General features: G+C 50.9%; 110 protein-coding genes, 8 pseudogenes, 1 riboswitch and 1 other annotated feature (2 of these 120 cut by a window edge). Of the genes and pseudogenes, 22 read left to right on the top strand and 96 right to left on the bottom strand.

Annotation, left to right across the window (positions count from 1 at the left end; all coding sequences use genetic code 11):
- The 10 genes from gmd to EDM55_RS14830 form a co-directional block, all read right to left on the bottom strand.
- Positions 1-691: the 5' portion of a GDP-mannose 4,6-dehydratase gene (gene gmd / locus EDM55_RS14875; protein WP_122960637.1), read on the bottom strand. It extends 368 nt beyond the left edge of the window; only the first 691 of its 1059 coding nucleotides appear in the window; its start codon is at positions 689-691; the stop codon falls past the left edge of the window.
- Positions 692-708: 17 nt separating this feature from the next.
- A complete protein-coding gene (locus EDM55_RS14870) occupies positions 709-1368 on the bottom strand; it encodes a YveK family protein (RefSeq protein ID WP_122960636.1) in 660 nt (219 codons plus the stop codon).
- A 176-nt stretch (positions 1369-1544) separates the two neighbouring features.
- On the bottom strand, positions 1545-1895 hold the full coding sequence (locus tag EDM55_RS14865; protein WP_092268679.1) for a helix-turn-helix domain-containing protein: 351 nt from the start codon (positions 1893-1895) through the stop codon (positions 1545-1547).
- A gap of 15 nt (positions 1896-1910) precedes the next feature.
- The gene (locus EDM55_RS14860; RefSeq protein ID WP_122960635.1) at positions 1911-3281 is read right to left on the bottom strand and encodes a sugar phosphate nucleotidyltransferase; all 1371 of its coding nucleotides are present in this window, start codon (positions 3279-3281) and stop codon (positions 1911-1913) included.
- A 25-nt stretch (positions 3282-3306) separates the two neighbouring features.
- The gene (locus EDM55_RS14855; RefSeq protein ID WP_122960634.1) at positions 3307-4716 is read right to left on the bottom strand and encodes a sugar transferase; all 1410 of its coding nucleotides are present in this window, start codon (positions 4714-4716) and stop codon (positions 3307-3309) included.
- 30 nt (positions 4717-4746) lie between these two features.
- Positions 4747-5679 (bottom strand): NAD-dependent epimerase/dehydratase family protein, encoded by a 933-nt coding sequence (locus tag EDM55_RS14850; RefSeq protein WP_092268672.1) that lies wholly within the window; start codon positions 5677-5679, stop codon positions 4747-4749.
- Positions 5676-7022, bottom strand: coding sequence for a UDP-glucose dehydrogenase family protein (locus tag EDM55_RS14845; RefSeq protein WP_122960633.1), 1347 nt, complete (start codon positions 7020-7022; stop codon positions 5676-5678). The genes EDM55_RS14850 and EDM55_RS14845 overlap by 4 nt, the downstream gene beginning before the upstream one ends.
- Before the next feature lie 19 nt (positions 7023-7041).
- The gene (locus tag EDM55_RS14840; protein WP_375371894.1) at positions 7042-7836 is read right to left on the bottom strand and encodes a glycosyltransferase family 2 protein; all 795 of its coding nucleotides are present in this window, start codon (positions 7834-7836) and stop codon (positions 7042-7044) included.
- Positions 7833-9005: a glycosyltransferase gene (locus EDM55_RS14835; protein ID WP_122960632.1), complete on the bottom strand. Its 1173-nt coding sequence runs from the start codon at positions 9003-9005 to the stop codon at positions 7833-7835. Before EDM55_RS14835 ends, EDM55_RS14840 begins: the two co-directional genes overlap by 4 nt.
- A 218-nt stretch (positions 9006-9223) precedes the next feature.
- Entirely contained in the window at positions 9224-9367 is a 144-nt protein-coding gene (locus tag EDM55_RS14830) for an anti-repressor SinI family protein (protein WP_092268665.1), read from the bottom strand.
- 120 nt (positions 9368-9487) lie between these two features.
- Between EDM55_RS14830 and EDM55_RS14825 the strand changes: the two genes are divergently transcribed.
- Positions 9488-9817 carry a helix-turn-helix domain-containing protein gene (locus tag EDM55_RS14825; protein WP_092268663.1) on the top strand — a complete coding sequence of 110 codons (330 nt, stop codon included), beginning with the start codon at positions 9488-9490 and terminating at the stop codon, positions 9815-9817.
- A 6-nt stretch (positions 9818-9823) separates the two neighbouring features.
- On the opposite strand, the gene galU is transcribed toward EDM55_RS14825, so the two are convergent.
- The 6 genes from galU to EDM55_RS14795 form a co-directional block, all read right to left on the bottom strand.
- Complete coding sequence (gene galU / locus EDM55_RS14820) at positions 9824-10720, bottom strand: UTP--glucose-1-phosphate uridylyltransferase GalU (protein WP_373863324.1); 897 nt, start codon at positions 10718-10720, stop codon at positions 9824-9826.
- Between the two features lie 15 nt (positions 10721-10735).
- Complete coding sequence (locus EDM55_RS14815) at positions 10736-12484, bottom strand: phospho-sugar mutase (RefSeq protein ID WP_092268661.1); 1749 nt, start codon at positions 12482-12484, stop codon at positions 10736-10738.
- A 270-nt stretch (positions 12485-12754) separates the two neighbouring features.
- On the bottom strand, positions 12755-14182 hold the full coding sequence (locus EDM55_RS14810) for a hypothetical protein (protein ID WP_141295452.1): 1428 nt from the start codon (positions 14180-14182) through the stop codon (positions 12755-12757).
- Between the two features lie 179 nt (positions 14183-14361).
- On the bottom strand, positions 14362-15369 hold the full coding sequence (locus EDM55_RS14805) for an LCP family glycopolymer transferase (RefSeq protein WP_122960630.1): 1008 nt from the start codon (positions 15367-15369) through the stop codon (positions 14362-14364).
- Between the two features lie 155 nt (positions 15370-15524).
- Positions 15525-15920: a hypothetical protein gene (locus EDM55_RS14800; RefSeq protein WP_092268654.1), complete on the bottom strand. Its 396-nt coding sequence runs from the start codon at positions 15918-15920 to the stop codon at positions 15525-15527.
- Positions 15921-16042: 122 nt separating this feature from the next.
- Complete coding sequence (locus EDM55_RS14795; RefSeq protein WP_122960629.1) at positions 16043-19057, bottom strand: DNA translocase FtsK; 3015 nt, start codon at positions 19055-19057, stop codon at positions 16043-16045.
- A 169-nt stretch (positions 19058-19226) separates the two neighbouring features.
- On the opposite strand from EDM55_RS14795, the gene EDM55_RS14790 reads away from it, so the two are divergent.
- Positions 19227-20513 carry a hypothetical protein gene (locus EDM55_RS14790; RefSeq protein ID WP_122960628.1) on the top strand — a complete coding sequence of 429 codons (1287 nt, stop codon included), beginning with the start codon at positions 19227-19229 and terminating at the stop codon, positions 20511-20513.
- Positions 20514-20574: 61 nt separating this feature from the next.
- On the opposite strand, the gene cysC is transcribed toward EDM55_RS14790, so the two are convergent.
- The 14 genes from cysC to EDM55_RS14720 form a co-directional block, all read right to left on the bottom strand.
- Entirely contained in the window at positions 20575-21180 is a 606-nt protein-coding gene (gene cysC, locus EDM55_RS14785; protein WP_122960627.1) for an adenylyl-sulfate kinase, read from the bottom strand.
- A gap of 14 nt (positions 21181-21194) precedes the next feature.
- On the bottom strand, positions 21195-22346 hold the full coding sequence (gene sat, locus EDM55_RS14780) for a sulfate adenylyltransferase (RefSeq protein WP_122960626.1): 1152 nt from the start codon (positions 22344-22346) through the stop codon (positions 21195-21197).
- Positions 22347-22393: 47 nt separating this feature from the next.
- Positions 22394-23113 carry a phosphoadenylyl-sulfate reductase gene (locus EDM55_RS14775; RefSeq protein ID WP_092268645.1) on the bottom strand — a complete coding sequence of 240 codons (720 nt, stop codon included), beginning with the start codon at positions 23111-23113 and terminating at the stop codon, positions 22394-22396.
- The gene (gene cysP, locus EDM55_RS14770) at positions 23110-24195 is read right to left on the bottom strand and encodes a sulfate permease (RefSeq protein WP_092268643.1); all 1086 of its coding nucleotides are present in this window, start codon (positions 24193-24195) and stop codon (positions 23110-23112) included. The genes EDM55_RS14775 and cysP overlap by 4 nt, the downstream gene beginning before the upstream one ends.
- Before the next feature lie 37 nt (positions 24196-24232).
- Positions 24233-25717: a uroporphyrinogen-III C-methyltransferase gene (gene cobA / locus EDM55_RS14765; RefSeq protein WP_092268641.1), complete on the bottom strand. Its 1485-nt coding sequence runs from the start codon at positions 25715-25717 to the stop codon at positions 24233-24235.
- Positions 25718-25745: 28 nt separating this feature from the next.
- Complete coding sequence (locus tag EDM55_RS14760) at positions 25746-25985, bottom strand: DUF3906 family protein (protein WP_092268638.1); 240 nt, start codon at positions 25983-25985, stop codon at positions 25746-25748.
- A 33-nt stretch (positions 25986-26018) separates the two neighbouring features.
- Complete coding sequence (locus tag EDM55_RS14755; protein ID WP_092268636.1) at positions 26019-27635, bottom strand: nitrite/sulfite reductase; 1617 nt, start codon at positions 27633-27635, stop codon at positions 26019-26021.
- Positions 27601-28413, bottom strand: a complete 813-nt coding sequence (locus tag EDM55_RS14750; RefSeq protein WP_122960625.1) for a sirohydrochlorin chelatase — start codon at positions 28411-28413, stop codon at positions 27601-27603. The genes EDM55_RS14755 and EDM55_RS14750 overlap by 35 nt, the downstream gene beginning before the upstream one ends.
- 168 nt (positions 28414-28581) lie before the next feature.
- Positions 28582-29364, bottom strand: coding sequence for a potassium channel family protein (locus EDM55_RS14745; protein WP_122960624.1), 783 nt, complete (start codon positions 29362-29364; stop codon positions 28582-28584).
- A gap of 42 nt (positions 29365-29406) precedes the next feature.
- Positions 29407-29844, bottom strand: a complete 438-nt coding sequence (locus EDM55_RS14740; RefSeq protein ID WP_122960623.1) for a DUF350 domain-containing protein — start codon at positions 29842-29844, stop codon at positions 29407-29409.
- A gap of 19 nt (positions 29845-29863) precedes the next feature.
- The gene (locus EDM55_RS14735) at positions 29864-31105 is read right to left on the bottom strand and encodes a glutathionylspermidine synthase family protein (protein ID WP_218033703.1); all 1242 of its coding nucleotides are present in this window, start codon (positions 31103-31105) and stop codon (positions 29864-29866) included.
- 12 nt (positions 31106-31117) lie between these two features.
- A complete protein-coding gene (locus EDM55_RS14730; RefSeq protein WP_092268626.1) occupies positions 31118-31402 on the bottom strand; it encodes a hypothetical protein in 285 nt (94 codons plus the stop codon).
- Positions 31403-31414: 12 nt separating this feature from the next.
- Positions 31415-31864: a hypothetical protein gene (locus EDM55_RS14725; RefSeq protein WP_122960702.1), complete on the bottom strand. Its 450-nt coding sequence runs from the start codon at positions 31862-31864 to the stop codon at positions 31415-31417.
- 149 nt (positions 31865-32013) lie between these two features.
- Entirely contained in the window at positions 32014-32790 is a 777-nt protein-coding gene (locus EDM55_RS14720) for an inositol monophosphatase family protein (RefSeq protein ID WP_092268624.1), read from the bottom strand.
- 117 nt (positions 32791-32907) lie between these two features.
- On the opposite strand from EDM55_RS14720, the gene EDM55_RS14715 reads away from it, so the two are divergent.
- Complete coding sequence (locus EDM55_RS14715; protein WP_092268622.1) at positions 32908-33285, top strand: hypothetical protein; 378 nt, start codon at positions 32908-32910, stop codon at positions 33283-33285.
- Between the two features lie 75 nt (positions 33286-33360).
- Here EDM55_RS14715 and EDM55_RS14710 read toward each other — a convergent pair whose 3' ends face one another.
- Complete coding sequence (locus EDM55_RS14710) at positions 33361-33831, bottom strand: PaaI family thioesterase (protein WP_092268619.1); 471 nt, start codon at positions 33829-33831, stop codon at positions 33361-33363.
- A gap of 220 nt (positions 33832-34051) precedes the next feature.
- Between EDM55_RS14710 and ilvD the strand changes: the two genes are divergently transcribed.
- Complete coding sequence (ilvD, locus tag EDM55_RS14705; protein ID WP_092268617.1) at positions 34052-35728, top strand: dihydroxy-acid dehydratase; 1677 nt, start codon at positions 34052-34054, stop codon at positions 35726-35728.
- Positions 35729-35867: 139 nt separating this feature from the next.
- Here ilvD and EDM55_RS14700 read toward each other — a convergent pair whose 3' ends face one another.
- The 5 genes from EDM55_RS14700 to EDM55_RS14680 form a co-directional block, all read right to left on the bottom strand.
- Entirely contained in the window at positions 35868-37730 is a 1863-nt protein-coding gene (locus tag EDM55_RS14700; protein WP_122960621.1) for an arginine--tRNA ligase, read from the bottom strand.
- Positions 37731-37772: 42 nt separating this feature from the next.
- Positions 37773-37991 (bottom strand) — a binding site (T-box leader).
- Between the two features lie 335 nt (positions 37992-38326).
- Positions 38327-38530, bottom strand: a complete 204-nt coding sequence (locus EDM55_RS14695) for a hypothetical protein (protein WP_092268613.1) — start codon at positions 38528-38530, stop codon at positions 38327-38329.
- A 299-nt stretch (positions 38531-38829) separates the two neighbouring features.
- Positions 38830-39246 (bottom strand): VOC family protein, encoded by a 417-nt coding sequence (locus EDM55_RS14690; RefSeq protein WP_092268610.1) that lies wholly within the window; start codon positions 39244-39246, stop codon positions 38830-38832.
- 252 nt (positions 39247-39498) lie between these two features.
- Complete coding sequence (locus EDM55_RS14685) at positions 39499-40311, bottom strand: AraC family transcriptional regulator (RefSeq protein WP_122960620.1); 813 nt, start codon at positions 40309-40311, stop codon at positions 39499-39501.
- A gap of 25 nt (positions 40312-40336) precedes the next feature.
- On the bottom strand, positions 40337-40915 hold the full coding sequence (locus EDM55_RS14680; protein ID WP_122960619.1) for a LysE family translocator: 579 nt from the start codon (positions 40913-40915) through the stop codon (positions 40337-40339).
- 128 nt (positions 40916-41043) lie between these two features.
- Here EDM55_RS14680 and EDM55_RS14675 point away from each other — a divergent pair.
- The 3 genes and pseudogenes from EDM55_RS14675 to EDM55_RS14665 form a co-directional block, all read left to right on the top strand.
- Positions 41044-41390: pseudogene (locus EDM55_RS14675) on the top strand (WYL domain-containing protein); the annotation flags it as partial.
- A 37-nt stretch (positions 41391-41427) separates the two neighbouring features.
- Positions 41428-41674, top strand: a pseudogene (locus EDM55_RS14670) (WYL domain-containing protein); the annotation flags it as partial.
- 11 nt (positions 41675-41685) lie between these two features.
- Positions 41686-42366: a YjjG family noncanonical pyrimidine nucleotidase gene (locus EDM55_RS14665; RefSeq protein WP_122960618.1), complete on the top strand. Its 681-nt coding sequence runs from the start codon at positions 41686-41688 to the stop codon at positions 42364-42366.
- A gap of 384 nt (positions 42367-42750) precedes the next feature.
- Here the strand turns inward: EDM55_RS14665 and EDM55_RS14660 are convergent, their stop codons facing one another.
- Positions 42751-43830: a M42 family metallopeptidase gene (locus EDM55_RS14660; protein WP_122960617.1), complete on the bottom strand. Its 1080-nt coding sequence runs from the start codon at positions 43828-43830 to the stop codon at positions 42751-42753.
- Between the two features lie 244 nt (positions 43831-44074).
- Positions 44075-44158, top strand: a riboswitch (cyclic di-GMP riboswitch).
- 178 nt (positions 44159-44336) lie between these two features.
- On the opposite strand from EDM55_RS14660, the gene EDM55_RS14655 reads away from it, so the two are divergent.
- Complete coding sequence (locus EDM55_RS14655) at positions 44337-44888, top strand: GNAT family N-acetyltransferase (RefSeq protein WP_122960701.1); 552 nt, start codon at positions 44337-44339, stop codon at positions 44886-44888.
- A gap of 1 nt (position 44889) precedes the next feature.
- A complete protein-coding gene (locus EDM55_RS14650) occupies positions 44890-46353 on the top strand; it encodes a methyl-accepting chemotaxis protein (RefSeq protein ID WP_122960616.1) in 1464 nt (487 codons plus the stop codon).
- Positions 46354-46422: 69 nt separating this feature from the next.
- On the opposite strand, the pseudogene EDM55_RS14645 reads toward EDM55_RS14650, so the two are convergent.
- A pseudogene (locus EDM55_RS14645) lies at positions 46423-46851 on the bottom strand (fumarylacetoacetate hydrolase family protein); the annotation flags it as partial.
- Between the two features lie 289 nt (positions 46852-47140).
- On the bottom strand, positions 47141-47653 hold the full coding sequence (locus EDM55_RS14640) for a C40 family peptidase (RefSeq protein WP_174769285.1): 513 nt from the start codon (positions 47651-47653) through the stop codon (positions 47141-47143).
- Positions 47654-48167: 514 nt separating this feature from the next.
- Here EDM55_RS14640 and trmB point away from each other — a divergent pair.
- Positions 48168-48812, top strand: a complete 645-nt coding sequence (trmB, locus tag EDM55_RS14635) for a tRNA (guanosine(46)-N7)-methyltransferase TrmB (protein ID WP_092268591.1) — start codon at positions 48168-48170, stop codon at positions 48810-48812.
- Between the two features lie 57 nt (positions 48813-48869).
- Here the strand turns inward: trmB and EDM55_RS14630 are convergent, their stop codons facing one another.
- The 7 genes and pseudogenes from EDM55_RS14630 to EDM55_RS14600 form a co-directional block, all read right to left on the bottom strand.
- Positions 48870-49538, bottom strand: a complete 669-nt coding sequence (locus EDM55_RS14630; RefSeq protein WP_246070923.1) for a response regulator — start codon at positions 49536-49538, stop codon at positions 48870-48872.
- A 13-nt stretch (positions 49539-49551) separates the two neighbouring features.
- Positions 49552-49689 (bottom strand): annotated as a pseudogene (locus EDM55_RS14625) (citrate transporter); the annotation flags it as partial.
- Positions 49690-49900: 211 nt separating this feature from the next.
- On the bottom strand, positions 49901-50764 hold the full coding sequence (locus EDM55_RS14620; protein WP_092268927.1) for an ABC transporter permease: 864 nt from the start codon (positions 50762-50764) through the stop codon (positions 49901-49903).
- Positions 50736-51698, bottom strand: a complete 963-nt coding sequence (locus tag EDM55_RS14615) for an ABC transporter ATP-binding protein (RefSeq protein WP_122960614.1) — start codon at positions 51696-51698, stop codon at positions 50736-50738. The genes EDM55_RS14620 and EDM55_RS14615 overlap by 29 nt, the downstream gene beginning before the upstream one ends.
- 90 nt (positions 51699-51788) lie before the next feature.
- Positions 51789-52952 (bottom strand): DUF4367 domain-containing protein, encoded by a 1164-nt coding sequence (locus tag EDM55_RS14610; RefSeq protein ID WP_122960613.1) that lies wholly within the window; start codon positions 52950-52952, stop codon positions 51789-51791.
- The gene (locus tag EDM55_RS14605; RefSeq protein ID WP_092268925.1) at positions 52949-53473 is read right to left on the bottom strand and encodes an RNA polymerase sigma factor SigX; all 525 of its coding nucleotides are present in this window, start codon (positions 53471-53473) and stop codon (positions 52949-52951) included. The genes EDM55_RS14610 and EDM55_RS14605 overlap by 4 nt, the downstream gene beginning before the upstream one ends.
- 158 nt (positions 53474-53631) lie before the next feature.
- Positions 53632-54348 carry an AAA family ATPase gene (locus EDM55_RS14600; protein ID WP_122960700.1) on the bottom strand — a complete coding sequence of 239 codons (717 nt, stop codon included), beginning with the start codon at positions 54346-54348 and terminating at the stop codon, positions 53632-53634.
- 62 nt (positions 54349-54410) lie between these two features.
- Between EDM55_RS14600 and EDM55_RS14595 the strand changes: the two genes are divergently transcribed.
- Entirely contained in the window at positions 54411-55832 is a 1422-nt protein-coding gene (locus tag EDM55_RS14595; RefSeq protein WP_122960612.1) for a L,D-transpeptidase, read from the top strand.
- A gap of 135 nt (positions 55833-55967) precedes the next feature.
- Here the strand turns inward: EDM55_RS14595 and EDM55_RS14590 are convergent, their stop codons facing one another.
- From EDM55_RS14590 to tkt, 3 genes are all read right to left on the bottom strand, one after another.
- Positions 55968-56312 carry a hypothetical protein gene (locus EDM55_RS14590; RefSeq protein WP_092268581.1) on the bottom strand — a complete coding sequence of 115 codons (345 nt, stop codon included), beginning with the start codon at positions 56310-56312 and terminating at the stop codon, positions 55968-55970.
- Between the two features lie 100 nt (positions 56313-56412).
- Entirely contained in the window at positions 56413-58974 is a 2562-nt protein-coding gene (locus EDM55_RS14585) for a transglycosylase domain-containing protein (RefSeq protein WP_092268579.1), read from the bottom strand.
- A 263-nt stretch (positions 58975-59237) separates the two neighbouring features.
- Positions 59238-61244 (bottom strand): transketolase, encoded by a 2007-nt coding sequence (gene tkt, locus EDM55_RS14580; RefSeq protein WP_122960611.1) that lies wholly within the window; start codon positions 61242-61244, stop codon positions 59238-59240.
- Between the two features lie 132 nt (positions 61245-61376).
- Here tkt and EDM55_RS30290 point away from each other — a divergent pair, with 132 nt between their 5' ends.
- Both EDM55_RS30290 and EDM55_RS14575 read left to right on the top strand, forming a co-directional pair.
- Positions 61377-61532: a hypothetical protein gene (locus tag EDM55_RS30290; protein WP_170184389.1), complete on the top strand. Its 156-nt coding sequence runs from the start codon at positions 61377-61379 to the stop codon at positions 61530-61532.
- Positions 61533-61550: 18 nt separating this feature from the next.
- On the top strand, positions 61551-61991 hold the full coding sequence (locus EDM55_RS14575) for an NUDIX hydrolase (protein ID WP_092268575.1): 441 nt from the start codon (positions 61551-61553) through the stop codon (positions 61989-61991).
- Positions 61992-62047: 56 nt separating this feature from the next.
- On the opposite strand, the gene EDM55_RS14570 is transcribed toward EDM55_RS14575, so the two are convergent.
- The 3 genes from EDM55_RS14570 to EDM55_RS14560 all read right to left on the bottom strand — a co-directional run bounded on the left by EDM55_RS14570 (position 62048) and on the right by EDM55_RS14560 (position 63386).
- A complete protein-coding gene (locus EDM55_RS14570; RefSeq protein WP_122960610.1) occupies positions 62048-62644 on the bottom strand; it encodes a DedA family protein in 597 nt (198 codons plus the stop codon).
- A gap of 140 nt (positions 62645-62784) precedes the next feature.
- Complete coding sequence (locus tag EDM55_RS14565; RefSeq protein WP_092268572.1) at positions 62785-62991, bottom strand: YqgQ family protein; 207 nt, start codon at positions 62989-62991, stop codon at positions 62785-62787.
- Positions 62988-63386, bottom strand: coding sequence for a hypothetical protein (locus EDM55_RS14560; RefSeq protein ID WP_092268570.1), 399 nt, complete (start codon positions 63384-63386; stop codon positions 62988-62990). Before EDM55_RS14560 ends, EDM55_RS14565 begins: the two co-directional genes overlap by 4 nt.
- Positions 63387-63574: 188 nt before the next feature.
- Between EDM55_RS14560 and EDM55_RS14555 the strand changes: the two genes are divergently transcribed.
- Positions 63575-64744 (top strand): MFS transporter, encoded by a 1170-nt coding sequence (locus tag EDM55_RS14555; protein ID WP_092268568.1) that lies wholly within the window; start codon positions 63575-63577, stop codon positions 64742-64744.
- Positions 64745-64820: 76 nt separating this feature from the next.
- On the opposite strand, the gene EDM55_RS14550 is transcribed toward EDM55_RS14555, so the two are convergent.
- Both EDM55_RS14550 and EDM55_RS14545 read right to left on the bottom strand, forming a co-directional pair.
- Positions 64821-65165 (bottom strand): SDR family oxidoreductase, encoded by a 345-nt coding sequence (locus tag EDM55_RS14550; RefSeq protein WP_170184388.1) that lies wholly within the window; start codon positions 65163-65165, stop codon positions 64821-64823.
- On the bottom strand, positions 65119-66003 hold the full coding sequence (locus tag EDM55_RS14545; protein WP_122960608.1) for an alpha/beta hydrolase: 885 nt from the start codon (positions 66001-66003) through the stop codon (positions 65119-65121). Before EDM55_RS14545 ends, EDM55_RS14550 begins: the two co-directional genes overlap by 47 nt.
- A gap of 272 nt (positions 66004-66275) precedes the next feature.
- On the opposite strand from EDM55_RS14545, the gene EDM55_RS14540 reads away from it, so the two are divergent.
- Positions 66276-67067, top strand: a complete 792-nt coding sequence (locus tag EDM55_RS14540; RefSeq protein ID WP_122960607.1) for a TrmB family transcriptional regulator — start codon at positions 66276-66278, stop codon at positions 67065-67067.
- A gap of 110 nt (positions 67068-67177) precedes the next feature.
- Here EDM55_RS14540 and EDM55_RS14535 read toward each other — a convergent pair whose 3' ends face one another.
- From EDM55_RS14535 to EDM55_RS14510, 6 genes are all read right to left on the bottom strand, one after another.
- A complete protein-coding gene (locus EDM55_RS14535) occupies positions 67178-68830 on the bottom strand; it encodes a peptide ABC transporter substrate-binding protein (RefSeq protein ID WP_092268558.1) in 1653 nt (550 codons plus the stop codon).
- A gap of 231 nt (positions 68831-69061) precedes the next feature.
- Positions 69062-69358 (bottom strand): hypothetical protein, encoded by a 297-nt coding sequence (locus tag EDM55_RS14530; protein ID WP_092268557.1) that lies wholly within the window; start codon positions 69356-69358, stop codon positions 69062-69064.
- A 33-nt stretch (positions 69359-69391) separates the two neighbouring features.
- Positions 69392-71308, bottom strand: a complete 1917-nt coding sequence (gene abc-f / locus EDM55_RS14525; protein ID WP_122960606.1) for a ribosomal protection-like ABC-F family protein — start codon at positions 71306-71308, stop codon at positions 69392-69394.
- A gap of 397 nt (positions 71309-71705) precedes the next feature.
- Positions 71706-72485 carry a protease complex subunit PrcB family protein gene (locus tag EDM55_RS14520; protein ID WP_092268555.1) on the bottom strand — a complete coding sequence of 260 codons (780 nt, stop codon included), beginning with the start codon at positions 72483-72485 and terminating at the stop codon, positions 71706-71708.
- A gap of 81 nt (positions 72486-72566) precedes the next feature.
- Complete coding sequence (locus tag EDM55_RS14515) at positions 72567-73505, bottom strand: AEC family transporter (RefSeq protein WP_122960605.1); 939 nt, start codon at positions 73503-73505, stop codon at positions 72567-72569.
- Positions 73506-73517: 12 nt separating this feature from the next.
- Positions 73518-73919, bottom strand: coding sequence for a hypothetical protein (locus tag EDM55_RS14510; protein ID WP_092268553.1), 402 nt, complete (start codon positions 73917-73919; stop codon positions 73518-73520).
- Between the two features lie 256 nt (positions 73920-74175).
- On the opposite strand from EDM55_RS14510, the gene EDM55_RS14505 reads away from it, so the two are divergent.
- The 4 genes from EDM55_RS14505 to EDM55_RS14490 all read left to right on the top strand — a co-directional run bounded on the left by EDM55_RS14505 (position 74176) and on the right by EDM55_RS14490 (position 77361).
- Entirely contained in the window at positions 74176-74997 is an 822-nt protein-coding gene (locus EDM55_RS14505; RefSeq protein WP_122960604.1) for an amino acid ABC transporter substrate-binding protein, read from the top strand.
- A 78-nt stretch (positions 74998-75075) separates the two neighbouring features.
- Complete coding sequence (locus EDM55_RS14500; RefSeq protein WP_122960603.1) at positions 75076-75915, top strand: amino acid ABC transporter substrate-binding protein; 840 nt, start codon at positions 75076-75078, stop codon at positions 75913-75915.
- Positions 75902-76597, top strand: coding sequence for an ABC transporter permease subunit (locus tag EDM55_RS14495; RefSeq protein ID WP_092268548.1), 696 nt, complete (start codon positions 75902-75904; stop codon positions 76595-76597). The genes EDM55_RS14500 and EDM55_RS14495 overlap by 14 nt, the downstream gene beginning before the upstream one ends.
- 29 nt (positions 76598-76626) lie before the next feature.
- Positions 76627-77361, top strand: coding sequence for an amino acid ABC transporter ATP-binding protein (locus tag EDM55_RS14490; protein ID WP_122960602.1), 735 nt, complete (start codon positions 76627-76629; stop codon positions 77359-77361).
- 510 nt (positions 77362-77871) lie between these two features.
- On the opposite strand, the gene EDM55_RS14485 is transcribed toward EDM55_RS14490, so the two are convergent.
- Positions 77872-78414: a nitroreductase family protein gene (locus EDM55_RS14485; protein WP_092268544.1), complete on the bottom strand. Its 543-nt coding sequence runs from the start codon at positions 78412-78414 to the stop codon at positions 77872-77874.
- A gap of 141 nt (positions 78415-78555) precedes the next feature.
- Positions 78556-80007, bottom strand: coding sequence for an aminotransferase-like domain-containing protein (locus EDM55_RS14480; protein WP_092268542.1), 1452 nt, complete (start codon positions 80005-80007; stop codon positions 78556-78558).
- A gap of 161 nt (positions 80008-80168) precedes the next feature.
- Here EDM55_RS14480 and EDM55_RS14475 point away from each other — a divergent pair, with 161 nt between their 5' ends.
- Complete coding sequence (locus tag EDM55_RS14475; RefSeq protein ID WP_122960601.1) at positions 80169-81077, top strand: DMT family transporter; 909 nt, start codon at positions 80169-80171, stop codon at positions 81075-81077.
- A 25-nt stretch (positions 81078-81102) separates the two neighbouring features.
- Here the strand turns inward: EDM55_RS14475 and EDM55_RS14470 are convergent, their stop codons facing one another.
- The 19 genes and pseudogenes from EDM55_RS14470 to EDM55_RS14380 form a co-directional block, all read right to left on the bottom strand.
- Positions 81103-82434, bottom strand: a complete 1332-nt coding sequence (locus tag EDM55_RS14470; RefSeq protein ID WP_122960600.1) for an LLM class flavin-dependent oxidoreductase — start codon at positions 82432-82434, stop codon at positions 81103-81105.
- Positions 82435-82463: 29 nt separating this feature from the next.
- Positions 82464-83105: an RraA family protein gene (locus tag EDM55_RS14465; protein ID WP_092268540.1), complete on the bottom strand. Its 642-nt coding sequence runs from the start codon at positions 83103-83105 to the stop codon at positions 82464-82466.
- Between the two features lie 28 nt (positions 83106-83133).
- Complete coding sequence (locus EDM55_RS14460; protein WP_122960599.1) at positions 83134-85047, bottom strand: IucA/IucC family protein; 1914 nt, start codon at positions 85045-85047, stop codon at positions 83134-83136.
- Positions 85044-86864 (bottom strand): IucA/IucC family protein, encoded by a 1821-nt coding sequence (locus EDM55_RS14455; RefSeq protein WP_122960598.1) that lies wholly within the window; start codon positions 86862-86864, stop codon positions 85044-85046. Before EDM55_RS14455 ends, EDM55_RS14460 begins: the two co-directional genes overlap by 4 nt.
- Positions 86865-86965: 101 nt before the next feature.
- Positions 86966-87802 carry an MFS transporter gene (locus EDM55_RS14450; protein WP_246070921.1) on the bottom strand — a complete coding sequence of 279 codons (837 nt, stop codon included), beginning with the start codon at positions 87800-87802 and terminating at the stop codon, positions 86966-86968.
- 69 nt (positions 87803-87871) lie between these two features.
- Positions 87872-89590, bottom strand: coding sequence for an IucA/IucC family protein (locus EDM55_RS14445; RefSeq protein WP_122960597.1), 1719 nt, complete (start codon positions 89588-89590; stop codon positions 87872-87874).
- A 34-nt stretch (positions 89591-89624) separates the two neighbouring features.
- A pseudogene (locus EDM55_RS14440) lies at positions 89625-90995 on the bottom strand (aspartate aminotransferase family protein).
- A 124-nt stretch (positions 90996-91119) separates the two neighbouring features.
- Entirely contained in the window at positions 91120-91554 is a 435-nt protein-coding gene (locus EDM55_RS14435; protein WP_122960596.1) for a response regulator transcription factor, read from the bottom strand.
- A gap of 266 nt (positions 91555-91820) precedes the next feature.
- Positions 91821-93194 carry a peptide MFS transporter gene (locus EDM55_RS14430; RefSeq protein ID WP_092268522.1) on the bottom strand — a complete coding sequence of 458 codons (1374 nt, stop codon included), beginning with the start codon at positions 93192-93194 and terminating at the stop codon, positions 91821-91823.
- 151 nt (positions 93195-93345) lie between these two features.
- Positions 93346-94431, bottom strand: a complete 1086-nt coding sequence (locus EDM55_RS14425) for a glycoside hydrolase family 15 protein (protein ID WP_092268519.1) — start codon at positions 94429-94431, stop codon at positions 93346-93348.
- A 177-nt stretch (positions 94432-94608) separates the two neighbouring features.
- Positions 94609-95451: an inositol monophosphatase family protein gene (locus EDM55_RS14420; protein WP_373863301.1), complete on the bottom strand. Its 843-nt coding sequence runs from the start codon at positions 95449-95451 to the stop codon at positions 94609-94611.
- A gap of 201 nt (positions 95452-95652) precedes the next feature.
- A complete protein-coding gene (locus EDM55_RS14415) occupies positions 95653-95865 on the bottom strand; it encodes a CstA-like transporter-associated (seleno)protein (RefSeq protein WP_092268510.1) in 213 nt (70 codons plus the stop codon).
- Complete coding sequence (locus EDM55_RS14410) at positions 95862-97949, bottom strand: carbon starvation CstA family protein (protein ID WP_122960595.1); 2088 nt, start codon at positions 97947-97949, stop codon at positions 95862-95864. The genes EDM55_RS14415 and EDM55_RS14410 overlap by 4 nt, the downstream gene beginning before the upstream one ends.
- Before the next feature lie 369 nt (positions 97950-98318).
- Positions 98319-98771: a DUF4956 domain-containing protein gene (locus EDM55_RS14405; protein WP_246070919.1), complete on the bottom strand. Its 453-nt coding sequence runs from the start codon at positions 98769-98771 to the stop codon at positions 98319-98321.
- Between the two features lie 20 nt (positions 98772-98791).
- Positions 98792-99418: a polyphosphate polymerase domain-containing protein gene (locus EDM55_RS14400; protein WP_122960594.1), complete on the bottom strand. Its 627-nt coding sequence runs from the start codon at positions 99416-99418 to the stop codon at positions 98792-98794.
- Between the two features lie 12 nt (positions 99419-99430).
- Positions 99431-101149 (bottom strand): CotH kinase family protein, encoded by a 1719-nt coding sequence (locus EDM55_RS14395; RefSeq protein WP_246070918.1) that lies wholly within the window; start codon positions 101147-101149, stop codon positions 99431-99433.
- 2 nt (positions 101150-101151) lie between these two features.
- Positions 101152-101781, bottom strand: coding sequence for an exopolysaccharide Pel transporter PelG (gene pelG / locus EDM55_RS14390; protein ID WP_429795234.1), 630 nt, complete (start codon positions 101779-101781; stop codon positions 101152-101154).
- 748 nt (positions 101782-102529) lie between these two features.
- Positions 102530-103357: pseudogene (locus EDM55_RS31000) on the bottom strand (NAD-dependent epimerase/dehydratase family protein); the annotation flags it as partial.
- A gap of 15 nt (positions 103358-103372) precedes the next feature.
- Positions 103373-103789: a response regulator gene (locus tag EDM55_RS14380; protein ID WP_122960698.1), complete on the bottom strand. Its 417-nt coding sequence runs from the start codon at positions 103787-103789 to the stop codon at positions 103373-103375.
- 347 nt (positions 103790-104136) lie between these two features.
- On the opposite strand from EDM55_RS14380, the gene EDM55_RS14375 reads away from it, so the two are divergent.
- Entirely contained in the window at positions 104137-104577 is a 441-nt protein-coding gene (locus tag EDM55_RS14375; RefSeq protein ID WP_122960592.1) for a hypothetical protein, read from the top strand.
- A 224-nt stretch (positions 104578-104801) separates the two neighbouring features.
- Here the strand turns inward: EDM55_RS14375 and EDM55_RS30625 are convergent, their stop codons facing one another.
- From EDM55_RS30625 to EDM55_RS14320, 13 genes and pseudogenes are all read right to left on the bottom strand, one after another.
- Positions 104802-105161 (bottom strand): leucine-rich repeat domain-containing protein, encoded by a 360-nt coding sequence (locus tag EDM55_RS30625; RefSeq protein ID WP_218033694.1) that lies wholly within the window; start codon positions 105159-105161, stop codon positions 104802-104804.
- Complete coding sequence (locus EDM55_RS30620) at positions 105155-105355, bottom strand: hypothetical protein (RefSeq protein WP_218033693.1); 201 nt, start codon at positions 105353-105355, stop codon at positions 105155-105157. The genes EDM55_RS30625 and EDM55_RS30620 overlap by 7 nt, the downstream gene beginning before the upstream one ends.
- The gene (locus tag EDM55_RS30615; protein WP_218033695.1) at positions 105333-105629 is read right to left on the bottom strand and encodes a leucine-rich repeat domain-containing protein; all 297 of its coding nucleotides are present in this window, start codon (positions 105627-105629) and stop codon (positions 105333-105335) included. Before EDM55_RS30615 ends, EDM55_RS30620 begins: the two co-directional genes overlap by 23 nt.
- A gap of 5 nt (positions 105630-105634) precedes the next feature.
- Positions 105635-105841 carry an SMI1/KNR4 family protein gene (locus EDM55_RS30995; protein ID WP_092268496.1) on the bottom strand — a complete coding sequence of 69 codons (207 nt, stop codon included), beginning with the start codon at positions 105839-105841 and terminating at the stop codon, positions 105635-105637.
- A 23-nt stretch (positions 105842-105864) separates the two neighbouring features.
- Positions 105865-106002, bottom strand: a pseudogene (locus tag EDM55_RS31455) (hypothetical protein); the annotation flags it as partial.
- A gap of 30 nt (positions 106003-106032) precedes the next feature.
- Positions 106033-107160, bottom strand: coding sequence for a DUF6138 family protein (locus EDM55_RS14355; protein WP_092268495.1), 1128 nt, complete (start codon positions 107158-107160; stop codon positions 106033-106035).
- A 122-nt stretch (positions 107161-107282) separates the two neighbouring features.
- The gene (locus tag EDM55_RS14350) at positions 107283-107498 is read right to left on the bottom strand and encodes an alpha/beta-type small acid-soluble spore protein (protein ID WP_092268494.1); all 216 of its coding nucleotides are present in this window, start codon (positions 107496-107498) and stop codon (positions 107283-107285) included.
- 94 nt (positions 107499-107592) lie between these two features.
- Complete coding sequence (locus EDM55_RS14345; protein WP_246070917.1) at positions 107593-109593, bottom strand: glycosyltransferase; 2001 nt, start codon at positions 109591-109593, stop codon at positions 107593-107595.
- Positions 109590-110158: pseudogene (locus EDM55_RS14340) on the bottom strand (glycosyltransferase family 2 protein). Before EDM55_RS14340 ends, EDM55_RS14345 begins: the two are co-directional and overlap by 4 nt.
- Positions 110128-111699 (bottom strand): glycosyltransferase family 2 protein, encoded by a 1572-nt coding sequence (locus EDM55_RS14335; RefSeq protein WP_122960591.1) that lies wholly within the window; start codon positions 111697-111699, stop codon positions 110128-110130. Before EDM55_RS14335 ends, EDM55_RS14340 begins: the two are co-directional and overlap by 31 nt.
- Positions 111700-111702: 3 nt before the next feature.
- Positions 111703-111900 (bottom strand): hypothetical protein, encoded by a 198-nt coding sequence (locus EDM55_RS14330; RefSeq protein ID WP_092268492.1) that lies wholly within the window; start codon positions 111898-111900, stop codon positions 111703-111705.
- A gap of 13 nt (positions 111901-111913) precedes the next feature.
- Complete coding sequence (locus EDM55_RS14325) at positions 111914-112213, bottom strand: DUF2642 domain-containing protein (RefSeq protein WP_122960590.1); 300 nt, start codon at positions 112211-112213, stop codon at positions 111914-111916.
- 340 nt (positions 112214-112553) lie between these two features.
- Entirely contained in the window at positions 112554-113489 is a 936-nt protein-coding gene (locus EDM55_RS14320; protein WP_122960589.1) for a hypothetical protein, read from the bottom strand.
- 156 nt (positions 113490-113645) lie between these two features.
- On the opposite strand from EDM55_RS14320, the gene EDM55_RS14315 reads away from it, so the two are divergent.
- Positions 113646-113906 carry a DUF2573 family protein gene (locus EDM55_RS14315; RefSeq protein WP_092268489.1) on the top strand — a complete coding sequence of 87 codons (261 nt, stop codon included), beginning with the start codon at positions 113646-113648 and terminating at the stop codon, positions 113904-113906.
- Positions 113907-113999: 93 nt separating this feature from the next.
- Here EDM55_RS14315 and EDM55_RS14310 read toward each other — a convergent pair whose 3' ends face one another.
- Together EDM55_RS14310 and EDM55_RS14305 are read right to left on the bottom strand one after the other, a co-directional pair.
- On the bottom strand, positions 114000-114788 hold the full coding sequence (locus EDM55_RS14310) for a LytR/AlgR family response regulator transcription factor (protein ID WP_246070916.1): 789 nt from the start codon (positions 114786-114788) through the stop codon (positions 114000-114002).
- Positions 114757-115343, bottom strand: partial view of a sensor histidine kinase gene (locus EDM55_RS14305; RefSeq protein ID WP_122960587.1) — the final stretch only. The gene runs 1141 nt beyond the window's last position; 587 of the gene's 1728 nt are visible here — the last part of the coding sequence; the start codon falls outside the window, past its right edge — the gene reads right to left on this strand; it ends in the stop codon at positions 114757-114759. Before EDM55_RS14305 ends, EDM55_RS14310 begins: the two co-directional genes overlap by 32 nt.

The raw sequence follows: 115343 nt of genomic DNA, 5'->3' as shown, positions 1-115343 counted from the left end.
TCGCGTAGCCCCAATCCCGTTTGGCATCGAGATTGCCGAGGTACAGCCGCTCCTGCAAGCCAAGACGGATCCTCGCCGCCGCACGTGTGATCTTGCGGGTGACAAATGTTTCTCCACGCAGCGGGGATTCGTGATTGAACAGAATGCCGTTGCAGGCAAACATCTGGTAGGCCTCCCGGTAGTTTACTGTGATCCAGTAAGCGTAGAGCTTCGCAGCCGCATAAGGGCTTCGTGGATAAAAAGGCGTAGTCTCGCGCTGAGGAACTTCCTGAACCAGTCCGTAGAGCTCACTCGTAGAAGCTTGATAAAATTTGGTTTTTCCTGCGAGACCCAATATCCGGATGGCCTCCAGCAGGCGAAGTGTCCCGATTCCATCTGCGTTTGCCGTATATTCCGGTGTTTCAAACGACACCTTGACATGGCTTTGCGCTGCCAGGTTGTAGATCTCGTCGGGCTGCACTTCCTGGATGATGCGGATGAGATTCGTCGAGTCGGTCAGGTCGCCGTAATGGAGAAAGAATCGGCTGCTGGCGTCATGCCTGTCTTGATAAAGGTGATCAATCCGATCTGTGTTGAACGAGGACGCTCTGCGTTTGACACCGTGCACCTCGTATCCTTGTTCCAGCAGAAACTCTGCCAGATAGGCTCCGTCTTGACCTGTGACCCCTGTAATGAGCGCTACTTTTTTCATCTGCTTGGACCTCTCCTTTATCCGAGAGCGGACTTACTCATCATCCGCTGCTTTTGCAAAACCCTTGATTTTCGGTAAATAGCATAAGAGTCGTATACGAGTACCAAAGCGATCGACAGGAAGAATCCGACGACAAACGCCATGGCGATGTTCAAAATCGGTCTGGGGTAAACGGGATAGGGATTATCCGAAACCTTTGCTTCGGAAATCACCTGAATGTTGTCGATCTTCATGATTTCTTTAATCTCTTCGACTGAAATTCGGGACAAGGTATTGGCGACTTCCACTGCGGTTACTGGCGACGGGTCTCGAACCGTAATTTCAATCACCTGAGAAGATTTCACGGGCTTAACCTCTATTTTGCTATCGAGCTCGGTTGTAGACAGTCGCAGCTTCATAGCGATCATCGCCTTCTCGAGCACCCTCGGACTTTTAATCATGACTTGATAGGTGTCCATCAGCTTGATGCTCGTTTGAATATCGTTGAAATCGATTTCCCTTGCCAGCTCGGCTTCCTCGGCAGAATTCGGCATCACCAGCAACTCTACGGATGCTCCGTATACCGGAGTGATGTAATAGTAGCTGTAAATACCGACGGCTGACGTGACAACCGTGGTGAAAACAATGACAATCCAGAGTCGTCGCCAGATCATGTCAAACAGCTCGCGTACTTTCATATGCCCTCCTGGACTCCCAATATGAACGTTCTTTTTATAGAACGATTTCTTTTAGTGTAACTTATAGTCCATAAAAAAGAAACAATCATATCCATGCAAAAATCAAGCAAAAATCGGAGTATCACCCCTTTTTCCGACATCATTTTCGCTCTGTTCGTTTCCCATATTGTCGTTCTTTATGAAGAATACTTTTTTGTCTGATTCCCTTGCTTTTTCGTCCACGCGTCCTTCCACGATTTCACCAGCTCTTTGCTGATTCCCGAGCTTTGCAGTTCTCCGATCAGTGCTGCCCATTCCGGATCACAAGGAACGTTTCCTTTTTGGCGATCATGCACATAGAGAACGAGACTGCCCAATTCCATTTCCAGCACCAGCGCAATTTTCTCCAGGATTTGAATGGAGGGATTTGTCTTGATCCCTCTCTCCAAAGAGTTCAAATACGACTTGGTGACTCCCGATCGCTCTGCCAGCTCAGACATGGACAGCCCTTTTTGTATTCGCAGCTCCTGTATACATTTCCCAAGCAATGACTAGCGCTCCCTTCATACCCACGCACAGTTTTTTTCAATCTCTTCCCAGGTCATATAAATGCGGATGATATCCTCCTCTACCAGGGACACTCCGGTTTGCACCTCGATAAATTCGAGATCCGTAATCGCTTTGATCGCATGCTTCGTCTCAACCGGAATCGTCAGGACATCGCCCGCCTGAACGTGGAATATTTTATCGTCCAGGCAAAAAACCCCTTCGCCCCGGATGATCGTCCACACCTCGCTGCGCATGTAATGAAGCTGATAGCTCAAGTTTTTTCCTGCTGAAACGCCAATCCGTTTGGTCAATACTTCCCGTCCGTCCACCGACTTGTCGTGGTCGAGCACCCTGTACCAGCCCCAGCGGCGCTCCTCAAACATCGGACGGGTAGCGATGTCCTTGACGATTTCCTTCACATGATGGCTGACCGTTTTCTCGGCGATCAGGATGCCGTCCGGACTAGCCGCTACGATCGCGTTGGACAAGCCCATCACGACCACGGGGATATCCAGCTCATTGACGAGGTGGGTAGATCGGCAGGTTTCATCCACGAGACCTTTTCCTACCTGACGCTCCTTCATCTGATCGGTCAGCGTATTCCACGTGCCGAGATCGCTCCAGCTTCCTTCGTATGGCAAAACGGCAATACGGCTTGTTTTTTCTACTACCTCGTAGTCAAAGCTGATCGATGAGAGTCCGTGATACTGCCTCAGCAGCTCCTCAAAATGAATCGGAATCCCTTTGTCAATCAGGCTGGTGATCATCGTCTCCAGGCGGAAGGCAAATACACCGCAGTTCCAAAGCGCTTGCTGCTCGATCAGCTTTTCGGCCACGTCTTTGGAAGGCTTCTCGGTAAAGTGGTTTACCTGATAGTACGGCATGCTGTCATGGCGAGGGTGAGGCACGATATAGCCGTACTTTTCAGAAGGATATGTCGGTTTTACCCCTACCAGGGCGAGCTGTGCCTCGGAGTCGCCAAGGACGTGCTCCAGCTGTTTCAGCTTCTCGAAGAAAGCATCGTCGACATAGGCATCTACGGGCATGACGACACATACTTCGTTCATGCTGATTTCCTTCATCGAATACAGGTAGACAGCCGCCAGCGCAATCGCTGGAAAGGTGTCCCGACGATGCGGCTCCACCAGCAGCTCTACATCGCAGCCGATCTGATTTTGGATGATATCGACCTGTGTGCTGCTGGTCGAAATGATGGAATCCTCCTGCAGATGAACGGCTCCCAGCTGCTTCCAGATGCGCTGGATCATCGATTCCATGTCCCCCTGTTCGTTTTGGAGCAAGCGAAGAAACTGCTTGGATCTGGCATCATTGGACAGTGGCCACAATCTTTTTCCCGAACCGCCTGACAGCAAAATCAGCTTCACTGACATTTCCCCCGTTCATCTGTTATTACTCGTTATTGGCGGTATTCGCCATGTCGTAATAGCCGAATAGCCGCAGCAGCTTTTTCTTGTTCTCATCGTTTTCATAGGCAACGCCAGCCGCTTGCTCCCGCTGTAGAACAACCCGGATGGTCTGGAGCAAAATCTTGATATCGAGAACGAACGAATACGTTTTGACGTACAAAATATCGAAGCGAAGTTTGTCTTCCACCTTTGTGCTGTAATTGGCCAATATTTGTGCCAGCCCGGTGATTCCCGGTTTGACTGACAAGCGATACGCGTAGTCCGGGATGCTCTCCTGAAACTGCTGGATGAAAAAGGGGCGCTCCGGTCTTGGCCCTACCAGACTCATTTCGCCTTTTAACACATTGAACAGCTGGGGGATTTCGTCCAAACGAGTGGAGCGCATAAACCTTCCGATCGGTGTGATACGTGGATCCTTTGCAGCTGCCAGAACCGGTCCCGTCGATTTCTCCGCATCCACCACCATGCTGCGGAATTTGTAGATGAGGTAGGACCGCCCGCCCTCTCCCAGCCGCTCCTGCTTGAAAATCGCCGGACCTGGTGAGCTGAGCTTGATCAATACGTACAAGAGCAGCATGACTGGCGCCAGAAGCAGAATCAGGAAGCCGGACACCAGTAAATCAAAGCATCGCTTGACCAATAGCTTTCTCGGGACGAAGCGTGGAGGCTGGATGGACAGCACCAGGAGATCATCAATTTGCTGCAGCTCGGACTCGATAGCGAGCAGCTCGACCATTTCCGGTACAGCCAGCACCTCTTTTTCGTGCTTGATACATAAGCTGATGATTTCTGCCTTGTCCTCCCGGTTCAAGTCAGGACCGAGCAAGACGACGTCCACTTCCGCCATTTTCTTATGTAAGAGCCTTCTGCTGTGGGCAGGAAGGAAGCCGTGAATGATGAACCAGCCTTTGGAATGGTTCATGCACTTTTCTGCCAAAGACACACCGCTATCGAGGCTGTCACCTACGATCAATACTTTCTTGCTCCCGTGCTTCTTCCGCGCTAGCTGCCAGATCAAATAACGGCTGAATCCGAGAACGAAAAATTGCAAAAACGTCGCAAACAAAATCACGCTGCGCGGGAACGAAAAGCCTTTGCCCATATACGTCATGGACATGGTCAGGACCATCACGAGCATGACAGACAAAAAGATGGTGTACAGCAGATGATGCAAGCTTTTACGCTTCCAGTCGGAGTACAGGTCGAACATGTAAAACGCGATCAGACAAAACAGCGAAATCCACGGAAACAGGGCTAGATACGGTTTGACATTGCGCAGCGGCACATCAAACGAAAAACGGGATAAAAACGCAATCACATAGCACGCGTTCAAGAGTCCAGCATCGAGCATTGCCAACAGAAACAGACGAAGCTTCAAGGTGTTGCCCCTCATAGGTTCCTCCTGCCATTTTCAAAAGGATCATCAGCCATATGCGATGGACATTCTGTTTCGAACGTATTGAATCGTTTGGTGCAGTCCTCGGTGCAAGGTCACTTGCGGTTCCCATTTCAGCAGTTCACGGGTCTTTTCGTTGCTCAGACAACTGTGCCGAATGTCCCCTTCTCTCGCTGGCAGGTAGATGGGCTCGATTGCGAGCGACAGCATTTCGTTTAAAAGCGTAACCAGATCATTGATGCTCAGTGCGTGACTCGTGGAGACATTGAGTACTTCTCTGGCTCCGTATTGCAGGGCGGCCACATTGGCAGCTGCTACGTCCTCCACATGGATAAAATCTCGCGTCTGCCACCCGTCACCGAATACCTTTGGCGGCAAGCTTTGCAGCATGTTCTGGATAAAGCTCGGAATGACTCCGCCTTCTCCTGTCAATTCCTGCCGCTCCCCGTAGACGTTGGCGTAGCGCAGGATCGTATAATCCAGTCCATATTGATCGGAGGTTACTCGGATGTATTGCTCAGGTGTGTATTTGGATATGCCGTAGCAGGAAAGTGGTCGGGTCTGGTGTGTTTCTTCAATGAGGGGAGTGTGTGGGATGCCATAAACGGCTGCTGAGGATGCGTAAATGAACTTTTTCACTTGATGTAAAACGGCGCACTCCAATAGTCGGAGGGTACCGAAAATATTGACGCTAGCATCGTGAAGCGGTGCCACCATCGAATGTCGGACGTCGATTTGGGCAGCCTGGTGGATGACGATATCCGGCTTTTCCGTGGCAAACACGGACTGCAGCTCGTGACTGGTAATATCGCACCGATAGAACTTCGCCAACGGGTGAACCTGCTCGCTTTTGCCCGTCGATAGATTGTCTACAATGACAACCTGATATTGATTCGCGATGAGTTGATCCACAATGTGTGATCCAATAAAACCGGCTCCGCCCGTCACGAGTACTTTCATCGCTCTCTCCCTTTTTCATGGAAACTTGTCGTTACCAGCTTTTTGCCTAGCTGTCTGCCGATCGGATGATATTCCACTGCGTCGTCTTCCAAAACAGAATCGTGCAAGCAATTCCTTCCATCGAAAACAATGGCTTCTCGCATCGCTCGCAGCTTGGGAACAAAAGCGGGAAGGGTAAACTCTTGCCATTCCGTCAAGACAAAAGCAGCGTCTGCGCCTGCCAGTACCTGTTCGGCACTTTCGAACAGCTCCACTTGAGCAGGAAGGTAGGTTCGAGCATTGTTCATGCTGACGGGATCGTACCCGACGACCTGCGCTCCGTGCTCCAGCAAAGCGGCTGCAATCCCTAAAGACGGCGCCTCTCTCATGTCATCGGTGTCCGGCTTAAATGAGAGCCCCAGCAGCGCCATTCTCTTTCCGCGCAAATCCCCGAATCGACTGACTGCCTTCTCGACCAGCCTCATCTGCTGCTTGCGGTTCACGCGCTCCACAGCCTGCAGGATTTGGAGCTGATCTCCTGACAGCTCTGCCATGCCCAAAAGCGCTTTGACATCCTTGGGAAAGCAGGAACCCCCATAGCCGATCCCAGCGCGCAGGAACTTTTCCCCGATTCGTTGATCCATGCCCATTCCCCGCGCCACATCCTCGATCGTCGCTCCCAGGCTCTCGCATAGGTTGGCGATCTCGTTAATAAAGCTGATCTTCGTTGCCAGAAAGGCGTTGGACGCATACTTGATCATCTCTGCGCTGCGAATGTCCGTGTGCAAAATGGGGATGTGCAAAGGCTCATACATCGCGGCAAGCATTTCTGCCACTTCTGCATCGTCGGTGCCGATCACAATCCTGTCTCCGTGGAAGGTGTCGTAGACCGCTGACCCTTCCCGCAAAAACTCCGGATTGGAGGCTACCCGTACAGATACAGGATGTGCGAGGTGCTCTGCGATGATTTGGGACAGAAATGTGTTCGTCCCAATCGGTACCGTGCTTTTAATGACGACAATCACATCATGCTGCACATTGCGTCCGATCGTTTGGGCTACGGTAATCAACGCCTGCAGATCTGGCATGCCATCGATCCCCTGCGGCGTGCCCACTGCTATGAAAATTGCCTCCGCATTCGCAAACGCTGCCCCTGGATTGACTGTAAACGCAATCCTTTTTTCCTTTCTCTGCTGATCCAGCATCTCTCCCAGACCAGGCTCGTAAAAGGGAACCTCCCCCGATGATAGCTGTGCGATTTTATCCTCGTCCACATCCACACATGTCACCTGGTGGCCGATCTTTGCCAAGCAAACACCTGTAACGAGTCCTACATATCCTGTTCCGACGATGGCAATCCTCATGGCTTCCTACCCTCTCCCGTTATGTCCATCCCACGCTTTTTTTCCATGCATTCCAGCCGTAGTGCAGGAAGCACCACGCTGCGTGCACCAGACCCAGCTTTTCGATATCCCGGTACAGCCTCCATGTATGCCGGGCGGCTTTCCATTTGTTGCTGGAGATCGAGCCGCCTACCTTGCGATACAAGGACAGCTCCTCTGAAATACCGTACGCGATCTGCCCTTGCTTGAGGATTTGCAGCCACATCGCTGTATCCTGACGAGTCCGAATGTTCGGCATCTGGACCGTCCCCAGCTTTTCACGATCGAGCATGACCGTCAGGCACCCGATGATGGTGTTCTTCAAGAGTCCCTGATAATCGATTTGCTTCGGTATTGGTACAGCTACTCCCGTCTCCGTGCCATTTTCCGCAATGATGCGATACTGGGTAAACGAGAAGGCGATGTCGCGCTCCTGCATAAAAGCTACCTGCGTCGCCAGCTTTTCCGGCAGCCACAAATCATCGCTGTCCAGAAAAGCCAGATACTTCCCATTGGCGGAAGATATCCCTGTATTTCGGGCAACCGCCGCTCCTCCGTTCTGCTCGAGGGCAATCAGGCGAATGCGCGGGTCGTTCAGCGCGTCTTGGATGACAGCTATCGTATTGTCACTGGAGGCGTCGTCGATGAGAATCATCTCCCAGTGGGGGTACGTCTGCCCTTTCACGGAATCGATGGTCGCTTTAATGAATTTGGCTGCGTTGTAAGTAGGCGTAATGACGGATACCAACGGCTGCGTCTGTATATCCTGACTCGCTCTGACAGAAGAACTCATCATTTTGCTACTCCTCTCACCAACGATTGATCCGTCTTCGATAGCGTCTGGTACAGCCTGATCAGCTTTTCCGATTCCCGCTCCCAGTTGTACTCGTTTATCGTGTAAGCCATCCCTTTTTGTCCCATCTCCTGGGCCAGCGCGGGCAAGTCGTGCAGAAACACGATCGCCTGTGCGATTTCCAAAGCATCCGTTTCTCTCACGAATACGCCGGAGCCAACATGTCCCACTTTTTCTCTCCACACGGCAAAATCGCTGGCGATGAACGGGATTCCAAACCTTTGATATTCATAAATTTTGTTCGGACTTGTTTTGGCGTGGTCGCCTATGTTTTGAATCGTGATCAATCCTGCATCCGCTTGGATCATATAGGCAAAAGCCTCTACCTGGGGCAGTACTCCCCGATAGTCGACATGCTTCCAGCCTGGCTTTGCCAACGCTTCCTTCCAGCCTGCCTGATCATGCACCGGACCAATCAGCCACATCCGCACAGGAAACAGCTGATTCACATATTCCAGCGCATCGACCATTTGCAGCAACCCGCGTGTACGTCCGATCGTCCCCACGTAGATCACTTGATACTCTGCTGGCTTTGCGATCAAACGGCTATGTGCGTAGGCACAGTCGATCAGCTCACCACTTGCGATCGGAGCGTTTTCGATCACGACGCCCTTTTTCCCCAACCGAGCAGCAACATCCGGCTGAGTCGCGATGGCCCCATCGAAACATCTCGCTGCCCACGCTTCCAGCTGTCCAACAGTCTTGGCCATGAATTGGCGCAATCGCCCTGGAATCCATTCGCGCATCAGAATTCGCTGCGTGAAATCTTCATGCGTATCGTAGATGACCGTTTTCCCCATCAGCTTCAGGAAAAATCCCAGAAGCAGTGTATCCGGATTGTGCAGGTGGATGATCGCTGCTCGCGTTCGCAAGATTTTTGCCAGCATCAGCGGCTGCATCAGAAATCGCTGCAATCGATTCTTGTAACGCGGGACCCCTTCTACACGGAGGTGACCTTGTACCCGCTCCCTCGTCTCATCCGCACCTTTTCTTGCCAGGAGTACGACCTCATACCCAGCAGCGGCGAGGGCTTTTGCTTCCTTTTGATACACCCTGACATCCGTGTGAATGTGCACGGGTGCATAGATGCATACCTTCTTTGCAGCTCCCATTCTGTCTCCACGTTCATCCTTCCTGATCGGTTTTCGTTCTTTATAAGGAACGATATGTCCTAGTATATTCTGCCTATAAGCAAAACAAAAACGGCCAAATTAGCCGATTTCAACCAAATTTGCCGTTTTCATCTATTTATCTCGATTTATCACCGTTGTTCTTAAAAAAGAACAAATTGATTATAACTGTTCTTTATAACGCTTTTGCTCCAAACTGCTTACATGGAACGGAGAGTTCCACGCGACGCCATCAGCAAAAATTCGCGGACTTCATCCAGCGTGATCCCCATGTTCTTGGCTTCCAAAATCAATTCCTCCCACTCACGATCCCTCTCCTTGGTGCCAATCTCTTGTGCGTACATGGTACTTCCCCCTCTCCAGCCTTACTTTCATCGGCAGCCAACGGTTTTTCACTATTAGGCAAAAGGCTTGTTTCCTGCTATAATGAGTGAATCAGCAAAGAAAAAAGGATGATTCTTTCGATGATTGGAACACGTATCAAGAACCTGCGAAAAGAAAAGGGGATTTCCCTATCGCAACTGGCTGAACGTGCGGGAGTTGCAAAATCTTATCTCAGCTCCATTGAGCGAGACATTCAATCCAATCCTTCACTGCAATTCATTGAAAAGATTGCCCAAGTGCTCGATGTTCCTATGAATACGCTAATCGAGAAAGATCCTGCTGCCGAACAAGATTTAGATCAAGAGTGGAACCAATTGGTGTTAGAAGCGATGAAGTCTGGGGTCAGCAAAGAAGAGTTCCGCGGCTTTTTGGAATTTCAAAAGTGGAAGCTGTCACAAAACAAGGAGTAACGTGGTTTAGCTTTTTTGTGTAACCGACACTCCTTGCGCCCAATTTTCCAAATAGTGCAACAACGGTGTTCGCAACTCATCGTTTCTCAGCGCAAACTCAATCGTCGTCGTGATAAAGCCCAGCTTATCACCAACATCATACCGAACTCCCTCAAACCGATAAGCAAAGACAGTCTGCACTTCGTTGAGGCGTTGAATGGCGTCCGTCAGCTGGATTTCTCCACCCGCTCCGGTTTCCTGGCGTTCCAAAATATCGAATATTTCCGGCCTCAAGACATACCGTCCCATGATCGCCAGGTTCGATGGCGCTGTTCCTCTTTGCGGTTTTTCGACAAATGCCCGAACCTGGTACATACCTCCCTCTGCTGTGAGAGGATCAATTACTCCGTACCTGGAAATCTGGTCCTCCGGCACCTCTTGCACGCCAATCACTGAGCACTGTGTATGCTCGTATAGATCCGTCAACTGCTTGATGCAGGGGATATCCGAGCGAACGATATCATCCCCCAGCAAAACAGCAAACGGCTCCTGCCCGATAAACTTCCTGGCGCACCAAATGGCATGTCCCAGCCCGAGTTGTTCTCTCTGGCGAATATAATGGATATTCGCCATTTTAGCTGAGTGACGCACCCGATCCAGCAAATCCAGCTTCTGCTTTTCCAGCAGATTCCATTCCAGCTCGAAGGCGGAGTCGAAGTGATCCTCGATGGCCCGTTTCCCTTTTCCTGTCACGATGATGATATCCTCGATCCCGGCTTCTACCGCTTCTTCTACAATGTACTGTATGGTCGGCTTATCTACGATTGGCAGCATTTCCTTTGGCATCGCTTTGGTTGCAGGCAAAAATCGAGTGCCCAAACCAGCAGCCGGGATAATGGCCTTTTTGATTTTCACTTGTGCCACGCTCACTCCTACCTCCTAGGGTAACCGGATCAACTCGGATAAAGCTCCTCGAAGTGCTGCCATCTTCTCTCTCGCGTCCTCATCGCTGGTCGGGGCATTCGTGCTGAGGTAAACCTTCATTTTCGGTTCCGTACCCGACGGCCGTACCGCCACCCACGATTTGTCTGCTAGAATGAATTTGATTACGTTGGATTTTGGCAAATCCAGCGATTCCCCCTGCCCTGTCTCTACTCTCGTTTTTATTTGACGCTCGTAATCCTCCACCGTTTCGACCACATACCCTGCCAGCTGCTTCGGAGGGTTCGATCGCAGGCTGGACAAGCATTCCTCCATCTGCTCGCGCCCTTCTCTTCCTGAAAGAGTGAGCGACACCAGCTCTTCACGGTAGTAGCCATACGTTTGATACATATCCTCCAAGATTTGAAACAGGTTTTTCCCTTGCTGTTGGTAGTAAAGGGCCATTTCTGCTACGAGTACAACGATTTGTACCGCGTCTTTATCGCGAACGAAGTCTCCCGCCAAATAGCCGTAGCTCTCTTCATATCCAAAGACAAAGGTATGCGATCCTTCTGTGCAGCATTCTTCGATTTTTTCGCCTATGTACTTGAAGCCTGTCAGGGTATTGATGGTCTTTACCCCGTGTCTCTCTGCAATTCTCTCTCCCAAGTCCGAGGTGACGATGGTTTTCAGCATCAGTCCGTCTGTATAGGGCCCTGCCTGTTGGAGCAAATAATGCAGCAGCAGTGCACCTAGCTGATTGCCGTTCACCATCTCATATGCCGAGTCGGTTTTTACCAGCACCCCTAACCGATCTGCGTCAGGGTCTGTCGCCATAATCAAATCGGCCTGTGTGTTTGCCGCCAGCATCAAGGCTAGATCAAACGCTTCCCGCTCTTCAGGATTCGGTGCTTTTACAGTAGGAAAACGAGAGTCGGCCGTCGCTTGCTCTTCGACGACATGGACGCGAGTGAAGCCTACTCGTTTCAGCAGCTCAGGGATCAGCTTTCTTCCTGTTCCGTGAAGCGGGGTATATACGATGCTCAGGCTGCTGCCCTTCTCCTGTATCAACGGACGCTGGCACAGCAGCTGTTCGACTTGCCGGTTGTATGCCTCTACGACTTCGCTGCCGATCATGACGATCTGCTGATCCCCTGGCGTGACTGGTGGCTGCGGAATCTCCAGGGGATCCCCGCTTGCTTGGATTTCATCGTAAATATCTTGGGCATCCTGTTCGGTGATTTGCCCGCCCAGTTGGTTATAGACTTTGATTCCATTGTATTCGGGTGGATTGTGGCTGGCTGTAATGACGATACCTGCGGAGGCATGGAGATGGCGAATCGCAAAGGAGAGCAGTGGAGTAGGGACCAACTCATGAAACAGATACACCTTGATTCCTGAATGTGCAAAAAGAGATGCCATCTGTCCAGCAAACTCTTCTGAATATTTCCGGGAGTCATAAGCGATCGCAATACCTTGCTTCGCTGCAGCTTCCCCCTTCTGTTGAAGGTAGGTGGCAATTCCTTGTGCTGCTCTTCGGACCGTATAGACATTAAGACGGTTGGTGCCGGCACCGATGATCCCTCTCATGCCTCCCGTTCCAAATTCCAGCTGTTTATAGAAACGTTCCTCAATCTCTTCCTTATTTGTACCGATCTGTTGCAGTTCCTCATAAAGATCTGTCGGCATCTCCCTGTGTGAAAGCCAGCGAGTGAACACTTCCATGGCACTAGGACTAGGATTTGATGCCTTGTTGGGATCTAGCATGAAAGTCACCCCTAGTAATCAGTTCGTCCCGACTCCTCATCCTGCGCACGATCTACACTGGGAGGTTCGGCGGATAGGCTTATACTACAATACGCCTATTTGAATGACAATAGACTTAATTTGTCGTATGAACAAAAGAAATAGCGAATTCTGAGCAAAGTGTCGATTTGTCAATAGTCTTTTTTTGCTATATTCCTCCCCCTTTCCGCAGTCGTTACGGACAGAAAAGCACCCCGAATGTTACATCGAGGTGCCACTCTTTGAACAGACTTATGAGCCTGTATAGCTGATCATCTGCACCCAGTCCGTGTTCAGCACGTTACTGGCTCCCGTAGTCAGTCTACACCATCCTGTGACAATGTACCTGCTACCGGCATTTCCTCTGACGACGGGAGCTGTGTTTTCGATTATATCGCCCGCTGTCCATTTGCCAGTAGTCGGCATAGCCGTACCCTGCATCCGCCGCAAGCCGTTTGCCATCGTCCCTTTGTAAATCACGCCATTTACGTTGATGCAGGTCGTCGTCCCTGCCTCGTTCACGTATATGCCTGTGCTGTTGTTGCTATAGGACACGTAGCTGTTGCCGTTTGTCGGAAGCTGGCATAAATTGAACATGGCTTCCGATCCATTTTGCACAATGTGATTAAAGTTGTTCGTTGTCGACAAATCGGTGGTTTGATAGTTGGGGAAGCGGCAGCTATTCATCACCACGTTGGAATTGGTGTTCACGTAAATCATCGATGACGTCCCACGTGTGGTGGCAGCGCCATAAATCAGATAGCCAGAGAATCCATTTACGACCGCGCTCGTGTTTTCAAAATAGAACACGTCTCCTTTGATATCCTCTGCCCCACATCCGTTCATGGTAATTCCGTTGCATTTTTTAAAGGAATAGGCGCGAGCTGTCCCTGTCTTGACGTGGTCGACACCGCAGCTGGTAAAGGTGGAGTAGTTGAGTAGGGTGATATCAAAGCCTACTTGCGCCGTATTTGCCCAGACATTGGTTGCGTTCAAGCTTGTACCCGTTCCGTTGTTTGTACCATCGTCCTGCCAGCACAGGGCGGAGACACAGTCCCTAACAAAAAACTTGTTGATGCTCGTCATCCAGGAATCAAAGGTGAAAAAGCCGTAGTCACAATAGTAGGTTTGGATGTTGCTGAAGGTGGCGTGGGTAGTGCGAGGTCCGTAAATACCGTAGCGTACTTGCTTGGGGGCAGTGGAATAAAGCGTTAGGAATTGAATGGAGGTATTGTAGTTCGTGGAGTTGTCACTGTGGTCAATGAGAAAGAAGGCATCGACGTTGTAATCGTCTGTGACTGCACCTCCCCGCGCTTTTCGGGTTCTGGCACCGATCGTCGTGTTTGTTGTTTTTTCGATGATCGTACAGGGGACAAACGTGAATTTACCTGTATAAATATCGTCGAGAACAACCGAGGAAATGGACGTTCCTTCGAGGACGATTCCCTGTGGCGGCAGCAGAATCGGCTTTCGGATTTTAAACCGCTGAATGGGGAACGTCACGACCCCTTGAATATTGGACTCAAAGTTGTTCGCGCTGTTTTTTGCTTTTTGCGACACATCGTTAACAGCTCTCTGGATCGCATCGGACCAGTCTTCCGTAGCTGTGCCGACATTCAGCGCATACTGTTTGTAATCTGTAATCGAGACTACATATGGCTGTGGAGTTAATATACTCATCCGCATACCTTCCCTTCTCTATATAGATTGGACCTGCTATACGATATGCAAAAGACGATTTTTAGCCACGGCTATTCCAAATTTCCACAATACCCTAATCCCTGCGTACAAGCATAAAAAAATAAGCTGTTTGCCCGTCGTTTTGGGCTACAGCCTGTTTTCAAAGGTTTTGTGAATGGCTACGAGTTTTGTGACGTTTTTGCCTCAGCTGCCCCGTGCAGAACTTGGTCGATCTGGCTTTTGATGTGGGAGCGCTCCTCATTTGATACAGCGTAATAGTAAATGCCATTGATCATTTCTCCCTGCCCATTGATGCGCAGCACATTGATCTGATCCAATCCACTTTTATAATGAAACATCAGGTTTTTCATGTCATCGAAGGTAAGATTCGTCTTGACGCTTGCGCCGATGTCGGCCAGTACTTTATCCAGCTTGTTGACCGTGCTGATTTCCTTTGCTTTCCCCATCAATTGCTGCAGAATCAACTGCTGACGCTTGTTGCGGCCAAAGTCTCCCTCGGGATCATCGTGGCGCATGCGGGCGTACGCCAACGCCTTTTTTCCATCCAGTGCGATTTTGCCTTTTTCAAAACGATATCCTTCGTAGCTGAAGGCGTGCGCATTGTCCACGACCACTCCCCCGAGAGAGTCGATGATGTTGAGGAAGCCCTCCATATCTACCTTGACATAGTAATCGATTGGGGTATTCAGGAAGGCTTCGACCGTCCGAACTGTCGCAGACATCCCCCCGAAGGCGTAAGCATGATTGATTTTGTCCTGTTTTCCGCTGTCGGCCATCTGCGTACGCGTATCACGCGGAATGCTGAACATCAGCGTCTGCTTAAGCGTGGGATTACTCGCCAGGTAAATGATCGTATCAGAGCGTCCTGCGTCCGTCCCGCGCTTGTCTACACCGAACACCAAAATGGAAACCGCTTTGTTTTCCTCTGCTTCCTGTGTCTTTTGTGCGTTGGGGATGGTTTGCGCGGTTCCTGCTGCAGGAGATGACTGCGGTGCTGATGGCGGCTGTTTCGTCTGGTCCTGCCCAGCATCCGGGGCAGGGGGCAATGGTTCAAAGATCGCGTGCGCGGTTTGCTCAACATTTTTGTAAAGCTGATAAAAATAGACAGAAGTCCCGATTACTCCTATTCCCAGTACAACAAGCACGATCCGCATGATTTTTTTCATCAGCCAGTCTCTCCCACTCCCGACTTTGGACAAAACCTCTACTACTAGCGTATGGCAAAGCTTCACAAACCTTTACACGCAGTCAGCATTTCTCGTTTTGACGCGGGAGTACAAAAAACAGCGATCGTGATGGATCGCTGTTCTCGCTGTCTACCTTACCCGACGATTTGCAGATTGGGGTTATATCGTTTTACGTACTCATAAATATCATCACCAACCAGCTTCACTTCCGCTGGCTTGTGAGGCTGCTTCGCACTGTGCGCCTCCAGCTGCTCGCGGCCGCGCTCAAGGCGTTTGCGGGCAACATCCGGGAGTGTCAAAACATGGGGAACCAGGAGTTGAAAATACCATGTTCCTTGGTGTTCTGCAGAAACATCTATCTCCAGCTCGATATCGTTGCTCTCGAATTCGTACAAATGGGTAAACAGTGCCTCTCGATCCGATGCAGCCAGCGTGGAAATGTCTACACGGACTACACTTAGATAATACTCCTCGTTGAACAGAATCATCTCGGAATCAATCGGTTGATACTTTTTCGTTACCAGATCCATAATGCCTCCCTGAAGTACTGAAGTGGATGTCATATCTTGTAGCATACTATATTTTCGAATATTTAGGCAACTCGTTCTATACAGAAGGAGAGGCAGCTTTTGCCGCTCTCCTTTTGTCTGTCCTACAACAAAGTGGAGCCTTCCACGACCGCTTGGGCATCTTCACGGGTAATCAGTACCGCGCGAGCCTTTCCTCCGCTTTGTCCAGCTACATATCCATCCGCTTCCATCATTTCGATCAGACGGGCAGCCCGGTTGTATCCTACTCGGAATCTGCGCTGCAAGCCGGATGCAGACGCCTGGCCCTGCTCTGCCACAAACACCAAGGCTTCCAGGTACAACGGATCATCTCCCGCATCGAAGGACTGAACCTGCTGCTCCAAATCTTCCTTGCTGAAAATATAGGAAGGTTTGCGTTGTTTTTTGATCACTTGGGTGATGCGCTCAATCTCGTCATCGGAGACGAAATTCCCTTGCAGACGAATCGGCGTCGTACCGCTCTCCAAAAACAGCATATCTCCGCGTCCCAACAAGCGTTCTGCACCAGACTGATCCAGAATCGTCCGGGAGTCGACCTGTGAAAATACGGCAAACGCCAAACGCGTCGGCACATTCGCCTTGATGTTTCCGGTAATGACATCTACAGATGGCCGCTGTGTCGCCAGCAAGAGATGGATGCCGCAGGCGCGCGCCTTTTGTGCGATCCGAATGATGCAATCCTCCACGTCCTGCGGAGAGACCATCATCAGGTCGGCCAGTTCATCAATGACGATGACAATATAAGGAAGCTGATCATCCGTCGTTTGATTGTAACGGTCGATATCCCTGACGCCTGCATCCACGAACAGAGCGTAGCGCTTCTCCATCTCTTCTACGGCCCATTTGAGAGCAGCCGTCGCTTGCTTCGCCTCCGTAACGACCGGCGTTACCAGATGCGGCAGATGGTTGTACGGTGCCAGCTCCACCATTTTCGGGTCGATGAGCAGCAGGCGTACCTGTTCTGGCGTCGCCTTGTACAGCAGGCTGACGATGATCGAGTTGATGCACACACTCTTACCTGAACCTGTAGAGCCTGCGATCAAGCCATGCGGCATTTTTTTAATATCCGCAATAATCGGCTCTCCCCCGATGTCCATCCCCAATGCAACAGCCAACGGAGAGCTGTGCTCGAGGAACTTGTCGGAGCCGATGATCGTGCTGATCATGACCGGGCGGCTCGATAGATTCGGCACCTCAATCCCGATTGCGTTGCGTCCGGGGATCGGTGCTTCGATACGAATATCCTTTGCCGCTAGATTGAGCTTGATATCGTCGATCAGACCGGTAATTTTATTCACTTTGACGCCAGGAGCGGGCTGCAGCTCAAAACGGGTCACCGAAGGACCTTTGACGATACCGACTACCTGTGCGCTGACGTTGAAGTTGGATAGCGTTTCTTCCAGCAAAAGCTTTTGCAGCTGTGTGTGCTCGTCATCATCGTCACTCGGTACCTGGCCCGGATTAAGCAGATCCAGCTGAGGCAATTCATAGGACGGCACCTGCTCTTCCTGCCCTGCACGCTCGGAGACATCTGCGACCTTCTGGGCTGCAGGGACAGATCCAGCTGTCTCCACAGGCCTTGGCATCGGTGGGCTACTCAATGGCTGCGAGATAGCGATCTCCTGAACTACCCCTGGCGCGTCCATGCCTGCTCGTTCCAGCAGCCGTGCCACATCCGATGCGTAATCGGTCTGCCTGCTTGCAACCATATGCGTTTCAATTTCGGTTTCGGTTTCGGCTGCTGCAGGTGCAGAGTCAACCTCATCGGTATCCGTGTAACGATCAGATTCAGCAAGCTCATGCGTCTCTTCATTCTCTGGCCCAATTGAGTTTTCCTCAACGGAGAGAGCTACACTCGGGATTTCTGCATCCGTGTCAGGCGATTGCTCTGGTTCCCATTCGATCTTCAAGCCCTGGTCCGGGACGTATTCCAGCAGAGCACTCGCATCCAGCGGGGAATGCAGGTCGTCTCCCTGCTCTGCTACTTCCACCGTTTCAAGCACCGCTACCGCTTCTTTTTCAACCTCGATCCGATCTTCTGGCTCCGTCGCCATCTCTGCGATTGCCGCGTGCTCCTCGTCCACTCTTTCCAAAGCGGGGAAAGTGTCCTCTTCGTGCTCTGGTCGCGCGGCTGTTTTTTCGTCTTCGATCCACTCTACTGTTTCTACTTTTACAGTTTCTACTGATTCTACTGATTCTACTGATTCCACTGATTCCACTTGCTCTACTAACTCTATTGCAACACTGGCTGCTACTTCCTCACGCGCAGTTTCCCACTCGACTGCTGAAGCTGCTTCTTCGATCGGAGCTTTTGGCAGCTCATCGGTTGCAGTCAGCTCCTGAACATCCGTCTCATCCAGCTCGATCTCCACATCCGATTCAGCCATCTCTGCAGGATGCTCGGACGCGTACTCTTCCTCGATCGTTCCCTTGGCTCCCGATTGCAGCTGATCCCACAGCTTCAGCTGGTTTAAATGCTCTTCCTGCTCGAGGCGCGGGTAAACGATCCCCGCTGTCGTGTGGATCCGATGCTCTTCCTCACGCGTAGCAGGTGTGATCTTGCCATAGACCGGGGAAACAATCTCGGAGGGCTTGTACGCTTTCTTCGGCTCATCAGGCTGGCGAACGCGAGGCGGCTGCTCCGGACGCGGTTCGGCATGTCGGACTGCACGTTCTGCTTGTTTTGCTGGAACGGATTTTGGCTTTTCCTGATTACGAACCGTGTTTATATTCCTGCTTGGACTTTGAACAGGAGGGTTATCGCGCAAAGACAGCCCTTGCTGCCGCTCACGTGTAGGCAGCTTTTGCTCGCGCTCGCGCATCACCTCTTGGCCATCTACCTGCTTGTCCTTTCGCTTTTTCTCTGGATATTCGTCTGGAACCACCGGAAAACGAAAATACCGTTCTCTTTCCCGAGCGAGCTCGCTCCCACTCCGGGTGTTCGCACGCTCTTTCGGATAAATGCTTTTCGTTTTCGCTTGGAGCTGTCGGGGAGCTGATGGAACGGAGGGACGAGAGTCGTTATCTATCCGCTGTTGTTGTTCTTCTTCATCATCGCTCTGAAAATAGCTCAAAAGCCTTTGAAGCCACGACCACATGTTGCAACGCCCTTTCTTTCGCTAACCATCTTTTCCCTTTCATCTTACCATGAAACAGATTGGAATTTTGCGAGATTGTGATTTTTTTCCGTATTTGCGAAACCTTTTCCCATTTTAAACGTAGATAAAAGTGGGACTGCAAAAGGATACATAGGGGAGGAACAACAATATGTGGAAAAAAAGTAGCGCCCTGCTGGTTGCGGGGATGCTGGTTCTAACGGGCTGCTCAGGTGAAGCTTCTTTGGTCCGTGATTCGATCGTGGCGTCTATTGAAAAGCCGAACTATGATTATCAAGGGACTTTGAAGCTGACAGGCGACGTCGATAAATTGCCAGCAGCTTTCGGAGAAACATCTGTAGGCAATGATGAAACAGCTCTGCTCGCTGCACTCAAAGCTGGTGTGAACGTCAAAGGCTCCCAGCTGGATTTGAAAAACACAAAGGTGCAGTTCGAAGTCAATGACGATAAATTGCTTCGTGACAACAAGCTGTGGGATGGCGACAAAAAGGCTTCCGTAGAGCTGATCGTGAACAACGACGATTTCTACGCAAAATCGCCACTCGATAGCAAGTACCTGAAAATTAGCGCGGATACTACCAATGCTCTCGGTGTTTACAGCGACTCTGAGGCAGATCCGGTCAAGCTGAAAGAATATCAGGATAAAATGAACGACCTCACGATTAATTTCGTGAAAAAATACATCGCCAAATACGGATACACCTTCTCCAGCGCCAAAAATCTGGGTGTAGAAACGGTCAACCTGCCAAACGGTGAAAAAGTGCAGGCGACCCACATTAACATCAAGATCGATGCCAAAGAACTGGTGAAAATGTTCTTCTTCACAGCGAACGATGCCGTTGCTAGCAAAGACGTGAAGGACTTTGCGATCGACATGATGGTACTCGCAAACTCCCTGCAAGAAGAGCTGAATCCTGAGCTGGGCAAAACGACCGAAGCAGAAAAACGCACGCAGGCAGAAGCAGCCGTAACGGAAGGAATCCAGTCTGCTAAAAAATGGCTGGACGAAACTACCAAAGTTTACACACCAGAAAAAATCGTAGAGGAAATGAAGAAAGAAGGCTTCCAAGGTCTCGCATGGAACCTCGACTTCTACATCGACGATGCGAAAATGGCTGTTCATCAAAAGAGCTCGCTGGACGTAACCATCCAAACTCCTGAGATGAAGCAAGCTTTGACAGTTGGCCTGGAAGTTGACCAATACGCGTACAACTTCGGAAAAGCGACGAAATACGAAGTACCTGCAAAAGATGCGGGCTTGACTGTAGAGCAGCTCTACACAGATGAAAAAGCAATCAACAACTTCAGCGACAAAGGCTTCATGCGCCCCGTAGCGGAAAGCTTGCTGGAGCAGCACAAATGGCAAAAAGAATGGGAAGCTGAGCTGGAAGCGGAAGAAGCAGATGCAGTAGAAGTACCAGCTACTCCTGCTCCTTAAGACTTCCCCCTCGCAAAAGAAAGCACGACGCTCATTGGGCGCCGTGCTTTTTCTTTTGCGATCAGATGATCCCTCTTTGGTGCAGGTAATCGATGACTGTCGCCACAGATTGCTCAACCGACAGCGTCCCGCTCTCGATCACCAGCTCAGGGGCTATCGGCTCCTCGTACGGGGAAGAGATACCTGTGAACTGGCCGATCTCTCCCTTCCTCGCCTTTTCGTACAAGCCTTTCACGTCCCGACGCTCGCACTCCTCCAGTGAGCATTTGACGTAGACCTCGACGAACTCTCCTTCTGCCACCAAGCTGCGTGCCAGTGCACGGTCTTCCAAGTAAGGGGAGATAAAGGCAGTCAGCGTAATCACACCAGCGTCCACAAACAGTTTCGCAACTTCACCGATTCGCCGGATGTTCTCTTTCCGGTCCTCCGCTGAAAATCCCAGTCCGCGGTTTAAGCCATGGCGAATGTTGTCTCCATCCAGCACATAGCTTGCCAGCCTCCGCTGATGCAGCTCGTGCTCCACGGCATTGGCGAGCGTCGACTTGCCCGCCCCTGACAGACCAGTGAACCAGATGACGCAGCTTTTATGTCCCGCTCTCTTTTGGCGATCTTCCTTGGTCACCGTCGTCGGATGCCACACGATATTGGCTGTTCCCTCTCTGCTCATTTCTCGCGCACCTCCTAGTCTCTGGCACTAACTGGCGCCTGCAATCCCTCGATTAGGACGCGAGCCACTTCCGCACGACTGATTTCTGGCGGCGGAGCTTCTCCGCGCGACAGCATCTCTCTCACTTTGGTACCAGACAGTGCTACGTGATGATCTGCGTCATGCGGGCAGGTTTTGTTCGACGCCATGTTCCCGCACGTGCGGCAATAAAAGCTGTTTTCAAAGAAGAATGGCGTGATCCCCAGCTCCTCCGCTGTGAAGTTGCGAAAAATATGCTGAGCGTCGTAGGTGCCATAGTAATTTCCCACACCCGCATGATCACGCCCTACAATAAAGTGGGTGCAGCCGTAGTTTTTGCGGACCATGGCATGGAAAATGGCTTCACGCGGCCCTGCATAGCGCATGGCGGCAGGGAAGACAGCCAGCTGCACACGGGATGCCGGATAGTATTTCGCCAGCAGCACCTGATAGCTTTTCATCCGCACGTCGGCTGGAATATCGTCTGCCTTTGTCTCCCCGACTAGCGGATTCAAGAAAAGACCATCGACGATTTCCAGTGCAGACTTCTGAATGTACTCATGGGCACGGTGTACGGGGTTTCGCGTTTGAAACCCGACGACCGTCCTCCAGCCTTTCTCCGCAAAGAGCGCCCTGGTTTCCGCTGGATCAAAGTAATGGCTGGCGAACTTCCCTTTATCCGTCCTTTTTACGAGCGTGATCGGACCGGCGAGATAAACGTCAGGGCGCTCCAGCAGCTTTTTCACGCCTGGATGGTTTGTATCGTCTGTTCCGTATACCAGCCAAGCTTCTGCCCTTTTATCTGGCTGGAAAATGTCCGTGACCTCGAGCAAACCGTACACGATTCCCTGATGAACCAACCGAACCTGCTCGCCGATTTGCAATCCTCCTGCCACGCCTTCTGACACAGGCAGTGTGATGGGAATGCTCCAAACGGTTCCATCGGCCAGCCTCATCCGTTCGACGACAGACTCATAGTCCCTACGATCCAAAAAACCGGTGATGGGGCTAAATGCACCGATGGCAATCAGCTCCAGATCAGATAAGGAAAAGCCATCCAGCTCTACCTCTTTTTTCGCTTGCGCAAGATCTGCTTCCGGATGAAACCGGTTGACCAACACGCCTCCGTGTGGTGTACTTCCACTCATCCATTCCCACTCCTTATTTCTATATTTCTCTTGTCCTCAGGTTGTTTTTACTTCGCCAAGTGAAGACCGCACTCCGTCTTTCCTGAATGCGCCGCCCATCTGCCTGCGCGCTCGTCTTCCCCAGGTGCAACTGCTCGCGTGCAAGGCGCACACCCGATGCTCGGGTAGCTCTGGTCGTGCAAAGCATTGTAGGGCAGCTCAAAAATCCGTATGTACTGCCATACTTCTTCGGATTTCCAGTGGATGAGCGGACAAATTTTCAACGATTCAAACTTCTCGTCGCGATTGACAAACTGCACATTCGCCCGAGTCGCAGACTGTTCACGACGCAGACCGGACAACCAAGCAACAGCGCCTCGGAGTGCCTGATCCATCGGCTCGACCTTGCGAATCTGACAGCATTGATCCGGCTGACGCAGCCACAGCTCATCCCCGTACTTAGCAGCCTGCTGTTCCAGGGACAGCTGTGGCTGTTTGACGGTAATTTGCAATTTGGGGTAGCGCGCACGTATTTTTTCGATCAGGTCATACGTTTCCTGGAAGTGAAGATGGGTGTCCAGAAAAACGATTTTCGCATCCTTTTTCACATCGCTGATCATATCGATGAGCACCATCGCTTCTGCCCCAAAGCTGCAAGAGTAAATCAAATCATCAGAAAACGTCTGATACGCCCATTTGATGACATCCAGCGTGTCGCCGCCTCCCAGCTCCTTGTTTAGGACTGCGAGTCGTTCGTCGGTTGCCGTAGCATAACTCCATTGGCTCATATGCCGCCTCCTTGATCATTGATCGAACTATTTTCCCTGCGAATGAGGCGTATCAATCCGATAAACCCCAGTGTCGCTACGAAAACGCTGATAAGCGCTGCCAGCATATAGAGATCGGAGCGAAGGAACACATGCACAAAAGCAAAGGAAACGGCAAGGGAAGAGACGGGAGAGACGATCCAAACCATGATAATTTGCTTGATAATCCCTTTCTGCCAAAGCTTGAAGCCGTTCTCCGCTGTCCCTACTCCCAAAATGGCACAGGTCGTCGCCTGAGTCAGCGGCACCGGAATCCCGAAAAGCGAGGCGACGATCACTAATGTTCCTCCTGTCGCCGACACGGCACTTCCCTGCAAGAGCGAGAGCGACGTGATTTTCTTCCCGTTGGTCTCCAGCACCTTTCCGCCCAATGCCAGGCAGCCGACAGCGACTGCCGCTCCCCCGATCCAAATGCCGGAATCCGTGTTCATCAAGCCTGCCCCTACCAATGGACCTACTGCATTTGCCACATTGTTCATCCCTGCTGAAAAAGCTTCGTACACACCACAGCCTACCAACAGCCAGCGAAGCCAGCGCTCCGTATTCGTCCCTTTCTTTTGCAGATCAGGGTACCGTACGTTGATTCGGTGGATGAGCTTGCCGATGGCATACGCGCCGAAAAAAGCGACAACCGGAATGATCAGCCAAAAGGTAACAATCACAAGCAGGCTCTGCAGGTAGAGCGACTGATAGGCAAGACCGACCCCCACGATGGAGCCTACCGTCACTTCGCTGGTCGAAAGCGGGACTCCCAGCAGATTGGCTCCGAACAAGGTCAGGGTAGCAGATGCCAGAACGATGACAACTGTCTCGACGATCATCAGATTGGATGGAATAATGCCTCCACTGATGGTTTTGACGACCTCTCCGCCACCTAGCACGGCTCCTAGCAGTGCAGCAATGGCTACTAAACCCATGGCCAACCGCTTATTTCGAACAGCCCCGCTCCCATAAGCTGCCCCCATAGAGGCCGCCGTTCCGCTCGCTCCAATATTCATGGCAAAAAACAAGGCAATCGCAATCGCAGCATAACTCCATCCCACGGGATCGAACACCTCCAATCACACGCCCGTCTAACGATTACGTATAGAGGTGTGCTGCTTCTTTTCCTGTTTTCAACGAAACGAGTACGCTCGTGAGCTGTTCTGTTCCTGCCTCGCATTCGATAACTGCGTCCCAGCCCATTTTTTTCGCTTGCGCCATCGCATCCTCACCGAGGCACAAAAGGCGCCTTTTCTGCCAGCCTTCACCTGCGAACTGAGCCAGTGCGAACAGCGCAGCTGGATCGTCGGTTGCCAACCAGTCGAACGATTCCGAGGCGAACCAGCCTGATGCTGGATGCTGCGAATCCCACTCTAGCGCGGCGGCCGATACACGGTGTACGGTGCTTTCTTCCACCTGGAAAATGCCTGCTCCTAAATCGTTCGTGATATGCAGGATTCGCTCGCCACTTCTCGCGGACAACGCTTGATGCAGATCAGAAGTCCGGACTGTACCCTCGAACACAAGCTGTGGGTATAAGCCCTTTTCCTCTAATAAAGCCGCTGTTTCTTTACCGACCACCGCAATCTTGCCTGTCAGCTGACGAATATCGAAACGCCGACTCGACAGGTCCCGAAAAAAAGCCCGAACATGCTGAACGCCATCAAAAACCAGCCATTCATACGCAGCAGCATCCCCGCTCAGCCCTTGTGATGACGCAGGCTGTTCCCGAAGCGGAATCGGCCAGACTTCTGCACCTAGAAGCTCCAGCTCCTGGATCAGTCCTCTCCCGTCCTTCCGGCAAGAAGCGACCGCCATTCGCTGACCAAATAACGGCTTTTTCTCGTACCAGTTCAAACTTTCACGCAGGTGAACGACCTCTCCGATGACGATGATGGCAGGTGCCTTAAAGCCCGCCTCCAACACCGTCCGATCAATGGTTTGCAGCCTTCCCGATACTGTTTCCTGTTTTCCAAGGGTGCCCCAGCGCACGAGCGCAACAGGGGTATCCGCATGCTTGCCGTGCAGAAGCAGCTGCTCTTTGATGTACGGCAAATTTTTGACCCCCATGTAGATCACAAGCGTTTCCATCGAGGCGAGCGCCCGCCAGTCCGGCTCTTTGCCTGCTTTTTTCTCGCAAAGATGACCGGTGACGAATGCAACAGACGAATTGTACTCCCGATGCGTAAGGGGAATACCTGCATAGAGCGGCACAGCCATGCCCGAGGTAATCCCCGGCACGATCTCAAACGGGACTCCGTGTTCGAGGCACATCTGCGCCTCTTCTCCCACACGCCCGAACATGCTGGGGTCACCCCCTTTTAACCGGACCACGGTATGACCGCTTTGCGCTTCCTGGACCAGCAGCCGGTTGATCTCTTCCTGCGGCAAGGTGTGCCGATCTGCTTCCTTTCCGCAGTACACCAGTCGTGCATGCGGCTTGACGTGCGTCAGGAGCAGCGGATTTGCCAGACGGTCGTAAACCACCACGTCGGCCCGACTAAGTGCTTCCATTCCTTTGATTGTCAACAGCTTCGGGTCACCTGGTCCTGCCCCGACAAACCATACGCTGCCTCTCGTCATCGTGCTCCCTCCCTCGTTGGTCTTTTGTTTATCCGAAATGGGAAGTCTCGATGACGTACCCTACGCCTTGTCTGCCGATCGGCTTCTTCTCGACGAGACTCAGCTGTTTGATGTGCGGCGGTGAAATCGTATGCCGCAAAATATTGTTCTCAGCAGTGCTGAATGCTCGCTCGTCTGATTTGGCAAGGACGACCACCGTCAGCAGTCGCCCTTCCTCCAGCTCCGCTTCTAGTTTGTATAGATAGCTCTCTGTTTGCTCTTCTGTCATGCCGGTCCCTCATTTCTGCTGCCATTCTTGTATTTACGCCGTCTGCAAAATGGAATCCACCTGCTCCTGAATGCGTTCCAAGCCTACCCGTTCTACATAGCGCCAGTACTGCTCACCCTCTTGGCGATCCTCTTTGTAGAGCGTGATCAGTTGAGCCAGGAAAGGACCCAGCTTATCTACCGTGATACGTGCATTCAGCTTGCGGTTGAACTGTGCCTCTTCCAAGGTACCGCCTACGTGGATGTCAAACGCCTCGACCATGCCAGCAGGCGTTTTGACCAATGCACCCTGCAAGCCGATATCCGCAATTTGACGCTGGCCACAAGAGTTCGGGCAGCCAATCATATGAATGCGCAAAGGCGTATCCAGCGTCACGGCGTCATCCAAGTAGAGCGCCAGGGAACGCATCCGCTCTTTTGTCTCGACGATTGCCAGGTTGCAATACTCCGTACCCGTACAAGATACCGCATAGCCGACAAATGTGTTCGGAGTCAGCTTGAAGCGATTGACGATGAGAGGCTCTGCCTGAAAAGCCGCCACCTTCTCTTGTGGAATGTTGCGGATCAGCACGTTTTGTGTGTTGCAGGTACCAATCGTACCATCCCCGTACTCATCTGCCAGACGCGCCAGCTCGATCAGCTCTGCTGCATTCATCCGTCCAACCGGAACGGAGAGACCTGCATAGTACAGCCCTTCCTGCTGCTGTTCGTGAATGCCGTAGAAATAGCCCCCATTCCAGCCCTTCAGCAGATCTTCGCCTTCGGTTTCCAGTTCACCGACGAGGTTGATCAGCTCTTCTTTAAATTTCTCTGCTCCCCAATCTGCGACGAGAAATTTCAGACGGGCATGGGTGCGCTTTTGACGATAACCGAAATCGCGGAACAAAGTCGTGACGCCTTCCGCTACTTTCACGACCTCTTCCGGTCGGCAAAAGACATCAAGCTTTTTTGCCAAATGCGGCTTGGCCGACAGCCCGCCTCCTACCCAAACATGGAAACCGATGACTTCCTCCCCGGCGATCGTCTTCTTCGCTGGTGTGAAAGCCAGATCGTTGATTTGCGCATGGGCGGCGTTGTGTATATTGGCGGAAATGGAAATTTTATATTTGCGAGGGAGGTTGGAAAACTCCCGATTCAACAGGAAAAATTTTTCGAGCTCAGCCACCAGGGGGCGTGTGTCTAGAACTTCATGGGGATCGATCCCAGCAAGCGGGTTGCCCATAATCTGACGCGGGCAGTCTCCACAAGCCTCGAAGGAGGAAAGACCTACAGATGCGAGACGCTCAAATATATCAGCCAGTGACTCGACGGTGAGCCAGTGAAACTGCACGGCTTGCCGCGTGGTTACATCGACCAGGTCACGCCCGTAATCTACTGCGATTTTCGCCAGGGCACGTGCCTGCTCGCTGTTCAGGATCCCACCGGGAATGCGCACACGCATCATGAAATGCCCGTCTTTGGGACGCTGCTGGTAGACGCCCGCCCATTTAAAGCGGTCCATGTCAGAAGATTCAATCGATTGGAAGCCTTCTTTGGAATACGTGTTGACGATCGTTTCAATGACGTCCAATCCGTCTTTCTCAAGCTTGGTGAATTCCATCTTGTTCAACGATGGATCATCTGCCCATTTCCACTGTTTTCTCTCTGCCATTCTCATACACTCCCCTTTGTGTGAAAAAGTCATTTCCTACTGCTGCGCGAACCGATTGACTGATCCACTCCGCCACCAAAGGATGCGGAAGATACGCACTTCCGTCATAGCGGTAACAGAGTCCATCCAGTTTTTGCGGGATCGCTTTGCGAGTGAAGTAACCCTGACTAACAAAAAGCGGTACGACGATGAGCTCCCCTTTGTCAGCCAGCAAGCGGGCTTGTTCGCGCAACGTATCCGGGCGCAGCGTACCGTAACCGGCCCCCGCAAACAGAAACCTGTTTTGCAGACGCAGCGTCAGTCTTTGCAGCATCCTGTCCCATTTGACCCCGCCCACGGCAGATTCGTTTCCGTGACCTACCAACAGCAGGGATTCGGCGCGCGGATTTCTGGCTAACGTCTGAATACGCGATGCGACAATCTTTTCCACCACCGGATGATCCTCCAACGGAGAGCACCACACGATTCTCGAGCTACCCTGGCGACAAGGGATTGACGCTGCCTCCGGATGCTCGTTGTCCATTCCCAGTAGCTCTCGAATTTCATTCACATGCGAGCTGCCTGCTGTGACAAAGAGCGGCACCGCGATAATTCGTTTCGCTCCAGTTCGCTCCAGACGCTCTCGCTCTTCCGGGATGCTGCGACCTTCTACGCCACCGAGAAAGGCTACTCGAACGGGCAAGTCGAGACGGCACTGACGAACTGCTGATTCAACCAATTCCAGCCAATCTGGATCAGGTGAACCGTGTGCAAGTAACAGAACCGCGGTTTCCCCCATTGAATTCTCCCCTATTCACCTTTATTAGATAAATCATATGCGGTTACTCGGAATTATAATTGCCTTTCCCTTCCTACGTCAATCAAAAATTGATATTTCTGCCTAATATAACTTCCTCTTCCTTGTATTTTACGTACCCTGGGAAAAGAAAAACCGCCAAGCAAACACTCAGCGGCTATCTTTGTTCTGATTCTCTTTTTTCCTGCAGCGACGGTATAACAAATCTACGGTCTCTTTCAATGACTCGTATTCTTCCTCCGTCAGCTCTTCCATCGTTTGAATATGTCCGATCACTTGCTTTTTCATTTCGTCGGTGACTCGATCCTGCTTCGCTCCCGCTCTGTGATCATGCAGTTGTGTCCAATGGGTAGCAAAATTGGCGGTGAGGGCGCCCAGCATCCCAATCCCTGTCAGCATCAGGATGGTCGCCATGATGCGTCCCCCTGGCGTAACAGGCGAAATGTCGCCGTACCCCACTGTCGTCGTCGTGACAACAGACCACCAGAGTGCATCCCCAAAGCTCGTGATTTTGTCGTTCACGCCGTATTCAAGCAGGTAGATCGCCAGAGAGCTCCACAGCATGATCATCGAGACGATGCCGAAGACGCGGCGCATAGAACCGGACTGCACGACGCTCCACAAAAAGGGAGAAGCTTTCAAAATGCGAATCAGCCTCATGATCCGCATGAATCTGGCCAAATAAAAATAATGATCGAAAGGTATCATAGCTACAAGATCGAACCAGTTGCTGATGATAAATGTGCGCTTGTCCTTTGCCCTCCACAAGCGGACCAGGTACTCCACGATCAAAAACGTGATGAGTCCCACATCCACCTGATTCATCAGCTCATCTGTCAGCAGCGGGTGAACGGAAAAGTCTGCAGACAACAGGATTGCATAGGTAATGACAAGCATGATCACAAAGATTTCGTAAATCACACGCCAGAACAAACAGACTCCTCCCCCGGCCAAGCATCGTATGACTTACATTCGCTAGTAGCTGATGAGGGCAGCCATCAAAAGACCGGCTGCGATGCTCAACCGAGATGCAAAGATGCCAACAGATACGTTGCCATTCGGAATCTCCGAAACTACCTTAAAAGGTGTAATCCATTCAAAGAGGTAAAAGACCAGCACTTGAAATATCATGCCGACGATTCCCCAGATGACGAGATCCCACAAGCTCACGGAATGATAGACCGCCGAAGCAAGCACGATCGCAAGGCCGATGATCTTTCCGCCCAAATCGTGCGCGGCCGCTTTTGCCGCCGCCACTTTTTTCGGGTCATCCGTCTGGGAGCCGTTTTTGATCAGCTCGAACTCCTTATAGGGAGTCGTCCAGGTAAATACGAAAATGCCCAGGGCCAAAATCGGAAGTGTCACAACCAAATACGTAAAGAAATTCAATAAATAACCGAACTGCGAATCCATGACGTTTATCTCCCCCTCGCTATCCTTCTAGCCCTACCGGCAAATAGTAGGACATGTTATTCGTAATAGGTCCACCGACACGAGCGACGATAGCAGAAGCGTGCCCGCCAATCCAGAACGAGCCCCACAGGAGCCGCCCATCGTAGGGGCCACCCTCGGTCTTCACCGTGATCCTGGGAAGCTCTACCCGCTTCTGATAAATCATGGGCTGATCCCAATAGCTGTCCTCCTGGTCTTTGTCCACGATTTCTCCCGCTGCATCAAAGAGAGTGACTCCCCCGCCCTCCCGTCCAAAAACAGGCTTGGTGACGTAGTCGGATTCTCCTAGAAAACGGTTTTCAAAATAGGTAGGAAGCATGTAGGTGGCGATCAAGTCCTGCTCGTCGCGATCGAAAAACTCCCCTTCCTCGTGCAGACTCCAGATGAGTGCCTGTAACGCTTTGGTCTGGATTAAAAAGGCACTTGGCGGGTTGATAATAGCGAGCTTTTGATCCGCGATCAGCGAGAGGACATGTGCACCTGTCGGATAGCCGTCTTCATCGCGCTCCTCTGCCAGCTTTTCCAGCGCATGCAGCCGATAAAGAAGATCGACAGGACGCAAATGATCACCATCCTGCGCATACAATCGATCGTTCCAGACACGCAGCTGCTCAAGGGCGGCGAACCTGGCAGAAAGGCCCGATTGACTGAGAAGATACTGGGTAGTCCCTTTGTCCTCCTCGTGCCAATCCAGTGAGCTGAACCAGATCTGCTCAGTGGAATATCCGTGCTTGCGATACGCCCAGAGAAGCTTTTCAAAGGCAGACGCGAAATGCGAATCCATGCCAGCGTTGGGGTCCTCATGCTGATAAAAGCGACAGGCTTGCCCGTTTACGTAAAACGCTTCTACAATACCCGTCGGCGTATCGCTGTTGCACTCCAGCATTTTCAAGCCTTCAGACGTCTGCGCAAAGTCGAAGCGTCCAATCACTGTTGGCATGTCAGGCAATACTGCTTTGCGAACAGCCTGCAGCGCCTGCTCCGGTACCCCCAAATCAAGCAGGAGAGCATCCTCTGCCTGCTGCAGCACCGGGACAACCTTTGTAAAGACAGCGCCTAATCCACTCGTCGCCCGAGCCAGCTCGTCACGAAGCGTTCTCGAAATAAGATGAATATCCGCCAGCGCATACTCTTCTCCGTACATCCTGTCCCAGGTAAAAATGCCTTCCTCTCGCATCGGTCCGTATAACTGTTCCCGCTCTGATTGCGTCCATTTTCCCATCGTCATCCCTCATTACCCGGAGCTTGTGCCAGAGCTGCCAATTCCACCCTTGGAACTGCTGGAGCTGAACCCGGAGGAGCCACTGCTTACCCCGGTTGAGCTGCTTTTGTACTTGCTTGTGCCCGAGCGATAGTACGTAGACGAGCTTCCGCCGGAACGGCCGCCGTCGTCACAATATCCATCGTTATCGTCATCATAGCAATCATCATCATAATCTGACGACGAGGAGCATCCCGTGACGGTCAATGCAGCAGCCACGAACAAGCCGACCATCTTGGCTGTCTTGGTATGAGCCATCTTTTCTTCCTCCTACAACGTTGGCTGCGCATAATACACGTATACGCGCCGGTCTTCATCCACTTCGGCCGAAGTCTTTTCCCACTCCTGACCGTCGTGCATCAAATAATTGCTCTGCAGGTAGAGTAAGGCATCGTCATCATCCTTGCAATAGAAGGTATGAACCAGTGGATATGTCGTTGTCCCTTCCCGAAAATGCCTGAGCTCGATTTGTATGCTTCCCCAGCGAGCTGACGCTGTGTGCGCATAATCGACTGCCTGTTCCTCCGTCGAACGCTTGACATACACAACATAGCAGCTGGGCTCGACTGCGCAAGAGGTCTTCTCATACACAACGTGCCCTTTGACCAGATAATCGCAAGCAAATCGCAGAGAGACCTCATCCTTGTCAATTCGCTCATAATAGAACAGTACCGGATAACCATTTGCTTCATCCAGCAATCGGTATTCCAAGCGTGCCATCTTTTTCACCTCAGCTTTCCATCTTACAGACAATCCAGTAATACGGATTAGGGAAATAATGGTTTCCCAATTTTCCTGAATGAAAAAACCGGCAGCAGCAATCATCGAATTGCTGCTGCCGGATCTTACCAAGAGCGATGGGCTATCGTCTATTCCTCGATCAAGCCGCGAATGGTTTCATGCAAGTGTCCATTGCTCGCCAGCAAGGAGCGAAAGCCCTCTTGGGTAAACGGCTCGTGCTGATACGCGCTGCCTTTCCAGTCCGTGATGGTGGCTCCAGCTTCCTGTGCAATGACGATTCCGGCAGCGACATCCATGATCCCCGAACGCTGCATGACGACGTAGTCCAGCCAGCCGTTCGCCAGCAGGCACCAATCCAGCGCCGGAGCTACGTTGCGCAGCAGGCGCTTCGTGTTTATCATAAACGGCTTGGTAAAATCGAGCTCCTGTTCTTTTGTCACCGTGTTTCTTCCACGAATATAGGTTCCAACGGCCCGGGTCAAATCGGTCCGGTCATTGACGGACAGCCGCTTACCATTTAAATACGCGCCTTTTCCTTTCTCCGCCCAAAACATCTGACCTGCCACTGGGTTGTAGACAACGCCCAGTACGAGCTCCCCTTTGTGCTGCAAAGCAATCGACACAGAGAAATATGGAAAGCCAATAAAATAATTATTCGTCCCATCCAGCGGGTCTACGATCCATAAATACTCTTCTTCGCGGGATACCATGCCCACTTCTTCCGAGAAGATGGTATGGGTAGGAAAATGACCGTGAATCACCTCAATGATCCGCCGCTCGCTTTCTTTGTCCTCGGGCAATTTGACATCGTTGTGCAGCTCTTCATCTGGCACGAGCTGCTCCAAAAAACGTCCCTGAAGGTACTCCCCCGCTACTTTTGCTGCCTGCTTGGCAATTTCCAGCATGGACTCCATCTCCTTCTTTTCTCTTCCATTCCATTGTTTTCACTTGCACTGTGGTCTTGCACCTTACTATGATAGAGAGACACCCATTTCCGACTTACTGACTGGAGGGGAACAACCATGAACAACGACTTTATCCGCCTAAAGAATATGGAAGGCGAGCTCAAATTCTCACAAATGAACACCAGCCTCGGTTGCTCCGTCACAAGCAAGGAACTGGTATTCTTCAAACCACACACGACATACCATTTATTCTTGCATGACATCGTGAGCATGGTCCCGGTCAAGCTGGACACGGCTCCCGTTTCCTTTCGCTATCAAAGCGAAACGATTCACTCCACCTTTGGCTCCGACTACTACAAGCTTGTCGTCAAATGGGCCCGCGTCATCTCTCGCTCGGGGATCGTCGAGAGGGAAAACATGGAGTTTATCGTGCCACTCTCATCCAAGCTGCTCGCGTATATTTCGCAATACAGCGGGCTTGTCACTATCCGGTGATTTGCTTGCAAGACCAACCGGAAAGCCTCTCACACGCTTTTGTGCGCAGAGGTTTTTTCCTGTTTTTTGTGCTGACTAACGCTTCAATACCATGAATGTTCCCGTTCCGTGCGCGACTCTTTTGTTTCGGTCATCATATACGCTGGCTTCCATTACGACCAATGTCTGTCCACGATGCAGGAAAGTCGCTTCGGCTCGCAGCGTTTCTCCCTTTCCCGGGCGCAGGTAGTTCATCTTCAGCTCGGTGGTCACAGCGTATTCTTCCGGCGACAGTGACCGATTGACGAGCGAGCCCATCACCGAATCAACGAGAGTCGCCAACAGACCGCCATGAACGGCTCCAGTCGAGTTGTGCATGAACACGGTGATCGGTATGTGAAAACGATACGTACGTTCATCCACAAGCTCCCCTTTCAAGCCGAGGAAGCCCGATATAAAAGAGCTGTTGCGCTCTCGCTTTTGGCGAATGGCTTGGAGGGCGAGTCTCAGTATTTCCTGCTCTTCCTCGCTGCCTTCCTCCCAGACATTTTTTAATTCTTCTATCATTTTGTTCACTCCAAGAAAAAAATAATCGATTTCTTTATTGTAGCCCAATCCAGCCTAGAATTCTATTACGCGTAAGATTATCACGGGGTTTGACGATGTTGTACAAGTGCAACTCTGAGCAAATGTTCAGACTTTTACGGTTGTTTCTATTAATAGAAAAGTGTTAAGATAGTGCAAAACAAAAAGACAGGTTTCATCTATATGGAAGGGAGTTTTTCAATTGGCACGACAACGTAGTGATATGATCAAAAAAGGTTTCGACCGCGCTCCTCACCGCAGCTTGCTGCGCGCAGCAGGTGTAAAGGAAGAGGATTTCGACAAACCGTTTATCGCCATCTGCAACTCTTACATCGACATCATTCCAGGTCACGTGCATCTCCAAGAATTCGGAAAAATCGTAAAAGAAGCGGTTCGTGCTGCTGGAATGGTTCCTTTTGAATTCAATACCATCGGTGTAGACGACGGAATCGCCATGGGTCACATCGGTATGCGCTACTCGCTGCCTAGCCGCGAGATCATCGCGGACAGCTTGGAAACCGTAGTAGCTGCTCACTGGTTCGACGGTATGATCTGTATCCCGAACTGTGACAAAATCACCCCTGGTATGATCATGGGTGCCCTGCGCGTCAACATCCCGACCGTATTCGTAACTGGCGGCCCGATGAAAGCAGGGAAAACCAGCGATGGACGCTCGATCTCCCTATCCTCCGTATTTGAAGGCGTAGGTGCCCACCAAGCCGGTCTGATCGACGACAAACAGCTGGAAGAGCTGGAGCAATACGGCTGCCCTACTTGCGGTTCCTGTTCCGGTATGTTCACTGCCAACTCGATGAACTGCCTCTTGGAAGCAATCGGTCTCGCTCTCCCAGGCAACGGTACCGTACTCGCCGTTTCTCCAGAGCGCAAAGAGCTGGTGAAATCCTCTGCTGAAAAATTGAAGCATCTGATCGAACAAGACATCAAGCCTCGTGACATCGTGACTCTCGAAGCGATTGACGACGCTTTTGCTCTGGACATGGCTATGGGCGGTTCTACCAATACCGTTCTCCATACCTTGGCCATCGCGCAAGAAGCTGGCTTTGAATACCCAATCGAACGCATCAACGAAGTAGCAAAACGCGTTCCCCATATTTGCAAGCTGGCTCCATCCTCTGACTACCACATCGAGGATTGCCATGAAGCAGGCGGCGTTTCTGCCGTACTGAAGGAAATCTCCCGCAAAGCAGGTGCGATCCACCCTGACCGCATCACCGTAACGGGTAAAACCTTGGCAGAAAATATCGCTGAGGCAGACATCAAAGACGACAAAGTCATCCGTCGTCTGGAAAACCCGTACAGCGAATCCGGCGGTCTGTCTGTTCTGTTCGGTAACCTGGCGGAGAAAGGCTCCATCATCAAAACCGGTGGCGTCGATCCTTCCATCAAACGCCATGAAGGTCCAGCGATCTGCTTCGACTCGCAGGAAGAAGCCCTGGAAGGTATCGCTTCCGGCAAAATCAAATCCGGCCATGTCGTGGTCATCCGCTACGAAGGACCAAAAGGCGGTCCAGGTATGCCGGAAATGCTGGCACCTACCTCACAAATCGTGGGTATGGGACTGGGGAAAGAAGTGGCACTCGTCACGGACGGACGTTTCTCCGGCGCTTCCCGCGGAATCAGTATCGGTCACGTGTCCCCAGAAGCTGCTGAAGGCGGCCCTATCGCTTTCGTACAAGACGGCGACATCATCTCCATCGATCTGGAAGACCGCTCCATCCAGCTGCATGTAGACGAAGCTGAACTGGCTCGCCGTGCAGAAGGCTGGAAGGAGTTTGAACCAAAAGTGAAAACCGGTTACCTGGCTCGCTACTCCAAAATGGTAACCAACGCAAGTAACGGTGCTGTGCTGAAATTCTAGTTTCATCGTGGCCACGGATACAAGTGGACAGGCAAAACCCCCTTAAGCTTTGTAAGGGGGTTTTTGCTGGTTAGGGCATCCCTGATTACTCTATTCGCTGCAACACACTGGAGAGGATGTCTTGCTGGCCCTTTTTCCCCTACATCCGGTTTGGAGCAGGGATTCCCAGTACATTCAGAGCATCGTACATCGTTTCCTGAAACTTGACGGTCAGCCAAAGCCGGAACGCTTTTTTCTCTTCACTGGCTTTTAGAATCGGGCAAGATGCGTAGAAGTTATTGAACGAGACTGCCAGCTCGTAAGCGTAATTGCACAGCATGTTTGGAGCCAATTCGCTGTGGGCGGCGACCAATGTATCCTGCCAGCCTGCCAAGTGCCTGAGCAGGGCATGCTCTGCTTTTTCGAGCTGCTGTCCTACGTCAGGCTCCACTTGTTTGCTGCTGCACTCCTCGCCCGCTTTTCCTAAAATGCTGACGGCACGTGCATGGGCATACATCAGATACACCCCGGAATTCCCGGTGGTTTCCGTCGCCTGCTGGATATCGAAAACGACCTCTGTTGATAGGCCAAAGCGCAAAAGGTAGTACCGAATCGCAGCTGCCGCTATGCTTCTGCTCGATAATCCTTCTTTATCTGAACGCTTGCTTTCAATGACTCCTTCCATCAAGTCGAGTAATTCGGATATTTTGATCCCGATGCCTTGTCTCCCAGACATCGCATAGGAAGCTTTGCCAGCGGACGTGTCGATACCCAATTCCTTTGCTGCCGCGGGACTGAGGGAGACCACGCCATAGCTGACGTGACGGAGCTTTTCCGCTTGGGGCGTAAAGCCCAGAATATCCAGCGCTTGCTTCACCATCGCTTGTGGGTATTGCTGCCGATAATCGATGACGTTGATGACCGTGTCCGCTTTTCCGAAGGAGGCATCTACTCCCGTGCTGTGTGTCGTCCACAGATCGTACGAGAAGCGCTTATACCGGAAGTCTTTCTCGAGCAATCCAAATTTCCATAGATGATAGGCAATATCTTTTGCGGTATAGGTCAATATCCCGTTTGAACGGACGAGAACCTTATCGCTGCTATGCTCTGATTCGCTTTCCTCAAGCTTGGAGGCGCCTTGCCCCAGCACCCAGCACCCCGCCAGCTTTCCTGTAGTCTCTTGGTAAAAATGAGAGGTTTGCTTCAGCAGGTGGAAGGCCGAATGCCAAAAGCCTTCCCGCACAATATTACTTTCCCAGACTAACAGATCATAGTCGATCCCGAACACCTGCATCTCCTCCAGATGCTCACGTACGATTCTCTCCGCTACTAGCAGTCCGACCCAGGAAAGGTTCCCATCCCCCTCTTCCAGTGAATGCAGCACGCGGATTCTCTCGTCCTTGAGCGGAGGATTCTGTTCGTATTCCTTGTTCACCTGTGAATAGATGTCCCAGCAGAAATCGCCAAAACGTGCGTGCTGTTTCTTCTCGGGGACATTCAAGATCCCGACCACGGTATCCGCCAGCTGGTTCCCCAGATCGTCGATGTAGTTATGCACTTCTACCTGATAGCCGAGACGTTTGACGAGCCTTGCCAGAACATCTCCAATACACGAATTCCGTAAATGTCCGATATGCGCTGACTTGTTTGGATTGATGGAAGTATGCTCGATGACGACCTTTTCCCCGTTGTTTGCCGGCAGTGCGAATTGCTGCTGAGCCCAAAGTGCCCAGTTTATGTGCATATTGATAAAGCCTGGCGGAGCCACTTCGATTTTCTTGACCAGCTGATCGACGCTCCCAGCTTCCTCCAGCCTGCTTTTCAGCATCTCTGCGATCTGAATCGGGGGCTTGCGCAGTACTTTCGCTACTTGCATGGCAATATTCGTGGAGTAATCGCCATGCACCAAATGAGCGGGCTGCTCGACGTACATGTTCATGGCGCTTGAATACTCGCAGCCTTCGTCTTCAAACAAGCGCTTCACAGCTTCCTCAATCTTTCTGACAATCGTTTGGCTAATCATGACAGCTCCTCCTTTTCAAAAATAGAAAAGCCCTCATCTCATCAAAGAGACGAAGGCTCATGCTTTCGCGGTACCACTCTTGTTGTCAAACTGACGTTCAACCACTCGATCAGATAACGGTCTTGGGCCGTGACTTCCTACAGGATCCTTTCAGAAGCCATTCTCGTGGGGGCGCTTCACGCATTGACTCCGTACCGGCTCCCACCCTCCCGGCTCGCTTGAACTTCTGTCAACGGTTACTATCCCAGTCATGGAATTTCTTGTATTTCTAAGATAGTATATCCATTTGGCTGAAAAATCAACAGCAAATCGAAAAACCGGCTTAACATGGCAACTGTGGCGTAGAAAAAGCTGGTTAGGCTATTTCTAAGGCGATTCCGTAAGATTGAATGGCGTCTGCACAGTTGATCGAGGTCCCTTTCATCTACGGCTGTTATGAACCACACAAAGCATTCTGGTTGCGAAATCCATCTGCATCTCCTCCAGAACATGCGTTTAGTCGTTTTCCTGAGTAGCATTTGTATTCCTTCAAAAATATCCGCATTCATCTCTTCCTGCACATTCGCGTTATGCCCGCTAATACCCGTTCCAATTGTTTATGAACTGATATGGTGCAACTCTCCTTTTTGAAAGTATTTATGGACCATAAGCTTGCGATACCCTACCACCGCAATCCCACAGAGCACGGCATCGAGGACGATCAAGAATTGATAATCATGAAAAACATCAAAGGCGATCCCCCCGATCAACGCACCCAATATGCCGCCGGCTTGATGAAACAGCAGTAAATTGCCAACCACCCCACCCTTCTTGTTCGTAAACTCGTTTGCAATTAACATTCATGTTGAGCAAGCTGGAAGGCAGCAATCGGCACATGCAGATGAATATTGACAGCTTCACTACCTATTTGCAGCAGTGTTGTTTGAATGTGCAGTAAGGTTAACCCCTATCTCCCAGTGGTCCCTTTTACCCGCAATCAGCGGTGATGATTTCTGACGAGATCGCAAGGGTACGTGAAAAAACGGCAGCCCTTGACACAGGTTGCCGCTCCCTCAGAATAAAAGCAGGATTTCACGCATGTACGTTTTCCATATTCGCTTTAGATTTCCGTATAGATTTGAAAGGTCACGCCGAACTTGTCAGTTACATCGCCAAAACCCGGACTAAACGGGGTCACTTCAAACGGCATATTTACTTGACCGTCTTGTCGTAAGGCTTCAAAAAAGCGTTTGGATTGTTCCACGTTATTACTTGAAATGCAAATGGTTACCTGCTTGCCCTGCGGAATTGACGAACCGCTTGGAGCATCCGAAAGCATGAGCTCTGTTTCGCCAACTCGCAACTTTGCGTGTGCGACGAGATTCATGAAATCATCAGAGAAAGTTTTCGGCATTTCCGGCATATCACCGTATGTAATGATTGAGAGGACTTCGGCACCAATTGCATGTTTATAAAACTGAATCGCTTCCCTAGCGTTCCCTTCCATGTTGAGGTAGGGGGTAAGTTTTACCGTCATCTTTGATCATCTCCTTTACTGCAATCATAGCTGAAAGAAGATGCTTTAATTTCTTTTCGCTTGCTATCTTGCTGTCATAGTCCACAATGCGAGCAAATGTTAAGGTGAAATTCATAGAGCTATCCGGAATGAAATTAACCAAATCCAAAAATCAATACGCCATTGGGACAATGTCCTTCAAACACAGACCAATGCTTAATGGTCTGTGTTTTTTCAGTAATGACTCTCTTACTTTTGTAGGCACTGCAGCAGTTAGTCCCCCCTGAGAGTGGCCCCCCTGCCTCCACTCCCATTTACATGCGACAAATATTCAAAGGCAGTTGTTCCATACACGCTCTTAAAGTGCTTATTTAAATGGGTGAGATCGACAAAGCCACATGCAGCTACCGCTGAATATACGTCCCTGTTTTTTTCAATCAACTGTTTTGCACGTTCGATCTTGCAATTCAGGAAGTATTGGTAGGGTGAAATCCCCGTGTGAGCCTTGAAGAATCGGATAAACTGAAACTTTGATAGTTGAAGCTCCTTGCCTATTTCGTCAAGCGAAAGGACCTTTTCCAGGTTGCTTTGAAGCATATCCTTTGCTTTTCTAATCAGAGGGAGATCTTTCTTGGGCTCTGGAGAAAGATTCGCTTGAACCAGACCATCTGCGAGCGATAGAAGTAATTCATTGCACAGCGCCTCGTCTTTTCCGCTAAATATGCCATGAGAAAGATTGAGGATTTTTTGTCTCAGTCTGGAATCATACACAATAGGGCTGGAAAAACGTACAATCTCTTTTTTCTCGACCATCTCTAACAGCAATTTGGGATCAATATACAGCATGACATAATCAAGACCTGTCTCATCATGTGCCATGCCGTCGTGCGCCTGCTCTGGATTAAAAAGCATGACGCCATTTTGATAGGATAACTGCAAGCAGCCATCCATGTTATAATGTTGAATCCCTCGCAAGGTAACGCCGATTGCATACTCCTCGTGCGCGTGCCTTTTATACATAAAATCGGTCATACTGGCTGACAGCGCCGTGATACCAGCCGACTTTTTGTAGATAAATTTGTCCATCTCGTTCACCTCCTCACGAGCTTTCTTACATCCACATCACAATTGCAGCAAAACCTAAAAACAATGCCATGATGACATTTACGATCTTTTTATGCGCTTGTAAAAACTGCTTAAAGATCGTACCGAAGAGAACCCATGTCACAAATGCGAAAAATCCAATGAGCGTAATAGCAAAAGCACTCAATGCTACCGCAGGCATAGAGGTATCGAAGGGCAAAACATAGCTGGGAATAACAGTCATTGTAAACAAGATCACTTTCGGATTCACAAACTGCATGAAGAAGCCTGAAGCAAAGGTACCTGCCTGGTTTACAGTGGGTGATGCTGATGTATCCATTTTGTAAATTTGATAGGCAAGATAGAACATGTAAATAGTTCCGATTATCTGCATGACGAGTAAAATTTTTGGCAGGAATGTCAAAAGCATCGTATTTAGCATAGCGGAAACAGCAAGCAACAGACCAAAAGCAACAGTGGCTCCATACGTGTATTCCATTGCCTTTTTCGTCCCAAAGTTATTCACTGTGGATAGTATAACAATGTTCGTAGGTCCTGGTGTAAAAGTAACGATAAAACAGTATATCAGCAAAGATGTAAGATTCATGAGGAAAACTCCTTTCCCGTATTCTCATGAAATTTACATCGAAATGAAACTGACATATAGTACATTATTGCAGGGTGATCCACGTTCGCTGCTATAGAAAAGAGGCAGAATCCGTGTCCAAACGAGACTTTGCCAGCAAGCTGCAGCAGCTCGAGGGAAAAATACGCAACAGCTGGCTGGTGAATACTGGCGCTCCGGTGCTTGTAAGGCTCGGTTTTACAATCCGACCGATTCCAGATCCAACTTCATCAAGGAACGGGTCCTGCTGCAGGGGCAATGGGGATCGATTATAGAAGAAGACGCTAACTCGTTCCTCTATGAAATCAAAGTGAATGGAACCACCGAAATTAAGCCGTGGCTGAGAAGCTTTGGTTCGAGCTGCGAGGTATTGTCGCCTGCTTACCTGCGGAGGGAGCTAATTGCCGAATGGAAGGAGATTCGATCCTACTATGAATCCTTTCGAGAAAATCTTTAACGATCAGGTCATTTCACGTCTGGAAGAATCGGGAACCATCCCCCTTTACAACGGAGAGCTATCCAGGATCCTGTACGCTTTTTCCTGTTTCAATAAAGAAGTGACGTATAATGAGGAGAGAGATGCATACCGGATCACGCTAAGCTTCCTCATGGACGACCGCGAATACATCTTGTCCAAAATCCGTTTTCTCGGGAGTGGTAGAAGGCAAGGTACTGCAGCAGAGGATGTGGGAAACGTCTGCGAAGGCGCTTGCGAGATACGGAATTACTAGCGAAGAATAACGGAGGCAGAAATGAAATACGAAGTCATTTTGTTCGACGTAGACGACACCTTATTCGATTTTGGTATGACCGAAAGAGAAGCCCTGCAAAAGACATTTCAAGCCTACAATCTCACTCACAGCTTGGCTGAATACTTACCCGCCTACAAAGAAATCAGCAGCTTACTCTGGCGAGAGCTGGAACAAGGCCATACGACGCTTGCCGAGCTCGGCGGCGAGAGGTTCAAGCGATTGTTTGCAGCTATTGGCCTTCCCATCGACGGTTCTGCCTTTAACCAAGACTACCTCGTAAACTTAGGAAAAGAGGTTCACCTGACAAACGGCGCAATCGAGCTGTGTAGTCAGCTGTCCGATTATCGCCTGGTCATTATCACCAACGGCTTTGACGCGGTACAAAAAGCCCGGATCGGCGGCTCTCCCTTGTGCAATGCCTTTGAGTGTCTGGTCACGTCAGAAGCAGCCGGATGCCAAAAGCCGGACAAAGGAATTTTTGATTATGTATTCAAGCAGCTGGAAATAACCGATAAATCCAAAGTGCTGATTGTCGGTGACTCCCTGACTTCCGATATACAAGGCGGTATCAACTATGGAATCGATACCTGCTGGTTTAATCCACATCGCAAAGAAAACAAACTCGGTATCAAACCGACCTACGAAATTCACGAGCTGATGGAGCTCTTGACCTGCCTGTAAAAAGAACCTGCCGTAAGAAAACCTCTATCGAGGCCTGTTCGAGGAGGAGCGACCGCGTTTTAGCGGAAAGTTTTACCGAAGGAATGCCAGAAGCGGACGCTGAGGCACTTCGCCATGCGCTCCGGAATTCATAAGCATTACGCTTATAAATTCCTATACGTTCAAAAAAGCCGACCTCTGCAAATCAACAGAGAATCGGCTTCTTTTTTTGCCTTAGGCGGGATAGTAGATGCTTGTTGCTGTTTTCCTTGTTTCTCGGCTTTATCGGTTACCTCAGCACTTCCAGCTGGACATTCTTTGGGGCGGTTTTTCAACAGTTCCTCGCCAAATACGACCGAGCCTTTCCTATCGTCATGGGACTTTTGTTGATTTATAGCGCAATTGTTATTTTTGTGGATCTGTAAGGGCTTCCTCTACGAAAGCTAGAATCAGCTGTACAGCATGCTCCAAATCATCCATATGTACGATGCCCGTCGCCGAGTGAATGTAACGAGAGGGTAATGAGATCCCGCCAGCCAACGATCCTTTTCCAGCCAGGCTCATCGCCCAAGCATCCGTACCGCCATTGACAACCACTTCACGCTGGTAGGGAATCCCGTTCTTTTCTGCGGCCTTAATCAATGTACGCGTCAGCTTCTTAGGTACATTGTTACCGTGCCCGTTGCTCGGCGTCCAATCATACATCATAATGGCTGGTCCTGCGCCCAGCTCGATCGGTGAGATCCGCTCATCCATCCCAGGTGTACCGCCAGCGAAAATGACGTCAATAGCCAGACTTATATCCGGTTGAATCGAAAAAGCAGCAGGCCCTGCTCCCCGCAGTCCGACTTCCTCCTGCACAGTGGCAACGCCATAGACTGTGGGGGCAATCTCTTTATCCGCAAGCCTTTTCATGACTTCGATCAGGACCGCACAGCCCGAGCGATTATCGACGGATTTCCCACTGTATACCTTCGTCCCGTTCAGCAGCCGCCCTTCACGGTCAAACGTGATGTAATCCCCCACCTGCACCCCCAGAGCCAGTGTTTCTGCCCGGCTGGCCGTTCCCAGGTCGAGATGCAATCGGTCCATAGGAATTGCCCTTTGCGCTTCCTCTTCTGTCACGACATGTGCGGGCTTGCCTCCTGTAATTCCGTGCACAGGGCCTGTTTCTGTCTGAATCGTCAGTATCTGGTTGATGACCATCCGACTGTCGTGATAGCCGACTGGAAGGAAATAGACGAATCCCTTCTCATCGATATGACTTACGACAAAACCGATTTCATCCATGTGTGCTGCAAGCATGATGCGAAACGTCGGGTGTGTCCCCTTCTTCACAAAGAATTGGTTGCCCAGTGCATCTTCGAACGACTCGTCCACGAAAGGCTGAATCTGCTCCTTCATGTAATTGGCCACGCGCTCTTCATCTCCAGACACCCCATGAATGGCGTCCAGCTCAGACAAGTATTGGGTCAAAGCGTTCATGTCAAACCTCCCAAGATATGGCCTTACGCTCTCTAACGTCCATCTTATAAAACATGAAATTATCTGTAAATATTGCACAGAGAATGAATGCGTCCATGCATGTAAAGCTACCAGAAGGTTTTGCCGATAATAATTGATAAGAAAACTAAAAAATAGTTAATTTTACCTACCAAAACTTGACAGAGAAAGTGATTTGATATAAAATTTTGCAGAATCCGACATATATTTACATTTTTCGAAGTGTGATGACAAAAGGCAAAACCATCTAAAGGTGGTGACGCAAAGCCACGGGTCTAAAGTCGCTGACTACGATAGCCGGGTTGCCAAACATCCGTAACAAAATGTCTTGATGTTGGTGACTTGGGTTGTTCCAGTACTTGGGATAACTCTTTTTTTCATTCATCTGATAGGAGGACGTCATGTAAGGGAGAGAGAGCAAAGAGAGCAACAAAATAAACGGGAGAAACCGTTACAAAAAATAGAGAGAAAAAATGGTGGAGTGGGAAATGTACAAACATGTTGATTCTACGGAGACCTTGGCATTGTTCCATCAAATCAAAGAAACCGTTTGGAGTTCCATGGGTTTCGAAATGGAGTACGCCAAACAGGGCTCTGATCTTTACCTGCTGCTGGCAGAAGATGGAGAAGCTGGAGGAACTTTTGAATTTACCCCCTATTCGAAATCAAATTCGTTCATCCATTCGTTGTTTGACGAGATCCTGACGAACGATATGAGAGCGATGGAGGTCGACAGTCTGGCTGTTCTCCCCCGTTATCGCGGGCAGCTCGGCCGAAAAGGAATCTGCCTGATGATCGACTATGCTGAAAAACATGGATATACACACGCTGTCGGCATTGCCGATCCGTCTTTTTTTCGATCCATGAACCAGAAATACAAAATCCAGGCTACACAAATCAAGGAAAACATCCTCTACAAGGGCGCCGAGGCTATTCCGACGCTGTTTCACCTGAAAGAAGTCTATACGGATAAAAAAAATCCACAATACTCGTGGTACTCACCGGTTTTCACACAAAGAAAAGTCGAGGTCATGCGCTGATATGAATCTTTTACGAAGAAGGAATAACTGGGTCGTCATCGTCTTTGCAAGTATTATTACGTTCGTTCAGATCGTCAATCTCATTTTAGGTGTTCCGCTTTCTTTCGTGCTGACGGTTCTCGGAATCTTGTATGTCGTACTGGCACCTTTTACATACGTCTCCAACCGTCCGAGCCTGCGCGAGAAAATGGCGCCATTTATGAAGTTTTTTAACTTCGTCGTGATCGGGGCATTCATGTTTGTCATTGTCCAACTGGATCCTCATATGATCAATATCATGACGATCATGTTCTTTGTCGCAGTCATGGGGATCTATCAAGATAAATGGATCAATATCCTGACGATCGCAGCTACACTCGGCATCGTGTCCTACTATTTCTTTACCCAGGGTGAGGTAATCTTTCATTCCACCTCCCCTATTGATTTGATGTATTTCTTGTTTACCTTCTGCTTCATTTCGGTTACCAGCATGATGCACGCCTTTTTCAATAACAAGCTGCAGCATGAGAGCGAAACACAAAAACGAGAAGCCATCGAATCCAAGGAATCCTTGCAGCGGGTACTCGATCAGATCAATCAATCCCTGACGTCCGTACAGGAATACCAAGAAAATCTCAATAAAGTGACCGATGGCGTCAATCTGCGAGCAGTAGAAACGGTATCGTCCCTGCAGAGCATTCTTCAATCGTTCAACGTGCAGACAGAAAACACCAATGAACTGCGAAACGAAATGGCGACTACCAACGTTCAAGTAGAGGATATGACTCGCTCCATTACGGAGATTTACGATTATGTAGAATCCACGAAGGAAGCTAACCAGGAAAGCGGAAAGCGCATTGGCAATATCGGTACTGACTTTGAACGCTTTATTAAAGATATCCAAGGTACCAACAGCCTGATTCAAGAGCTCTACAAAGAGACTGAGAACATCGAGAAGATCATTCAGACCATCTCCGAAATATCGGCTCAAACCAACCTGCTCGCACTGAATGCCACGATCGAGGCATCCCGTGCAGGTGAACACGGCCGCGGCTTTGCCGTGGTAGCGGATGAAGTACGCAAGCTGGCTGAATCCTCCAAAGTATCTTCGGAATCTATCGCAACACTCTTGATGAACATTCGTGCAAAAATGAAGCTCGTCTCCGATATGATCTCTGGTTCCCAAACTTCCTTTGAAAAAAATAGCGAGGGCATTCTTGAAGTGCAAGAAATGTTCGCCAACGTCGACCGTTACATGCAAGACTTCGCTACGAAAACCAAGTTTCTTCAAGAGTTTATCGTTCACGTAAACAGCATGATGCAGGAAGTCGGAGCAAAAGTCGAGATCAACGCAGACATTACAGATCAAAACAAGGACTACCTGGAAGAAGTGCTCCATCTCGTCTCCGAGCAAAAAGACGAGGTAGTCAAAGTATCAAGCGGATTTGAGAAAATCGAGCAGCAAATTCGCGGGTTGAACATCTAAAAGCCGATTGCTTGCTGCCACGCAGACAACACCCCTAGTCCATTGCTTCAGACTAGGGGTGTTTTATCGTTATTCGATCGCATTCTCCAAGATCCCGAGCCCAGTGACCTCGAGCTGAACGTGGTCTCCCGGCTCCAACCAGCGATGCAATTCTGGTCCTAGCTCGAGCAGGCAGCCCGTTCCCACCGTTCCTGAGCCAATCACATCTCCCAGATACAGGGTCACTCCATCTGAAGCCCGTTCAATCATCTGTCCGAACGTATAGTAGATATCTTTGAAATTGCCGCGGGAGAGCTCTCTGCCGTTTACTCTGGCGACCATCTCCATATCGTAGCGGTCACCGATCCGGCAGGGTGCCAGCTCGTCTTTTGTCACCAGATAAGGACCTAACGACGTGGCAAAATCCTTCCCCTTGGCCGGACCGAGACCGATCTTGAATTCCTTCCTTTGCAGATAGCAAGCCGACCAGTCATTGAGGATCGTATAGCCGAAGATATAATCCACTCGCAGCTTCGCAGGTAAATATGAGCTCCTTTAATCCGTCAATCATTGGTTGAATTTTCGAAATTTCCACCTCGAAAATAATATTCTACCTAGGTAGTATATTGGTCAAGTCATCCATCCGATTTTTCGTGCAACGAAAAAAGAGCTCCCTGTCTATAGCAGACAATGGAGCTCTCGCCCAGTCCATCCTGTCAGCAAAAGGACTGTCAGGATTTACATAAGATTCTTTCGCAACTCTTGCAATACTGAGACGTATTAGTAAGTAGAGAGCCAGATGAGTTAGTTACAGCACACGGCGTGCAGATACAAAGCGTTTTTCCCAAGACGTTCCTTTGAAGTTCGTGAACGTCACCCCTGGTTTTCCATACGTGTGAAGCAGCTTGTTGTTGCCCGCATAGATCGCCACGTGTGTAATACGCTTGTTCGCAGTAGTCGTGCTCGCTTTGAAAAAGACAAGATCGCCCTTTTTCAGGTTGCTTTTGGATACGCTTGTCCCTTTTTTCGCTTGGTCGCGGGATGTACGCGGCAGCGACTTGCCTACAGCAACCTTGAATACACGCTGCGTAAAGGAAGAGCAGTCAAATACGGCAGTGGTGCTGCTCTTGGCTCCAAATTTATAAGGTCTTCCTAAGTATTTTTTCCCAGTGTTGATGACTTTATCAGCTTTCGCTTGTGTCCAAGCCGCATGAGCCACATTTTGTTCGCCAGGAAGAGGAGCTACGATAGCGGTGAGGCCCAAAGTCAGACCCATCACCACTCCGATGATCCCTTTATGTAATTTTCTCATGTTGTTCATCCTCCCTTTTGATCGTGTAGGAATGCAGAAACGGCTCTTTCCCATTCCGTTCCGTTACGCATAAAAACTTCTAAACGAATCCTTTGCTTCTACCAAATGACGTCGACAAGAAGCTTTTTTTATGCAAAGTTTGGCTGACCTCTCACTTGTTCTCTACTTTACCATTGGTTCTGACTCTATTAAATTCCCAAATTATTACCAATTCTTCTAACCACTTCTGGTTATCATTGCTACTTGACGGCTTAAAGCCCGATTTAACAGGCATTCCTCAAATTTTCAGTTAATTTTATTACCAAGATGTTCCTCACAAATCCCCCAATTTTATCCTTCTGTTTTGTAGACACATCCGCATTACATGTGACTTATGTCCTAGTCCCCCTTCTAAAAAATCCCTATGGGTACGAAAAAAGGCTGCCTCCTATCTGGAATCTCGACGATCTCCTTAGCTCTCATGCTTGCAACCTGGGAAGTCTCATCGTAAAGTAGATAGGAGTTCTTTCTTAAGGAGGCACATATGCGACTGCGCAACATACCAGGTGCCGAATCGGCCCTGCGTGAATATCCGACGTTCGTGGACAACCCTGTATCCTTCAAAGGGCGCTGGAATGAACGCTTCGGAAACAACAATCCTATCCATGTCGAAATCGGCTGTGGAAAGGGACGCTTCATTAATACACTGGCAGAACGCCACCCTGACGTGAATTTCATTGCGGTTGAGCTCAAAGCCGAAGTGGTTCTGCGGGCTGTACAGCGCACGGAATACCGTGAAATCCCCAATCTGGCATTCGTCCAATTCAACGCTGCCGTATTGACAGATCTGTTTGCCGATCAGGAGCTTTCCCGCCTGTACCTGAATTTCAGCGACCCTTGGCCGAAAACTCGCCACGCCAAACGCCGTCTCACCTACGCGAGCTTCCTGCAAACCTATCGTCAGGTACTGAAGAGTGATGGCGAGATTCATATGAAGACTGACAATGAAAAGCTTTTCGAGTTTTCCCTCAATCAATTTGCCCTCGAGCGCTTCCAGATGCACAACATCACGTTTGATCTGCATCAATCCAAGCTCGCCGAGGACAATGTCATGACTGAATACGAGCAACGCTTTTCCTCTCGCGGTCAGCGAATTTATCGGGTAGAGGCGCATTGCAGCTTTTCCTAACCACGCCAAAAAGGAAGTCCGGCCAAAAACGCTGGACTTCCTTTCTTTTTCGTGACGTTACCCTTTTTCTTTGGTTCCCCGCCGGTATACTCGTTCCGGTCTTCCGACGACGCCATAGGACAAATCCGCACTTGCCTCTCCCATGGCCACCAGATACTCCAAATAGCGCCGCGCAGTCGAGCGGCTGATGCCCGTTTCCTTGCTGACCTGATCGGTTGTCGCTCCTTCGGTCTGCATCAAGTACGTGGTGATCTTCTCCAGCGTAATTCTGTCGATGCCTTTCACAGGTTTGCTCTCTTTGGACGCCTTCATCCCCGAACCGTGAATCAGGTGGTCAATTTCCTGCTGATTGATCGCGGCACCTTCTTTTTTCAACGTACGGATTTTTTTACGGAATTCCTGATAGCTGCGCAGCGTTTGCTGAAGTCCGGAGATGATCAGCGGCTTCGTGATGAAATCAAAGACGCCGTAGCGGATCGCATCCACGACGGCATCCACTTCCTTGGCAGCAGTCAGCATGATGACATCGCTGTCCGGATGCTGCTCTTTGATAAAAGAGAGAAATTCGAGTCCGTTCATATCGGGAAAATACACATCCAACAGAACCAGCTCAGGCTGCAGCAGCTCGAGCTGATCGACTGCCTCCCCTCGATCGGCCGCGATTCCCACAACCTCAAAGCCGCTCACCTTTTCTACAAAGCGCCGGTTCACCTCAGCAATTCGCAAATCATCTTCTATCGATCACCTTCAGCGGATCACCCTTGACGATTTTTAATATTTTGGCAATCAGCGGTTCAAACAAACCAGCATCCATCATGACGCCAATGAGTGCGGATATTCGTTTAGACATAATCAGGTACATAAAAACGGCAATCATCAAAAAGCCAAGTATCAATGTGCTGTCATTATAACAATGTTCAGTCAATCGGAATAGAAAACGGCGATAAACGACATTAGCCGTATTTTCGCTATTAACTTCATAAAAATCATGGGCTCGTGGACCAACAAAAAAACGAAAAGCTGGACCAGTTGATCCAGCTTCTCAAGGAACGAGAACGGCAGTCATGACGCTGTTCTCGGTTTTCTTTTTATACATCCCTTTTTCCAAACAGCCGAACGGCAAGCCACAGCGCAGCCGCCCCATAGAGAATGGTATAGATCAGCATCGCATCACTTGGGGCTGAAGCAGTCCCGAACAAGCCTTGGGAAGCAAAGGAGATCGGATCATCTGCCGTGTCAAACAGGGCAATCGTCGACTTGCGAAACAGCGAGTCGGTGGGAAACAGCAGGCTCGAAACAATTCCTATATTAATGAGGGAACTCTGCTGGATCATCGAGCCCAGCTGCTCAATAAACCCGCCAATAAAGCTGATTCCATACAGGATGATCAAAATGATCCCACCTGTTACCGTGGTCGTGATACTGCTGAGCAGAAGGGAAACACAGACCAGAATAATCGGCATCAGGATGAAAAAACCGAGTGCTGTCAGGACTTGCCCCATACTCACATGCACAGCCAGCACGCCACCGCCAACGAACTGATTGATGGAGAGCAACCCCAAAAACATCAGTAGCGCGTACAAAGCGAGCATGCTCGCAAGTCCGCCAAACTTCCCAAGCAAGTACTTGCGTCGCGGCAGTGCTCTTGCAAGCCACGTATCAATCTGATGGCTCTCCACCTCAGAAGCGATGCTTCCGACGCTGCTGAGAATCGCAAGCAGTGCCGTGATAATAGAGCCGAAGTACAGGCCCATCCCCAGCAGCTGCGTGGAGAAAAACCCTGTCTCCATAAGCAAGTCTGCGGCATTGCCCATTTCCTCTGCTATTTCTTTTGATGCGTACCAGGTCGCCACCCCATACATCACCAGGAAGGCGAGAGACATCAGAAGGGTAATCGTAAAAATACGCTTGGAGATCATCTCCCTATACGTGATTTTCATGATGGGCCACATGTGCTTCCCCCTCCTTTTTCTGTACCCAGTACAAGAATACTTCCTCCAGTGACTGCTGCTTCCGTACGACCTCGTGCACCGCAGCGCCCTCTGTGATCAAGGCTCCCAGCAGCTCCGGCACTCTTTTGTTCTGATCCAGCGTGATCAGCCATCGCTGCTGCTCACCATCATTACGCATGAATTCCTTGCCATGCACGTACGGCGGAAGCTGCTCCAAAAGCTTTTGGTTCTTTGCATCAACCGTTAGCTCGACCTGCTCGGCTACCTCGCGCAGCTTGCGCCATTCCCCGTGTACGACCAGTTCGCTTCGGTGAATGATCCCTACATAATCACAAACGGATTCCATCTCGCTCAATAAGTGACTGTTGAGAAAGATCGTTTTTCCCTGATCCCTCAGCTCTGCGATCAATTCCCGCACTTCTTTTCGACCGATCGGGTCCAGAGCGGAAGTCGGCTCGTCCAGAAAAATGAGCTCAGGGTCTGACAGCAGCGCGCATGCCAGCCCGATGCGCTGCTGCATGCCTTTGGAGAACCCGCGAATTCTTTCCTTTTCTCTTCCCGCCATTCCTACCCGTGCCACGACATTTGAAATCACGCTTTTGCGTTCACTCCGCGGCAAACCGCCCAGCTCTGCATGATGCTCCAGCAGCTGCGTTCCCGTCAGCCAGTCTGGATAGCGAAACAGCTCTGGCAAATACCCGACCTTTTTCCGCGCTTCCACGCTTCCGATCGGATACCCGAGCATTTGCGCCTTTCCGCCTGTTGGGTGCAGCAATCCGAGCATCGTACGGACAAACGTACTTTTGCCCGCACCGTTCTGTCCCAAGAATCCAAATACCGACCCACGCGGCACTTGCAGCGTAATGTTTTTACAACCTGCCTTGCCGTTGTATTGCTTGGTCAAATCCCAAGTCTCAATAACGTAATCAGTCATCGCCCGACAGGCCTCCTTTCCTCTCCCAAAAACGGTATAAAGCAGAGCCACCCCAAAAAGGGAGCTCTGCCTGCTTGCTACTATTTATTTTTACATATTCTTTGCGATTTTCATCATTGCATCACCGGTAAGCCCATGACCTTCAAGTATGTGAATGTGTCCATCCTGCTGCCAGATCAACTGGCTGCGGTTGTCGGACGTCATGAGAATGGCATCAGCGCCATGCACTTTCACTTCTTTCATCTTGCTGTCTTTATCCGCCAAGTACGGCATCGGCAAGGTGTGCTGCCAATCCTTGATGCTGAGCATTTGCTTCTTCACATTGTCCGGGATGAACGGCAGCGAGAGCATCGTATCGCGCAGCTGCTCGAGATCAACTCCCTCTGGTGCTTTCAGCTTGGGAGCATCCACGACGGTATAGTTCAACGATTGCTCGCCTTGGCGCAGCCAGATCGATTGCGACTGAGGCACAGAGAGCTCAAACTGTTTCCCGCTCAGCTTTTCATCAAAGCTTGCATCCACCTGCAGCTGTGCTAGCAGTTTGTTTGCTTTTTCGGCATTGATCTCGAGCTGGAGGGTAAAGGCTGGATTGATATCTACGCTTTCCACGTCCAGTTCCTTAGGGAGGCTTGGCAGCTTCACGCCAGCTTTTTCTGCTGCTTCCCGGCTGTTGTAATAACGGTCTTTGGAGTCTTTTTGATTCGATTCTTTAATGGAAAGCTTTCCGATCCCTTTTAATTCCTTCTCGCCTGCTTGCCCACTGGACAACCATGCCTCGATTTCCTGCATGTCATTTGGGGTGACTTTAACGAATTCTACTTTATCCATCCGGAAAATCGAAAGGAAATCGCTTGCGGCTGCCTGCACCTGCGGGAAGGAGAGCGACACAGCCAGTACCGCTGCCGCCGAAGCTCCCGTCACCCATTTTTTCGTGTTTTTATTCATCTCTTTCCATCTCCTTTTTCCTACCTGCTTTTGCGAAGCCAGTTGCGGTGGAGCCTTGCTATCCAGATGATCCAGCTTGGTGGAAAAGCGTTGCCATGCAGTCTCGGTGTCTACCTTGATCTTGTCAATCGGACGAAAGAGCTCCTGCTCGATTGTCTGCCCGGTCCAGGTATCCAGCGCTGACAGTTCATCCATCATCCGGCTGCATTCCTCGCAATGCTGGACGTGCATGCTGAACCACTCGCTGTTCTCATCGCTGCACTCCCCGTCCAGATAGGCTTGTATCAAGCCTTCGTCGGCACATTTCACCCTTCATCCCCCCTTAGCGAATCGTACAATTTGCGAAACTTGCTCTTCGCACGTGATAGCAGTGTTCCGACAGATCCTACCTCAGTCCCTGTCGCTTTTGCCAGCTCTACATACGGAAAGCCGGAATACTTCATAACGAGCAACGTACGCTCACGTTCATCCAGCTTGGCGAGTACTTCCCGAACGCCCTCAATCGCTTCCTTTTCCAGCCATGCATCCTCCGAGGAGCGGATGACCATTTCCTTGTCGGCTGCTTCCTTCTCATGACGATTTTGCCTGCGTTTTTCCGAACGCAAATGATTGTATGCGGCGTAAATCGAGGCACGAGATAGCCATGCCGGAATATTTTCGATTGCGGTACGATCCGTATGGTAAAAGGATAGAAACACGTCCTGTGCGATATCCTCAGCCGTCTGCTGTTCTTTGACGATCCGCATGATTTGTCTCACCACGAAGGGGTAGTACGTTGTAAACAAGTCGCGAAAGGAATCCGTGTCATCCTGGACAAGTATGGAATTCATCGCCAGTTTTGCTTGCACCTCCACTGTTTCCCCTCCATCCTCGCAGCTTCCACTCATTTCAGTAAGAGCTGCATCCGGGTGCTCCCGGGTCCTCTCGGTTCGTTCATCTAATAGAAACCGCCGAAACGAGTTTTGTGACAGGAGAGAAAAATTATTTTTTATTCTATCCAGTAACGATCCCGATTCTCCAGAAAACGCCGGGTCAGCTGATAGTGCTCCGTATCTTCATACCGAATCTCCTCTACGGGAGAGGTATCAAAATTCAGGATAGCAGCGCCTGGGTATCCCATCAGGATCGGTGAGTGAGTCGCGATCAAAAACTGTGCGCCCTCTGCCACCAAGTCTTTCATGACGTACAGAAACGCCAGCTGACGCATCGGCGACAAGGCAGCCTCGGGCTCATCGAGCAGATAGATGCCTTTGCCAGAAAAGCGATGGATAAACAAGGACAAGAATGATTCTCCGTGCGACTGATCGTGAAGCGAACGTCCCCCATAAGCGGCATATCCGGTAGGACGCTCCCGCTCCAGCTGATCAATATGGCTGGCAAACTGATAAAAGCTCTCGGCACGCAGGAAAAAGCCATTGGTCTGCTTGGGCATCCAGGATAGCCGGATGTAGTCACCCAGACTTGCTTCTGCTCGGTCTACTTCATACGTGTTGCTGCGGGAGCCTCCTGCCGTATGGAAACCGCATTGGTACGCCACAGCTTCCAGAAGGGTAGACTTACCCGAGCCGTTCTCCCCCACAAAGAACGTGACACTGCTAGTGAGCTCTAGCGCGTCCAGCTGACGGATAGAAGGCAGTGCAAACGGATAGCGCTCCGTTTGGGGAAATTGTTCACGCAACAGGCGGATTGTTCGTAAGTAAATCATCTTTTCCTCCATGCTCACCATTTTCGTCTCACTGTCCGATACTCCTAAGAGGGGGGAGTTCTGTGGACAAAGTTTCCTTTCTGCAAGAAAAAAGCACGTTTCATATGAAATATCCAGATCAGAGCGATCTGTCTTTTTATCGCTGGTATACCGAGCAGCACCCTGACGAAGCCATTGGCTGGTATCACCTCGGGCGAGAAAGAGAAGCGCGGGGCGAGCCTGAGGCTGCTCTGGCTGCCCTGAGACAAGCTCTGCACGCAAAGCCTGGCGCGTACTACAACGAAGCAAGAGAAGCTTATCAGGCTTTGATTCGGAAAAGACGAGAAGAGGATTCACGCAAACGGATACGGCGCGTGCTTGCTTCCCTCCTCTTTCTCTACTCTCTGTTCGTCATATCTCCCGGACCACTGACTGAACCCGCCAAGAGCACAGCGAGTACAGCGGCACAGGTTTCACCGCCTGTCGCGGCCAGCAGACCGCATGTCGAGGTCATCGCAGTTCCTGCCAATTTAGATTCAGCTCAACTGGAGAAGCAGGTGCGCCAGTATGTAGAAAATCGTCGTCCTTCTCTCACACAGCCGTACTCGGTTATTGTCGTACCCGAAGTGGCTGGCGCGCCGCTCTTTACGCCTTTGCTTTACTACCAGCCTCGCAGTGTTCTCGGCATCATTCGTTATCATCCAGTCAATCGTACGATTCTAAGCCAAAAATGGTTTCCTCGTCCGGGAACGTATGAGCAGGATCCCTTGCTCCAACCGGCACGAATCGCTTTGGCACAGGAGCAGCTGGTGACCGAGCACATCCTGACACTGCGAAACGCCTTGTACCGTTATTATCAACAAAAAGGACAGCTGCCTGTAAATCTCAGTCACCTGGCAGGTGCCTATCCAGGCAACTACTTGTCTCAGATTCCCGCACCACCTGCAGCTTTGGGCATGAAGAGCTACTTGTACCGACCTGATCTATTTCGACCGGAAGCGGCCTGGGCTAGCATTCGTGAAGTCGTGCCGATGGTGGGCTATCCCGAGCCCCTCGTCCCGATGGAGCCTTTGCAAATCTGGCTATCGGAATCGACGCATACGATGCGCCTCATGAGCGGCTCGCAGATCGTTCGCAGCTATCCAGTCGGCATCGGAAAAGACGGTTCGACTCCTGAAGGCTACTATACCATTCTGCAAAAGATTAACCACCCACGCGGTCATGACAACATCTATGGCACGAGGGGCATGGTATTTCAAAGCAGCGGCTATGCGATCCACGGGACCAACCATCCAGAGAGCATCGGCAGCTCGGTCTCTCTTGGCTGCATCCGCATGTACAATGCGGCTGTCGAAGAGCTGTACTCCTTTGTTTCCCTCGGTACAGAGGTCATCGCCTCAGACGCTCCTGCACCCGCTTTGCCCTGGAGCAACCCCGCCCCCTTTGTACTGGAGGCAATGCCACAGGAAGAGACGCCGCAAATCGTCTATCGCTGGCTCCACTAATTTCAATTCCGGGCTTATTAGAAAAGACGAATAAGCTGCCGATCCGTTACTTTCCAAAATGAAGAAGCCTCCCCCATGGCGATACACAAACAGCAAAGCGCGCTCCCAAAAGGGAACGCGCTTTTTACATTGGATTTATTTTTCTTCCAATTGGCTTATCTTTTCTTCCTGTTCTTCCGGATTCCAGTGATCGAGCACTTTTCCCTGTAGCACCTTGCCTTTAATGAATGCGACTTGCTGCTCGGTAAAATCAGTGGTCCACTCGATTTCCAATTCCTCAGCCAGCCTTACGACGGTCAACAGTTCGGACCAAGCGACGTATCGTTTGTACCAGAAAAACTGTGGCTGTTCGTTCATGTATGGGTAGAGATCATCAAAATCGGTGTGTTTACAGTCGAGAGCTCGCTCAAAATTCACTTTGGTTTGGCGCAATTGATCCATAAAAAATGTGGGTAAATCCTTTTGTGCGTAGTCAGACATGGACTGTCCCCCCTGTCTCCCGATTTATAGGTATTGTACCACGCAAAAGAAAATGTGCAAATAGGTGAAACTGTTCGAGTTGTTCATCCTATTCCAAATATTAACCGTTGGTGCCATTCACACCTGGGTTTTGACTATCCTGATCCGGTGGTGGCGGTGGAAGCTCAATCCCTTGGGACGGTGTAGTTGATTGTCCAGCACCTGGATTTGCGATATCTGGCGGTGGTAAGGATGGATCTACCGGATTCGATGGGTTTCCTTGATTTCCCGGATTCCCTTGACCTTGACCATTGGAGGGGTTACCTCCTTGGCCGCTATTTTCGCCGTTCCCGTTCCCATTGTCGCTTGGCTGATCCTCTTCGGAGTTGCCATTACCTTCTTCGGAAGGCACGCTGTTGTCTCCTTCATAATTCCCGGCGTCCTCCCCAGCATTCAGCAGGTTCTCCAGCTGAGTCGTGCTGATCTCAGCCACATTGGAAGGTGCCTCTTCTTCTCCGTCCGCGTTTCGAGGAACAACGACGTACTTGTACGGCGTTGTTGTGTCCAAGACGTCCACGAAAACCGTTTCTTTCATGCCAGACGCGATCAGTTGACGCTCTCCGTTTGGCAAGACGCGATAAACGTCATACGTGTATTCCGGTGCTCCGCCAATCCAGCTCAATACGGCTTTGAGCTTGCCGTTGTCGAGCGTCATGTCAGCTGCCAGCTGAAGCGGCGGCTGGGTCTCTTCCTGCTTCTGTTCCTCTTGTACGCCGCCTGGTTTCACAAAGTCGGTGGATTTGACGCCTTTCAGTCCCTCCGCCAGTACTTTGGAGAACATCTGCGCAGTCAAGCTGCTGCCCTGACGCATCAAATGCTGTTTGTCCTCAGGGTCAAAACCCATCCAGACAGCCCCAACATATTCTGGGGTGTAGCCGACGAACCAGGCGTCCTTGTTGACATCACTGCCGCCTACGATCGATTGCGTCGTCCCTGTTTTCCCTGCCACGTGACGACCGGAAATACGAGCAGCTTTCCCTGTCCCTTCCTGAACAGCACGCTCCAGCATGGAGTGCACTTCCCATGCAGACTGCGGCTTTAGAACTTCTGTCTGTTTGACCTCGTAGACGCGCTCCACGCCTACGCTTTTATTTGTAATCTTGCTAATCGAGTGCGCTTCCGACATCACACCGCCGTTGACAAACGCAGTGTAGGCTTGCGCCATTTTCAATGGGGATGTCCCTTTGCTCAAACCACCCAGTGCGATTGCCAGGTTGCGGTCTTCCGGAGCGAGCTCGATTCCGAATTTCTTCAAGTAGTCGATCCCCGTGCTGACCCCGATCTCGTTCAACAGCCAGACTGCTGGCACGTTGAGAGAGTCGATCAGAGCGCGGTTCATGCTGACTGTTTCACTGTATTTATTGTTGTAGTTGCGCGGCTCATAGCCATTGAAGCTCTGCTTTTTGTTGCTCAGCGACGAGTTCGATTCCCAGCGGCTGTCATAATCAATCGCTGGTGCATATACCGCGAGCGGTTTAAAAGACGAACCCGGCTGTCGCTGCATATCCGTTGCATAGTTAAAGCCCTTTGCCGCGTAATTCCGGCCGCCGACCATTCCGGCGATCCCGCCGTTTTTGGCGTCGACGACGATCATCGCAGATTCTACGCCACGCTTCGCTCCGTCTTTGGGGAAGTTTTTCGCGTTGGCGTACTGATCTACCATCGCGTCCTGTATTTTGGGGTCGAAGGTCGTATAGACTTCCCAGCCGCCACGGTACAATTCTTCTTCTGTCACACCGTAGCGAGCTTCTGCTTCGTCAACCATCTGATCGAAGAAAGCGCGATAGCCTTTTTTCAGGCTTGCACCCGCCGTTTCCGTTGGTTCTGTCGGCAGCGGCTGCGCTTGTGCTTGTTCCTTTTGATCCTGCGTGAGGATCCCTTCCTCCATCATCAGTCGAAGGATGGTGTCTCGCCGCTCTTTTGCCCTATCAGGATAGTTGAACGGGCTATAATAGGTCGGTGACTTTGGAATTGCTGCCAGTGTCGCCGCATCCGCTGCATTAAACTTTGGATCGCTAACGGACTTGCCAAGGTAAAAGTTGGCTGCGTCCTCGACACCGAATTCCCCTTCACCCAGGTACACACGATTCAAGTACATCTCGAGAATCTGATCTTTGGAGTATCTACGCTCAAGGCCGATGGCAATGCTCATCTCTTTCGTTTTTCTCCAAAAGGTTTGATCCATCGTGAGGAATACGGTTCTGGCCAACTGCTGAGTGATGGTACTTCCGCCTTCTGCCAATGATCCTTTTTTGATGTCATTGACGATGGCGCCGCCAATCCGGATCATATCTATTCCTTTGTGCTCGTAAAAGCGTTGGTCTTCGACAGTAAGGAAGGCGTCGATCAACACTTTTGGCATTTCATTGATCGGCTTGTAATGACGGTTCTTTTCACGAATGAGACTCGTCATCTCTTCGCCGTTCTTGTCGTATATGACAGTTGGTTCTGCTTTCAAGTCCTTCAGTTTCTGTTCATTTTCCGCAATCATTCGATCTCCCGCGTACAACAGGGCAAAATATCCCCCGATGACGCTGAGAATCAGGAAGATTGCGAACGATACGGCAATCATCAGCAAGCTGTTCTTTTTCTTCCTGACTTTCTTCTTGGCTTTTGTTGCCATTTCTTACCTCCTGATTTTCTCTCTCCCCCACTTGTTATAGACGGATACATTTCGAAAAAGTTTCTGGCTTTTGGCACGTGTCTATCATTCCACAATCGTTCTTGTTTGTCATCAGCATTTCGAAAACTTGAATAGGACATGCCTCCCCCGGCCGCCAATGGTACCTATAGTACCACTGTTTGCTTGCGCTGTGGCTTCATAGTACTGGAAAAAGCCTATCTCCCTGGAGAGGAAGATAGGCCGTTTCTTCTATATAAGACGTTTTACTTCAGCAGTTCTTCTGCTTGGGCAACTACATTTTCTACAGTAAAGCCGTACTCTTTCATGATGCGGTCCCCAGGTGCGGATGCGCCGAACTGGTTGATGGCGATGACTTTTCCGCCATCTCCCGCGTAACGCTCCCAACCCATTGGCGATCCCATTTCCACGGCAACGCGCGCTTTCACCTCTTTTGGAAGAACAGACTCACGGTATTCCGCCGTTTGACGTTCAAACAGGTTCCAGCTTGGCATGGACACGACGCGAGTTTCGATGCCACGGGCTTGCAGCTGTTCACGAGCTTGCATCACCAGCGATACTTCGGAACCGGTCGCGATCAGGATCAGCTGTGGCTTGCCGCTTGGAGCATCCGCCAATACGTAAGCTCCTTTGGTTACGCCTTCCGATGCCTTTTCCAGCGTCTCCGGCAGAACAGGCAGGTTTTGACGAGTCAGCACGAGCACCACTGGCTCATCAGTGCGGGATACCGCGTATTTCCACGCTTCGTTCGTTTCTACTGCATCTGCTGGGCGCAGGATCGTCAAGCCTGGCATCGCACGCAGGGAAGCCAGCTGTTCGATCGGCTCATGCGTAGGTCCATCCTCGCCAACTGCGATGGAGTCATGGGTGAAGACGTACACAACCGGCTGCTTCATCAAGGCAGACAGGCGGATCGCAGGACGCACGTAGTCGGAGAACACGAAGAAGGTTCCCCCGTATACTTTTACGCCGCCGTGGAGCGCCATGCCGTTCAGCGCAGCGCCCATCGCAAACTCACGCACACCGAACCAGATGTTGCGGCCGTCGTAGCTGCCAGGCAGGAAGTTGCCCGCTTCTTTGATCACGGTGTTGTTGGAGTGAGCCAGGTCAGCAGAACCTCCGAGGAAGAACGGGACGCTGTTTGCCAGCGCGTTGATCGCGTTTCCAGATGCGACGCGCGTAGCTAGCTTCGCTCCTGCTTCGTACGCTGGCAGGTTTGCGTCCCAACCGCTTGGCAGATTTCCTTCTGCTGCTGTCTGGAACTGCTGTGCCAGCTCAGGGTATGCCTTCGCATAAGCAGCAAACTGGTCCTTCCACGCTGCTTCCGCTTTGGCTCCCTGGTCAGCCAGACCAGCGAAGAACTCCGTTACTTCTTCTGGAACGTGGAATTCATTTTCATGCGCCCACGCGTAGTTTTGCTTGGTCAGCTTCACTTCCTCTTTGCCCAAAGGAGCGCCGTGAGAAGCACTGGAGCCGCCTTTGTTCGGGCTTCCGTAGCCGATGACCGTTTTGACTTCGATGAGCGTAGGGCGATCCAGATCTTGCTTCGCTTCTGCGATCGCTTGCTCAATCGCTGCCAGATCATTGCCGTCTTCTACACGCAGGTATTGCCAGCCGTACGCTTGGTAGCGCTGTGCAACGTTTTCCGAGAAGGAACGGGACAGCTCGCCATCGAGAGAAATGTCATTTGAATCGTAGAGCACGATCATTTTACCCAGCTTCAGGTGAGCTGCCAGAGAGGAAGCCTCGCTGGATACGCCCTCCATCAAATCCCCGTCACCGCAAATGACATAGGTATAGTGGTTGACAATGTCAAAGCTGTCGCGGTTGTAGACGGCCGCCATATGTTTTTCCGCCATCGCCATCCCGACTGCCATCGCGATCCCTTGACCCAAAGGACCCGTGGTTGCGTCAACACCAGCGGTATGTCCGAATTCCGGATGCCCAGGTGTTTTACTGCCCCATTGACGGAAATTATGTAAGTCTTCCAGAGAAACATCGTATTTCATCAGATGCAACATCGAGTATAATAGCATAGAGCCATGTCCTGCCGAGAGCACGAAACGGTCGCGATCGATCCATTGCGGATTGCTCGGATTTACCTTCATAAAACGGCTCCACAGAACATGTGCCATAGGAGCTGCCCCCATCGGCATTCCTGGGTGGCCAGAGTTGGCCTTTTCGATTGCATCAATTGCCAGTGTGCGAATTGTATTGATCGCTACCTGATCAACAGACGTATGCTGAGTCATCTCGCAAAATCCTCCTTGCTTTTTTGGAAAACGTTTTTGTGAGTACGTGAGAACGGATAAAACATACTGACCAATTATAGCACAAGTTCCTCTCTGCAATCATATTTGCTCTTGAATTTAGGAGGCCCTATTATGTCATCGACTATGTATCTGATTATCGGGATTGTCCTGGCGCTGGCAGGTTTCGGGATGCTGTTTGCCGCGATGGCGAGCTCGCCCATTTTGAAAAAAAATCGGATGGAGCGCCGCAAGAAGGCAGCCGAAAATCACCGCCCTGAGGAAGGCTGAGGAAAACGGAGGAAGCGTATGAGCTCAAGATGGTACACCATGCCGGTTGCCGTGCATGTTTTTTTCTTGAAAGGGACAGAAATTTTGCTGCTGCGCAGATACAACACTGGCTATGAAGACGGCAACTACAGCGTACCTGCAGGCCATGTAGAGAGAAATGAGGAAGTGGTGGCTGCAGCCATTCGCGAGTGTCGGGAGGAATGCGGGGTGGAAATCACGCCCGAGAACATGCGCTTAGTAGGCGTTATGCACCGACAATCCAACGAGGATCGCATCGACTTCTACCTGGTGGCAAATCAATGGGAGGGAGAAATCATCAACGCCGAGCCTGACAAATGTGACGAGCTCGCCTGGATGGACATCGATTGCCTCCCTGAAAACGTGATCCCTTACATTCGCCGCGCGATTGCAAACTACCGCAGCGGGCAATGGTTCGATAGCTTCGGCTTTGGAAAATAATAATTGTTGACACACAAAACCCCTTCACTATCGTACCGGCGTGACGTGAAGGGGTTTTAGCTATACCCTCTTCGATTCTTTTCTCCTGCCCCTGTGCTTCCCCAGCGGATCATATGCCGTACCAAGGCATACAGGACGACCACAATCAAGAGACCAACCAAGGAAATCTTGCTGTAGCGGTAGATGCCTGCCACGAGCAAATCGATTTTGTCACTCATCCAGTAGCCCGCCAAAAAGTAATGAAGCGTCCATAGAAAGCTGCTCGGCAAAAATACCAGGAGAAAATGGCGCAGACGAAAACGAAACATCCCTGCAAGAAACGGGACCACATGACGAACTACCGGAAAAAAGATGCTAAGGAAGAGAATCCAGTTCATCGCTTGATGCCCTCTTGGAGTGCTGATGCAAGGGGACTGTCTGCGGTGGCGCAGCCATCCAGCAACAGGCGTTCCCAGGATGGCCCCGAGTATGTAGCAAAACGTCAGTACAAAGGCAGCAGCCAGGTAGACGCTGAGAAAAGCTTGACCGACGGATTGCTCGGAATGAGTGACCTGCGCACCTGCTGTTATCACGATGATCTCGTCGGGGATCAGCTTGCTAGCCATTTCTTTTACGACGGATACAAATGACGAAATAAAGCCGCCTGCTACCACATAATCTCCCTCCCTTCGCTTCCTCTGTTCATCCTACAGGGGAAACCTTTCAAAAAGGGAGAGAAACGTTTAAGAATTTCTAAAGGATTTCTGAAGAATTTCTTTCAAAAAAAAACGTGCTCGTTCGTGAGCACGCTTTTTCAACGATCTTCCATTGACTTGAGCTTGCTGCGTACCGCAGACATCGCTTCAAAAAACTCTTCCTTGTCGATCAGATTCATTTCATACAGCTCGCGGATCTCGTCTTCAATGAGGAGCAGGTCTCCTTGGGGATCACCTGTATAAATAAACAGACCGAAGCGGTGCAGAAACGCTTTTAAGTCGAAATCACTCGGGCGAGAATTCAATGGGCTCCCTCCAGATCGATTTCCATCCTCGCGAGGACGGCATCGTAGTCAAACTCGACAGCAAAGCCGGTAATAACGATGATCTTCGCGTTCGGATACGCTTCTTGCCACGCCTCCTCTTCTTCCGGTTTCAGTCCGACAATGTACAAAGGATCGCGAGACATCTGAGCATGTGTCTTGCAGAGCTGCAAAAATTCGCGGCAACGCTCCTGTTCCTGCGCTGCATTCAGCACGAGTACAGCGTGCTTGACTTCGCCTGACTCCCTTTGTTCAGCCAGCATTTCAAACGTCTTTACAGTCGGCACCAGCGCGTTCACCTCAGGAAAACGGTCGAGAACCTCATCCAGCCAATCGTCTTCTTGCCAGGCCAGGTAGTACAGCATTGCAGTAGACATGTAGATTAACACCTCATGGATATATACTTGACAACTTTCTGAACGATTCTTCTTTCTTTTCTATTATAGCATGGATGTGGCGAGCATGCCCATGCCACTCGCTTGACTTCGCGTGACCCTTCACGTAAGGTGGAAAAAGTAAGCAGATTTTCATGTAAACTGATTTCGTGTGAAAAGAGGTATTTTCCGTGAATAAGAAGCACCTTGCCCTCTTGTTCTTGATTGCTTTTCTCACCATGCTGGGCTTTGGTATCATCATCCCGATCTTGCCGTACTTTGCGGAAAAGCTGGGCGCGACATCCTTTCAAATCGGCGTTCTGTTCGCCAGCTACAACATCATGCAGTTGATATTTGCTCCTATCTGGGGAGCTCTCTCGGATCGCATCGGTCGAAAGCCGTTGGTTGCATTTGGCCTGCTGGGCTTTTCCATCACCTTTATCCTGTTTGGTTTAGCCGAGAGTTATTCCGCCATGCTGTTCTACCGAATACTCGGAGGCATCGTGTCAGCTGCCGCCATGCCGACAGTTACAGCTATGGTCGCTGACCTGTTTCCACCGCAAGAGCGTGCCAAAGGTATGGGCATCATCGGCGCAGGTATCGGGCTCAGCTTTGTGTTTGGTCCCGTCATCGGCGGGCTTTTGAGCGGATATGGCTTTGCGGTACCGTTCTTCGCTTCAGGACTCGTCGCACTGCTCACATTCTTTGTGATCCTGTTCGCGCTGCCGGAAAGCTTGCCAAAGGAAAAACGCACGGGACAAGCCACACGACCTGCCGGCAACCCGATGGTTTCTCTATTTGGGTCCCTTTCCTTGCTTTACGCGATTCTGTTCATCGTATCCTTCGCTTTTTCGGGCCTAGAAACGACTTTTGCCCTGTATATCAACGACCTTTACGGCTTTACTTCCAAAGATCTGGGCTACATGTTCCTCGTGATGGGGATTATCGCCGCCTTTGTACAAGGTGGTCTGATCGGCAAATTGGTGAAGAAGCTGGGCGAACCCGCTGTTCTGACACTGGGGATGCTCCTGTACGGAATCGGCTTTTTTGCGATACCACTCTCCGGCAACTTCTGGGTGCTGGCACTCATCCTCTCCCTGTTCGGAGCCGGACAAGGGATGATCCGTGCCACTGCCACCGCGATGATTACGCATCGCACGACACAAGGACAAGGCGTCACCACAGGGGCAATCAGCTCCATGGACAGCCTGGGCCGCATCCTCGGACCTTTGGCAGGAGGCGCCGTTTATCAGTTCACCAGCAGTGGTCCGTTCCTCTTGGGCGGTGTGCTGATGGTATTGATTCTGCTGTGGTTCCGCACCAGCTACAAGCGTTTGCCTGAGCCGAGTGCCCAGGCGTAGGTATCTTCAAAAAAAGGATAGGGTCTCAGTCATGACACTGATTCCCTATCCTTTTCTTTTATAGCTAGCACCGCTATTAGATACCGAGTCCCCCCAGAGATTTTCCCCCGTCTACGAAGAGCGTTTGCCCTGTAATAAAATGGGTCGTTGGGGCTGCCAAAAAGGCAATAGCGTTTGCAATGTCCGCAGGGGAAGCCGCCGCACCGCTCGGCTCTAATGCTGCAGCCGCCGCGTATTGATCCTCTGGCATAGTATGTGTCATGGGTGTGTCCGTAAATCCTGGGGCCACAGAGTTAACCGCTATTTGCCTGGTGCGCAGCTCCATAGCCATGGCACGAGTCAGACCGATTACACCTGCCTTGGATGCTACGTAGTCAGGAAAGCCTTTCCCTCCTAGTGCTCCTCTCGACGAGACCGTCACTACGCGACCTCCCTTTTCCATTCGACGAACACACAGGCCATACCTCCGAACAGGGATCAATGATTTCAAAGTGCTCGACATTCGGAAGGGAGATCATCTTCACTTGGCCGCCTGCTCGTTCAACAATCTCTTTGTAGAGACTGGACAGTTTCACAGGAACATTTATGTCTAAATCCCCGTGAATCAGGATCTGAGGGGAATGGAACGGCAGCAATCCAACGGGGGAAGCCTCCTTGTAGCGGTCAGGAACCTGTGCTGGAGTTCCGCCTACGAAATCTGCAACCGGGTTATCTATCTCTACATCGGTTATGATGCGCTGTTTGTAATGGATCAGCTTCCACATCAGCTCCATATCGATAATGCCAGCCAAGCTTACTACTCCTTTTATAGCCAATGGTTCGCTGGATGTTCTTAATATGCTGTCAGCCTGCACACGATGGCGCGCAGTGAGCCAGACCGCAAGATGTCCCCCCGCAGAATGTCCGAGAACGACAGTCTTTGTCAAATCCAGTTGGAAGGTTGGTGCGATTTCACGCAAAAAGTCCACAGCGACTGCCACATCCTGAAACGTTCCGGGATACCCACCTCCAGCATTCCCTACCCGCCTGTACTCGATATTCCAGGTCGCTAATCCTCTGCTGGTAAGATCCTCTGAAATTGGTTCCATCAGATCGAGTGAAAAAGTCGATTTCCAGAACCCTCCATGAACCACGATCACTACCGGATGCGGCCCTGTCCCTTCCGGCAGTCGCAGGTCGCCGAACTGAAATTCGTTCTCCCCGTATGCCAGACGAACGACATCTGCTGGTAGCTGCTTGTCATTGCCGTTTGCTTCCATTTCATCGCCTCCACGACATGTGCATTTTAGTTGTTCTTAACAGTACCACTATATTGATTCTGATCATAAATTAGTTTTCAGTAAATTGTCAATGTTAAATCTTTAAATAGTAGTTTTATTCAGTACCGCTTATTTGATTTTCACGGTATTACGAACTTGATTATTTTTTTGATTCCGATAGTATGGAAACTGAGCACAAAAATCCGTAGCACCTTAGATTAAACACTTGCTTGTATGAGTCGTAACTGTTTCATTGTTTAAGGAGGCTACAAATGATAGATTTGCTGAATAAAATTGGATTAACGGATTTGGAAGCACGATGCTATCTCACTTTGCATGAAGAACCGAATCTGTCCGGCTACGAGGTGGCCAAGCGAGTCACTGTGTCTCGCTCCAACGTCTACTCTGCCCTACGCTCGCTAACCGAGAAAGGCGCATGCCGCTACATTGACGGAGAGCCTGTCCGATATGATGCTGTCCCGATCGTGCAGCTGGTCCGCCATTTGCAAATCGAGTTCGAGCAAACGACAAAATCCTTAATCGACCAGCTGAAAACACCGCGCAAAAACGAAAACTCGTTTTACAACTGGCAGGGTGACCATCAGATCAAAACAGCCATACACCGGGTTATCGCAAATGCCAAATCGATCATTGTCGCGGATTTGTGGTCAGACGATCTACACTGGGTAGAAGAGGAGCTGCTTGAGGCGGAAAAAAGGGGCGTAATCGTCGTTCTTGTCGTCATTGGAGAGTGTCAGACCTCCCTCAAAAATGTCTTTGTCCATGTACGCAGTGACGATTGGACAATTTCTATGGCTCGAAAATTCTCTATTCTCTGTGATTCCGAAACGGCCTTGCTAGGTGGATTTGGCGGCGATGCCAAGCTTACAGCGTTGGAAACATCCCAGCCTGCCATTATCGAGATGCTGAAGACAGCCTTTTATCACGATATCATCATGCAGCATATCGAAAGAGATTTCGCCCAGGTACTCGTTGAGAAGTACGGAGAAAAGTATCATAAAATCCTTGATTATTACAACAAGGAGAAGGGCTGGAACATTTAATTCCTGTTCCGCCACTCCTTTGCACAGAAAAAGGGGCCATCCCCCTGTCATTTCCATGACGTTGGGACAGCCCCTCTTCCGAATGATTGGACGCGTTTCCTTTCCTTTTGTCACTTCATTTCTACGTATTTCAGATCCCCATTCCCTAGCGGATCGGTGTAAATCCCTTTTGCCACCTTGTCACCTTGAAGCCAACTGACCGTGTAAAAATAGATGGGTGACAAAGGCATCTCCTCCATGAGAATTTGCTCAGCCTGACCAAACAGCTCTTTTCTCTTCTCCGGATCGCGTTCTTTGGCAGCTTGCTGCAACAGATCATTATAGGTAGCATTGGTCCAATTGGTATTGTTGTTGCCATGCTTTTCACGGAAGATTTCGATGAAGTTCACCGGATCATTGAAATCCGCTACCCAGCCTCTGCGGGCAATCTGATAGTTGCCTGCATCCAGCGTCTCCAGATATACCTTGAATTCCATATTGGCCACCTTCACATCCACGCCCAATGTCTGCTTCCACTGATCCTGCACGGCTTCTGCTATTTTTTTGTGCGCCTCGCTCGTATTGAATATCAGCGTGATGGGCGGAAGCTTGGTGATTCCCAGCTCCTGCATCCCTTCTGCGAGCAGCTGTTTGGCAAGCTCAGTATCATGATCACGGAAATAGCCATTCGGGTTGGATGCCATCGTCGGAGGGAGCAATCCTGTCGCAGGAATTTGACCCGCCTGCAAAATATTGTCGATGATCGCTTGGCGATTGATTGCATAACCAAACGCTTTTCGGATCTTCACGTTGTTGAATGGTGGCTTTTCGATGTTGAACTGGTACCAGTACGTATTAGCGACTGGGATCACCGTGAATCGACCAGATTCTTTCAGAGCCGGAATCGCATCTGTCGGTAGCGTGCTAAACGGCCCCCCTGCCCAATCCAGCTCGTCGTTATCAAACATGGCCAGCTCGGTGTTTTGGTCCTCGATCATTGTCACTTCGACTTTATCGACCTTCACATTTTCTTTGTCCCAGTAACTGTCGTTTTTCACAAAGACCATCTTATTTTTGTGCGCCCAGGTCTCCAGCTTGTAGGGTCCGTTCCCTACATGCGTACTCGCTTCCATCGCCCATTTCGGATTGGACTCTGCGACTTTTTTGTTCACCGGGTAATACGTAGCGAAGGCGGTCAGCTCCAGGAAAAAGGGAGTCGGATTTTCTAGCTGAACCTGTAGTGTCTTGTCATCGAGCGCTTTTACCCCCACGTCGTCTTTGGTAGCTTTCCCTGCGTTGTAATCGGCTCCCTTTTTGAGGTAGAACAGCTGGTATGCGTAGTCAGAAGCGGTCTGCGGATCCAAAGCGCGTTTCCAGGCATATTCAAAGTCTTGGGCAACTACGGGATCACCGTTGCTCCACTTGGCGTCTCGCAAATGAAACGTATACGTCAAACCGTCTTCCGAAGTCTCTATCTTCTCGGCGGCAGCTTCGTGAAACTTTCCATCCGGTGCCTTTCTCGTCAAACCGTCAAATGTCGAGGACACGACCATGCTTGAGATGTTGTCATCTGCGAGCCCTGGATCTGCGGTTGACGGCTCTGATCCGATGTTGAAACGAAAAACCTTAGGACTGTTCGCCCCGGCGCTTCCTGCCTCTTGTGCTGGGGTGTTGCTTTTGTCGGTCCCCGCTGTCGGCGACTGCTTTGCAGAAGGAGAGCAACCAGTCAATGCGACTGCGAAAAGCAGACAGGTAATGAAACAAGCGCGTATCCACTTCCCCATGAAAAATCCCCCTTTATTTTCCAGCTGCCCATACTATATCGCATCAGCATAGGGGGCGGAATACAAAGTGGAAAGATTTTATTTTGATTTATCAGATTGTTATTTTTATTCAAAACAATAAAAAATCATAAAGCTAGCACGAAACCACACACACCTCCCCACCTCCTTCTGATAGAAGTCTCATCGTTCCCAGAACCCTATCAGAAGGTCGCGAGGTAAGTCGGAAATTCGCTATGAAAATGCGTCCAAAAAAGGGGCAAGAATGACCAATACCAGCGAAAACACCAAAAGAGCAAGAGAAATCTGCCTCGGCAGTTTCTCCCTACCCTTCCCTTTATACCAGCCTGTAAACTGCCACTTATTCCGATACATGACGAAAAGCCACAGGAAAATGGCTATTCCAATAAGATAGCCATTAACCCCAGTAAAGCCCAGAAGGAGGTAGACCTGTTTCAAAACAGCAGACATCGCCCCTCCTATAATCATCATGAGCAGCCCGATTCTAAGTATCTCTAACAAGAATCCCACACTTCCTCCTCCTTCCGCTTAACTCTTGTCATTTTACGTCTCCTGCAATTCCAGCCAAGACCCATAATACACATCGATCTGCTGCTGAAGCCGCTCACTCTGCTGCTGCCATTCTAGCAGCTGCTGGTAGCTCTCATCCCCGGCAGATAGGCGAGCGATCATTTCGTCTCGTTCTCTCTCCAGACAAGCAATTTTTTGTTCCAGATCGGCCAATTTATACAGGTTCGGGCGCTTAGGAGACTCTGCCTGGCGCGGGGATTCCGGTGCCTTTTGCACCACTGGCTTTTCGACAGCTATGATTTTGTCTCTGGCAGCCTGACGATTTCTCCGCTTTTCCCGCGCCTCTTCGTACGTCCCTACATCATGGACGAGCTGTCTGTCCTCGACCCAGAACACGCCGTCAGCCATCTTCTGCAAAAAGTAGCGGTCATGGGAGACGATGAACAACGAGCCTTTGAAATCAGCCAGCGCCTCCTCCAACGTCTCCCGCGCTTCGATGTCCAAATGGTTCGTCGGTTCATCCAGTACGAGCAGATTGATTTCCTGATGCATCATCTGCGCCAGCCGCAGACGCATGCGTTCTCCCCCGCTCAGCTGACCGACACGTTTGAATACATGCTCGCCGTAGAAGAGGAAGCGAGCCAGCAAATGACGCGCTTCCGGCTCGGTGACCAAAGCGACCTGCCGGAACATATCGATGACCCGCAGATTTTGGTCGCCTTCCCATGCCTGCTGGGACAGATAGCCGACTTTTACGTTGCTGCCCACTTTGAGCATCCCGGCATCGGGCTCCATTTCACCAAGCAGCATTCGGATAAGCGTCGATTTTCCGCAGCCGTTTGGTCCAAGCAAGGCTTTTCGCTCTCCGTAACGCAGCAGGAATCCCGCGTCCGCAAACAGCTCTTTGCCCACAAATGCTTTGTAGACGCCAGATGCCACCAGTACATCCTGCCCGCTGCGCTCCGTCTTTTGAAAGGCGAGCCCCATCCGGTCTGCTTCCATTTTCGGTCTGTCGATTCGCTCGATCCGTGCCAATGCCTTTTCCATGCTTTTCGCGCGGCGGTGGAAGGCTTCGTTCGGTGGATTGGAGCGATTGCCCCACTCCTTGAGGCGCTTGATCGTCTCTTTCATCTTTTTGATTTGCTTTTGCTGCTCCTGATAGGCCGCAAACTGCCGCAGCAGCCGCTCTTCTCGCTCTTTGACAAAGGCACTGTAATTGCCAATGTAATACTCTGCTTCTCCCCCGTCGACATGGTAGACAGAGGTCACGACAGCATCGAGAAAGTAGCGATCGTGGGAGATGATCAAGACAGTCCCTTGATAGTCCTTCAAGAAATCTTCGAGCCATTCCATCGATTCTACGTCCAGATGATTCGTCGGCTCATCGAGCAGGAGCACGTCACTTCGCTGGCAAAGAAGCTTGGCAAGCCCCGCTTTTGTTTTTTCCCCGCCACTGAGCAGCTGAAAGGGCGTCGCCAAATGCTCAGGAGTAATGCGCAGCCCTTCTATGACTTGTGCCATCGTCGTCTCGTACTCATAGCCGCCCAATTGTTCAAAAGCCTCCTGCAGCTTCTGATAGCGCTGCATCAGCTTCTCCAGCTCCGCAGCGGATTCATAGACCTCGCTCATCTGCTGCTCGAGACTCCGCAATTCCTCCTGCAGCCTGATCACTTCCTCAAATGCGCTGGCAATTACGTCCTGTGTCCGCCATTGGTCCGGGTACTTCGGCGTCTGAGGCAAGTACGCCCATACCGTTCCCTTCGCACGATAAAGCTCTCCCGAATCAGGCGACTCGATTCCTGCCAAGAGCTTGAACAGCGTCGTTTTCCCAGCTCCATTCGGTCCGACGATTCCGACTCGTTCCCCGGCTTTGATTTCAAGTGTAATGTCTTGCAAAACGGGATCTGCCCCGTACGATTTTTGAATATGCTGTGTGGCAACTACGATCATGATAGAATTCCTCCTAGGGTTGGTGGTAACGGTGAAAACGCAAAAAGCCGCAGGCCTACGCCCGCGGCATCGATAGAGGAAGCATGTGACAACAGCTTTGCTGCCTCACCCAAATCCTCGTTTCTCTCGAACAAAACAACCGTTCCTTATCGATGCATGGTACGCCTATGGTGTTCCCGTTCAGTTGTATGGTGAAAAATGGGCAGACTGATCCCGTTGTATGCTACATCATGTGTCATACTGGTAATCTCTACCACAAACCATGCGTGAACGGTTCCAAACACGTACCTACACCTCCCATTCCAAGGAAAAATTTTACCTAACCACTACTATACTACAGACTGCCGCAATTCACAACGGGTCTTGCACAGGAACAGACGGTCTCCTACTCTGCCGCCTAGGAAGCAAACAGTGGCTTTTTCGTGTCGGCATCCAGAAAGACTACTGTCGAGTACGGAGAGAGATCCGCTATTACCACCAGGTACGGATACGAAATGACTTGCGGGTACATCATACCGGGCTCTGGCTTGGTCAGCTTTACGAAAACCCGCAGCTGTTCCCAGCTCCATTCGGTACCCGTCACCTTGAGGCTATAGCCGGGATTCGGCGACTCTCCTCTGGCGATGACGTAGAGATTGCCTTGCTGGTGAATTCCTTGCGTCTTGTGGACTTTCTCGATATACGCTTTCTCGTCTGACGTCAGTTGATCCTCTTTCGGGAAAACCAGATCTTCGTCATGGGTGGAAGACACGATCTCTACCGCCTTTTTCTCGGGATTCCAGACGACCGAGCCACCTGCTTGCTCCACGATCCAGCGCAGTGGCAGGTACACCTGATTATTGCGTACGAGCGCTCCTTGGCCGTTCTCGATCCATTTTCCATTGACGGCTACCTTGCCAGCGTTTACATCAAACGTAAACGAGAGCTTCTCCGATCGCTTCAGCACACCCGTACCTGCAGATAGCTTCCAATCCGCCTGCACGATCCGCGCCGCATCCTCTGCCGTAATATACGTGCGCTGATCTACGAGAAGAGGCTCCTTCTGCAAAGGGAGCTGCGCTTTGTTTACGTAGATGCTCGGAGCTGCTGGTGCCTCTGCGGCAGTAGCCGTTCCCAAAGGCTGTGAAACGAGCAATTGTATCCCTAATACAGCCGCGATCCACACTTTTCCTTTCATTGACTGCTCCTTTCTTCGCCTGCGCATTTGTTTTTCTTTTCTTACCCTATTTGACTCGTTTGTACGCTCCTTCGTTTCAGCTTAATGCAAGAACCAGCTGCCCATGAATACTACGGCAGGGATCGTCAACAGAGCGAGAAGCGTCGAGAACACGGTAGTCATCGCTCCCATTTCCTCATCTGCTTTGTAGCGGCCAAAGAGAATCGAGGCCAAGGTCAGTGTCGGCATCGCCACCTGGATCAGCGTCACACTGGAAATGTCCTTATCAATCGCAAAAGCAGACAGCAAAAATGCGGTCAGCAAGGGAAAGACGAAAAGCTTCATCGCAATCGGCATGCTAAGGAGCGGAAAAGAAACCTGCGGCTTGTTCCGCAAAAACATCGGGAGCAGCATGCCAATATACATCATCGCCAAGGGAGAAGCCAGCTTGGACAACGTGCCGAACAGCTGCTTGACTGGCTCAGGCGGTGCGAATCCGATCAGGGCCGAGCCGAGACCGAGGATAATGGCGATCATCGGAATGTTGATGATCGTCTTCAGGCCTTTCAGAGAAAATGCTCCTTTTTCCTGCAGCATCATCACGGCGACAGTCCACAGTACTACGTCCACCCCCGCATCAAAGATGGCGGCAAGCAGCGCCCCTTTTGGCCCAAACAAAGCGGCACAAAGCGGCAAACCGATAAATCCAGTGTTCCCCAAAGCGGACAAAATCGCAATCTCCCGCCGTTTTTTGGAGGGCAGCGGCAATGTCCGCGCTCCCATCCATCCGATCAGGATCCCCAAACAGTTCAAGAGAATGGAAATGATGAATATTGAAAAAATTTGCGTCAAAGTATTGCTGTCAATCGGTGTCTGGAAAATCCCGTCCAAAATAATGCAAGGCATCGCCACATTGACGATGATGGTAATGACAAGCTGACGGGAATCGGCCGTCAACGGCTGTCGATAACCAATGAGGCTACCGATGCCAATGATGACGGCCATGATCAAAATGGATTGGGTCAACGTCTGGAATTCCATATATCCTCCCGCCTACATCTGAACAGGCAGCCATTGCAGCTGGGCAGGCTCCCCTTTATCACACGTACGCAAAATATCGCCACACAGCGGAACGACTTGCTCCAGCGGTACGCACCACGTCACGGGAAAAGTGACTTCACTACCTTCAATGACGAGGGACGACATCACACCAGAGGGCTTGTCCGTCACCAGAACATAGTGCTGCTCGGCAGGCTCATGCTCCTTCCATTGAACGAGGACCTTTCCGTTGTTGCCACCCGCGACGACCAGATCGACGTGATCTCCGTATGCGGCATGAACCAGTGTACGAGAGCTGCCATTCAGCTGTGCAATTTCCTTTAATACTTCATGCCATGCGACATGCTTTTGCTCGATTCCACTCTCATCTGTATAAAGACGCCAGTCGTTCAACATAGGGTTAAGACTCCTTTTCTCATCTGCTCATCCATGCAATTCGTACCTAATTGTAACGCTTCTTGCCAGGGAAGCTCAACCACAAAACATCCTGACATAACCTTCCTTCAAGTGGTACATCCTAGATAAGGAAAGAGCAGGCCACGCCAAAAACCCGAATACGAAAGTCGGATTTAACACTTTATCAATTGACAAAGATTATTTACGACATTACTATAAATCAGTAAAATCCAAATAATCAAAGGGGATCATCATCATGAAAAAGCTCATTTTCTCTGCCTTAATATCTACTGTTCTACTTGGAATTGCAGGATGTGGTACGTCCGGATCTCAGCCAAACAATACGACTCCTCCGGCAGATCAAGCCGCTGCGCAGAGCCTGCTGGAAAAAGTCAAAGCAGATAAAAAGCTTGTCATCGGTACAGAGGGTACGTACTCTCCCTTCACCTTCCACGATCAATCGGGAGCTTTGACAGGCTATGATGTAGATGTCGCCTCCGAGGTAGCGAAGCGCCTGGGCGTAGAGCCTGTTTTCCAGGAAACGCAATGGGATGCCATGTTTGCGGGTCTGGATTCCAAACGCTTCGATGTAGTCGCCAATCAGGTAGGGGTTCGTCCTGATCGTCAGGAAAAATACGATTTCTCCAAGCCGTATTCATTTTCGTACTCCGTGCTGGTCACCAATAAGAGCAACACCACTGTAAAAGATTTTAAAGATATCAAAGGACTGAAGGCTGGCCAATCCATGACCAGCAACTACGCAGACATCGCGCGTTCCAATGGTGCCGAAATCGTTGCCGTAGAAGGCTTCAACCAAGCGATTGATCTGATTGCCTCCAACCGCGTGGACGTTTCCCTCAACGATAACCTGACCGTGCTCGATTATTTGAAACAAAAACCGGATGCTCCGATTAAAATTGTCGCGAAAAGTGAAGAGGGTCAGCCAACTGCTTTCATGTTCCGCAAAGGCAGCACCGATCTGGCAGATGCGATGAGCAAAGCACTGGATGAGATGCAGCAGGACGGCACGCTGAAAAAGATCTCTGAGAAGTGGTTTGGCGAGGACATTTCCAAATAAACATTTCATTGACAAAACCACCCAACCCTTATAGTATTTTCTTTATTTAATTCACATCGGTTTAGTGGGGGTTATGTTATGAAAAAAAGTTTATTCACTGCCATCGTCTCTACCCTGGTGTTCGCCTTGGCGGGTTGCGGGTCAGCAACAACGAGTCAAACGCATCAAAATCATGAAGCTTCGAGCTCTTCTCCTGCCGAAGCACCTAAGGAGCAAAGCTTGTTGGATAAAGTAAAAGCTGACGGCAAACTCCTGATCGGAACGGAAGGCACCTACGCACCATTTACGTTCCACGATACGTCCGGAAAGCTGACTGGCTATGACGTAGAAGTCGTAACCGAGGTTGCCAAGCGCATGGGCGTGGAGCCTGTTTTCCAAGAAACACAATGGGATGCGATGTTCGCCGGTCTCGATTCCAAGCGCTTTGATGTGATCGCCAACCAGGTAGGCATCCGTCCGGACCGTCAGGAAAAATACGATTTCTCCAAGGCCTATACAGTTTCTACAGCAGTGCTCGTGACACATAAAGACAACACGACCGTAAAAGGCTTCGAAGACATCAAGGGCTTGAAGGCAGCACAAACGCTCACCAGTAACCTGACCGATATCGCGAAGAAAAACGGTGCAGAGATCGTTGGGGTGGAAGGCTTTAACCAAGCGATCGACCTGCTCGTCTCTAAACGTGTGGATATTACAATCAACGATGGTTTGTCCCTTTTGGACTTCCTGAAGCAGAAGCCAGATACGCCGATCAAAATCATCGCCAAAGATCCGAATGTCGCGGAAAACGGATTTATGTTCCGCAAAGGCAGCACGGAGCTGGTGGATGCATTCAACAGCGCGCTTGAAGAAATGAGAAAAGACGGCACGCTGAAAAAAATCTCCGAGAAATGGTTTGGTGCAGATGTCTCTCAGTAACTTTTTTGACAATCCAGAACGTCTGGACCGTTGGATCACAATCGCGCAAAGCTCCTTTCTCCCTTTGGTGAAAGGAGCCTTGCTCTATTCTTTGACCCTTGCGATTGTGGCGTTTTTCTTCGGTCTCATCCTTGCGATCTTGACGGCGCTAGCACGTATCTCCGGCATCAAGCCGCTGGTTGCCATCGCGCGAGTCTACGTCTCGATCATCCGTGGAACGCCTTTGCTTGTTCAGTTGTTTATCATCTTTTTCGGTTTGCCCAGTATTGGCATCATGATTGATCCGATACCCTCCGCCATCATCGGCTTCTCGCTCAGTGTAGGTGCCTATTCTTCGGAGGTGGTGCGTGCTGCGATCCTGTCGATCCCCAAAGGTCAATGGGAAGCTGCGTATTCGATCGGAATGACCTACTGGCAAGCCCTGCAAAGAGTAATCCTGCCGCAGGCTGCTCGGGTCTCGGTCCCGCCGTTGTCCAACTCGTTTATCAGCTTGGTCAAGGACACCTCGCTCGCGGCAGCGATCCTCGTGCCGGAAATGTTCCGAAAAGCACAGGAGATCGTCGCCTCTACCTATGAGCCGCTCCTCCTATACTCGGAGGCCGCTCTCATTTACTGGATCATCTGCTTCATCCTGTCGATCATCCAGGACCGACTCGAAAACAAGCTGGACCGTTACGTATAAGCAGCCCGATATAAAGTAGGTGAATTCAAATGATTTCTATTACGGATTTGCACAAGCAGTTCGCTCAATTGAAGGTGTTGCGAGGCATCTCCCTGGACGTAGCCAAAGGCAAGGTAGTCGTTATCATCGGACCATCCGGATCTGGAAAAACCACGCTGCTGCGCTGCCTGAATGCCTTGGAGGTCCCGACGAGCGGCAGTGTTCAAATCGGTGACGTCCGTCTGGATTTCTCGAAAAAAGTAGAGCGCTCTTCTCTTCCAAGCCTGCGCAAGCAAACCGGTATGGTCTTTCAAAGCTACAATCTGTTCCCCCACATGACCGCCTTGGAAAATGTCATGGAGGGACCTGTTACGGTGAAAAAGATAAGTAAGGAAAAAGCGAAGGAGAAGGCTTCTTCCCTTCTCGTGAAAGTAGGTCTTGGCGACAAGCTCGACCACTATCCAGCCCAGCTATCCGGCGGGCAGCAGCAACGGGTGGGAATCGCCCGCGCTCTTGCTATGGATCCGCAGGTCATGCTGTTCGACGAACCGACATCCGCACTCGACCCTGAGCTAGTAGGCGAAGTTCTGAAAGTCATGAAAGAGCTAGCACAGGAAGGAATGACGATGGTCGTCGTCACCCATGAGATGGGATTCGCACGAGAGGTTGCCGATGAAGTTATCTTCATGGACCAAGGCATCATCGTGGAGCATGGCACTCCTCAGCAGCTATTTACCCAGCCTCGTGAAGAGAGAACCCGTCAATTCCTACAACATTTAAAGTAAGGCTCGTACCACTTTACATCAAAAAACTCTGCGCCTAAATGAAAGGCACAGAGTTTTTTTTACTAGACCTAATTAGTCATCACAGAAACACGCAATCAGAAGAATGATGAGAATGATCCACAGAAAACCGCCGTTGCCAAAGCCAAAACCGAATCCCAACGTCCTCTCTCCCCTCTCCCGAAAAGGTAAAGTCACTGCGTTTTGCGCATGCACAGCGAACTTACTTCCACCATATGACAAACCTCTCACGTCCGTATGGATGCCTGTCTAGCCAAAAACCCCATTTGAAAGAAAAAGGGTGCTTGCCTGCCTAAAAATTAACAAACGCTTTATGTTGTCTCTACGGTTCCTTAACATCCCTCCGCTATCATAGAGGTTGTCAGACCCTACGATGGACATATCGTCCTCCATTTGCCGCCCGAATAGCCCCCTTCTAGCTCGGGCGGGCTTTTTTCATGCCCAAAAAGAAAGCGAGCCCTCTTCAAAGAGAGCTCGCTTGTTTCTTTTCTATTAGGCAAACCTCGTAAACTTGTTCTCGGCTGGCGTACGTGGTCCTGCCTTTGGTGTAGTTTCTGGCTCGAAAAACCCGAGATGCAGGAAGCCGACGATTTTCTCCCCCGGCTGAACCCCCATCACTTGATGTGCTTTTGGATCCCAGTTATGCGGATTGGTCTTCCAAACGACTCCGAGGCCACGCTCCCAAGCTAACAGCTGAAAGTTTTGGATCATGGCACAAGTCGCGCTGAAATCTTCTTCCCACTGCTTTTGCCGCGGATCCTCTTTCATAATCACGATCAAAAATGCAGCAGGCTCGCTGAACAGCTGTCGGCGCGTCTCTCTTTGCTCTGGGGCGTATACCGGGAGCATCCGCTCGATGAAGGTCTCTTTGCTTTCCGTCGAGATGAACAAAAAGCGCCAAGGCTCACGAAGACCATGGTTCGGTGCGTAAACAGCGTCGTTGAGCAGCTCGAGAACGAGCTCTTCGGGAACGGCATCGGCTTTATAGTCTTTTTTTATCGAGCGACGCTCGCGAATCACTTTGGAGATGGACATGGTATCGATTCACCCTTTAAAAAGAATGTTTTTCTTTTGATAATGGTTCTCATTACCATATGTTAACGTTCCCTTCTCGTAAAATCAAGTAGCACTTCGTAGAAATCGACTGCACGGACAGAAAAAAGGACAGCCTAAGCGTCATCTGCTCAGGCTGGCGACGATTTCACTCAGCTTTCGTACCCCTTGCTCCAGCTGTGGCAGCGCAGCATAAGCGTACGAAAGCCGCAAGTACCCATCCGTTTCCTGGGCGTAAATGTTCCCCGGATTCAGGAGCACGCCTTGACGGGATGCTTTGCTGAACAGCTCAAGCATAGATACCTTCGCTCTGATTTTTAGCCAGATAAAAAAGCCTCCCGCTGGAGTATGCCAGTCCACTAACTCTTTCATATGCAGCTCCAAAGCTCCTAGCATCGCTGCCCTGCGTATTTTCAGCTCCTCTCTCACCATTTGCGTATGCTGGCTGTACAGACCGCTTGACAGCCATTCTGCTGCTACTCTTTGCGACAGCGAGCTTGCCCCGTAATCCGTTTGCATTTTGATATCCGCCAAGCGCTCGATGACAGGCTCCGGGCCAATGATCCAGCCGATGCGCAGGCCCGGTGTCAGCGACTTCGAAAGACTCCCCAGATACAAGACATGCCCGTGCTTGTCCATTGCTTTGAGCGGAGGTGGTGCCGGTTCATCCAGCCACAGCTCGCGGTAGATGTCGTCCTCCATGACAGGCAAGCGCACTTCTTCACAGACGCCGAGAAGCTCCTGGCGTCTTTTTTCTGACATGAGCACACCGGTCGGATTGTGATAACAGGGGATGGTATAGAGAATATCCCCACTCCTCAGTTTCTTTTGCTCCGAAATGGCCCCGGGCATCAGCCCCTGCTGATCCATCGGCAGTCCAGACAGCTTCATCCCCGCTGACTGAAAGACGTGCAAGGAATACACGTAAGAAGGCCGCTCCAAAAAAACGGTCGAGCCCCGATGCAGCAGCCCGACCGCAATGAGCTGGAGAGCCTGCAAGCCTCCCGACACGATCAGGATCGAGGAAGGAGATGCATCGATACCAAGCCCTTTGACATAGTCGCTCAGAGCCTGACGCAACGGCAAATATCCCCGCGGCTCCTCGTAGCCAAACGTTTCCAGACGATCTGTCACGCGCTGCATGACGGCTTTCATGGTCGCTAACGGGAAGATGTCGGGTGCCAACTCCCCTTTGCTGAGCTGAATTAAGCTCTTGTTGGACTCATCCCGATTGATCTCCTGCACCGCAGCCTGACTCGGCTTGTGCAGCCCGGATTGTACATACTCGTTCCAATCAGGCGGTGGATTAGTCGCCAGCAGGGTCCATGTGTTGTTGATGACGACTGTTCCCATCCCGATTTTTCCTTCCAGCAATCCATCCGCCATCAGCTCTTCCAGTGCGGTAATGACGGTGCTGCGGTTCACCCCAAAATGCACAGCCAATTCGCGCTGGCTGGGGATGACACTTCCAATCGGCCATTCTCCTGTGGAAATCTTCTCTTTTATGTGGTTGATAATTTGTTTGTATTTGGGTTGTTTTTTGCTTGTACCCACTGCTGTTTTGCTCACGATCATCCGCCCCTCTCGTTTACCTTTCACGGGCAAAGTGGTTGGGTTTTGTTTGACGCAACTGGTTGAAGCTATTTTATCAGTTCGAATTTAAGATGAAAACAGCTGCTCACTTCCGTTTCTTTCTCTTTGATTGAATTTTCTTGCAGAGAGGACCAGTCGATCCCATGAAACAATCTCAGCTCGGCCTAGTTCTGGCGCAGTGTTTTAGCATCCTGATATGGGCCTCTGCCTTTCCCGGAATTCGCATGGGTCTAGTCGCTTACTCACCTGATCAGCTATCGCTGCTGCGCTTTCTCATCGGGTCTGCCCTATTGCTGCTGTTAGCCCTTCTCTTTCGGATTCCCCTGCCTGATCGCAGGGACATTCCCGCCTTGCTGCTGTTTGGCGGACTGGGCTTTACCGTCTACCATGTTGCGCTGAATTACGGAGAACAGACCATCAGCGCCGGGGTAGCCAGCCTTTTCGTTTCTACGACGCCCCTGTTTGCTTCGATGCTCGCCCTGCTGTTTTATCGCGAGCGATTCGGATGGAGAGGCTGGGTGGGCTCTTTCCTAGGGTTTCTCGGTGTCATGATCAGCTCGATCGGTACGGGAGAGCCGTTTCAGTGGAACAGCGGGATCTTCCTCATTTTGCTGGCTTCCTTTTCGGAGAGCATCTACTTTACTTTCCAGAAGGCCTATATCGAGAAATACGGCTTCCTCGCTTTTACCGCCTACACCATCTGGGGTGGCACATTTTTCATGCTCTATGCATTGCCAGGATTGGGTACAGCGATGGCCCAAGCGCCTGCCGAAGTGACACTCAGTGCCCTGTACCTGGGCATCTTCCCGACTGTACTGGCTTATCTCGCTCTCGCCTACGTCATTTCAAGGATCGGCACCTCCGAAGCGACGAGCTCTCTCTACTTGACGCCTGCTCTCGCTTTTGCCATCGCGTGGGTCTGGCTTGGCGAAGTCCCGACCTGGCTGTCGCTCGCAGGGGGGATCGTTACCTTGGGCGGGGTATTATTCGCGACACTAAGGCCGGAGCATACACCCGCTCTCACAGAAAAAAGAAGGAAGCTCGGCACGTAGCAGCCTGGCTTCCTTCCTTTTATGCTTAGACCTTTTGATGGAGGCTTTCCACATCAACGCCCAGATGCTCCCGTAGTGTGCGGCCCTCGTACTCCGTGCGATAAATGCCCCGGTTTTGCAATTCGGGTATGACTTTCGCAACGAAATCATCCAAACCGACAGGCAGCAAAGGCGGCATCAGATTGAAGCCATCTGCGGCCCCGCTGCGGAACCATTTTTCCAGCACGTCTGCTATTTGTACAGGGGTGCCCGCAAAGGTAAAATGCCCCCTGCCTCCTGCTGTACGGATAATGAGCTCGCGGATCGTCAGGTTCTCCCGCCGCGCCAAATCTACGTACAGCTGAAAGCGCGCCTGCTGTCCCTTGATTTCATGAACGGATGGCAGTTCGTCCAAAGGAACAGGTCCATCCAGCGGGTATTTGGACATATCCTTTTGCAGCGTGTCGGACAGGCATTGGATTCCATAAGCCGATACGCTCAGCTCGTTCAGCTCCCGTTCCTTGTCCCTCGCCTCTGCCTCCGTATCACCGACATACGGAATAAAGCCTGGCAAAATCTTTATTTGCTCTGCGCTGCGACCGTATTTTCTCGCCCGATTCTTCACATCCGCGTAAAAGGCAATCGCGTCCTCCAGTGTGTGCTGCACGGTGAACACGACTTCTGCCAGCTCTGCCGCAAATTCCTTCCCGTCATCGGAGGAGCCAGCCTGCACCAATACCGGGTACGTTTGCGGCGAGCGAGGAATATTGAGCGCGCCGCGAACGGAAAAATGCTCCCCCTTAAAATCCGCCGCTTGAATTTTTCCGAGGTCTGCGTAAATTCCCGACTCTTTATCAATCACGAGTGAATCCTCTTGCCAGCTGTCCCACAGACGTTTGACCACTTCCACAAATTCTCTGCCTCTGTCATAGCGTGCTTGATGATCCATATGCTCCTCGCGACTGAAGTTTCTCGCCGTTGCATCCCCGGTGGAAGTGACAATGTTCCAGCCTGCCCGTCCCCCGCTGATGTGGTCCAAGGACGCAAACTTTCTCGCGATATGGTATGGCTCATTGTAGGTCGTCGATGCAGTAGCTGTTAGTCCGATCCGCTTGGTTACCGCTGCAATCGCGGACAACAGCGTAAAAGCTTCCATCTGCGGGATCACGCGATGCTGGATCGATTTCGGCAATCGGTATTTTTCGGCGAGGAAGATCGAATCCATTTTTCCTCGCTCCGCTGTTTGTGCGAGCTTTTGATAATATTCAATGCTGGTCGCCATATGCGGAGAGGCATCCGGATGACGCCAGGATGCTTCGTGATGCCCGGTACTCATGATAAACAAGTTGAGATGAAGCTGTCGTTTTGTTTGGATCATGGAAATCACCTCGCTCTTTTCTTCACGATCTATACGCTCTTCCCTTTGAGAGCCCCCTCGAGAAGTTGATCGTAGCCGTACTCTTGCCGTTTCTTTGCCTCCCTGCGCTGCTTTTCCAATGCGCGAAGTCCGATCTCTGTCGCATGCTTCGGGCTAATCACGAAAACGCCGTCGTCATCGCCCACGATCAGATCGCCAGGCAGGACGCTAACACCGCAAACACTGATAGGCGTATTGACTTCTCCCTCCAGCTGCAGCGACCGGGTATTGAGCGCACTGATGCCTTTGGAGTATACGGGAAACCCGAGACTCGTGATTACTCGCACATCGGCCACGCAGCCTGCGACAATGACACCCGCCAGCTTTTTGGCCATGGCTGCATAGGTGCGAAATTCCCCCCAGCACGCGCGTTGGTCATCACCTGACATATCAATCACCAAAACGTCTCCGGGCTCTGCCAGATCGAGTGCATGACGAATCGCCGTAGCGTCCATATGAGGGATTCGAACGGTCACTGCATTTCCTAAGAGGGAAATCGGGCGAAACTGCGGCCTGAGGCCATTCAGGAAACCGAAATCCGTCATATGACCAATCGTCGAAGGACTGATTTCGCAATATAGCTCCAAAAGCTCTGGTGTTACCCCCTGTACTCTCGGCTCGATGCGAAACATACAGTTCCTCCCTTCTATCCAGACTTATTTAGGAAGTCAAAACGCGAGACATGGCATGAAACGGATTCTGCGCTTCTCCTTTTGAATAGGGCATGCTGCTAGGTACCTTGGCATGCTGCTTGACCAGTGGGCGTATGACTTCTTTCCAGGGCCACTCCGCCTTTTCCAGCAGGCACGCTCGCAGGACCACTGTCACTTCATCCGGCAGATCCGCTCGCTTCATCGCCTGCTCGATGCTCTCCAGCAGTACCCTCCACAGCTTTTCTTCTTCCACGCCGTAATACTTGGATACAGCATCGATCATGCCGTAGCTGTTCACGTGAATCCCGAGCATTTGGAAAAAGGACAGCAGGTTTTCCGGTGTTTGATGGTAGAGAGACTCCGGTACGCCGGGGCGCAAGGTATACCTTGGATCCTCCAGGCCGTTCGCGCAAAGCCAAGGCACATGGACCCGCAGCGAGTCATGATCGCGAAGCAAAAGCCCCGTGATTTCACCTTTCCTCCAGACGAGGACAACGTTTTGCCCATGGATTTCAGGCATCATCCCGAGCTGGAACAGCCGGAAGCTAATCTCTAAAAACGGCAGGAAGACCTCTTTGCACAGCTGAAGAATCGCTGCCTCGCTTTGCTCCTGGCCGAGGATGGACAACCACTCGTCGAATAGATGACCCGCTCCGCCACGCTCAAAGACAGCCAGAACAGACATGGGTACAAGACGAACCTCTTCATCCGCAAGCAAGTCAGCCGGGTATTGTCTGACCATGGCAGACAAATGCCGCGGGTAGTCGGCAAACAAGTCACGGCTTTCTGGCAAATAGGCCCACCACTGTGTTTCATCGCACAAGAACAGGCGATTCCTCAATTCCGTGTCTCGTTCTACACCCTGCCGGAGCAGCCTCTCTGCGCACTGGCCGTTCATCAGCTTGACTGCTGAAAGGTAGCGGAGTCCCCCAAGAGAACGAATGCCAATGGGCAGCTTCACGTGATGGGTTCCTTTACCGACCGGAAGTAAAGAACGAACAGAGGAGGTAGCTGAATAGGTGCCAACTTGAGACTGTAAGGGCACGCATTTCCCTTGCGCAAGCTCCACATGCAGCAGATTCGGCAAGATTTCCGCCATCTGCCAGGGATGGACGGGTATCGGCACATATTCGTCTGTGGACAGTCCACGCTCGCTCATTTCCGTCTCGAGCAGATGACGCTCCTCGTCCGAGAGCAATCCCGTCATGGGCGATGGACCGTTCGGCTGACCCGATACCAAGCGCTCACGCTTTACCGCCATCCAGTTCAGCTGGATTGCCTGACCATGCTCAATCGTATAGCGGCGGCACTCTTCACTGCCCCATCCCAGCTTTGCTTTGGAAACTGGATGAAAGGGACGATCCCGAAAAGCCGCCTTTCTCTCTGCTTCCAGGAATGCTGCCTTTGCGGGAAGAGCCAGCACCTTTTTTGGCTGTGCGTTTTCCAGCGCCCAGGATGTTTGCAGCAATGTTTCGCCTAGCATCCGCTTAAATTGCTCGGCACTATCGGGATGGATCGTGATGGGATCATGGGCGTACAGATTTTGCAGATGCCGCATGAGCTCCACTGGCCCCAGCTTTGTCACAGTTACCTGGTCTTTGATCTGCCGGGCTTCATACATGCCAGCAGATGCTAGAATGCGATAGGATTGAACGATGGCAGGCTGCACAGGAAAGACGACCGTACCTTTCTGCTCCGAACCCAAGCTCCAGCGGTAAACATGCACTTGCTCGTGAGCAAAATCGAATTGGCTATGTATCGCCTGCATCACGGCATCGCTTCGAACGATCGCTTCCCATTCGACTCGGGATAAAAGCTCGACATTGTGGTGTTCTTCGAAGAAACGTTCCGCGAGCAGTGCATTGACCAAATCCTCCATGACGAGTTGTTCTACCTCATACCCTACCTCTTTCATCCTCATGCTTCGCCTCCTCGCAGGGATCGATAATAATAGAGAGGATTCGGCACTGGCTTTGGTTCGACTTCTTTGTCTTTCCACATGCGGCGTCGCGCCAGCTGTTCAATCAGAATGGTTGGCGAAAACAAATCGTACCATTTGAAATTTTGCTGATGCTCTGGATAGTCTTCTTGGTAGGAGTAGATAACCTCGGCTACCATTCCCCAAAACTTCTGTTCCGAAAGTGCGTAATGCTCGTGCAAAAAGATACCCAGCTCGCTTAGGCACACAAAGAAAAAGGCACTGTGCAAAAAGTCTTTCACGGCAGCCAAATCGTCCGTTTGCATGTAAGAGTGACGGTTGAGAGCGCGATGGTGAGCTGGCTCCCGGTTCAGGTCCGGGCATAGATCTGGCCTGGGCAAATGCGCTTTGGAGAAACGCACCCCGTCGTGAAAATCTTTCAGAGCCACTCGAGACGGCCACCCGTTTTTATGGATCAACACGATATTTTGGGCGTGGGATTCCAAGGCCAGTCCGTGTGCATACAGCATATGAATCAGAGGCGTGACGGTCACTTCAAGCAGCTGACGTGTCCAGGCTTCCAGGCCATACTGGCGCACCCATTTGTCAATCACAGGCTTTTCTTGGTAGATGAGACTCAGCGCGTGAAACGGAAACGCTTGCTCATCCTCCTTTAAGAAGCGGTGGACGCTTTGCCTCCAGACAACACCGAGACTCCCGTACGCTTGCAGCTGGACAGCAGCGGGAAGCTTCTCGTAATCGTAAGAGACCCCCGCAAACTCACCTAAAAATGGAAAGTCCAGCTTTCTCGCTACTTCATCTTGTGCCGTCAGCGAAAGCAGCCAGTTGGTCACGAGCGGTGCGTTCATGACCGTATGCTTCGCCAGCATCCTTCTCGTAGAGGTATTCGTGATGTTCAGCGCCAGCTTCATGTAGGATTTCTCTACGTGCACAGCGTTCGCCCAGCTGCGGATCGATTGCTGAGCACGGTAGTAGTCTTTTCCGAAGCCGAGCTCAACGATTTTTTGTTCAGCCAGCTGACTATGAAACGTCGGGAGAATGATATTTTCCCACTGCCACGGATGAACGGGCATGATCCAGTAATCTTTGACATCCAGCCCTTTTTCTTGCATGCGAGCGACATAATCCTGATAGATTTGATGCCCCAGCTCTTCCTCGATGAAGGCAGGATAGTCGATGTCCTCTTTTACCGCTAGGAGGCTTTCCGATTTGGCAACGGCCAACCAAACCGGCTGCAGATTGGCTTGAAATTCAGGTCCGTACTGCTCATTTTCCTTCAAGTGAAAGCCGATCCGCGATTTATAGCAGGGATGGTAGGGATGTCCGTCCAAAAGACTTTCCCAATCATCATAGGCAGCTGGCATTTGGTCTTCATTCGTTTCAGACCTGTGGATTTGCGCCTGCAGATCTTTGAGCAAAGTCTGCTCCAGCTCTTCAAGCAGGATCGCCAAGCGCTCGTCGCTTTGGACTTGACCGAGCACCTCCTGCACAAACAGAGGCAACGCCACCTTTGCTTGCTCCCCTCTCGCGTCTATGCGCCGCACGCTTCCCCGCTCGATACGGACACGTTCAAAAGTGAAGTACTGCTTGCAAGAAAACACATAGGCTACCGACTCTCCTGATTTGGCCGTACCTGGCAGCACATACTTCCCCTCCGCAGAGCGGTTTGCAAAGAGCTCTTTTCGCGGCAGGACGATTTCCTCGTAGATAACGGCCTCCATCAGCTGGCACAAAACACGTTCTTCTACTTTTGTATATAAATCAGAATGGTCGGTTCGCATCTTGGCAAATGTATACATCGTTCCACCTCATTTTGCTATTTGCTGATCACGCAAAAGCGAAGCCTCTTCCTGCTCGCGATGAATTTGCGGATAGACAGCCACTTTCATCCAGACAAGGTTCAGCATTTGTCCCCGAGCTTCCCCAACTGCGGGGCAGCGATCATATTGGCGATTCCCATCGCAGCTGTGGCCATTCCCGCGAACAAGACCACGTTGTCCTGACTAGGGGCCAAAAGCTGCACGTACAAGGGAATAAGAGGCAGCGTACCGATCATCGCCGTTCTGACGATGGCAGCCGATAGGATCAGGGAAGCAATCGGTTTCCTCGCAACGATCTGTTTGAAATCGTCTACAAAGCCGGTCTTTTCCGGTTTCTCGCCCTTCTTTTCAAAATTCTCGGTAACCCAGAAAATGACGATCAGTGTGGCTGCCAAAATGCAGCAGCCGGTGGCGAAAAAAACGGCACGAAAGCCGAACTGGTCAGCGAGTAAGCCGCCTAGCAGCGGTCCGCAAATGGTTCCTGCCACCGATCCGGAGTGCAGGATGCCTAGTGCATAGCCACTCTTTTCTTTCGGCGTGCTCGTTGCCGTCAATGCGATGGCGGCGGGACTGAATCCAGACAAGACACCATTTAGCAGACGCAAAAGCAGCAGATGAATCGGACCGCTGGCCACTCCCATCAGCGAGATGGTAATGGCCATGCCCAGTCCGGAACGTATCAGCATGAGTTTCCGACCGTGTTGATCTGCGACCTTGCCCCAGATCGGAGCAAATAGAAAAGCCGTCAGCAGGTTGGCTCCATAAATGAGACTTGACCACAGCAAGACCTCATCGTGATCCGTCAGCCCCATCTCCTGTAAATAAAGGGGGAGAAACGGTGTGACACAGCTCATCGAAGCCATCGCCAGAAATTGACCCACGTACAAGATGTATAGATTTCGTCTCCACTTTTCCACGCGAACGACACATTCCTTTCTTCCTGCTTTCGTCACGATTGGAACAAGTCGGATGTGGCAGCGCGGAAATTATTCCTTCATCGGATTCGGGATGTCGACAAACAAAGGTGTCTCTCCCCTTATTAGAAAACAACTGCGCAAATTTGCTTTCGCAGGCAAAGAATCACTTTGGAGCAGGTCGTTTATATAGGCAAGCAGCCGTTTGTCAGCCGTCGCCTTTTCCTGCTGCAGGAGCTTTTGGACGATGCGCCAGTAATGCTCCTCGCCTACCTGCCGAAAAGCTGCAATCGTGTGGATGAGTGAGCCCAGGTGATTGACGATGAAATAGTATTTGGTCCTCATCCACGCCTGAGCTTCTTCGTAGAGGACAGGACTGTCTGCGTCTACGAGAGTGCCAATCCAGCCCGACTGTGCCGCTAATTGGCGGTCGATACTGACCCCTTCCAGATCCCGCACATAGTAGCAGTCCGGCCATCCGTTTTTGAGGGAGACTAGGGAGTTTTGCAAATGGGCCTCAAAGCTGATCCCTCTGCGTGCTAAAAGCCGCATCAAAGGAAGCAGCGATATGTGCAGGTAGCGCTCCAGCCAAAGGTCCAGGTTTGGCAGCGGCTCCTTGCCACTTTGTCTGATGGCCTGGATCAATTTGGGCTCTGTCTCACCCGGAAAGCTTTCTAAGAGGGACGCTACCACATACGTGGAGTCGTTCTCCAAGACAATCGGTCGATGAATCACCGTAAAATACGGCGAAGCATCCTCGGACGAATTGATTCGGATATGGCTGAAGCCTGTCTCCGACAAGATTTGGAAAGAATCCGATTGGATATCGTCTTGCAAGTGATGAATCACTTTTGCCGCATCCATCGTCCTTCTGGCTTGCTCCCAAGAGTTTTCCCGTACCAAATTGGTAATCCGGACATGCAGAGGCAGCTTGTATCCGTATCCTCCTGCCGGGTTCCAGACCGTTCGTACCGATGAAGTCGGATAGAACACGGGACCAAGCAAGCCCAGGCTTATGATTTCGCCCCGTTGGAGCCGCGCCTGAACCTGTGGCAGCTGAAACACAAAGACGGCTTGCCAAGGATGCATGGGCACGATCTTGTATGTGCCTGCCCCGTCGGCCACTTGTTGTTTGGCGTGTACTTCCACCTCGTCAGGAAGCTTCGGGCCGTGACCTTCGAGCCATTCTTCGTAAACCAGCTCATCGTGAATCGCGAAGTAATGCAGCTGAAAAGCAGCGCCCATTTCTGGACTGTACATCGCCAGCTCCTCATCCTGAAATCCTTCCGTGCTTTTGGGATACGGATGAAACGGGTGTCCGTAATAGAGCGATTGCTCCGATTTGATGCAGTCTAATTTTCCCTTCACTAGGGATTGTCGGTGGCTCTGGTAATAATCGAGATGCATGCTCATCTTGCGGTAGCTGTTTTCGATGTGCGCCATCAGCTGACTCACGTAGGCGCTGCGAGGGCCAGATGTTTCTTTTGCACCCAGCTCATCCAGCAAAAGTCTCGCCAACGAGGACATCTCCAGTTGCCGATGCGCTCCGTCCGGCATGATCTCGTGGAAGACAGGCCCATAGGCATGCTGCCCGATGGCAGAGGAATACAGCAGCTCTCCCGTTATGGATTTCCCGATAGACGGGAGCTTTAGGATAAATACGTCTCGCTCTGTCTCCAAGGGGGCTTTCGTTTCCCGCAAATAACTGTTCAACACGGCACGAATCGTCGCTTGCTCTGCCAGCTCTGCACTGCTTTTGGAAACAGATACATTCGTTTTTTGTCCTAGCATTCTTCCTCGGTCCCTCCTCTCTCCTGAGACTCCATCACAAAATCTTGGCCGTGTGGTAAGCTTCCCATGCCACGTGAACCGCTTCACTGAAAATACGGGCAATATCGTCCACTTGTTCTTCGGTTACGATGAGCGGAGGCAAGAAACGCATCACGGCGGAATGTCTGCCGCCAACCTCCAAAATCAGTCCGCGCTTGAGGCATTCTTGCTGAATACGGCTAGCCAGCTTTGGATGAGCGGGATAATGCCCCAACGAATCCTGTTGCTCATCCGCATTCACCACTTCCACACCGATCATCAGTCCGCGTCCACGCACGTCTCCGATAAACGCGACGTTCCTTTTCAGCTCTAGCAAGTGATTGGATAAACGATCGCCAAGCTGAGCCACCTTTTCCGGAAGGTTATTTTCCTTGATGTATGTCAAGGTAGCCAGACCCGCCGCCATCGCTAATTGATTCCCGCGGAACGTACCAATGTGTGCGCCTGGCTTCCAGACATCGTACTTTTTATGGTAAATCACGACCGAGAGTGGCAAGCTGCCGCCGATGGCCTTGGAGAGCACGAGCACGTCTGGAATAATGCCCGCATGCTCAAAGGCGAACATCTTGCCGGTTCTGCCGATTCCGGTCTGCACTTCATCGATAATAAGCGGAATATTCCGTTCTTTTGTAATCCGGCGAATCTCCTTGAGCTATTCAATCGGGGCAGGGATGGAGCCCCCTTCTCCCTGAACGACCTCGAGGATCATTCCGCACGGGGACACAATGCCGCTTTCCGGATCACGGAGCAAATTCTCTATGTACTTACTGCTGATTCGGTGCGTCTCCTCGCCGCCAACCCCAAACGGGCAACGGTAGGCATAGGGATACGGCAAGTGATGCACGTCCGGGATCAAGGCGTTGATCTTCTCTTTTTGACCGAGTGTGCCGCTCAAGCTCATCGTCGCGTGCGTCGAACCGTGATAGCCACCCTGGAAAGCCAGGATGCTTCGATTGCCTGTCGCTGTCTTTACCAATTTGATCGCAGCTTCGATGGCATCGCCCCCTGTCGGCCCGCAAAATTGGATGCGCGCATCTTTGGCGAACGCTTCGGGCAGACTCGCGAAAACCTCGTCCACAAACTGCTCCTTCAAGGGAGTCGTCAAGTCCAAGGTGTGCAGGGGACGCTTATGCTCCAGCATCTGCCTGATCGCATCCACGACCACTGGATGATTGTGACCTAGCGCCAGCGTTCCTGCTCCCGCCAAGCAATCGTAATAGACTTTGCCATCCATATCTTTTACATGGATGCCTTCCGCCTCCAGAATCGCGATGGGAAGTCTCCTAGGATACGATCTCGCATTGGATTCCCTTGCCGCCTGGCTCTCCAGATAACGCTCATTGTTGGAATTCCCCACTCGAACCACTCCTTAGAAGCTTGTTTTTGAAATTCGACATTTGATATCGATAATCAATATCAATAAATTTATATCTGTTCTTAGAATATCAACAAGCCTCTAGGGAGTAAATTCTCCAACTGGATAATGTGCGTTATTCGATTTGAGTATGCTCCTTCCCCTCCGTTTTTCCCCGCTGAAGCATTTGCTCCAGGGCGTAAGTAAAATCGGCCCCAGATGCTTCGATGTTTAACGTTTTCTTCACGTTTTGAATGTGCTTTTTCACGGTATTTACGCTGACGTATAGTTCTTCTGCAATCCGTTTAATGGAGTAATGCTGGCAAAGCATTCTGGCGATTTGCCGCTGTCTGTCACTCAGGCTCCCCCACTCCTGTCCATCCGCTTCGTCCAAGTCTTCCTGCCCGGATTCGGCTTGAGATCCGTACTCCATGGTTACTTTGACACCCTCTTGAAATTCCAAACTCATGATATGACTGACAACGAATTGGTGCAGCTCCGCCAGCTTGGCTCGCTCCTGTTCATCCTTAAGATTCGAATCAATCGTCAATCGCACTTTCGTTATCGACATGCTGCCTATCACCTCATGGATTATGGAATTAATTGATAATAATTATCAATATCAGGTATATTTTCCACTGCATATCCGAAAAAATCAAGCGAAATTTCTCCTAAAAAAAGGAAGTGTCGCACATTGCAAATAGACCAATCTCCCACCTGCTTTTGGCGAAAGATCGGTCTGTTTTTTATCTTGCTGCGATTTCGCCCCCTTCTCAAAGAGGGTCAAAAGAATCGCTTTTTCCGTTCGAAAACACAACGAAAGACCCACCGATTGTTCTATTCCATCATCCGTACCAGCTTGCGCGACAAAAGCAGCAGGATCAGTCCCATCACAATGGCCATCAGCCCGATCAGCCCAAATACCTCGAAGTAGCCAAGGGATTGCGTGATTGCAGCCAAATATCCTCCCAATACGTTTGCCACGCCTGTACTCGCCAGCCACACGCCCATGAGCAAGGAAGCCAGCTTGGCCGGAGCGAGCTTGCTCACCATCGACAGTCCGACAGGTGACAGGAACAACTCGCCGAGCGTATGCAGCAAATACGTCACGATGATAAACAGGATGTTCGACTGCACCACCGCGTTGTTCGCATCACTGCCTGTCTGCAGCACGGCCATAATCAATACCATGTATCCCAAGCCGAGCATGATCATACCCAGTGACATCTTGACGGGAATACTGAGGTCCCCTTTTTTTGTCGCAGCGAGCTTGATCCAAAATGCGGACAGCACTGGAGCAAGCAGGACGATAAACAACGGATTGAGCGATTGGAACCATGATGTTGGGACTTCCCAGCCAAAGATGTGCTTGTCCACAAATTTGTCTGCGTACAGAGTCAGCGAGCTGCCTGCCTGCTCGAACCCTGCCCAAAAGAAAATGACGAAGCATGTGATGATGACGATCACCGCCGTGCGCTGCTTTTCTTTCGGGGTCAAGGGCTCTCGGGAGACATCAACTCCACTCTCCCTTGCTGCAGCTCCTACTGTATTTTTTCCGATGTCACCCAGATACCGGTTTCCCAAGCCGTTGTAGATCACCTGTCCGACGATCATACCGATCGCAGCAGCTAGAAAACCGAAGCGGAAGCCGAAATGATCTATCCCATCTATAGTCGTTTTAAACAGATCCTCTGCCAGAAAACCACAGACTAACGGAGCAAAAAAACCGCCGATGTTGATTCCCATGTAAAAGATGGTAAAGGCCGCATCTTTTCTGCCTTCATCGTTTGGATACAGCTCTCCGACAAGGGTCGAGATATTAGGCTTGAAAAATCCGTTGCCGATGATGAGCAAAGCCAGTCCCATATAAAGTCCAGCCGTATTCGTCAAGGCAAATAAACAGAAATTTCCCAGAGCCATCAGCACACCGCCAATGGTGATGGCACGTCGCCTGCCAATATACTTGTCCGACAAGTAACCACCCAGCAGCGGAGTAAAATAGACGGCTCCCGTAAAAAAGCCGTAAATGCTCATCGCGGTGCTCTTTTCAAACCCAAGCCCACCACTGATCAATGCTGTCGTCAAATACAGCGTCAAAAGGGCACGCATGCCGTAATAGCTGAAGCGCTCCCACATCTCTGTAAAAAACAACAGGTACAGTCCTGGAGGATGCCGGACTTTGTCGTGCTGTGCTTGTTGAGATGCTGCCAATTGTCATCGCTCCCAGCTAGAAAAAGGATTGAATTCTTCCCGAACATCATCCTTTACTATTTGTTTTGTTGGTCTTTTTCATCCTCGTTTCCCTTGCAGCCGTTCACAACGCCGTAAAGGAAAAAGCACCTCGCTGTTACGCAAGGCGCCCTTATCCAAAGTGTTGAAGCTCCGCAGCCAGCACGAGGTACATCGCATGGGACCATACCAGAGGAGCAGCGGGTTTTCCTTCTTTCTCTACCCAGCTCTCATACGCTTCTGGCGAGACAAGATGGTCCTGTACTTGTTCGGGCAATCCGGATGGCTGCCATTTCGATTCCATCCAGTGCAAGAGGTCCGCCGCAGCCTCTTTCTGCCCCGTGCGTACGTAAAACCACCCAAGCCAGGCAGTCAACAGCGGCCACTGCCCACCCCCATAGTACGTATCTGTCGTGTAGCGATGGACTCCCCCAGCTGTGACAAGCTCTCGCTTCACGGCTTCCACCGTTTCGACCATAAGGGGATCATCCACTTCCGCCAATCCAAAAGGGACCGCTATCCATAACAAACTGGCGTCAACAGCTGGATTTCCCACGGATTTCGCAAATCTTCCATCCGTTGTTCCATATTCCCGAACAAACTGGCGAATGCTCTGTCCCAATCGGGAAAGCTCCTCGGCACGATCAGGCACGTACTCCGCAATCGCTGCTGCGCCACCGTAGATCGCCGCCATCGTAGCCGGGTGCTGGCGGTCTCCCCATTCTTCCCAGCAGTCGTAGTTGGGCAGCCTCCAGCAGGCTTGCAGATAATCCAATGTCAAATCGATGGAAGGACGCAGCTGCTCGATCAGGGCCGTCTCGCCACTGAACCGCACATGCTGCGCTAGCCCCCACAGCCATGTGCCGTAGCCATCGAGCTGGAAGCTGCCCCACTCCCCAATCACTTCTGCTCCATCTACGGTGTAGCGTGTATGCAAAAAGCGCTCGTTTCCTCCGCCAGTGACCCCAGCCTGCACGGCAGCGATTGCAGCACGAGCTTTCTGTTCGTATTGTCGAATCACTCGATCACACCACTGATAAAACCGGCGCGCGCTCTCATGCTGCCCGGCACGGTTCATGGCATACGCTGTAAATGTCCCGTCTCGCAGCCATGCGTATCGATACGGTCGGAAGGCAGGGGAGGCGATATAGGCTCCGCTCTCCGCCTGATGCTCTGTGATGATGCGGATGCTTTGCTCGATGAATTCAGCAGTTGTCATGCTCTTTTCCCTCCTGTGAGACGAGCCTCGTTCAAACCATGGATCTCACATGCAAAAGAAACCGCTTCCCTTAGCATATGCATCCCGTACCCTCACGTGTGTAATCCTCCATTTCGTAAGGAAAAGAAAGACCTGCTGGAGTCAATCGTCAGCAGGTCTTTCTGATTCCGAGATCACTTACGACCCCTTCTCTGTATTGTCCGACAAATTCAGGTAGTGCTGCAGTTCTTCATAGAAAGCTGGGTTGCACGCCATGACACTACTTTTCTCGTCAAACGGCAGCGGGTTGCCGACCATCGATGTCACCTTGCCTCCCGCTTCCTCCACGATAATCCGTGCAGCGCCGAAATCCCAAGCGTTCAGAGACATGCTCACATAGCCATCCAATCTTCCCGCAGCTACGTAGGACATCTCCAAGGCGGCACTGCCCAGAAGGCGCATCCCCCGCACTTTACCTGCCAGCTTTTTCACGATCTGATCAATGCCTATCTGCTCGGCCCGCTTGTTCCAAAAAACGCTCGTGCACAGCAGCGCTTCCTCGAGCGTAACGACCTTTTCCAGATGCAAAGGACGATCGTTGAGGTAGGCTCCTTCGCCTTTTACGGCGTAAAAGAGCTCATCACGGGAAGGATCGTATACCGCTCCGACCAACCCCTCCCCTTTGTAATAGACCGCGATCGACACGGAGAAATTGATTTGTTGATGCACAAAATTGGTCGTCCCATCGATTGGATCAATGACCCAAAGTGTATCAAACTGCTTGTAATCCCCTGTAAATGTACTTTCTTCGCCCAATATTCCGTGATCGGGAAACCGTTCGAGAATCATGTTGATTACATGCTTTTCCACTTCTTTATCAACAGCCGTGACAAGATCGGAGGCAGACGTTTTGTATTCGACTTGAAACGGCTCTTTCATTCGCTTGAGACTCAGCTCACCCGCAGATCGGGCGCAGCGCAGAGCCAGCTCCTTAAGCTCCGTAAGTGATGGTTCTTGCACACATATCGCCACCCAAAACATGACTTTTTGTTTAGTGTACCATACTTTACCTGCGGTTACACCACACCTGCACGGAGCTTGTGCACCTGACTAGAAAACTTGGCTTCGCCAAGCTTTTCGGCGAAGCCTTAGTTGCACTTGTACTGGATAGGAGTCTTACAAATTCCTATCTGTAAAGCGAAAAGAGGCACGGACGGCTCCGGCCTCTTTCTCTTCGTGTCGTTAGCAGCAGCGTGTCACGCCGCCTTTTTCATACCGCTCCGTCAAAGCGTACATGTAGTATTCTCGCTCCGTCATCGGGAAAATACCTGGTGCGGCATGCGTCGCGTACCAGTGCTGCACGTAACGGTCATAGTCCGGCATTCCGAAAATCGTCTTGATGGCAGAGCTCACACGGCGTAATGACTTTCGGAGCGCTCTGAGCCGCCTTCTCATGCTACGTGTCCTTTTCCGTCAATGATGTTTCCTTTGGACTTGATATAGGGGGACTCATACAGCGGATATTGCTTGCCGCGCAAAATGTTGATCCACAGACGCGCGCCGTCCAAAATGATGCCGATGGTGATGACCATGAAGATCGCGCATACCGCAGCATCGATCTGGTCGTTCAAAATCATCTTCTGTGCGGCTTCGATCGTTTTTACCCCTTTTGGCAATGCTCCGGCATCCAGCGCCTTTTGGAAAGCTTCCGCATGAGCGAGGAAGCCGATTTTGGCATCCGGATGGAACAGCTTTTGCCAGCCAGCCGTCAGCGTCGCAGCACTGAGCCAAGCCATCGGTACCAGAGTGACCCACGAGTAGGCCGCTTTGCCCATTTTAAAGATAATCGTCGTTCCTACAGTAAACGCGATGGCAGCGAGCATTTGGTTCGCAATCCCAAAGAGCGGCCACAAGGTGTAGATACCACCGAGCGGATCCATAACCCCTTGCAAGAGGAAGTAACCCCAACCGATGGAGATGAGTCCGGAGCCGATCAGATTGCCCGGCAGCCAGTTGGTTTCTTTCATTTTCGGAATGACGTTGCCGAGCATATCCTGCACCATGAAACGGCCGACACGCGTACCGGCGTCGATAGTCGTCAGAATAAACACGGCTTCAAACAGGATCGCAAAATGATACCAGAATGCCATGAATGCTTTTCCACCGAGAATTCCGGAGAAGATCGTCGCCATCCCGATCGCCAGCGACGGAGCGCCCCCTGTTCGGGAAAGAACGGTTTTTTCCTGAATATCGCCCGCGAGAGTCGTTAGCTGATCAGGGGTAACGGTATAGCCCCAGCTAGAAATCGTTGTGGCTGCAGCCGCAGCATCTGCCCCGATCACGGCAGCTGGCGAGTTGATCGCAAAGTAAACGCCTGGCGTGAGTACGCATGCTGCGATCATCGCCATAATCGCGACACCGGACTCCATCAGCATGCCGCCGTACCCAATCAGTGGAGCATGCGATTCTTTCGTAATCATTTTCGGTGTCGTACCCGAGGACACGAGGGCGTGGAAGCCGGATACCGCACCGCAGGCAATCGTAATAAACAGGAACGGGAACAGGTTACCGGCAAAAACAGGGCCAGTACCGTCAATAAACTTGGTCAAGGCTGGCATGTGCAGAGGCGGCAGTGTCATGATAATGCCAATCGCCAGTACCCCGATCGTCCCTACCTTCAAGAAGGAGCTCAAGTAATCGCGTGGTGCCAAGAGGAGCCACACCGGCAGTACAGAAGCAACGAAGCCGTATACGATGATCATCCAAGCCAGCTGTACTTTGGTAAAGGTGAAAGCTGGACCCCAGGTAGGAGAAGCCGCCACTGCCTGACCCAGCCATAGGGACAGGAACAGCAGGGCGAGCCCGATAATCGAGCCTTCCATCACGCGGCCCGGACGGATGTAGCGCATGTACAAGCCCATCAGAATGGCAATCGGCAGGGTCATAAAGATCGTAAAGGTCGCCCACGGAGACTCCGTGAGAGCGTTTACAACAACCATTGCCAAAACAGCAATCAAAATGATCATAATCGCAATAATTCCGACCAATGCGAGTGCTCCGCCAATCGGACCGATCTCTTCTTTGGCGATCTGGCCCAGCGTTTTCCCGTTGCGCCGCATCGACCCGAACAGGATTACGAAGTCTTGCACTGCGCCCCCGATCACGACGCCGACGATGATCCAGAGCGTTCCTGGCAAATACCCCATCTGGGCTGCCAGCGTCGGACCTACGAGTGGACCCGCACCGGCAATCGCAGCGAAGTGATGCCCGAACAAAATCCACTTGTTCGTGGGTACGAAGTCTTTGCCGTCGTTGTTCACTTCGGCAGGTGTCGCCCGGCTGTCATCCAGACCCATGATTTTCTTGGCAATAAAACGGCTGTAAAAACGATAAGCAACGGCATAAGTGCAAAAAGCAGCTGTCAGCAGCCAGAACGAGTTGACAGATTCTCCGCGAGTCAGTGCAATGATTCCAAAACCGACAGCACCAAGCGCAGCGATCCCGCCCCAAATCAGGAGCGAGAGAAGCCATTTTCTCATCTGAGTCTCCTCCTTTTTTCCTTTTGAAACATTCAGGCAAATTCGCCTTCCTAGAACGTATCACAAGGAAAACATCCTCCATATGCAAATTGGCTGAGTCGTACAAAATGGAACACGAAACGCACCATAGGCGCACGAATGAAAGCGGATACATTCCTCGTGTCAGGGGTTTCGCACTTGTTCAGAAATTGTCCAGTTGTCTGGAGTATCATAAATCCTTGCTTGAAATAGACGGCACTGGCGAACCGCTTACATTCAGACCACACTGGGGGCATTCATGAAATCGCATCTGCTTTACACCCTGGCCATACTTTTGCTGCTCACTTCTCTCCCTGTCCTCTGCCTGGCAACCGAGAAAACGGAAATGATCTACACACCAAAGCCGATCGACGATGTCCTGTCCAATCCGTACACTGCCACTACAAGCGATCCGATGATGGATACGGGAAACGCACCCGCCCCTGTCGCGATACCAACTGCAATCGACCAAAACATAAAGACGATGTCCAAAGGATCCTTGATCGCGGTCCGAAAACGCACGATGGAGAGTGCACCTACCATCCCCAGAGACAGGACTATATTGGTGCTGATGGTCATGATGATCAGGTAGGTCAGCATCGCCATCACGACGAGTGTGATATTGAAAGAATGGCTGTACACCACACCACGAAAGGATTGTTTATAGATGTAATAGATGAAGAGTCCGATCAGCCCGGATAGGATGAGCCCGATGACCGTATCCCATACCGAGATGCTGGCGAATTGCTCCATCTTCAGCACACTTTTTTTGATGATGTCCTGAAAATTGATTGTATGGTCCATGAAACGGATTTCCCCTCACGCTAAAGTTTGTAGTACGCTTTGCTCTCCTCTCTGCAAATGAGATATTTGGAGATAGCAGATCGCTGGCTGCTGAAATACCGGAGCAAAGAACGAATGTTTGTCGGCAGGAAGTTGTCAAACTTTACTTTCATGATCATTTTTGGCTCGTGAATGACGTTTACCGTTTTCATGTTTGGATCAAAGATGTCGAGCGTATTCACGTTGGTCATCAATTGCTTGTCAAAAGTCACACGTACATTGCCGATCTCCATCAAATAGGCTTCCCGGATGTAATCAGTGACGACTCTCGGCTGAAACAGATGATTTTTGCTGTCGAGATAAAAGTCATGCAGCAGACTCTCCTTTCGCGCCAGCAGAAAGTCCGTCTCCCCCGCCATGATGCTCTCGTATTCCGCCCTGCTAAGAGACGCCGCTTCCTTGCAAATGTAGCCATCATACTTGCTCTTGCGCTCCAGCTTGATCACGTCATCCGAGTGATTGTAGATGCGTATCTGATAGCCTTCCGAATCGGTTGAGTTTGGATCGAGCTGTGTGATCAAGCGCAGTCTGCTTTTCAGGGCCAGATAATCGTAAAAACGGATGTAATACTTCCACTCATTTCTCAGCTTCTTGTTGCCAAACTGCATGTGAGTCCCTCCTTACTTCACAACAAACTCCTTCACGCCGTGGTAACGAATATTATCCACTTCGATGCGGTCAAAGGATGTCTGCTCATGCCCTTTGCTGTCCTTTACACTGACGCGCCAGAAGTACCGGCCTTTTGCCATTTTCGGAAGCTCGTAGCTCGTACCCGTCACACCTTTTGCCTCCACGTACTTCTTGGTAAACCCGGGATCGTAGCTGATGGCAAAATCATAGGTCAAATCGTCACCCTGCAGATCGTAGGAATGATCCCAGGTAAAGGTAATCTGCCCCTTCTCCTCTTTCGGCTCGTCCATGTAAAACGGCATGGGGATTTCCTGACCCTCGTAATACCTCACTTTGTTGCGTGCGGGCTGTCCCGCGATGATGTTGTATTCATAGTCAAACTTGTCCACTTCCTGTGGCAGATGGTACAAGTCGGGCTTTTTTTTCACGTATTGGCTTGCGATCGGGTAATAGCTTTTCAGGAGAGCCTCGGTTTTCTCTGTCGTGATAAACTTACTGAGCTCCTCGATCTTTTCATTGAGCGCTTTTACATTCTCAGGGTCTTTGAACACACGACTGTGCAAGTCAGACACCCAGTAGTTGGAGATCCCAAACTCCCACTTCCCGAGGGTGACCTGCGGCATGCGCTTCGCCTCTTCTTCAAAGAAGCCCCACGACAGATCGTAATCCCAAGGCAGGAAGTACCATTTTTCCGAGTCCGATGAGCTGTACAACAAAAAATTGTGCGCGGCCGTATCTGCATTCCCCATCAAAATATTTGCGGCAAGCCACGTGAAGTAGTTTTCGCGGTCGAAATGGTTGTCCAGTACTTCCTTGATCGGGATCGAGTGGTTTTTCAGATCGTCCAGCATGGCGATCAGCTTCTCGTGATTTTCGCTCCCTTTGACCTCCAGAAGGCTTTCAAATGCGGCTTTGTCATAGGTCGGATCGTTGACCAGCTTGATTTTGTCCGCATCGCGGTGAAATTCAAAATTGATCGCCTTGTACAGATTGCCGTTCCGATCCAGTCCATGGGCTTGCAAAAAGGTCTTGTTTGGCTGTTCGATCTGCGTAAAGAGCCCGTAGTCTACGAATTGCGTGTCTGGATTCGGGCCTGTCATGTCTTTGATCATGAGGTGCACGAATTGCGTCCGCAGACTGGAGATGTTTGGCATCTGCTCAAAGTAATCGAAGCTGAGCTTTTGCCGGACCCGGGTGACGTCTGGCCGGTGCTTGTTCAGGTTGAGGTTTCTCTGCTCCCTCCAATAGCCAGCCGTGTCCAGCAAGCGGATTTTGTAGGACTTTTGCTGGGAGCTGCGGCTGGATTCCCCGCGCACCTCGATCGTTCCGTTCGTTCTCGACTCGCCGTAGCCGAAATAGCCGGATGTAGGACCTTTCTCGTCACCTTCCTGAAAGATGATTTTCGCCGTAAGATCATTCCCTTTGGTATCTGTGCCATCTAGCGAGCGGTTCAGCTCGGAAAATGTCGTTGTCGGAAGCTCTGCGTTCTCTTCTTTCACCACGGTGACATAGAGATGCACGACACTTGCATCCTCATCCTGTGCATAGACGTCTTTCTTTTCATGCAAGCCTTCTTGTGGAGCCTGTACCTGTTCTACGGGGGCCGCGGACGGCTGGCTTCCCTCCGCCAGATTCGGCGTGTCTTTGGCGCAGCCAGCCAAAGCTGCCAAGGCCGCCACGAGCATCCATCTGCATGCGCTAGTCGTCACTCTTATCTCTCCTCCCTCGCAATTAGCGGCTGTGAACAGTAGGTGTAGTAGTCAATGTTTTTCAAGTAGTAGAGGAGACGCCCCAAGGCTGCTGCTACCGCCAAAAACGAAGACAGAAAAAAGGAAAATCCGTAGTTCTCAAGCGGAAGCATAGCCAGCGTGATGACCGCCGTACTAGTTACGAACAACGCCGTCACCAGAGCTGCCCCTCTCCGGTCATCAAAATAAAGCAGTAACAGCATCAGAACAAACATCACGGCGTACAAAAAGCCAGCGACGACCAAGATGTTGAAACGCTCGATCTGCTCCGTCGAAAAGCCGATGTGCGGCAATAGCGTGATGCCCAGCGCCAGCGAGACAAAGGTAAAAAACAGCTGGATTTCCATCATGAAGCCGAGCTCCTGCATCAAGGTCTGGATCATATCCTTTTTGGCGCGTTTGATGTCTTGCACAGATCCCGTACCCAGAATCGTCCCGTAGTATTGACGGTACTTCTCGTAAAACGCGGTCTCCACAGACACGACGAACATGACCATCGTCGGCAAAAAGCTCAGCGACGCATAGAACGCAGGCACGTCGTAGGACGAAGCGATCCAGTACGTATCCGCGATATTTTCCTGCAGCGGGCTCATCAGCTAGTAAATAAAGTTGTGAATATAAAAGCCGAGCGAGCAAAACAGCCCAGTTGCCAGCAGGCTTGGGTACTTTTTGACATACTGCAGGAAAGCGAAGTATTTGTTTGCCTTTTGGCGAAAATAGCTTTCCAGATGAAGAAAGGACAGAGCGATCATCACGAAAAAGCCGATATTCATAGATTTGCTGCTGCAGCTCGTCCTTTACTTGGAGGTTGTCATTGTACATTTCCTTTAAAAAGTCGTACTTCTCTTCCACGGCTTGCTTCTCAAATTGAGTAGATACAACTTCCTTGCTCCTTTTGTCCATCGAGTATCCCACGGCAATCCCAATGATAAAGTAGATCGCGATATGGAACAGAACACTGGCATCGTACAGCAGGGGGACAATTTCCCGTCCGTTGTGCAGACTCTCGCCAATAAACAGACCGCAGGAGAGAATGACAGAGAGAATAGACTGCTTGGTGCCATAAATCGCGCTAATCAGCACAATATAGATCAGCTTCAGGTCAAACATGCCGCTCTGCGTCGTATAAACGGATAATGCCAGTACAACCAGGAAGGCTAGCAGGTTTTCTACATAGGGCCGAATGTCTGCAACGAAGGAAGGCCGGGCTGTATCCGGTTCTGCTGTCCTTGCCCTTTTTTCGTTTTCCCGCTGCAGCCCACCAGCGGCAAACCAGCGGGAAGTTTTCGCCAGGCCCTCTCGCAAGGAATACATCGGTACCCAATCCAATCTTCGTTTTACCCGTGTATTTTCCAGTACGGATACATCAATGTCTCCCTTTCTTTTGGGAGAGTGATTGATTCCTTTGAGCGCTTTTTCTTCCCCCAGCAGCCCGATCAGCTCGTTAATGCTGCTTTGCTTGTTTGTTGACAGATTCAGAACCCCGCTATAATCCGTTGTCCCTGCCCGATAGATCGCATCCGCTACGTCCTCGACGTAGATGAAATCTCTCGTTTGGCTTCCGTCTCCATGCAGATCGATCTCCTGGTCCGTATGCAGGCGTTCCAGAAAGGTAGAGATCACCCCTCCCTCCCCGATTGAGCCCTGCCTTGGGCCATACACATTGGCAAATCGAAAGCAGAGCGTGTCTAGACCGTAAAATTCCTTCCACTTGTGGCAGTATTGCTCGCCAATCAGCTTGTTCATCCCGTAAATGGAAATCGGATCGCACTCGTCCGCCTCTGACAAAGGCATATGCTCGTTTCGTCCGTAAACCGCTGCTGATGAGGCAAAGATGAACTTCTCCACGCGATGCTTGCTCGACAAACGAAGCATATTGACAAGCCCTAGAATGTTGGAGGTTGAATCTAGCAGAGGGTCTTCCATGGATGTCTGGACATTGATTTGTGCCGCCAGGTGAACAACGACATCAAATTTGTTACTGCGAAAGACTTCCTCGCATTTTTTATCCTCTACGGAAAAAAGAAAGGATTTGTGCTTAAAATCTACGTTGTTCCGATCCCCTGACGAGAGGTTGTCGAGGATGTACACCTGATAGCCTTCTTTGTAAAACCTTTCGGCAACAAACGAGCCGATGAATCCATAACCGCCTGTAACCAATACTTTCATACTCACACCCCAACTCTATTTGAAAGCTGAACGAATCTCGCCTGTTTGGTGATCTGCCGTCACCCATGAAGCTTCTCCCAATACTTTTCGTATGGACAGCTCGACTCGCTCTTTTTGCAATGGCTTGGCTATGAAGTCTTTTGCTCCTGCACGAATCGCCTGGATGACGGTATCGCGATAGACGAGAGCCGAGCATATGATGATGTTGGCATTGCGATCCAATTCAATGATTTTCCGTGAGGCCCTAAGCCCGTCCATCCCCGGCATGGAGATGTCCAGCAAGACAATGTCTGGACGATACAGACGGTAGTTTCGGACTGCCTCTTCCCCAGAATCCGCTTCCGCAATGACTTCAAATCCTAACGACTCGAACATGTTCCGCAGCATAAGCCGCGCGAAAGCAGCGACGTCGACAATCATAATGCTGTTCATTCCCACATAACGTTCTCCCATCCTACCTAGTAAAGGCAATCACCCATCTACCCTTTTTCCCTTTCATCAATCGGCATCATTCTACAAGAGGCGCCTCAACAATTTCTGAACAATTTAGACTAGGACATTTGGTTTACGGGAATGCCGAGCCTCGCAAAAAGGAGCTGCTCTCAGCTCTTTGCTTGACTATTGGGCGAATTAACCAAGCACCATGAATCTGCCCGGGGAATATGAATGAATACGTTTGTTTGTACGTCTACGGGTGACACGTCGGAAATTGTGGGTAACAGTCTCGCCTCACACCGATCTAAAAGAGCACAAACCTTGTTAGGTGGGAGAAAGTAGGAATGGATTCATCCCCAAATTCATCCAATCAACCGCAAAAGAAACAGTCATCGAGCTCTTCTGCAAATCGCGCCGAAAAGAAGCAAGCCACCAATTCTTCATCGGGCAATGGAAAAAAGAAGAAGTCCGCCAATTCTTCGTCAAAGGATGCCCAAAAGAACCAGACCAATAATCAATCCACTCCTCTCCCTTGCTTCCCAGGCACTAGCTTGGAGCTTATCGTGGCTAGTCTCCTTTTAACCGGCAAGCTGCGAGTAGACTCTGTTCAATTGTTTAGACAAGCTACGATGATTGTCGGCTTAACAGGAAAGTACATTACGCTCGACGACTTGAACAACAATAGCAACAATAATGTAGATAGCATGGTGAATTTTTTGAACGAGAATGGGAATGTAACGGTAGATGAAATTTTCCAGGCGCTCAAAAAGAAAATGAATAGCTGATCAGGAACCTAAAAGGGGGAATGTATCATGAATTCTTTTAATGGAGAGGCTTTTTCGGAATCCATCCTACTTGTCATTCTTCTTGCGATGCTATTTTTCGGCTCCAGAGATATCGCCGGACTATCCGCTCAGCCTACGAAGTAAAAAAAGCAGTGGCAGTCTTCGGACCTTTTGTCCGAAGCTACCCCTGCTTTTTCATTTTTGTCCCTTCAAGAAAGCAAACGCTACGACTTGAGATATGCGTACCAGATCTCATCTTCCTCATCGGTCATACTGCCCGTAATGGTCGAAAAATCGATTTTCCGGTCAAAGCGGTCTTTCAACAAGGCAAATTGCGCGAAGGAGGCGGTGATTTTGCGCAGCGAAGCCGATTTCCCCAGCTCCTCCAGCTTGCCTAGGTTGGGGCAGCCACTCAGCTCCAGGGAATGCAGACTTTCCAGCATCGCCAAAGCAGAAGCATCTTGGATCGACGAATCCTTTAGCTTAACCCTTTGAAGGTTTGGGCAATTGCGCAAAAACTCCAGATTCGATAGCGATACCTCTTCCAGCTCCAGCGTTCGCAAGTTCACGAGCTGCCCTAGCACTTCCACCGCCTCTTCAGCTCCAGAAGCAGGCCGACTAGTGTCAGCTTCTCGAGTGAGGCTAGCTCGGCCAGACTGCAGAGCTGCTCCCTATCCAGCCCGCTGACCTCCAGCTCCTTCAAGCTCTTTGCCTGCTTTAGCGGTGTAAAGTCGTGTATGGCGGTTTCTGAAAGATCAAGGGACCTCAATTTGGGCATGAAAGCCAGCGGGGATATATCCGTAACCCAAAGGCCGCAGATCCGAAAGCGGATTTTTGGTCAAATTCAGTTGCTTTAGCTGGCGGCAATCGCGCAAGGCTTCAATCGATTCCAACTCGTTTGCCGACAGGATCAGCTCACGGACCTCCCTGCAATGCGCCAAAGGTGTGATATCCGTGATTCCCTCACCGATAAAACGGAGCTGCTTTTCTCGCAGAAATACATCGGGTGAGCCGCTGGCCGACAGGATCCGCTCCTGCCAGCTCTCCTCCAAGCCGTTCAACCACGCAGACGTATCTTGCAGCCCATGATCCATGCGAATCGGATGAAGCGCAGGCTGAGGGCAACGACATACTTGACCTCTTCGTCACGGCCAAAATTAATGACCTGCCCCATGCGTCCCTGCTCATCGGGATACAGATCGAGGCCGAGATGATTTCCTCCCCAATCTTTGCTGATCGGCAGCCAGTAGCGGTTTCGTTCCAAACCTGATACAGCTCTCTCAAATCCGCAGGCAGGGCAAACCCAAGCTCCGTCTCTGCTTCTTGAAGCTGCTGCTCAGTCGCTGGCGGGTGAAACGCTTCTTCCCCTTCACGAAATTCAGATCGCAGCAGCTCTATGATTTCGGTAACGAATGGCTTGATCATGTGCCTTCCTCCTTTGCCAGCTATCGATTACTAGGATTCGTTTGCTTGCTTTTTCTTCACTCCAGCCGCTTCCTCTACGAGATGCTTGAGCATGTCTGCCTTCTCACCTTTTGCTTTGGCTGCCGTCGACTTTAGCTTCGCCACCCCGCCCCAGCTTGGGTAGGCCAGTGCGTTGGCAAAAAAACGATGGGTTGCCGACTTCGCCAGACCTTTGATCGGCAGAAATTGCTTCTCCTTGGATGTCAGCTTGATCTGACAGCTTTTGGGAAAGCCTGCCCGGAGCAGCTGGCACAAAAAGCGGATCGCCTGTGCATAGCACTCTTCCCCTTCCTGCTTCACCGTTATCGTGACCGTTGCAAATACGTCGTTTGCCTTGCACTCGACAACCTCGTTTGCCATTTGCCTATCTTCACGAGCGATGCTTCCGCTGCCTTCCAGCAAAATCTGAGCAGCGAGCTCGCTACCCAGCTCTTTTGCCCTCTCCAAAAACTCACTACCAGTATCTCTTGCGTAGGAGGGCTCGTATTTGAGAATCGCCACCGCCGTATAAAGAAAAAGCTCCATTTCTCCCTGGTCGATGCTCCCCAGGTGCTGCTCAGCTTTTTTCGTGTAGACCTTTTGCCCCCATTGCAGCTCCTTTCTCTCAAAGTGCTGCAGGAGCCAGTCATGCTCAGCCCAATCCCGCAGAGCATGTACGATCGTATGGCGATGCTCTCTGAGCTGCGGCTGATTTCCTTTATTCAGATCCAGAATCTGCTCAAAAGTGGAAATGATTTTGCGGGTATCTAGCTTTGGAAACAGGTCTCGATCTAAAAGATGCCTTGCCAAGAAAAACGTCTCCAGTGGATCAGTGGCACTTGCTGGCTGAGCTTCGAGCCTCTCCAGATAGGCCTGTACACGTTTAAGCAGTAGCTCCTTTTTGGCTTGGTCGATCTGCTTTAAAATCAGCACGTTGATTTTCCCGTTTTCCGTTTGAAACTTTCCCCAAAACGAAAAGCTGTAGTCAATCAGCGCTGCCTGCGGGAGGTTGTCCAGCTTCTCTTGCATAAAGAAGGCAAGCTTTGGCACGACGATTCCTCTGATCGACTCTTCCGGAATGCTCCCCGTAGATGGATGGTTACTGCCGCGAGCATCCCGCTCAAAGTCGAGATCATCCAAATACGCGTCCCCTATCAAGCAAAATACTTGTAAATATATCCAAATACCTATTCGACCAGCTGCCCATACAAAAAAGGCCAGCCTCTTTGTAAGAGAGGGCTGGCCTTTTGTCTTGCATGTACCTAGATGCGGAAAGCACCGCCGCCAGAGAGTTGTTGTTCGGCAAAGCTTACCAGGCGCTTCGTAATTTCTCCACCAACTGAGCCATTCTGACGAGAAGAAGTGTCTGGGCCGAGAATGACCCCGAATTCTGCTGCGATTTCAAACTTCATTTGGTCAAGGGCTTGCGATGCTTGCGGGACCAGCTTTTGATTTGAATTGCCACTTCCACTTAACATGATGTATTTCCCTCCAATCGGTGTTGTGGGCTTATTATGCGCTAGTGGCGGTGGCAATATTTACGCCGAATACAGATCCCTTAACTTACCAATTTCAGAGCCAATCATTTACAAATGGAGCGCGCAGATTGTCGATCATTTGCTGCTGCTTGCTGGCAATACTGCTGCGAATCGTGTCCTTGTATGAAATCGCGTATTTGGCGCGAGACAGGATTCGTTGCGCCAGATCTTGTTCATCTGTAGTGACGGCAAGTTCCGCCACGTCCAAGGAATGGATAAAGTCCACGCATTTGAAACGATACGCCAAGCATACAAAGGGAATCCCGCAGGCTGCGCTGAGCACATTGGCGTGCAGCTTGAAGTTGATGGTCGCCTCCCATGCTTGGATACGTCGCATCATCTCTGTATGATCGTGAACGACCAGATCAAGCGTCGTCCGTTCAGGACACGCGATCTTTTGGTAGAGCCGCTTGTTCGCGTTCCCATCTGGCCCCCACATGGTGTACAGATACAAATCGTACCCTTCCTCGATTAATTTGCGGCCTGCGTACGCCAGGGCATCCTCTACCTCAGCTTCGTTTTTTCCGTAGATCCGATTGTAGGAGGTTCCCCAGTTGATGCCGATGACTGGTCGATTTTGCTTTGAGTCTACCTGCTCGGGGCTTGGTGTACTTGGCGGCATTAGCAGCATCCCAGGATCACCACCAATATGGAGGTGCCCACCAACACCGGATGCCTGCAAATATTGGTAGGTCAGCGGTCCTCGTACGCCAAAGAAAGAAGCGTGCTGCCCGATTTCCCGCAGCATCTCGCGCATGCGATCACTTTCCCCCATCTGCGCATGGTCCAATCTCCCTGCAGCATCCAAGCGAACAGGCTCTTGCGTATCATAGCCACTGCCCCAGATCAGCAGCTGTTTCTTTTGCTGCACAGCCCGGTACGCCACATCGACATACCCGGGCACAAGCAGCGATCCGCCACCGATGACGACGGTATCATACGGACTCAGATCCTGAAGATCAACACCGGGCAAAGAAGGGATGATCTGCACCTTTTGTGGATCGAGCAGCTCATGTGCCAGCTGCTCAAACGCTTTCCACATGAGCTCGTCTCCTAGGTTGTTAAAACCAATCCACCCAACGTACAACACTTTTCTCATCGAACCGCTCACCCTCTCTCGCCTTTTCTGACTCGTTCGCTTGGGTGTAACGAGTCCCACATAGCCGTGATTGCCTATGGCGAGCACTGGCTTGCCGCAGGCCATCGCCTCCAGCGCCACTCGTCCCGTGCCAATCACCAGATCGCTGCTCTCGTAATAAGGCAAAACGTCCGTTTGTTCCCCTACGAGATGGATGTAGACCTCGCCACGCAGTTTATTCAAATTTCTCGCCAGCTCATTCACGTGATGGACTTGTGCTCCTGTCCCTACAACCACGATGTGAACCTTGTTCCATTCGGCTGGCCACGTTTTGGTCGAACGCAGTACCATGTTGCACACCGAAGCTTTTTGCCAGGCCAATCTGCTCACATAGGTCACGACGGTCGCATCTTCCGGGACATTTGACAAAAAGGTTCCGCGAGCACGATCACTTGCCTCTGGGTGAAACCTTTCCAGATCGACACCGTTGGAAATGACCGTCGATGTAATTCCTTTGGCAAGCCAATAGCGTTGGACCGGTTTGCTTACACTGATTATGGCGTCACATAGTTGAGCAAGCTCGATGGCTTCCTCGTGCGGATAATACGTCCCGTGCATCGTGAAGACGACGGGAATTCCCAGTTCATTGGCTGCATTTGCGGCGAGGATTCCCGAGGGGGCCTGATGCACGTGTACGATAGAGATTTGCTCCTGCTCCATGACCTTCTGGTAGGCTTGCTTCAGCACTTTTTTCCTCTCCGTCAGCGGCTGTAGGTCCGACGCCACCAGATGAACTTGGTAACCCGCACGGATAAACTCCTGATGGAACGGACCGTCTGCTCCCGCATAATGCAAGCGTACTCCCTTTTCTACAAACGGTTTGCCGAGACTTTGGGCGTACGTTTCCGTTCCACCTGTTCCCATACTGTCCAGAACCATCAATACACGGCTGCTCATCCTTTGCTCTCCTTTCTCCGATAGTACTTGGTCGAACGTTGATGGGCATGAAGCCGATAGTAATAGAGCGCCTCCGGAAGATTCTCGATATTCGCTCGGGCATTCAAGCTTTTGGCGATAAATTCGTAATCCTCTGCCCCATTGATCCGTCGCGTAGGTCCGCCGATTTGATCAAACAATCGCCCGCGAAACAGAATCGTTCCATGGCAAACGCAATGCCCTCCCGCTCCAAGCGCAAAGGGTGGGAGTAATCATCCGAATCCTGAACCGCGATGTATTCTCCTTTTGCCAAATAGAACCCCATGTTGATTGCACCTGCAAAACCGATGTTGCGCGGCAGTTGTTGAATCACGACCTGATGATCCCGGAGTGACGCTTCATTCCGCTGCAGCCACTCGTAAACGATGGCGACAGAATCATCTGTGGAAGCATCGTCGATAAAGATCATTTCCCACTTTTGATAGGTCTGCGAAAGAATGCTGTTCAGGCACTCTAGCACGTAGTCGCCACGGTTATAATTCGTGATGACTACGCTCACCAGCCCGCTTTCACGCTCTGTTTCCATATTTTCGCACCACTTTCTGCTAATAGTTGAAAAGCCTCGATATGATCACCCAAAATCTGTTGAAATGCCAATGACCTCCGGGAAGTGGCGAGGTTTTTGTCCGGGCGAATCCGATTGCGGGCAAAGCTGTCTACTTCGTGCACCAGCCTTATGTCCAAACCGGCTAAGGCTGCCGCTGCCTGCGCTTTAGGTGGACAGACCATCAACTGCCAACCGATCGGAGCAAAAGACTCGCGGCGCAAGGCAAACGGTACGACCAGCATGGAGCCTTGCCCCAGCCCTTTGCGATTGATCGCTGCATTCAACGCTTGCCTGGCTGCCAGCACTCCATCCCGCGAAGAGACACCTGAAAGGAACCGCCGTTGATCATTGAGGGCTACCTCGACACGATGCTGGCAAGCACGTACAAACGGATACAGATCCATGGCCGGGATGACGAAATCTGCATCCACGAACAACAAAATGTCTCCTCGGGCGAGACTGGCTCCCACTGCTCGACCCGTATCTACTCCCAAAGGCTCTGCTATTTCTACGGTCGTGACACCATGCTCCTGTGCGATTCTTGCCGTCTGATCACTGGATCCATTTACGACCACAATGATTTCAGCCGGAGCAAGCTGCAGCACTTCCCGCAGGACATTCCCGATCGTCCGCTCTTCGTTGCACGCGGGGATAATGACGGAAAGCCGGTCTTCCCCGTAGCGCTTCGTCGATCGCAAGGGCCATTTTCCCCATTGCCTTACTTGGTGAAGCGGTGTCTGGCCCCTCTGCTGTGCGTACTGCTCAGCTACTTCTCTTTTTCTTTGACCATCCTCGAGCCCCCCTCGGAAGGGCAGACAGGAAAACGCAGCTACCTGTTCCTCGATGACAGCCTGCTCCCAGACGGATAGCTCTGACAGGCATGCCCCCAGCAGCTCTGGCTGGAAGGGCACCCACTCCTGTAAAGATTCCAAAGGCATTGTTCGTATGAGAATCCCGCTCGGAAACAGCTTGCGAAAGGACTGTGCTGGATGGGCAAGCTCTTCTGCTGGAATCTTGCTCAAGACTTTTTTGGCAAAGGCATGCGGCGTATTTACCAGGCTCGCTTCCCGCCATTCCGGATGACCGTACGCTTCATTGAGCAGCTGACTGATACCTCGGACGGGCTCTGCCCGTTGCCTGCCACGCTCTCTGACGACTTCCTCGGAAAGCATCAAGTCGACTTGCTGATAGTGAAGGGGAAAGAGAAATCGCTGCAAGCTGGATACGGGGTAAAATCGGTCTTCACCAAGAAACAGCAGGATGTCCCCCCTCGCCTGGGCAGCTCCGATGGCTCTTGCCGAAAAAGGACTCTCTAACTGATCGGCTCCGTGCACGCTACAACATGCCGCAATAGAGTCGGGAAACTCGCCAAGCAAATGCGCAGCCGAGACCAGAATGATTTCCAGAGGGGCCAGTTTCAGACTGGCCTCCATCTGTCGCTGCACATGCTGGATCGAATAAGTAGCGGTAAGGATGACAGACAGTATTTTCTCTTCGCCTGTCAGCCTGCGCGTCCCCATTACTTAAACCAGCCTCACATACGTGATACGATCCAGTTGAAAGACCACGTTCTGTGCGTTTCCGTACCCGGATGCACCGGAAGTCAATACGGTCGCGGTGCTGTCAGTCACTCGAATCAATACCCCAGTGGTCACTTGTATGCCTGTAATAACTTCTACCGTTTCGCCCAAGAGCGATTGCAATTTATCTTGAAAATCCATTTGAATTCCTCCTTTACACCGATTGCACAAAATTGATCTGCGTAAACGATAGGATGACAACCGAGCCGCCAGCCTCCAAAAGCTGAACGTAATCGGCACCAACCGCTTGAAGAACGCCTGCGATGCTGCCTGCTTCCGTTCCGATTTCAACGTCCTGATTCAAGTAACGGAGCAAAACCTGACGAATTTCCGGTTCCACCGGACAAGACCGTCGATGTTCCTCCGCTGGTTTCGGTCCTTCATTGTTCCACACGAGCTTTTTTAAGCCCTCAAAAAATGCTTTCAGCTCTTTCTCATTGACGCTGAGCCACATGCTTGTCACTCTCCTTCTCTAAGTCCTATCCTCGTGGATGATCCCACTCGTACAAGGTATACAAGCATCGCCAAAATGGTTATGGGTCACTAGCGTATTTTCAAGAGATTCGTTCATTTCTTGCAGCCCTTCTGTCCCGAAAATGAAAAAAAACCCGGCCATTGCCGAGCTATAAGACGTCCAATTTTCTGTTTTTGATCTGGGGCATGCTATGATCCGTTCGAACTGCTGTGGAAAAACAAGAGTCAATCGCACAGAACGTGGATGAAAGAAATGTAAAGCTCACATGATAGCTTTTACATATTCTTCATAGAAAAGGTCAATCAGAACGGCTCTCGCCTCATGATTCTCCTCCTGCTCCGTCCTTCATCAACGCCTGTCCTGCTTCCGTCAAACGATATTGCCCGCGTCCAACCGGATTCTTTTCGACCCACCCCTTTTTGATCAACGCTTTGAGAGGCGAATTGACGTACAGGGAGTCAAAGCGGCGTGCCTTCTCCACATTCCCACCTGGCAGCATCCCTGCTATCACAGTTGGTGTTCTCCATTCCTTTGCCGATAACGCCAGCAGAACATTTACCTGCTTTTCGGGCAGCATTCGCAAAGCTTTCTTCTTCGCCATTTCAGAGCCTTCCAGGAGGCGGGCTCGAAAATAGAGCTTGCCGCCCTCTTTTTTCCGCTCGCACCATGCCGCCTCGAATTGCCAAAGTGCTTTTGCCAAGGATGCCCGCGGACTGGCGTAGTGAGTCTCACAATGATCGAGTATGTCTTTGAGTGTTCTCCACTCGTTTTCTTTGGTCAAGTAATGCCGAACCTGCTTCATCGTTATCCGATAGGGAGTGATGTACCCGCCTCCGCTTTGCCCTCCCTTTACTTCTGCCGTTCGATGATGCTCTGTCAATGCCTCTTTGAGGTCAGGCAGCGTCCGGCGCGCAAGCTTTGGCATATGAGCGGGCCAGACACTCCCGAACTTGCTGATCGTGAGCACCCCAATCCCGTAATCTCGCAAAACCATCGATACAAATTTCTTAAATGACTTTGGCTGATAGGGAATGGCAATCCAGATATAATGGGCAAAGCCGCGCCACCGCAGCGCCTGCTCGATCAAATCCAAGCTGAGAGACTGCTTCATTTCCACGACGCCTACCAGCTGCCCGCTCGTCACGACGATATCCGCTCGCCCACCGAGATGCTTGCATTCGACCTCCGGGTACGACGTGAAACCTCTCTCTCCCATCCAGGCCTTGATCGGCTCGTACATGTCCTCTTCTCTCATAGGCTCTCCTTTGTCGTTACCGTTCTTTTTTATTCACTTTATCATGCTCTGGCTCCTTGCCCAAGCGTTTCCAACTCCGCCTTTCCCTTGGGAGCTGTTTTTCGTACAATGAATGAAGTGGTCATCCATAACGTTTTGGAAAGGGAGGGAATAGCAGTGTCAGAGAAAAAAGAACCATTGGTCCCTGAACTCGAGGATCTTTTGTATAAATTTACGGAGCTGCTGACAGGAGAAGCGACACCTGAGCGTGTGGAAATGGTAAAGATATGGTGCCTGTACACGCACATGAGCAAGGCGATGCCTCCCCTCATTCAGCACTGGGCGAGCGAGCCCGATCATTTCGAGGCACGCAACCAGATCCGCGAGATCATCGAGCAAATCAAACAGTGGAATCAGACGAAAAATCAAAAGCATTGATAGACGAAAAAAGGACTGCAGCATGTAGCAGTCCTTTTTCCTTGATCAAGAGCTGACGGCTAGCAAGGGAACCCGTCCTACTTGTCGCCTGCTTTAAAAACCGAGCCGCTTTTTCAGCTCTTTTACCACGTTTCGGCTGACCGGAATCTCCGTGCGTCGACAGTCCTGCATGATTAAATGGATGGACCCTTTGAACCAGGGCACGAGCTCAGCCGTCTTGGAAAGATTGACGATATACGCCCGATGCGTGCGAAAAAACTGCTTGGGTGACAATCGGCTTTCCAGCTCCTGCAAGGAAAAAGACGTCGCGTACTGCTCGTTCCCCGTATAAATACTGGCATAGCGTCCTTCCAAGGTCGCGTACACGATGTCGTTCGGATCGATCAGCATGATTTTCCCCTGCTTCTCTACCGGTACGCGCCGGGGCTGCTGGTCAGCCAGCACATTTTGTAGAATCGTTTGCAGCTGTTCCTCCAGTTGGGGAGCAGTCGCCACAGGAGCCTCATTCGCACGAAGCATCTTTCGCACTCGATTCATCGTCTTCTCCAGCCGAAGCTCGCTAAAGGGCTTCACGATGTAGTCGATCGCATCGGTTTCAAATGCGCGTACGGCATGGATCTCATAGGCACTGGCAAAGATGATGACCGGCGGATTGACCATCGATTCCAAGAGCTCCTGTCCTACGTCCACGCCATCCCGATCCTGCAGATGAATATCTAAAAAAACAGCATCGGGCTCCATCTGCAGGACAGAATCGATCGCCTCTTCCCCACTGCTCGCTTCTCCGATGACAGAAACCTCAGGAAATTGCTCCAGCAGGTATCGAAGCTCTAAGCGAGCAGGTGCTTCATCATCCACGATGAACACTTTTAGCACTGGCATTCACCCCTACTGGTAAAGTAATCACGCAAACTGTTCCTTCGCCGGGTGCACTCTCGATGACGATTCCATAAGGCTGTCCGTAAATAGACTGCAGTCTGCCCTTGACATTGGACAACCCGATCCCGGACAGTCGACGTTTTCCATCCTTTTGCATGTGCGGCTGGACAAAAGGGTCTGCCCCTATACCTACACCGTCGTCTGCAACTGTCAGCTCCAGCGTATGGCTGTCGGTCCGGCGCGCTTTGATCTTGACCGTTCCCCCATCTCGCTTAGGCAACAAGCCGTGCTTGACAGCGTTTTCAACCAAAGGCTGCAGGATGAGTCCCGGGACAATAAAGCCTTCTACCCCCGCCTCGATGTCATACTCGACGCGCAGCTTCTCCCCAAACCTGGCCCGTTCAATGGCTAAATACGCTTCGATGTGCTCGAATTCCTCCGCCAAGCTGACAAATCCTCCGGAGTCATGCAGGTTTCTGCGAAAGTACTCTCCCAGATGGATCAACAGCTCGCGCGCCTGCTCCGGGCGGAAGCGAATGAAGGAAACGATGGTATTTA

Source organism: Brevibacillus centrosporus, from assembly GCF_003710815.1.
Classification (GTDB): Bacteria; Bacillota; Bacilli; order Brevibacillales; family Brevibacillaceae; genus Brevibacillus; species Brevibacillus centrosporus.
This window is presented reverse-complemented; position numbering and strand designations above follow the sequence as displayed.

What these genes read in the sequence shown, in the direction of transcription:
- EDM55_RS14470 (WP_122960600.1), bottom strand. Translation starts at nt 82,434, where the DNA reads ATGATCCAAACAAAACGACAGCTTCATCTCAACTTGTTTATCATGAGT.
- sat (WP_122960626.1), bottom strand. Translation starts at nt 22,346, where the DNA reads ATGAGTGGAAGTACACCACACGGAGGCGTGTTGGTCAACCGGTTTCAT.
- EDM55_RS14655 (WP_122960701.1), top strand. Translation starts at nt 44,337, where the DNA reads ATGTACAAACATGTTGATTCTACGGAGACCTTGGCATTGTTCCATCAA.
- EDM55_RS14690 (WP_092268610.1), bottom strand. Translation starts at nt 39,246, where the DNA reads ATGACGGTAAAACTTACCCCCTACCTCAACATGGAAGGGAACGCTAGG.
- EDM55_RS14400 (WP_122960594.1), bottom strand. Translation starts at nt 99,418, where the DNA reads ATGCAGTTTGGCAACAAGAAGCTGAGAAATGAGTGGAAGTATTACATC.
- EDM55_RS14380 (WP_122960698.1), bottom strand. Translation starts at nt 103,789, where the DNA reads ATGAACAGCATTATGATTGTCGACGTCGCTGCTTTCGCGCGGCTTATG.
- EDM55_RS14435 (WP_122960596.1), bottom strand. Translation starts at nt 91,554, where the DNA reads ATGTCGATAACGAAAGTGCGATTGACGATTGATTCGAATCTTAAGGAT.
- EDM55_RS14520 (WP_092268555.1), bottom strand. Translation starts at nt 72,485, where the DNA reads ATGAAAGGAAAAGTGTGGATCGCGGCTGTATTAGGGATACAATTGCTC.
- EDM55_RS14590 (WP_092268581.1), bottom strand. Translation starts at nt 56,312, where the DNA reads ATGTCTGACTACGCACAAAAGGATTTACCCACATTTTTTATGGATCAA.
- EDM55_RS14750 (WP_122960625.1), bottom strand. Translation starts at nt 28,413, where the DNA reads ATGGGGGAAACCGCGGTTCTGTTACTTGCACACGGTTCACCTGATCCA.
- EDM55_RS14810 (WP_141295452.1), bottom strand. Translation starts at nt 14,182, where the DNA reads ATGAGTATATTAACTCCACAGCCATATGTAGTCTCGATTACAGATTAC.
- EDM55_RS14800 (WP_092268654.1), bottom strand. Translation starts at nt 15,920, where the DNA reads ATGGATCTGGTAACGAAAAAGTATCAACCGATTGATTCCGAGATGATT.
- EDM55_RS14535 (WP_092268558.1), bottom strand. Translation starts at nt 68,830, where the DNA reads ATGGGGAAGTGGATACGCGCTTGTTTCATTACCTGTCTGCTTTTCGCA.
- EDM55_RS14540 (WP_122960607.1), top strand. Translation starts at nt 66,276, where the DNA reads ATGATAGATTTGCTGAATAAAATTGGATTAACGGATTTGGAAGCACGA.
- EDM55_RS14485 (WP_092268544.1), bottom strand. Translation starts at nt 78,414, where the DNA reads ATGTCCATCTCCAAAGTGATTCGCGAGCGTCGCTCGATAAAAAAAGAC.
- EDM55_RS14830 (WP_092268665.1), bottom strand. Translation starts at nt 9,367, where the DNA reads ATGTACGCACAAGAGATTGGCACCAAGGAGAGGGATCGTGAGTGGGAG.
- EDM55_RS14725 (WP_122960702.1), bottom strand. Translation starts at nt 31,864, where the DNA reads ATGGCACGCTTGGAATACCGATTGCTGGATGAAGCAAATGGTTATCCG.
- EDM55_RS14495 (WP_092268548.1), top strand. Translation starts at nt 75,902, where the DNA reads ATGTCTCTCAGTAACTTTTTTGACAATCCAGAACGTCTGGACCGTTGG.
- EDM55_RS14660 (WP_122960617.1), bottom strand. Translation starts at nt 43,830, where the DNA reads ATGAACGCTTTGACCCAATACTTGTCTGAGCTGGACGCCATTCATGGG.
- abc-f (WP_122960606.1), bottom strand. Translation starts at nt 71,308, where the DNA reads ATGATCGTAGTTGCCACACAGCATATTCAAAAATCGTACGGGGCAGAT.
- EDM55_RS14490 (WP_122960602.1), top strand. Translation starts at nt 76,627, where the DNA reads ATGATTTCTATTACGGATTTGCACAAGCAGTTCGCTCAATTGAAGGTG.
- trmB (WP_092268591.1), top strand. Translation starts at nt 48,168, where the DNA reads ATGCGACTGCGCAACATACCAGGTGCCGAATCGGCCCTGCGTGAATAT.
- EDM55_RS14575 (WP_092268575.1), top strand. Translation starts at nt 61,551, where the DNA reads ATGAGCTCAAGATGGTACACCATGCCGGTTGCCGTGCATGTTTTTTTC.
- EDM55_RS14615 (WP_122960614.1), bottom strand. Translation starts at nt 51,698, where the DNA reads ATGACTGATTACGTTATTGAGACTTGGGATTTGACCAAGCAATACAAC.
- EDM55_RS14405 (WP_246070919.1), bottom strand. Translation starts at nt 98,771, where the DNA reads ATGGACCATACAATCAATTTTCAGGACATCATCAAAAAAAGTGTGCTG.
- EDM55_RS14415 (WP_092268510.1), bottom strand. Translation starts at nt 95,865, where the DNA reads ATGAGAAGGCGGCTCAGAGCGCTCCGAAAGTCATTACGCCGTGTGAGC.
- EDM55_RS14445 (WP_122960597.1), bottom strand. Translation starts at nt 89,590, where the DNA reads ATGCTAGGACAAAAAACGAATGTATCTGTTTCCAAAAGCAGTGCAGAG.
- EDM55_RS14455 (WP_122960598.1), bottom strand. Translation starts at nt 86,864, where the DNA reads ATGTATACATTTGCCAAGATGCGAACCGACCATTCTGATTTATATACA.
- EDM55_RS14790 (WP_122960628.1), top strand. Translation starts at nt 19,227, where the DNA reads ATGTGGAAAAAAAGTAGCGCCCTGCTGGTTGCGGGGATGCTGGTTCTA.
- cobA (WP_092268641.1), bottom strand. Translation starts at nt 25,717, where the DNA reads ATGACGAGAGGCAGCGTATGGTTTGTCGGGGCAGGACCAGGTGACCCG.
- EDM55_RS14330 (WP_092268492.1), bottom strand. Translation starts at nt 111,900, where the DNA reads ATGGATTTTCAAGATAAATTGCAATCGCTCTTGGGCGAAACGGTAGAA.
- EDM55_RS14475 (WP_122960601.1), top strand. Translation starts at nt 80,169, where the DNA reads ATGAAACAATCTCAGCTCGGCCTAGTTCTGGCGCAGTGTTTTAGCATC.
- EDM55_RS30620 (WP_218033693.1), bottom strand. Translation starts at nt 105,355, where the DNA reads ATGCCCAAATTGAGGTCCCTTGATCTTTCAGAAACCGCCATACACGAC.
- EDM55_RS14795 (WP_122960629.1), bottom strand. Translation starts at nt 19,057, where the DNA reads ATGTGGTCGTGGCTTCAAAGGCTTTTGAGCTATTTTCAGAGCGATGAT.
- EDM55_RS14840 (WP_375371894.1), bottom strand. Translation starts at nt 7,836, where the DNA reads ATGATGAGTTCTTCTGTCAGAGCGAGTCAGGATATACAGACGCAGCCG.
- EDM55_RS14845 (WP_122960633.1), bottom strand. Translation starts at nt 7,022, where the DNA reads ATGAGGATTGCCATCGTCGGAACAGGATATGTAGGACTCGTTACAGGT.
- EDM55_RS14815 (WP_092268661.1), bottom strand. Translation starts at nt 12,484, where the DNA reads ATGCTAGATCCCAACAAGGCATCAAATCCTAGTCCTAGTGCCATGGAA.
- EDM55_RS14755 (WP_092268636.1), bottom strand. Translation starts at nt 27,635, where the DNA reads ATGGCAGAGAGAAAACAGTGGAAATGGGCAGATGATCCATCGTTGAAC.
- EDM55_RS14585 (WP_092268579.1), bottom strand. Translation starts at nt 58,974, where the DNA reads ATGGCAACAAAAGCCAAGAAGAAAGTCAGGAAGAAAAAGAACAGCTTG.
- EDM55_RS14515 (WP_122960605.1), bottom strand. Translation starts at nt 73,505, where the DNA reads ATGGAATTCCAGACGTTGACCCAATCCATTTTGATCATGGCCGTCATC.
- EDM55_RS14855 (WP_122960634.1), bottom strand. Translation starts at nt 4,716, where the DNA reads ATGAGGGGCAACACCTTGAAGCTTCGTCTGTTTCTGTTGGCAATGCTC.
- EDM55_RS14310 (WP_246070916.1), bottom strand. Translation starts at nt 114,788, where the DNA reads ATGCCAGTGCTAAAAGTGTTCATCGTGGATGATGAAGCACCTGCTCGC.
- EDM55_RS30290 (WP_170184389.1), top strand. Translation starts at nt 61,377, where the DNA reads ATGTCATCGACTATGTATCTGATTATCGGGATTGTCCTGGCGCTGGCA.
- EDM55_RS14505 (WP_122960604.1), top strand. Translation starts at nt 74,176, where the DNA reads ATGAAAAAGCTCATTTTCTCTGCCTTAATATCTACTGTTCTACTTGGA.
- EDM55_RS14760 (WP_092268638.1), bottom strand. Translation starts at nt 25,985, where the DNA reads ATGACAGAAGAGCAAACAGAGAGCTATCTATACAAACTAGAAGCGGAG.
- EDM55_RS14320 (WP_122960589.1), bottom strand. Translation starts at nt 113,489, where the DNA reads ATGAGAGAAGAGGACATGTACGAGCCGATCAAGGCCTGGATGGGAGAG.
- EDM55_RS14545 (WP_122960608.1), bottom strand. Translation starts at nt 66,003, where the DNA reads ATGGAAGCAAACGGCAATGACAAGCAGCTACCAGCAGATGTCGTTCGT.
- EDM55_RS14650 (WP_122960616.1), top strand. Translation starts at nt 44,890, where the DNA reads ATGAATCTTTTACGAAGAAGGAATAACTGGGTCGTCATCGTCTTTGCA.
- EDM55_RS14620 (WP_092268927.1), bottom strand. Translation starts at nt 50,764, where the DNA reads ATGTGGCCCATCATGAAAATCACGTATAGGGAGATGATCTCCAAGCGT.
- EDM55_RS14850 (WP_092268672.1), bottom strand. Translation starts at nt 5,679, where the DNA reads ATGAAAGTACTCGTGACGGGCGGAGCCGGTTTTATTGGATCACACATT.
- EDM55_RS14700 (WP_122960621.1), bottom strand. Translation starts at nt 37,730, where the DNA reads ATGATTAGCCAAACGATTGTCAGAAAGATTGAGGAAGCTGTGAAGCGC.
- EDM55_RS14465 (WP_092268540.1), bottom strand. Translation starts at nt 83,105, where the DNA reads ATGTTTCGCATCGAGCCGAGAGTACAGGGGGTAACACCAGAGCTTTTG.
- EDM55_RS14480 (WP_092268542.1), bottom strand. Translation starts at nt 80,007, where the DNA reads ATGATCGTGAGCAAAACAGCAGTGGGTACAAGCAAAAAACAACCCAAA.
- EDM55_RS14345 (WP_246070917.1), bottom strand. Translation starts at nt 109,593, where the DNA reads ATGAGCAGCCGTGTATTGATGGTTCTGGACAGTATGGGAACAGGTGGA.
- EDM55_RS14500 (WP_122960603.1), top strand. Translation starts at nt 75,076, where the DNA reads ATGAAAAAAAGTTTATTCACTGCCATCGTCTCTACCCTGGTGTTCGCC.
- EDM55_RS14805 (WP_122960630.1), bottom strand. Translation starts at nt 15,369, where the DNA reads ATGAAAAAAATCATGCGGATCGTGCTTGTTGTACTGGGAATAGGAGTA.
- EDM55_RS14350 (WP_092268494.1), bottom strand. Translation starts at nt 107,498, where the DNA reads ATGTTAAGTGGAAGTGGCAATTCAAATCAAAAGCTGGTCCCGCAAGCA.
- EDM55_RS14730 (WP_092268626.1), bottom strand. Translation starts at nt 31,402, where the DNA reads ATGGCTCATACCAAGACAGCCAAGATGGTCGGCTTGTTCGTGGCTGCT.
- EDM55_RS14740 (WP_122960623.1), bottom strand. Translation starts at nt 29,844, where the DNA reads ATGGATTCGCAGTTCGGTTATTTATTGAATTTCTTTACGTATTTGGTT.
- EDM55_RS14375 (WP_122960592.1), top strand. Translation starts at nt 104,137, where the DNA reads ATGGATTCATCCCCAAATTCATCCAATCAACCGCAAAAGAAACAGTCA.
- EDM55_RS14600 (WP_122960700.1), bottom strand. Translation starts at nt 54,348, where the DNA reads ATGATTTACTTACGAACAATCCGCCTGTTGCGTGAACAATTTCCCCAA.
- EDM55_RS14825 (WP_092268663.1), top strand. Translation starts at nt 9,488, where the DNA reads ATGATTGGAACACGTATCAAGAACCTGCGAAAAGAAAAGGGGATTTCC.
- EDM55_RS14410 (WP_122960595.1), bottom strand. Translation starts at nt 97,949, where the DNA reads ATGAGAAAATGGCTTCTCTCGCTCCTGATTTGGGGCGGGATCGCTGCG.
- tkt (WP_122960611.1), bottom strand. Translation starts at nt 61,244, where the DNA reads ATGACTCAGCATACGTCTGTTGATCAGGTAGCGATCAATACAATTCGC.
- EDM55_RS14720 (WP_092268624.1), bottom strand. Translation starts at nt 32,790, where the DNA reads ATGCTGGAAATTGCCAAGCAGGCAGCAAAAGTAGCGGGGGAGTACCTT.
- EDM55_RS14510 (WP_092268553.1), bottom strand. Translation starts at nt 73,919, where the DNA reads ATGTTGAACGACTGGCGTCTTTATACAGATGAGAGTGGAATCGAGCAA.
- EDM55_RS14835 (WP_122960632.1), bottom strand. Translation starts at nt 9,005, where the DNA reads ATGGGAGCTGCAAAGAAGGTATGCATCTATGCACCCGTGCACATTCAC.
- EDM55_RS14640 (WP_174769285.1), bottom strand. Translation starts at nt 47,653, where the DNA reads ATGAACAACATGAGAAAATTACATAAAGGGATCATCGGAGTGGTGATG.
- cysC (WP_122960627.1), bottom strand. Translation starts at nt 21,180, where the DNA reads ATGAGCAGAGAGGGAACAGCCAATATCGTGTGGCATCCGACGACGGTG.
- EDM55_RS14715 (WP_092268622.1), top strand. Translation starts at nt 32,908, where the DNA reads ATGAACAACGACTTTATCCGCCTAAAGAATATGGAAGGCGAGCTCAAA.
- EDM55_RS14775 (WP_092268645.1), bottom strand. Translation starts at nt 23,113, where the DNA reads ATGAGCCAATGGAGTTATGCTACGGCAACCGACGAACGACTCGCAGTC.
- EDM55_RS14605 (WP_092268925.1), bottom strand. Translation starts at nt 53,473, where the DNA reads ATGAATTCCATACTTGTCCAGGATGACACGGATTCCTTTCGCGACTTG.
- EDM55_RS14710 (WP_092268619.1), bottom strand. Translation starts at nt 33,831, where the DNA reads ATGATAGAAGAATTAAAAAATGTCTGGGAGGAAGGCAGCGAGGAAGAG.
- EDM55_RS14460 (WP_122960599.1), bottom strand. Translation starts at nt 85,047, where the DNA reads ATGAGGATGAAAGAGGTAGGGTATGAGGTAGAACAACTCGTCATGGAG.
- EDM55_RS14685 (WP_122960620.1), bottom strand. Translation starts at nt 40,311, where the DNA reads ATGGACAAATTTATCTACAAAAAGTCGGCTGGTATCACGGCGCTGTCA.
- EDM55_RS14425 (WP_092268519.1), bottom strand. Translation starts at nt 94,431, where the DNA reads ATGACAACTGCTGAATTCATCGAGCAAAGCATCCGCATCATCACAGAG.
- EDM55_RS14325 (WP_122960590.1), bottom strand. Translation starts at nt 112,213, where the DNA reads ATGTGGCTCAGCGTCAATGAGAAAGAGCTGAAAGCATTTTTTGAGGGC.
- pelG (WP_429795234.1), bottom strand. Translation starts at nt 101,781, where the DNA reads ATGAGCCCGCTGCAGGAAAATATCGCGGATACGTACTGGATCGCTTCG.
- EDM55_RS14560 (WP_092268570.1), bottom strand. Translation starts at nt 63,386, where the DNA reads ATGTCTACTGCAATGCTGTACTACCTGGCCTGGCAAGAAGACGATTGG.
- EDM55_RS14335 (WP_122960591.1), bottom strand. Translation starts at nt 111,699, where the DNA reads ATGGGGACGCGCAGGCTGACAGGCGAAGAGAAAATACTGTCTGTCATC.
- EDM55_RS14735 (WP_218033703.1), bottom strand. Translation starts at nt 31,105, where the DNA reads ATGGGAAAATGGACGCAATCAGAGCGGGAACAGTTATACGGACCGATG.
- EDM55_RS14420 (WP_373863301.1), bottom strand. Translation starts at nt 95,451, where the DNA reads ATGTTTTGGGTGGCGATATGTGTGCAAGAACCATCACTTACGGAGCTT.
- EDM55_RS14665 (WP_122960618.1), top strand. Translation starts at nt 41,686, where the DNA reads ATGAAATACGAAGTCATTTTGTTCGACGTAGACGACACCTTATTCGAT.
- EDM55_RS14680 (WP_122960619.1), bottom strand. Translation starts at nt 40,915, where the DNA reads ATGAATCTTACATCTTTGCTGATATACTGTTTTATCGTTACTTTTACA.
- EDM55_RS14870 (WP_122960636.1), bottom strand. Translation starts at nt 1,368, where the DNA reads ATGAAAGTACGCGAGCTGTTTGACATGATCTGGCGACGACTCTGGATT.